This is a genomic window from Allobosea sp., assembly GCF_051860145.1.
Taxonomy (GTDB): domain Bacteria; phylum Pseudomonadota; class Alphaproteobacteria; order Rhizobiales; family Beijerinckiaceae; genus Allobosea.
Genome location: NZ_JBHYEM010000004.1, coordinates 330,609 through 421,027, shown reverse-complemented (window position 1 = coordinate 421,027; position 90,419 = coordinate 330,609). Strand labels below are relative to the sequence as shown.

The 90,419-nt window shown below is 66.1% G+C and carries 96 protein-coding genes, 4 tRNA genes and 2 pseudogenes (1 of these 102 only partly in view); 51 read left to right on the top strand and 51 right to left on the bottom strand.

All coding sequences use genetic code 11. The annotated features are described in order from the left end of the window. From ACTIF2_RS10075 to ACTIF2_RS10050, 6 genes are all read right to left on the bottom strand, one after another. Positions 1 to 261: GTP-binding protein (locus ACTIF2_RS10075; RefSeq protein WP_439496915.1), on the bottom strand; the 261-nt coding region annotated here is incomplete at its 3' end. Between the two features lie 90 nt (positions 262 to 351). Then, a complete protein-coding gene (locus ACTIF2_RS10070; RefSeq protein WP_439496914.1) occupies positions 352 to 1,152 on the bottom strand; it encodes a hypothetical protein in 801 nt (266 codons plus the stop codon). A 98-nt stretch (positions 1,153 to 1,250) separates the two neighbouring features. Next, the gene (gene pncB, locus ACTIF2_RS10065) at positions 1,251 to 2,531 is read right to left on the bottom strand and encodes a nicotinate phosphoribosyltransferase (protein WP_439496913.1); all 1,281 of its coding nucleotides are present in this window, start codon (positions 2,529 to 2,531) and stop codon (positions 1,251 to 1,253) included. Positions 2,532 to 2,647: 116 nt separating this feature from the next. Then, positions 2,648 to 2,721, bottom strand: a tRNA-Gly gene (locus ACTIF2_RS10060). Positions 2,722 to 2,877: 156 nt separating this feature from the next. Continuing rightward, positions 2,878 to 2,962 (bottom strand) — tRNA-Tyr (locus ACTIF2_RS10055). A 184-nt stretch (positions 2,963 to 3,146) separates the two neighbouring features. Beyond that, on the bottom strand, positions 3,147 to 3,701 hold the full coding sequence (locus ACTIF2_RS10050; RefSeq protein WP_439496912.1) for an AAA family ATPase: 555 nt from the start codon (positions 3,699 to 3,701) through the stop codon (positions 3,147 to 3,149). A 136-nt stretch (positions 3,702 to 3,837) separates the two neighbouring features. Here ACTIF2_RS10050 and ACTIF2_RS10045 point away from each other — a divergent pair, with 136 nt between their 5' ends. From ACTIF2_RS10045 to ACTIF2_RS10020, 6 genes are all read left to right on the top strand, one after another. Beyond that, positions 3,838 to 4,641, top strand: a complete 804-nt coding sequence (locus tag ACTIF2_RS10045; protein WP_439496911.1) for a TrmH family RNA methyltransferase — start codon at positions 3,838 to 3,840, stop codon at positions 4,639 to 4,641. Positions 4,642 to 5,037: 396 nt separating this feature from the next. Next, entirely contained in the window at positions 5,038 to 6,693 is a 1,656-nt protein-coding gene (locus ACTIF2_RS10040) for an MFS transporter (protein WP_439496910.1), read from the top strand. Positions 6,694 to 6,870: 177 nt separating this feature from the next. Beyond that, positions 6,871 to 6,945 (top strand) — tRNA-Thr (locus tag ACTIF2_RS10035). 78 nt (positions 6,946 to 7,023) lie between these two features. Next, complete coding sequence (locus ACTIF2_RS10030) at positions 7,024 to 7,470, top strand: hypothetical protein (RefSeq protein ID WP_439496909.1); 447 nt, start codon at positions 7,024 to 7,026, stop codon at positions 7,468 to 7,470. Positions 7,471 to 7,555: 85 nt separating this feature from the next. Continuing rightward, positions 7,556 to 8,542, top strand: a complete 987-nt coding sequence (locus tag ACTIF2_RS10025; protein ID WP_439496908.1) for an MBL fold metallo-hydrolase — start codon at positions 7,556 to 7,558, stop codon at positions 8,540 to 8,542. A 132-nt stretch (positions 8,543 to 8,674) separates the two neighbouring features. Continuing rightward, positions 8,675 to 9,448 (top strand): NAD kinase, encoded by a 774-nt coding sequence (locus tag ACTIF2_RS10020; RefSeq protein WP_439496907.1) that lies wholly within the window; start codon positions 8,675 to 8,677, stop codon positions 9,446 to 9,448. Positions 9,449 to 9,457: 9 nt separating this feature from the next. On the opposite strand, the gene ACTIF2_RS10015 is transcribed toward ACTIF2_RS10020, so the two are convergent. Next, on the bottom strand, positions 9,458 to 10,672 hold the full coding sequence (locus tag ACTIF2_RS10015; protein ID WP_439496906.1) for a DUF2336 domain-containing protein: 1,215 nt from the start codon (positions 10,670 to 10,672) through the stop codon (positions 9,458 to 9,460). Then, positions 10,669 to 11,760: a lytic transglycosylase domain-containing protein gene (locus ACTIF2_RS10010; RefSeq protein ID WP_439496905.1), complete on the bottom strand. Its 1,092-nt coding sequence runs from the start codon at positions 11,758 to 11,760 to the stop codon at positions 10,669 to 10,671. Before ACTIF2_RS10010 ends, ACTIF2_RS10015 begins: the two co-directional genes overlap by 4 nt. 137 nt (positions 11,761 to 11,897) lie before the next feature. On the opposite strand from ACTIF2_RS10010, the gene ACTIF2_RS10005 reads away from it, so the two are divergent. From ACTIF2_RS10005 to ACTIF2_RS09990, 4 genes are all read left to right on the top strand, one after another. Then, the gene (locus tag ACTIF2_RS10005; protein ID WP_439496904.1) at positions 11,898 to 12,395 is read left to right on the top strand and encodes a MaoC family dehydratase; all 498 of its coding nucleotides are present in this window, start codon (positions 11,898 to 11,900) and stop codon (positions 12,393 to 12,395) included. A 4-nt stretch (positions 12,396 to 12,399) separates the two neighbouring features. Next, entirely contained in the window at positions 12,400 to 13,278 is an 879-nt protein-coding gene (locus ACTIF2_RS10000; RefSeq protein WP_439496903.1) for an HpcH/HpaI aldolase/citrate lyase family protein, read from the top strand. Positions 13,279 to 13,343: 65 nt separating this feature from the next. Beyond that, entirely contained in the window at positions 13,344 to 13,595 is a 252-nt protein-coding gene (locus tag ACTIF2_RS09995) for an AbrB/MazE/SpoVT family DNA-binding domain-containing protein (protein WP_439496902.1), read from the top strand. Next, positions 13,592 to 13,990, top strand: a complete 399-nt coding sequence (locus ACTIF2_RS09990) for a type II toxin-antitoxin system VapC family toxin (protein WP_439496901.1) — start codon at positions 13,592 to 13,594, stop codon at positions 13,988 to 13,990. The genes ACTIF2_RS09995 and ACTIF2_RS09990 overlap by 4 nt, the downstream gene beginning before the upstream one ends. Positions 13,991 to 14,098: 108 nt before the next feature. Here the strand turns inward: ACTIF2_RS09990 and ACTIF2_RS09985 are convergent, their stop codons facing one another. Genes ACTIF2_RS09985 through ACTIF2_RS09975 form a run of 3 tightly spaced genes read right to left on the bottom strand, consistent with a single transcriptional unit; the run spans position 14,099 to position 15,469 of the window. Beyond that, a complete protein-coding gene (locus ACTIF2_RS09985; RefSeq protein ID WP_439496900.1) occupies positions 14,099 to 14,281 on the bottom strand; it encodes a hypothetical protein in 183 nt (60 codons plus the stop codon). Between the two features lie 8 nt (positions 14,282 to 14,289). Then, positions 14,290 to 14,895: a flavin reductase family protein gene (locus ACTIF2_RS09980; protein ID WP_439496899.1), complete on the bottom strand. Its 606-nt coding sequence runs from the start codon at positions 14,893 to 14,895 to the stop codon at positions 14,290 to 14,292. 4 nt (positions 14,896 to 14,899) lie between these two features. Further along, positions 14,900 to 15,469, bottom strand: coding sequence for a nitroreductase family protein (locus ACTIF2_RS09975; RefSeq protein ID WP_439496898.1), 570 nt, complete (start codon positions 15,467 to 15,469; stop codon positions 14,900 to 14,902). 164 nt (positions 15,470 to 15,633) lie between these two features. On the opposite strand from ACTIF2_RS09975, the gene ACTIF2_RS09970 reads away from it, so the two are divergent. After that, positions 15,634 to 16,566: a hypothetical protein gene (locus ACTIF2_RS09970; protein ID WP_439496897.1), complete on the top strand. Its 933-nt coding sequence runs from the start codon at positions 15,634 to 15,636 to the stop codon at positions 16,564 to 16,566. 15 nt (positions 16,567 to 16,581) lie between these two features. Here ACTIF2_RS09970 and ACTIF2_RS09965 read toward each other — a convergent pair whose 3' ends face one another. The 6 genes from ACTIF2_RS09965 to yidD form a co-directional block, all read right to left on the bottom strand. Next, positions 16,582 to 17,337, bottom strand: coding sequence for an SGNH/GDSL hydrolase family protein (locus ACTIF2_RS09965; protein ID WP_439496896.1), 756 nt, complete (start codon positions 17,335 to 17,337; stop codon positions 16,582 to 16,584). An 11-nt stretch (positions 17,338 to 17,348) separates the two neighbouring features. Further along, entirely contained in the window at positions 17,349 to 18,533 is a 1,185-nt protein-coding gene (locus ACTIF2_RS09960; RefSeq protein ID WP_439496895.1) for an OpgC family protein, read from the bottom strand. Between the two features lie 405 nt (positions 18,534 to 18,938). Beyond that, positions 18,939 to 19,556 carry a GDYXXLXY domain-containing protein gene (locus ACTIF2_RS09955; RefSeq protein ID WP_439496894.1) on the bottom strand — a complete coding sequence of 206 codons (618 nt, stop codon included), beginning with the start codon at positions 19,554 to 19,556 and terminating at the stop codon, positions 18,939 to 18,941. Further along, a complete protein-coding gene (locus tag ACTIF2_RS09950) occupies positions 19,556 to 20,842 on the bottom strand; it encodes a DUF2157 domain-containing protein (RefSeq protein ID WP_439496893.1) in 1,287 nt (428 codons plus the stop codon). Before ACTIF2_RS09950 ends, ACTIF2_RS09955 begins: the two co-directional genes overlap by 1 nt. A 50-nt stretch (positions 20,843 to 20,892) precedes the next feature. Beyond that, positions 20,893 to 22,893 (bottom strand): threonine--tRNA ligase, encoded by a 2,001-nt coding sequence (thrS, locus tag ACTIF2_RS09945; RefSeq protein WP_439496892.1) that lies wholly within the window; start codon positions 22,891 to 22,893, stop codon positions 20,893 to 20,895. A gap of 168 nt (positions 22,894 to 23,061) precedes the next feature. Further along, positions 23,062 to 23,415, bottom strand: a complete 354-nt coding sequence (yidD, locus tag ACTIF2_RS09940; protein WP_439496891.1) for a membrane protein insertion efficiency factor YidD — start codon at positions 23,413 to 23,415, stop codon at positions 23,062 to 23,064. Between the two features lie 44 nt (positions 23,416 to 23,459). Here yidD and ACTIF2_RS09935 point away from each other — a divergent pair, with 44 nt between their 5' ends. Beyond that, positions 23,460 to 24,185: a phosphatase PAP2 family protein gene (locus tag ACTIF2_RS09935; RefSeq protein WP_439496890.1), complete on the top strand. Its 726-nt coding sequence runs from the start codon at positions 23,460 to 23,462 to the stop codon at positions 24,183 to 24,185. Here ACTIF2_RS09935 and ACTIF2_RS09930 read toward each other — a convergent pair. Further along, complete coding sequence (locus ACTIF2_RS09930; RefSeq protein ID WP_439496889.1) at positions 24,178 to 24,648, bottom strand: iron-sulfur cluster assembly scaffold protein; 471 nt, start codon at positions 24,646 to 24,648, stop codon at positions 24,178 to 24,180. The two genes, ACTIF2_RS09935 and ACTIF2_RS09930, sit on opposite strands and share 8 nt — an antisense overlap. Positions 24,649 to 24,847: 199 nt before the next feature. Here ACTIF2_RS09930 and folE point away from each other — a divergent pair, with 199 nt between their 5' ends. The 3 genes from folE (at position 24,848) to ACTIF2_RS09915 (ending at position 27,174) form a co-directional block, all read left to right on the top strand. Continuing rightward, entirely contained in the window at positions 24,848 to 25,489 is a 642-nt protein-coding gene (folE, locus tag ACTIF2_RS09925) for a GTP cyclohydrolase I FolE (protein WP_439496888.1), read from the top strand. Positions 25,490 to 25,578: 89 nt separating this feature from the next. Further along, entirely contained in the window at positions 25,579 to 25,989 is a 411-nt protein-coding gene (gene hisI, locus ACTIF2_RS09920; RefSeq protein ID WP_439496887.1) for a phosphoribosyl-AMP cyclohydrolase, read from the top strand. 198 nt (positions 25,990 to 26,187) lie between these two features. Next, positions 26,188 to 27,174 (top strand): patatin-like phospholipase family protein, encoded by a 987-nt coding sequence (locus tag ACTIF2_RS09915; RefSeq protein ID WP_439496886.1) that lies wholly within the window; start codon positions 26,188 to 26,190, stop codon positions 27,172 to 27,174. Between the two features lie 40 nt (positions 27,175 to 27,214). Here ACTIF2_RS09915 and ACTIF2_RS09910 read toward each other — a convergent pair whose 3' ends face one another. Both ACTIF2_RS09910 and ACTIF2_RS09905 read right to left on the bottom strand, forming a co-directional pair. Further along, positions 27,215 to 27,646 (bottom strand): CBS domain-containing protein, encoded by a 432-nt coding sequence (locus tag ACTIF2_RS09910; protein WP_439496885.1) that lies wholly within the window; start codon positions 27,644 to 27,646, stop codon positions 27,215 to 27,217. A 188-nt stretch (positions 27,647 to 27,834) separates the two neighbouring features. After that, entirely contained in the window at positions 27,835 to 28,656 is an 822-nt protein-coding gene (locus ACTIF2_RS09905) for a rhomboid family intramembrane serine protease (RefSeq protein WP_439496884.1), read from the bottom strand. Between the two features lie 406 nt (positions 28,657 to 29,062). Here ACTIF2_RS09905 and ACTIF2_RS09900 point away from each other — a divergent pair, with 406 nt between their 5' ends. The 3 genes from ACTIF2_RS09900 (at position 29,063) to ACTIF2_RS09890 (ending at position 31,440) form a co-directional block, all read left to right on the top strand. Next, positions 29,063 to 29,626 (top strand): PAS domain-containing protein, encoded by a 564-nt coding sequence (locus tag ACTIF2_RS09900; protein ID WP_439496883.1) that lies wholly within the window; start codon positions 29,063 to 29,065, stop codon positions 29,624 to 29,626. A gap of 59 nt (positions 29,627 to 29,685) precedes the next feature. Beyond that, a complete protein-coding gene (locus ACTIF2_RS09895; RefSeq protein ID WP_439496882.1) occupies positions 29,686 to 30,300 on the top strand; it encodes a PilZ domain-containing protein in 615 nt (204 codons plus the stop codon). Between the two features lie 513 nt (positions 30,301 to 30,813). Then, complete coding sequence (locus ACTIF2_RS09890; protein ID WP_439496881.1) at positions 30,814 to 31,440, top strand: transglutaminase-like cysteine peptidase; 627 nt, start codon at positions 30,814 to 30,816, stop codon at positions 31,438 to 31,440. A gap of 159 nt (positions 31,441 to 31,599) precedes the next feature. On the opposite strand, the gene ACTIF2_RS09885 is transcribed toward ACTIF2_RS09890, so the two are convergent. Together ACTIF2_RS09885 and ACTIF2_RS09880 are read right to left on the bottom strand one after the other, a co-directional pair. Beyond that, positions 31,600 to 32,130: a gamma carbonic anhydrase family protein gene (locus ACTIF2_RS09885; protein WP_439496880.1), complete on the bottom strand. Its 531-nt coding sequence runs from the start codon at positions 32,128 to 32,130 to the stop codon at positions 31,600 to 31,602. Positions 32,131 to 32,187: 57 nt separating this feature from the next. Beyond that, positions 32,188 to 32,517: a DUF6949 family protein gene (locus tag ACTIF2_RS09880; protein ID WP_439496879.1), complete on the bottom strand. Its 330-nt coding sequence runs from the start codon at positions 32,515 to 32,517 to the stop codon at positions 32,188 to 32,190. Positions 32,518 to 32,699: 182 nt separating this feature from the next. Between ACTIF2_RS09880 and ACTIF2_RS09875 the strand changes: the two genes are divergently transcribed. Beyond that, positions 32,700 to 33,413 carry a hypothetical protein gene (locus ACTIF2_RS09875; RefSeq protein ID WP_439496878.1) on the top strand — a complete coding sequence of 238 codons (714 nt, stop codon included), beginning with the start codon at positions 32,700 to 32,702 and terminating at the stop codon, positions 33,411 to 33,413. Between the two features lie 16 nt (positions 33,414 to 33,429). On the opposite strand, the gene ACTIF2_RS09870 is transcribed toward ACTIF2_RS09875, so the two are convergent. Continuing rightward, on the bottom strand, positions 33,430 to 33,642 hold the full coding sequence (locus ACTIF2_RS09870) for a DUF3126 family protein (RefSeq protein ID WP_439496877.1): 213 nt from the start codon (positions 33,640 to 33,642) through the stop codon (positions 33,430 to 33,432). A 198-nt stretch (positions 33,643 to 33,840) separates the two neighbouring features. On the opposite strand from ACTIF2_RS09870, the gene ACTIF2_RS09865 reads away from it, so the two are divergent. Beyond that, positions 33,841 to 35,229, top strand: a complete 1,389-nt coding sequence (locus ACTIF2_RS09865; RefSeq protein ID WP_439496876.1) for a serine hydrolase domain-containing protein — start codon at positions 33,841 to 33,843, stop codon at positions 35,227 to 35,229. Positions 35,230 to 35,308: 79 nt separating this feature from the next. On the opposite strand, the gene ACTIF2_RS09860 is transcribed toward ACTIF2_RS09865, so the two are convergent. Beyond that, entirely contained in the window at positions 35,309 to 36,631 is a 1,323-nt protein-coding gene (locus tag ACTIF2_RS09860) for a serine hydroxymethyltransferase (protein ID WP_439496875.1), read from the bottom strand. Between the two features lie 125 nt (positions 36,632 to 36,756). On the opposite strand from ACTIF2_RS09860, the gene ACTIF2_RS09855 reads away from it, so the two are divergent. Next, positions 36,757 to 37,650: a LysR substrate-binding domain-containing protein gene (locus ACTIF2_RS09855; protein ID WP_439496874.1), complete on the top strand. Its 894-nt coding sequence runs from the start codon at positions 36,757 to 36,759 to the stop codon at positions 37,648 to 37,650. On the opposite strand, the gene cysE is transcribed toward ACTIF2_RS09855, so the two are convergent. Then, positions 37,641 to 38,489 carry a serine O-acetyltransferase gene (gene cysE, locus ACTIF2_RS09850; protein WP_439496873.1) on the bottom strand — a complete coding sequence of 283 codons (849 nt, stop codon included), beginning with the start codon at positions 38,487 to 38,489 and terminating at the stop codon, positions 37,641 to 37,643. The two genes, ACTIF2_RS09855 and cysE, sit on opposite strands and share 10 nt — an antisense overlap. 196 nt (positions 38,490 to 38,685) lie before the next feature. Then, entirely contained in the window at positions 38,686 to 39,447 is a 762-nt protein-coding gene (locus ACTIF2_RS09845; RefSeq protein WP_439496872.1) for an alpha/beta fold hydrolase, read from the bottom strand. Between the two features lie 112 nt (positions 39,448 to 39,559). Between ACTIF2_RS09845 and ACTIF2_RS09840 the strand changes: the two genes are divergently transcribed. The 5 genes from ACTIF2_RS09840 to ACTIF2_RS09820 all read left to right on the top strand — a co-directional run bounded on the left by ACTIF2_RS09840 (position 39,560) and on the right by ACTIF2_RS09820 (position 42,774). Beyond that, positions 39,560 to 40,525: a heparan-alpha-glucosaminide N-acetyltransferase gene (locus tag ACTIF2_RS09840; protein ID WP_439496871.1), complete on the top strand. Its 966-nt coding sequence runs from the start codon at positions 39,560 to 39,562 to the stop codon at positions 40,523 to 40,525. Positions 40,526 to 40,598: 73 nt separating this feature from the next. Continuing rightward, on the top strand, positions 40,599 to 40,850 hold the full coding sequence (locus ACTIF2_RS09835) for a zinc-finger domain-containing protein (protein WP_439496870.1): 252 nt from the start codon (positions 40,599 to 40,601) through the stop codon (positions 40,848 to 40,850). Beyond that, entirely contained in the window at positions 40,847 to 41,041 is a 195-nt protein-coding gene (locus ACTIF2_RS09830) for a hypothetical protein (RefSeq protein ID WP_439496869.1), read from the top strand. Before ACTIF2_RS09835 ends, ACTIF2_RS09830 begins: the two co-directional genes overlap by 4 nt. A gap of 53 nt (positions 41,042 to 41,094) precedes the next feature. Continuing rightward, entirely contained in the window at positions 41,095 to 42,285 is a 1,191-nt protein-coding gene (locus tag ACTIF2_RS09825; protein WP_439496868.1) for an FAD-dependent oxidoreductase, read from the top strand. Positions 42,286 to 42,456: 171 nt separating this feature from the next. After that, positions 42,457 to 42,774, top strand: coding sequence for a hypothetical protein (locus tag ACTIF2_RS09820; protein WP_439496867.1), 318 nt, complete (start codon positions 42,457 to 42,459; stop codon positions 42,772 to 42,774). Positions 42,775 to 42,788: 14 nt separating this feature from the next. On the opposite strand, the gene chrA is transcribed toward ACTIF2_RS09820, so the two are convergent. The 3 genes from chrA to ACTIF2_RS09805 all read right to left on the bottom strand — a co-directional run bounded on the left by chrA (position 42,789) and on the right by ACTIF2_RS09805 (position 46,442). Then, on the bottom strand, positions 42,789 to 44,183 hold the full coding sequence (gene chrA / locus ACTIF2_RS09815; protein WP_439496866.1) for a chromate efflux transporter: 1,395 nt from the start codon (positions 44,181 to 44,183) through the stop codon (positions 42,789 to 42,791). A gap of 9 nt (positions 44,184 to 44,192) precedes the next feature. Beyond that, positions 44,193 to 45,011, bottom strand: a complete 819-nt coding sequence (locus ACTIF2_RS09810; protein WP_439496865.1) for a chromate resistance protein ChrB domain-containing protein — start codon at positions 45,009 to 45,011, stop codon at positions 44,193 to 44,195. 168 nt (positions 45,012 to 45,179) lie between these two features. Then, positions 45,180 to 46,442 (bottom strand): hemolysin family protein, encoded by a 1,263-nt coding sequence (locus tag ACTIF2_RS09805; protein WP_439496864.1) that lies wholly within the window; start codon positions 46,440 to 46,442, stop codon positions 45,180 to 45,182. Between the two features lie 211 nt (positions 46,443 to 46,653). On the opposite strand from ACTIF2_RS09805, the gene ACTIF2_RS09800 reads away from it, so the two are divergent. After that, positions 46,654 to 47,265, top strand: coding sequence for a DUF938 domain-containing protein (locus tag ACTIF2_RS09800; RefSeq protein WP_439496863.1), 612 nt, complete (start codon positions 46,654 to 46,656; stop codon positions 47,263 to 47,265). Positions 47,266 to 47,290: 25 nt separating this feature from the next. Here ACTIF2_RS09800 and ACTIF2_RS09795 read toward each other — a convergent pair. From ACTIF2_RS09795 to ACTIF2_RS09785, 3 genes are all read right to left on the bottom strand, one after another. Further along, positions 47,291 to 47,377: transfer RNA gene (locus ACTIF2_RS09795), tRNA-Leu, on the bottom strand. A gap of 46 nt (positions 47,378 to 47,423) precedes the next feature. Beyond that, entirely contained in the window at positions 47,424 to 48,080 is a 657-nt protein-coding gene (locus ACTIF2_RS09790; RefSeq protein WP_439496862.1) for a DUF1190 domain-containing protein, read from the bottom strand. Between the two features lie 36 nt (positions 48,081 to 48,116). Then, on the bottom strand, positions 48,117 to 49,712 hold the full coding sequence (locus ACTIF2_RS09785; RefSeq protein ID WP_439496861.1) for an AMP-binding protein: 1,596 nt from the start codon (positions 49,710 to 49,712) through the stop codon (positions 48,117 to 48,119). 178 nt (positions 49,713 to 49,890) lie between these two features. On the opposite strand from ACTIF2_RS09785, the gene ACTIF2_RS09780 reads away from it, so the two are divergent. From ACTIF2_RS09780 to ligD, 3 genes are read left to right on the top strand one after another with little or no spacing between them, the layout of a single operon-like run. After that, a complete protein-coding gene (locus ACTIF2_RS09780; protein ID WP_439496860.1) occupies positions 49,891 to 50,142 on the top strand; it encodes a hypothetical protein in 252 nt (83 codons plus the stop codon). Next, positions 50,142 to 50,993 carry a non-homologous end joining protein Ku gene (gene ku / locus ACTIF2_RS09775; protein WP_439496859.1) on the top strand — a complete coding sequence of 284 codons (852 nt, stop codon included), beginning with the start codon at positions 50,142 to 50,144 and terminating at the stop codon, positions 50,991 to 50,993. The genes ACTIF2_RS09780 and ku overlap by 1 nt, the downstream gene beginning before the upstream one ends. Before the next feature lie 12 nt (positions 50,994 to 51,005). Next, complete coding sequence (gene ligD, locus ACTIF2_RS09770; protein ID WP_439496858.1) at positions 51,006 to 53,528, top strand: DNA ligase D; 2,523 nt, start codon at positions 51,006 to 51,008, stop codon at positions 53,526 to 53,528. A gap of 16 nt (positions 53,529 to 53,544) precedes the next feature. Here ligD and ACTIF2_RS09765 read toward each other — a convergent pair whose 3' ends face one another. The 8 genes from ACTIF2_RS09765 to pehA all read right to left on the bottom strand — a co-directional run bounded on the left by ACTIF2_RS09765 (position 53,545) and on the right by pehA (position 63,771). After that, entirely contained in the window at positions 53,545 to 55,023 is a 1,479-nt protein-coding gene (locus ACTIF2_RS09765) for an alkaline phosphatase family protein (RefSeq protein ID WP_439496857.1), read from the bottom strand. 10 nt (positions 55,024 to 55,033) lie between these two features. Then, the gene (locus tag ACTIF2_RS09760) at positions 55,034 to 55,828 is read right to left on the bottom strand and encodes an ABC transporter permease (RefSeq protein WP_439496928.1); all 795 of its coding nucleotides are present in this window, start codon (positions 55,826 to 55,828) and stop codon (positions 55,034 to 55,036) included. Between the two features lie 85 nt (positions 55,829 to 55,913). After that, the gene (locus tag ACTIF2_RS09755) at positions 55,914 to 56,849 is read right to left on the bottom strand and encodes an ABC transporter permease (protein ID WP_439496856.1); all 936 of its coding nucleotides are present in this window, start codon (positions 56,847 to 56,849) and stop codon (positions 55,914 to 55,916) included. Next, a complete protein-coding gene (locus ACTIF2_RS09750) occupies positions 56,849 to 57,844 on the bottom strand; it encodes an ABC transporter ATP-binding protein (RefSeq protein ID WP_439496855.1) in 996 nt (331 codons plus the stop codon). The genes ACTIF2_RS09755 and ACTIF2_RS09750 overlap by 1 nt, the downstream gene beginning before the upstream one ends. Then, positions 57,841 to 58,848 (bottom strand): ABC transporter ATP-binding protein, encoded by a 1,008-nt coding sequence (locus tag ACTIF2_RS09745; protein WP_439496927.1) that lies wholly within the window; start codon positions 58,846 to 58,848, stop codon positions 57,841 to 57,843. Before ACTIF2_RS09745 ends, ACTIF2_RS09750 begins: the two co-directional genes overlap by 4 nt. Positions 58,849 to 58,853: 5 nt before the next feature. Further along, complete coding sequence (locus ACTIF2_RS09740) at positions 58,854 to 60,491, bottom strand: ABC transporter substrate-binding protein (protein ID WP_439496854.1); 1,638 nt, start codon at positions 60,489 to 60,491, stop codon at positions 58,854 to 58,856. Between the two features lie 71 nt (positions 60,492 to 60,562). Beyond that, positions 60,563 to 62,200 (bottom strand): ABC transporter substrate-binding protein, encoded by a 1,638-nt coding sequence (locus tag ACTIF2_RS09735; RefSeq protein ID WP_439496853.1) that lies wholly within the window; start codon positions 62,198 to 62,200, stop codon positions 60,563 to 60,565. Continuing rightward, entirely contained in the window at positions 62,167 to 63,771 is a 1,605-nt protein-coding gene (pehA, locus tag ACTIF2_RS09730) for a phosphoric/sulfuric ester hydrolase PehA (protein ID WP_439496852.1), read from the bottom strand. Before pehA ends, ACTIF2_RS09735 begins: the two co-directional genes overlap by 34 nt. Positions 63,772 to 63,976: 205 nt before the next feature. Between pehA and ACTIF2_RS09725 the strand changes: the two genes are divergently transcribed. Continuing rightward, the gene (locus ACTIF2_RS09725; protein ID WP_439496851.1) at positions 63,977 to 64,906 is read left to right on the top strand and encodes a DMT family transporter; all 930 of its coding nucleotides are present in this window, start codon (positions 63,977 to 63,979) and stop codon (positions 64,904 to 64,906) included. A gap of 3 nt (positions 64,907 to 64,909) precedes the next feature. Here ACTIF2_RS09725 and gpt read toward each other — a convergent pair whose 3' ends face one another. The 3 genes from gpt to ACTIF2_RS09710 all read right to left on the bottom strand — a co-directional run bounded on the left by gpt (position 64,910) and on the right by ACTIF2_RS09710 (position 67,358). Next, positions 64,910 to 65,419, bottom strand: a complete 510-nt coding sequence (gpt, locus tag ACTIF2_RS09720) for a xanthine phosphoribosyltransferase (protein WP_439496850.1) — start codon at positions 65,417 to 65,419, stop codon at positions 64,910 to 64,912. Between the two features lie 111 nt (positions 65,420 to 65,530). Next, positions 65,531 to 66,289, bottom strand: coding sequence for a competence/damage-inducible protein A (locus ACTIF2_RS09715; RefSeq protein ID WP_439496849.1), 759 nt, complete (start codon positions 66,287 to 66,289; stop codon positions 65,531 to 65,533). A 211-nt stretch (positions 66,290 to 66,500) separates the two neighbouring features. Then, positions 66,501 to 67,358, bottom strand: a complete 858-nt coding sequence (locus ACTIF2_RS09710; RefSeq protein ID WP_439496848.1) for an FkbM family methyltransferase — start codon at positions 67,356 to 67,358, stop codon at positions 66,501 to 66,503. Between the two features lie 125 nt (positions 67,359 to 67,483). Here ACTIF2_RS09710 and map point away from each other — a divergent pair, with 125 nt between their 5' ends. From map to ACTIF2_RS09690, 4 genes and pseudogenes are all read left to right on the top strand, one after another. After that, positions 67,484 to 68,308, top strand: coding sequence for a type I methionyl aminopeptidase (gene map / locus ACTIF2_RS09705; RefSeq protein ID WP_439496926.1), 825 nt, complete (start codon positions 67,484 to 67,486; stop codon positions 68,306 to 68,308). Then, a pseudogene (locus tag ACTIF2_RS09700) lies at positions 68,305 to 68,751 on the top strand (JAB domain-containing protein); the annotation flags it as partial. The gene map and the pseudogene ACTIF2_RS09700, both read left to right, overlap by 4 nt. A 90-nt stretch (positions 68,752 to 68,841) precedes the next feature. After that, positions 68,842 to 69,099, top strand: coding sequence for a hypothetical protein (locus ACTIF2_RS09695; RefSeq protein ID WP_439496847.1), 258 nt, complete (start codon positions 68,842 to 68,844; stop codon positions 69,097 to 69,099). Further along, positions 69,083 to 70,417, top strand: a complete 1,335-nt coding sequence (locus ACTIF2_RS09690; protein ID WP_439496846.1) for an AAA family ATPase — start codon at positions 69,083 to 69,085, stop codon at positions 70,415 to 70,417. Before ACTIF2_RS09695 ends, ACTIF2_RS09690 begins: the two co-directional genes overlap by 17 nt. 128 nt (positions 70,418 to 70,545) lie before the next feature. On the opposite strand, the gene ACTIF2_RS09685 is transcribed toward ACTIF2_RS09690, so the two are convergent. Both ACTIF2_RS09685 and ACTIF2_RS09680 read right to left on the bottom strand, forming a co-directional pair. After that, positions 70,546 to 70,830, bottom strand: coding sequence for a DUF3892 domain-containing protein (locus ACTIF2_RS09685; RefSeq protein ID WP_439496845.1), 285 nt, complete (start codon positions 70,828 to 70,830; stop codon positions 70,546 to 70,548). A 105-nt stretch (positions 70,831 to 70,935) separates the two neighbouring features. Beyond that, positions 70,936 to 71,157: a hypothetical protein gene (locus tag ACTIF2_RS09680; protein WP_439496844.1), complete on the bottom strand. Its 222-nt coding sequence runs from the start codon at positions 71,155 to 71,157 to the stop codon at positions 70,936 to 70,938. A 571-nt stretch (positions 71,158 to 71,728) separates the two neighbouring features. Between ACTIF2_RS09680 and ACTIF2_RS09675 the strand changes: the two genes are divergently transcribed. The 5 genes from ACTIF2_RS09675 (at position 71,729) to ACTIF2_RS09655 (ending at position 74,761) form a co-directional block, all read left to right on the top strand. Then, positions 71,729 to 72,793, top strand: a complete 1,065-nt coding sequence (locus ACTIF2_RS09675; protein ID WP_439496843.1) for a hypothetical protein — start codon at positions 71,729 to 71,731, stop codon at positions 72,791 to 72,793. Between the two features lie 158 nt (positions 72,794 to 72,951). Continuing rightward, positions 72,952 to 73,494, top strand: coding sequence for a hypothetical protein (locus tag ACTIF2_RS09670; RefSeq protein WP_439496842.1), 543 nt, complete (start codon positions 72,952 to 72,954; stop codon positions 73,492 to 73,494). 2 nt (positions 73,495 to 73,496) lie between these two features. Then, positions 73,497 to 74,075 (top strand): hypothetical protein, encoded by a 579-nt coding sequence (locus ACTIF2_RS09665; RefSeq protein WP_439496841.1) that lies wholly within the window; start codon positions 73,497 to 73,499, stop codon positions 74,073 to 74,075. After that, entirely contained in the window at positions 74,065 to 74,256 is a 192-nt protein-coding gene (locus ACTIF2_RS09660) for a hypothetical protein (RefSeq protein WP_439496840.1), read from the top strand. The genes ACTIF2_RS09665 and ACTIF2_RS09660 overlap by 11 nt, the downstream gene beginning before the upstream one ends. Next, positions 74,249 to 74,761, top strand: a complete 513-nt coding sequence (locus ACTIF2_RS09655; protein ID WP_439496839.1) for an HK97 family phage prohead protease — start codon at positions 74,249 to 74,251, stop codon at positions 74,759 to 74,761. The genes ACTIF2_RS09660 and ACTIF2_RS09655 overlap by 8 nt, the downstream gene beginning before the upstream one ends. Before the next feature lie 648 nt (positions 74,762 to 75,409). Here the strand turns inward: ACTIF2_RS09655 and ACTIF2_RS09650 are convergent. Then, positions 75,410 to 76,120: a phosphatidylserine/phosphatidylglycerophosphate/cardiolipin synthase family protein gene (locus tag ACTIF2_RS09650; RefSeq protein ID WP_439496838.1), complete on the bottom strand. Its 711-nt coding sequence runs from the start codon at positions 76,118 to 76,120 to the stop codon at positions 75,410 to 75,412. Between the two features lie 553 nt (positions 76,121 to 76,673). On the opposite strand from ACTIF2_RS09650, the gene ACTIF2_RS09645 reads away from it, so the two are divergent. The 3 genes from ACTIF2_RS09645 to ACTIF2_RS09635 are packed head-to-tail and all read left to right on the top strand — an operon-like array spanning position 76,674 to position 80,380. Next, complete coding sequence (locus ACTIF2_RS09645; RefSeq protein ID WP_439496837.1) at positions 76,674 to 78,413, top strand: tape measure protein; 1,740 nt, start codon at positions 76,674 to 76,676, stop codon at positions 78,411 to 78,413. Next, positions 78,410 to 79,057: a hypothetical protein gene (locus ACTIF2_RS09640; RefSeq protein ID WP_439496836.1), complete on the top strand. Its 648-nt coding sequence runs from the start codon at positions 78,410 to 78,412 to the stop codon at positions 79,055 to 79,057. Before ACTIF2_RS09645 ends, ACTIF2_RS09640 begins: the two co-directional genes overlap by 4 nt. A 36-nt stretch (positions 79,058 to 79,093) precedes the next feature. Beyond that, entirely contained in the window at positions 79,094 to 80,380 is a 1,287-nt protein-coding gene (locus ACTIF2_RS09635; protein ID WP_439496835.1) for a hypothetical protein, read from the top strand. Between the two features lie 224 nt (positions 80,381 to 80,604). Here the strand turns inward: ACTIF2_RS09635 and ACTIF2_RS09630 are convergent, their stop codons facing one another. The 5 genes from ACTIF2_RS09630 to ACTIF2_RS09610 all read right to left on the bottom strand — a co-directional run bounded on the left by ACTIF2_RS09630 (position 80,605) and on the right by ACTIF2_RS09610 (position 83,894). Next, a complete protein-coding gene (locus tag ACTIF2_RS09630) occupies positions 80,605 to 81,114 on the bottom strand; it encodes a hypothetical protein (protein ID WP_439496834.1) in 510 nt (169 codons plus the stop codon). A 138-nt stretch (positions 81,115 to 81,252) separates the two neighbouring features. Continuing rightward, a complete protein-coding gene (locus tag ACTIF2_RS09625; protein ID WP_439496833.1) occupies positions 81,253 to 81,438 on the bottom strand; it encodes a hypothetical protein in 186 nt (61 codons plus the stop codon). Positions 81,439 to 81,778: 340 nt separating this feature from the next. Then, on the bottom strand, positions 81,779 to 81,982 hold the full coding sequence (locus ACTIF2_RS09620; RefSeq protein ID WP_439496832.1) for a hypothetical protein: 204 nt from the start codon (positions 81,980 to 81,982) through the stop codon (positions 81,779 to 81,781). A gap of 1,251 nt (positions 81,983 to 83,233) precedes the next feature. Further along, positions 83,234 to 83,662 (bottom strand): hypothetical protein, encoded by a 429-nt coding sequence (locus ACTIF2_RS09615; protein WP_439496831.1) that lies wholly within the window; start codon positions 83,660 to 83,662, stop codon positions 83,234 to 83,236. Further along, positions 83,655 to 83,894, bottom strand: a complete 240-nt coding sequence (locus ACTIF2_RS09610; protein WP_439496830.1) for a helix-turn-helix domain-containing protein — start codon at positions 83,892 to 83,894, stop codon at positions 83,655 to 83,657. The genes ACTIF2_RS09615 and ACTIF2_RS09610 overlap by 8 nt, the downstream gene beginning before the upstream one ends. Before the next feature lie 90 nt (positions 83,895 to 83,984). Here ACTIF2_RS09610 and ACTIF2_RS09605 point away from each other — a divergent pair, with 90 nt between their 5' ends. From ACTIF2_RS09605 to ACTIF2_RS09570, 8 genes and pseudogenes are all read left to right on the top strand, one after another. Then, positions 83,985 to 84,377 carry a DUF669 domain-containing protein gene (locus tag ACTIF2_RS09605; RefSeq protein WP_439496829.1) on the top strand — a complete coding sequence of 131 codons (393 nt, stop codon included), beginning with the start codon at positions 83,985 to 83,987 and terminating at the stop codon, positions 84,375 to 84,377. A 59-nt stretch (positions 84,378 to 84,436) separates the two neighbouring features. Then, positions 84,437 to 84,688 (top strand): hypothetical protein, encoded by a 252-nt coding sequence (locus ACTIF2_RS09600; RefSeq protein ID WP_439496828.1) that lies wholly within the window; start codon positions 84,437 to 84,439, stop codon positions 84,686 to 84,688. Continuing rightward, positions 84,685 to 85,884 (top strand): tyrosine-type recombinase/integrase, encoded by a 1,200-nt coding sequence (locus ACTIF2_RS09595; protein ID WP_439496827.1) that lies wholly within the window; start codon positions 84,685 to 84,687, stop codon positions 85,882 to 85,884. The genes ACTIF2_RS09600 and ACTIF2_RS09595 overlap by 4 nt, the downstream gene beginning before the upstream one ends. Before the next feature lie 47 nt (positions 85,885 to 85,931). Further along, positions 85,932 to 86,264 (top strand): annotated as a pseudogene (locus ACTIF2_RS09590) (JAB domain-containing protein); the annotation flags it as partial. A gap of 226 nt (positions 86,265 to 86,490) precedes the next feature. Beyond that, complete coding sequence (locus ACTIF2_RS09585) at positions 86,491 to 87,906, top strand: circularly permuted type 2 ATP-grasp protein (RefSeq protein WP_439496826.1); 1,416 nt, start codon at positions 86,491 to 86,493, stop codon at positions 87,904 to 87,906. Between the two features lie 73 nt (positions 87,907 to 87,979). Then, positions 87,980 to 88,921, top strand: coding sequence for an alpha-E domain-containing protein (locus ACTIF2_RS09580; protein WP_439496825.1), 942 nt, complete (start codon positions 87,980 to 87,982; stop codon positions 88,919 to 88,921). 86 nt (positions 88,922 to 89,007) lie between these two features. Beyond that, a complete protein-coding gene (locus tag ACTIF2_RS09575) occupies positions 89,008 to 89,835 on the top strand; it encodes a transglutaminase family protein (protein WP_439496824.1) in 828 nt (275 codons plus the stop codon). 103 nt (positions 89,836 to 89,938) lie between these two features. Then, positions 89,939 to 90,419, top strand: the 5' portion of a protein-coding gene (locus ACTIF2_RS09570; protein ID WP_439496823.1) for a proteasome-type protease. 269 nt of this gene lie beyond the right edge of the window; 481 of the gene's 750 nt are visible here — the first part of the coding sequence; the start codon lies at positions 89,939 to 89,941; the stop codon falls past the right edge of the window.

Genomic DNA, 90,419 nt, shown 5'->3' with positions numbered 1-90,419 from the left:
GTCGGCGTGACCGGGGCAGTCGACATGGGCGTAGTGCCGCGCCGCCGTCTCGTACTCGACATGCGCCGTCGAGATCGTGATCCCGCGCGCCTTCTCCTCAGGCGCCTTGTCGATCTGGTCATACGCCGTGAACGACGCCCCGCCAGTCTCAGCCAGCACCTTCGTGATCGCAGCCGTCAACGACGTCTTGCCATGGTCGACGTGACCAATCGTCCCGATGTTGCAATGCGGCTTGTTGCGAGCGAATTTCTCTTTGGCCATGACACCTTTTCCTCGACGACGGCCATGTTCGGCCGGAAAACGCGGTCGAATTAGGGTGTTTTGAGGCGTGATGCAAGGCGGGAGCGGACGCTAGCGCTTCACCGGCGACATCAGCTTGAGCGGCCGGCGCTCCTTCGCGGTCGAGAACAGCGAAAAGGTCCGGTTCACGTAGTTCGCCACACCGGACAATCCGTCGAGATAGTTTCGCAGCGGGGGCGTCACCTCGCACTCGACCAGGCGCACCGCTCGCGACGGGTCGGGCGTCTCGAATCGCACGTAAAACCAGGGCTCGCCGCGCTTGAGCACCAGATCGCGCGCCGGCTCATGCCATTCGAAGGCCCACATCATCGGCCGCGGCCAGATATGGATCGGCATGCGTCCGCCGATCAGGACGCCCGGCAGGGCGTCTGAGCGATAATGGGCGAAAGGCGGCAGCTGCGACAGGAACACCTGCTCGTCCGCGAGGAACAGATACGGCGTCATGATCTGCACGACCGGGCGCTGCGGATGCCGCCACTCCTTGCGCGACACCACGGTGAACATCTGCTGCAGCGCCTTCGACCTGATCGTGGACTGGTCGCCCGCCGCATTGATCACTTTCGGCTCGCCGCCCTCCGGCGAGAGCTCGATGCGCAGGTGCAGGTCGATCGGGCACGGCACCTCGAACAGGCGCGCCTCGTGATCGGTCACCGCGGGACAGACGCGAACCGATTTCGCATGTCGCATCTTCGGGTCGTCATTGCGCGAAAGCCGCTGCGGCGCTTCCCAGATGAAGCTCGCCTTGTCGGCGTCGATGATCCACCCGACCTCGACGGTGCGGCCGCTCGATGCCGCGGGCTTGCGTTTCAGGAAGCCAAGCATCTCGGAAACGCCCTCGCCCGGTCGATGCATCGAAACATTCTGCCGTAAAATCGCACGAATGCATGCGTCGAAGTGGGGGTCAATCCTCCATATGAAGGACCGGCGAGGCGCCGTCGCGCCCCGGCTTGTCAGGCGGCGGCGCCGAAGACCCGCCTGTAGCGCGCCACCTCTTCGGGATCGCCCGAGGCCTTCTCGGGATTGTCGGAAAGCTTCACCGCCGGCCGCCCGTTCACGCGCGTCACCTTGCAGACCAGCGACATCGGATCGAGCGCGCGCGAACCGTCGGGCGAGCAGCCGACGAGGTCGTTGGTGAGGTCGGTGCCCCAGCCGAAGGCCATGCGGACCTTGCCGTCGAAATGGCGGTAGACCTGCTCGATCGCCGAGACGTCGAGCCCATCGGAGAAGACCAGCAGTTTCTCCCTGGGGTCGCGGCCCTTCGCGCGCCACCAGGCGATGATCTGTTCGCCCGCCTCGATCGGCGGAGCGCTGTCGGGCCGGAAGCCGGTCCAGTCCGCGACCCAGTCCGGCGCGCGCCGCAGGAAGTCGGCCGTGCCGAAAGCGTCCGGCAGGGCGATCAGCAGGTTGCCGCCATAGACCCGGCGCCACTCGTCGAGGACGCGATAGGGCGCGTCCAGCATCTCCTCGTCGCTGTCCGACAGCGCCGCGAGCACCATGGGCAGCTCATGCGCATTGGTGCCGATCGCCTCGAGATCGCTGTCCATCGCGAGCAGCACGTTGGAGGTGCCGGTGAAGCGCGGCCCGAGCCCCTCCTTCAGCGCCTCGACGCACCAGCGCTGCCAGAGATGGCCGTGGCGGCGGCGGGTGCCGAAATCGGAGAGCCGCAGCCCCGGCAGTTCCTGCAGGCGCTCGACCTTGCTCCACATCTTGGCCTTGGCGCGGGCATAGAGCACGTCGAGCGAGAAGCGCTTCTGGCCGTTCATCACCCGCCGCGCCCTGAGCTCGTTGATGATCGCCAGCGCCGGCACCTCCCACATCGTGCTGTGGCTCCAGTCCCCACCGAAATGCAGCTCATACTGACCGTCGACACGCTTGAGCTCATAGTCGGGGAGCTGAAACTCCGCGAGCCAGGCGATGAAATCGGGCGAGAACATCTGGGTCTTGCCATAGAAGCTGTTGCCGGCCAGCCAGATCAGCTCCTTCTTGCTGAAGCGCAATCCGCGGGCATGGTCGAGCTGGGCCCTGAGCTCGTCCTCGTCGACGAGATCAGCCAGGCGGATATGCTTTGAGCGATTGATCAGCGAGAAGGTGACCTGCACGTCCGGATGGAAGCGCCGGATCATCTGCAGCATCAGGAGCTTGTAGAAATCGGTGTCGAGCAGGCTGCGAATGATCGGATCCAGCCGCCAGCCATGGTTATAGGTTCGCGTTGCGATATCGGTCGGAGTCATGCGGCGCGCGGTCCGTTCGGCTGCTGGGCCGAAGAGAACTAGGCGAGATCGCTACGCTTGAACATCCGCCTGCGCTCGTGCGGGGTGCGACCATCACGCAGGGCGCGCAGGGCCGGTGGAGCGGGTGAAGGGAATCGAACCCTCGTATTCAGCTTGGAAGGCTGCTGCTCTACCATTGAGCTACACCCGCGCTCCGCCCGAAATCGGCGATGGTGGCTTGGATGTCAAGACGGTGGGGCGTCGGAACAGTGCCAGTCACAGCCAACTCCGGCGCGACAGCCTTCGCTCTGCGATCTCGGCCGGCTTCGCCGTTGGCTTGCCGAGCCGTAGCCCGCAGGGCGAAGGTTGGTGGGGGAAGCAGGACTCGAACCTGCGAAGGCATAGCCAGCGGATTTACAGTCCGCCCCCTTTGCCGCTCGGGACATTCCCCCGCCGTGTCGCGGACGCGGACCCTGAGGTCACCGTCCGGCTGCCTGTTTCAGTTTCGTGACGAGCAACAGGCGCGGGCGGACTTATGGTGACCGGTGTCCGGCGTGTCAACGGCAAAAAGCCGCCGATCCTCGTTTCTTCGCATCGGGCCGGCGGCTCGATCGCGCATCGTGGCCCACCCTGGAATCAGCGCCCTTCCCCGATCCGGGCCATGACGAAATCGGCTCGTGCCGCGACGCTCGCACGCGGCAATTCGCACAGCTCGTAGCCATAGCCGCGATAGGCTTCGACCATGGCATGATAGGTCCGCTCGGCCTCGGCGAAATCCTGCTTGCGCTCGGCATCCTGCCCGAAAATCTCCGGCCAGGGCGGCGCGATGAAAACGAGGCGGCCGTAGCGGACCTGTCGTGCGGCCCGGTCGACATGGCCGGGAACGTCGAGCCCCGACAGGCGGAGATAGCCGGCGACATCGGGGACGCCGCGATCGAAGATCACCGGCCTCGCCTCCTCCTGCCCCGCCTGATGCGAGCGCAATTCCCAGCTCAGCATTAGCTCGGCGAAGAGATTGCGATCGGCCCAGGGCAGCGCTGTGCCGCCAATTGCGACCTGATCGCGGATGATGGCGCGCCCGGCTTCGGGAAAGGTCGCAAAGCCGCGCGCGGCGAGCGCCGCGATCAAGGTCGTCTTTCCCGAGCCCGGCCCCCCGGTGATGATGGTATGGCGCTGGCAGTCGATCGTCATGGCAGTCCCGTTTTCCTCTTTTTCCACGTTTTCGGCCGGCCGCGCGACTGGCACGGCAGCAAAACCCGTCGCCATGCACTGGCAAAGCGCGGCGTGTCGTGTCAGGGCAGGGCTCGTCATGTTTCGGAGGCCCATCATGCCCGCGCCGTTCCGCCCCAAACCGGCCAGGCCCGGCGGCAAACCCTTCGAGCGCCGCGGCCGCGATGCTGGCCCGCCGCCGCACCGACCGGGCGAGATCGACGAGGCGGTCCTCTACGGCGTCCATCCCGTGATCGAGGCGCTACGCAACCCGAATCGGCGCCATCGCAAGCTGCTGGCCACCGAGAATGCCGCAAAACGGCTGCGCGAGGAGATCGGCGAACTGCCGATCGAGCCCGAGCTCGTCCGCCCATCCGAGATTGATCGCCTGCTCACCCCCGACGCCGTGCATCAGGGGCTCTATCTGGCTTGCGATCCCCTGCCCTCGCCCGATCTCGACAGCTTGCCCGACGATGCGGTCGTGCTCGCGCTCGACCAGATCACCGATCCGCATAATGTCGGGGCGATCCTGCGCTCGGCCGCCGCCTTCGCGGCTGCCGCCGTGATCGTCACCATCCGCCATTCGCCGGCAGCCACCGGCGTGCTGGCGAAATCGGCCTCCGGCGCGCTCGAGCACGTGCCGCTGATCGCCGTGCGCAATCTTGGCGATGCGCTCGACCAATTGGGCAAGCGCGGCTTCCAGCGAATCGGCTTCGATTCGGAGGGCGCCACCGCCTTCGACGAGATCCCGCTGCGCCGGCCATTGGTCATGGTGATGGGCGCCGAGGGCAAGGGCCTGCGCCAGCGCAGCCGCGAGCTCTGCGACCACCTCGCCCGCCTGGAGGTGCCAGGCACCATCACCAGCCTCAACGTCTCGAACGCGACCGCGATCGCGCTCTACGCCGCGAGCCGGCGCGGCTGAGACGCCATCGGCGCAATACCGCGCTCAGGACGCCAGCACGAAGCCGGAGGATGTCGCGGGAATGCGCGGCACCCTCGCCCTCCTTCCCCTCGATAGCATTGCCGGATCATAGCGCGACCACGCGGAGGCCCGCCTACCGTGTCTTGCGCGCGCCAAGACACGCATAACGACCTGCGACTTAGGTATTACATCGAACGGTGCAAGACCAAGTGCCTGATTGCATGGCGTTCGACATGCGCTCATTGGTTTGAACTTGTCGGAATAGTGCAAGGAAAACTTGATCCGGCAGTCAGTGGCATCGTGTCGCAAGAAATCGAGCCACCAGGAAATCGGGCCACACGAAATCGCGCAGCCCGGACTCGTCCAGCTGCCGGGCATCATGCAGGGGAGAACGCCATGAGCATGGCAACACATTCGGAAGTGGGGGCGGCCCACCGTCCGATGACGCGAGAAGAAAAGAAGGTCATCATCGCGTCGTCGACCGGCACCGTCTTCGAGTGGTACGACTTTTATCTGGCCGGCTCGCTCGCCGCCAACATCTCGGCGAACTTCTTCTCGGGCGTGAACCCGACCGCCGGCTTCATCTTCACGCTGCTCAGCTTCGCCGCCGGTTTCGCGGTCCGCCCGTTCGGCGCGCTGTTCTTCGGCCGGCTGGGTGATCTCATCGGCCGCAAATACACCTTCCTCGTCACCATGATGGTGATGGGCCTCGCGACCTTCGTCGTCGGCCTGCTGCCGGGCTATGCCGCGATCGGCATCGCCGCGCCCATCGCCTTCATCGCCTGCCGCCTGCTCCAGGGCCTGGCGCTGGGCGGCGAATATGGCGGCGCCGCGACCTATGTCGCCGAGCACGCCCCGCAGAACCGCCGCGGCTTCTACACCTCCTTCATCCAGATCACCGCGACCTTCGGCCTCTTCCTCTCGCTCGTCGTCATCCTGGCGCTGCGCATGAGCATGTCGGCCGAGTCCTTCGCGGCTTGGGGCTGGCGCGTGCCGTTCCTGCTCTCGATCCTGCTGCTCGGCATCTCGATCTGGATCCGGCTGCAGCTGCAGGAATCGCCCGCCTTCACCAAGATGAAGGCCGAGGGCACACTGTCGAAGGCGCCGCTCAGCGAAGCCTTCGGCCAGTGGAAGAACGCCAAGATCGCCCTGATCGCCCTGATCGGCGGCACGGCCGGCCAGGCCGTCGTCTGGTATGCCGGTCAGTTCTACGCGCTGTTCTTCCTGACCCAGACGCTGAAGGTCGACGGCACCACCGCAAACGTCCTGATCGCGCTTTCGCTGCTGCTCGGCACGCCGTTCTTCGTCGTCTTCGGCGCACTCTCGGACAAGGTCGGCCGCAAGCCGATCATCCTCGGCGGCTGCCTGATCGCGGCGCTGACCTTCTTCCCACTGTTCACGGCGCTGACGAAGACCGGCAATCCGGCGCTCTACAACGCCCATGACAACGTGAAGATCACGGTCACGGCCGATCCCGCGACCTGCGGCTCGCTCTTCGACCCGGTCAACGTGCGCACCTTCACCAGCCCCTGCGACGTCACCCGCAAGGCGCTCGCCACCGGCGCGCTGAACTATCAGCTCGTCTCCGGTCCGGCCGGCTCGCCGACCAAGGTCGAGGTCGCCGGCAAGGAAGTCCCGGTCTCGCCGACCTTCGGCGCCGACCTCACCGCCGCCGCTCAGGCTGCCGGCTACCCCAAGGCTGGCGACGCCGGCATCGTCAACGTCAGCAAGGGCCTGAACGGCCAGTTCTGGTCGATGGTCGGCATCCTGTTCATCCTCGTGCTCTACGTCACGATGGTGTACGGGCCGATCGCTGCGATGCTCGTCGAGCTCTTCCCGACCCGCATCCGCTACACCGGCATGTCGCTGCCCTATCATATCGGCAACGGCTGGTTCGGCGGCTTCCTGCCGCCCACCATGTTCGCCATCGTCGCCTCGACCGGCGATATCTACTCGGGCCTCTGGTATCCCGTGGTGATCGCGCTGATGACCTTCGTCGTCGGCCTGCTCTTCCTGCCGGAGACCAAGGACCGCGACATCTACAAGTCGTAAGTCGTCAATCGGCAAAACGACCAGAGGGGAAAGCCCCGCCCATCCGGGCGGGGCTTTTTTCGTGCGGGTATCCAAGACAGAGAAGTCCGAGCCAGACATGGCACCGAAGCCGCGACAGCGATGCCTCCCGCCTTGCCCTCGCCGCGACAGGCTGGTAACCGCATCGGGCTGACCCGGGCCGGCGTAGCACAGCGGTAGTGCAGCGGTTTTGTAAACCGAAGGTCGGGAGTTCGATCCTCTCCGCCGGCACCATATATGAAAGTCAGCGTGGCGTAGGATCGGCGCGACGCAGGCATGCGATGGTCGAGGCCTTCGGACTGGACGAGCGGCATGGACAAGGAACAATTGCTCACGCTGGCGGAGCGTTGCGAAACGGCACAGAAGCCGGACCGCGCGCTCGATGCCGATATCTACGAGGCGTTGGGTTACAATGTGCGGCGCAAGCCGAGCCACCTCGTCAGCAGGCGCGCGCCCGCCGGCGGCATCTACCAGCAGGGTTCGCTGTGGAAGGCCCTGGGCACGGTCAGCGCCAATATCGACGTGACGATCACGCTGCTGCGGCAGAAGGCTCCCGATTGGAGCTGGAGCCTGCAATGCCTGAGCGAAGAGGACTCCACCGCCTTCCAGGCTTTGGTAGCCGAATGTTCGGGCAATGCCATGCTCGGCTCGCTCGCGCTTTGCGCCGCGATGCTGCGCGCCTTCGCCCGTCACGGTGGCGCGATACGGGGCCGCCGGCCGCCGGCGGGTTCAGTCGAACGGCGGTTCACGGAAAGTTGACCTTGCGCAACCGCCTGACGGTTGAAGCGTTCCCCACCAGCGCTAGGGTGCAGCCCAGGCTCAATGACAGCCTAGGGAGAGCACCATGCAGCCTTTCGAATTCTCGCGCCGTGCCCTGATCGCGGGCACCGGCGCGCTTGCTGGCGCCATCACACTCGACCTGCCCGCCGGCTTCGCCCGGGCCCAAGCGCAAGGAGCACCCGTGAACCAGGCCCCAGGATTCTACCGCTACAAGATCGGCGACATCACCCTCACCGCCATCAATGACGGCTTCGGCCGCCGCCCGCTCGAGGGCTTCGTCCGCAATGCCGAGCTCGCCGACGTCAAGAAGGCGATGGAGCAGGCCTTCCTTCCGGCCGATGCGCTCAACATCACCTTCACCACGCTCGCCATCGAGAGCGGCGGCAAGCTGACGCTGATCGACACCGGCAATGGCGATTCCGGCGCGCCGACCTCCGGCACCTGGATGAAGAACTTCACCGCCGCCGGCTTCGACCCGAAGAACGTCTCGACCGTCGTCTTCAGCCATTTCCACGGCGACCACATCAACGGCTTCCGCCTCAAGGACGGCACCGCTGTGTTTCCCAATGCCGAGGTCATGGTGCCGGCCGCCGAATGGGCGTTCTGGATGGACGACGCCAAGATGAACGCTGCGCCCGACGCGATGAAGGGCGCCTTCGGCGGCGTTCGCCGCGTCTTCGGCCCGATCGCCAAGGACGTGAAGCAGTTCGAGGGCGGCAAGGAGATCCTGCCCGGCATCACCGCCATCGCAGCGCCGGGCCACACGCCGGGCCACACCGTCTTCGCCCTCGCCTCGGGCACCGGGCGCATGATGGTGATGTCGGACACGACCAACCACCCTGCCCTGTTCGTGCGCAATCCCGACTGGTCGGCGGTCTTCGACATGGACGGGCCGCAAGCGGCCGCGACCCGCCGCAAGCTGCTCGACATGGTCTCGGCCGACAGGATGCAGGTCGCGTTCTATCACGCTCCCTTCCCCGCGACCGGCCACATCGCCAAGGCGGGCAACGGCTTCGAGCTTGTGCCCGTACAATGGACGCCGGCGATCTGAGCATCGTCCATCCAAGACGACCAAGCCGGGGGCGACCCCGGCTTTTTTATGCCCTGCGCGTCTCGCCGCCTCCGCTACGCCCGTGCTATGCCCGGCTCACGTCGCTTTGGACTGGCTGTTGCGGATTTCATGATGACCGAGCGTTTCGGAGCCATCTCCTTCGTCGCCAGCGAGACGCCGGAGGCGGAATCCGCGCTGGAGAAACTGGTCGCGCGCTATGGCAATGCCGACCCCGCCACGGCCGACGTCATCGTGGCGCTCGGCGGCGACGGGCTGATGCTGCAGACGCTGCATCGCTTCCTCGGGACCGGCAAGCCGATCTACGGCATGAACCGCGGCTCCGTCGGCTTCCTGATGAACGAATATCGCGAGCGCGGCCTGAGCAAGCGCCTGGACGCAGCCCAGCGCAGCGTCGTCCACCCGCTCTCGATGAACTCCACCGACCAGACCGGCGCCATGGTCCAGGCCAAGGCGATCAACGAGGTCTCCCTGCTGCGCCGGTCCTACCAGGCCGCGAAGCTGCGCATCTCGGTCGATGGCCAGGTCCGCCTCGACGAGCTGGTCGCCGATGGCGTGCTGCTGGCGACGCCCGCCGGCTCGACCGCCTATAACCTCTCGGCCAATGGCCCGATCCTGCCGCTGGACGCGCCCTTGCTGGCGCTGACGCCGATCGCCGCCTTTCGCCCGCGCCGCTGGCGCGGTGCCCTGCTGCCCGATCAGGCCCAGGTCTCGATCGAGGTGCTGGAGCCGGCCAAGCGCCCCGTCAGCGCGATGGCCGACCATATCCAGATCGACAATGTCGTCTCGGTCGAGATCGAGATCGACCGCAGCGTCGATCTCGTCATGCTGCACGACCCCGGTCACAGCCTGGACGAGCGCATCCTGCGCGAGCAGTTCGGCTACTGACGGCCGCCTTCAGGCCGCGACGCGGACCTCGTCGGCCTCGAGCTCGACCAGCAGCGACGGATCCGCCTCGACGAGGAAGGCGAACGCCGCATCGTCGGCAAGCGAATCGGCCATGACCCGCGCCTCCTCGCGCGCTGCCTCGGCATCGAGCCGCCGCAACAACCCGTTCAGGGCATCGGCCTCGGGCCCTTCGAGCTGCTCGCAGGCGAACAGGACGGCACTGAGGATCGCCCGGTCGATACCGCTGGAGCCGCTCACCCTGGCAAAACCGACCACGTTCAACGCCGCCACCGCGGCCGCGAAGGCCGGCTGCAGCGAGGCCGGCATGCCGGCCTTCCGATAGAGCGCCTTCATGCCTCCGCCGCTCCGGTCGCGCAGCAGCGCCGTCACGCGGGCCGGCGGCAGCCCGGACAACGAGGCGAAGGCGGCTTCGGCCAAGGCAGGCTCGGCGCTGAGCAGCGAACGCAGCATCAGGCCGGGTGTCAGCCGGCCGAGCGTGCGCAGGCATTCGACGATGGCGGGCGCATCGCTCTCCGCCCCGCCCGCCGCGAGCGAGACGGCGACGCGCTCGGTCGATTCGCGCGCCAGCCTGGCGCTGCGCTCCGGCGTCAGCCAGCCGCAGCCCGAGACGAAACTTGCCAGCGCATCCGACATCCGTGCCGCGATCGCCTGGCGCAAACCGGGAGGCAGGTCAGGGCGGCCGAGAAGTGCCTCGCGCAGCGCGCCCGATTCGCTTTCGCGCTCGAACATCCGCTCGAGCGAGAAATCGGGGATATCGGCCGAGCGATTGCTCGCCAGCGTCACGAGCGCCTCGACATGCCCGACCTCGGCCAGCGCCGCCGCGACGCCGGACGACAGGTTGGGTCGCAAGGCGATGGCGCGCTGCGCCAGGGCATCGCCGACGGCAGCCGCATCGACCAGGTCGGCCTCGGTCAGCACCGGCGAATGCGCCAGCACCAGCGTGCTGACATCGCTCTGGTCCGCGATCAGGCTGAGGATCAGGGTGCGCGGCGCCCGATGCGAGGCGGCGACCTCTTCGGCAATGGCGCGGCGCACCAGCGGCGACGGGTCGTCGACCAGCGAGATCAGCGCCGTCTCGGCCTCGCGACGATCCTCTTCGGCCATTCCCGAGCGCAAATAGGCCCCGGCCAGCGCCGCGGCGCCGGAAGCGCGCGCCTCGGCATTGGCCGTGCGGGCCCAGAGCAGGAAGCGGCGAACGATCATGTGCCGCTCCGCTGGATCATGAAGGACGAGAGATTGAGCGGCGCGCGGCGCGGCCTGGCGGCCTGCTTCGCCTGCACGCTCGCGGCCTGGCTCAGATCGACGGGGCGCGACGGGGGCAGCGGAGCACTGACCGGCACGGGCGCCGCGGCGGAAGCACTCGCCGCCTCGACAGGCGCCGTCGCGGCAGGAGCCGCGCCGCTTTGTGCCTGGCGCGGGAAGAACCGATCGGCCGGATCGAGCGCCGCCAGCCGCGAAGCGTCGCTGCGCGGCGTCGTCCACAGATTGGCGACCGCCTTCGAGACCGGCTGGCGCGAGCCTTCGGTCGAGAACAGCCCGATCAGCCCCTTGGCGCGGCCGGGCGAGAGCGCGGCCGCGATCTCCACGGGCGGATCTGACGCCTGCGACGCATAGGCCGTCGCGACCTTGGCCTCGCCCGTCGCAGTCGCGGCCGCGAGCTGGGTATTGGCGTGGCTGGCAGCCAGCACACCATAGACCTCCTGGGCGCTGCGGGCGCGGCCGGACTTGTCGAAGAAGATGCCGCGATTGGCGGCGGCAGCGTCGGGAAAATCCCTGGCCGCGACGCGCGTCGGGTCGCTGCCGACGGCGCGAATGAGATCGGATGCGCCGCGCGAACCGAGGACATGCGCCATATAGAGCTCGCCCGCATTCGGCTGGCGCCCGAGCGTCGCGGCAAGCTGGTCGCGGTTCTTCTGCGTCAGCGCGCCGGCCATGACGGCGGCGACCTGCGGATCGTTGCGCAATTGCAGGATCTTCTCGCGCGTGGCGGGATCGCTGACGCTGAGCCGGCCGCTCTCGTCGGCGCTGATCGCGTTGGCGTAATTGGCCAGCCCCTGTTTCGGCCCCTCCTGCTTCACCATCGAAAGCCAGGTCTGCTCGATGAACTGGAACAGCCCCGTGGCGCTCGAGGTCCTGGCCTTGGCGTCCGGCTCGAGCGCGGATTCGCGCTGCGCCGTCTTCAGCAGATAGTCGAAGCCGGCGCCGGTCCGCTCGGCCCCCTCGCGGATGGCGTTAACGATCGGATTGGTCGGCGCTGTCTCGCGTGTCTGCGGGGTCGTAAACAGGAACATGGAGACTCTCGGGCGGCCCGCGTGCAAGGTGCCCGAGCGCCTGTGGAGAGTGCCGCAATTATGGTAAGCGAAGCGTTAAAGAGCCGGATTCCTCGTGTCGAAACGGCGCGTTCGGCCGGTGCAGTGGAGAAGCGTTGATGACGGAGATCAGGCGGCACAAGCGCGGCGGCATCTATTTCGAGGATTTCCAGGTCGGCGCGATCATCGAGCACGGGCTCACCCGCACCGTGACCCAGATGGACAACATGCTCTTCTCGAACATGACGCTCAACCCGCAACCCCTTCATATCGATGCGCATTTCTGCGCCACCGAGACCGAATGGGGCCAGCCGCTGATGAACTCCCTGTTCACGCTCGGGCTGATGATCGGCATCTCGGTCAACGACACCACGATCGGCACCACCATCGGCAATCTCGGCATGACCGACGTCACCTTTCCCGCCCCGCTCTTCGAGGGCGATACGGTGAACTGCGTCACCGAGATCGTCGGCAAGCGCGAATCGCGCTCGCGGCCCGATGCCGGCATCGTCGAGTTCCATCATCGCGCCTACAAGCAGGACGGCACGCTGGTGGCCCAGTGCCGCCGCCAGGCCTTCATGCGCAAGCATCCCGAACCGTTCACCACCACGGCCTGACCGGATGCGCTCCCTCCTGTTCGTGCCGGGCGACAGCCCGAAGAAGCTCCAGAAGGGCCTGGAGAGCGGCGCCGATGCGCTGATCCTCGACCTTGAGGATTCCGTCGCGCTGGACGCCAAGGCGCAGGCCCGCGCGATCAGCCTCGACTTTCTCGGCACGGCCCGCCGGCAGGCGAAGCGCCCGCTGCTGATCGTGCGCATCAACGCGCTCTCGACCGGCCTCAGCGACGCCGATCTCGACGCCGTCATGCCGGGCGCGCCGGACGCGATCATGCTGCCCAAATCCGAGGGTGGCGTCGACGTCTCGCATCTCGGCGCCAAGGTCGCGGTCCGCGAGGCCGAGAACGACCTGCCGGACGGCGCGACCCGGATCATCCCGATCGCCACGGAGACCGGCAAGGGCATTTTCGGGCTCGGCAGCTATGCCGGCGCGACCCATAGGCTGGCGGCGCTGACCTGGGGCGCCGAGGACCTCTCCGCCGATCTCGGCGCCGAGACCAACCGCCTGAGCGACGGCTCCTATACCGACCCCTACCGGCTTGCCCGCTCGCTCACGCTCTTTGCCGCCGCCGCCGCCCAGGTCGACGCGATCGACACGGTCTTCACCAATTTCCGCGATGCCGAGGGCTTTCGCGCCGAATGCATCGCCGGCCGCCGCGACGGCTTCACTGGCAAGATGGCGATCCATCCCGCGCAGGTTCCGGTGATCAACGAGGTCTTCGCGCCGGCGCCCGACGAGGTCGCCAAGGCCGAGGCCATCATCGCGCTCTTCGCGGCCAATCCCGGCATGGGCGTCATCGGGCTCGACGGCGAAATGCTGGACCGACCGCACCTCGTCAGGGCGCAGCGCCTCAAGGCACGGGCTGAGAAGCTGGCGCGATGACCGGGCGCTCCTTGATGGTAAGGTCTTTTTGCCTTACATAAGGAGCGTCATCCGGAGATCTTGCCATGAGCACGCTCACCATCACCGCCAAAGGGCAAGTCACGCTGCGCAAGGACTTTCTCGAGCATCTGGGCGTCCATCCCGGAGAGAAGGTCATCGTCGACAAGCTTCCCGACGGTCGGATCGAGGTGAAGGCCGCGCGGCCGACCGGCCAGATCTCGGATGTCTTCAATATGCTGAAGAGAGAGAACGGCCCTGTCCTGTCGATCGAGGAGATCAACGAGGTCGCGGCACGAGGTTGGGCCGGCAGGCGATGAAGATCACGGCCGACACCAATGTGCTCGTCCGGGCCGTGACGGGTGACCACGAACAGCAAAGCAAGATCGCCCAGGCGCAATTGGCAGGCGCGGAGACGGTCGCGCTGGCGCTGCCGGCGCTTTGTGAATTGGTCTGGGTGCTGTCGCAGGGCTACAAAATTCCATCGAGCGACATCGCGGACACGATCCGGCGCTTGATGAACGCTGACAATGTCGCGGTGAACCGGCCTGCGGTGGAAGCGGGATTGGCTCAACTCGATGCCGGCGGCGATTTTGCCGATGGCGTCATCGCCTATGAAGGGCGCTGGCTCGGCGCGGACAGCTTCGTATCCTTCGACAAGAAGGCGGTGAAGCTGATGGCGGATCAGGACAAGCCCGCGCTGCTGCTGTCATAGAGCTCGGCGAGCGGCGAGCCGATCGCCTTGGGCGAAGCAGGCGCCGGCTTACAAACCGCCTCAGCCCATCAGTGCAGCTGACTCCAATGATTCAGGTTTTCGGCAGCCTCAGCGCACCTGGATCTGCCGGCAGTTGCGCATCGTCGAGGACAGGCAATCCTGCGCCTTCCGCGCGCGGTCGAGCTCGAAGAGCAGCCAGACACCCGCGCCGAGGAGCAGCAGCGTGACGATGACGGCGAGCAGATTGACGGTGGTCCGCCAATCGTCTTCGTCACCGGGACGCTGAGCCATCACGGCGCTCAGCCGCCGGCCGGGCGTGTGATCGAGAACAGATGGTCGACCTCGGCATAATCGGCATAGCCGCAGCGCGCGATCGGATGTGCGCCGGCCGTGTCGAACCGGCCGTCGCGAACGTATCTGTCGTCCATGAAGATCCCGACCACCTGGCCCAGCACCATCCAGCGCGGCACCGGCTTGCCGTCGAGGTCGCTGAGCTGCTGGATCGAGAGCAGCTTGCATTCCAGCGCCGCCGGGCTGCCGGCCACGCGCGGCGGCTTGACGAACTGCGACTCCGCCATGGCCAACCCGGAATGCTCATATTCGCTGGTTCCGCGCGGCAACGGCGCGGAAGTCTGGTTCATCTGCTGGGCGAGCGCCTTGGTCACCAGCGAGCAGGTGAACTCGCCCGTCTCCTCGATGAACGACACGGCGTCCTTCTTGTTCTCGGAGGAGAACATGACGATGTGCGGGCGCGACGAGACGGCGTTGAAGAAGCTGTAGGGCGAGAGATTGATCTCGCCCTTGGCGCTCATCGCGGTGATCCAGCCGATCGGCCGCGGCGTCACGATCGCCTTGAACGGATCATGCGGCAGGCCATGGTCCTCGAGCGCGGTGGAATAGATCATCGCCTCAGGCTCCGTAACGGCTGACGATATCGGCGAGGACGGGGCGCTCGCGGTCCGCCGGAATGGTTTCGGGCGTACCGATATGGATGAACCCGGCCATGCGCTCGTCTTCCGCCAGCCCGAAGGCCGTGAGCACGTCGCGGTCGAAGGAGAACCAGTTGGTCAGCCAGGAGGCGCCAAAACCCATCGCCTGCGCCGCGACCAGGATATTCATGCAGACCGCGCCGGCCGAAAGCTCCTGCTCCCATTCCGGGATCTTGACGTGAGGCCGCGCCCGCGACACCACGCCGATGATCAGCGGCGCATAGGTCAGCCGCTTGCGCTCGAAGGCGACTTTTTCGGCGTCGGCCTCGGGATTCTTGCTGCGGAAAGCGCTGGCGACGACATCGGCCGCCTTCTCGCGCGCCGCGCCCTCGAAGATGACGAAGCGCCAGGGCGCAAGCTTGCCATGGTCCGGCACGCGCGCGCCGATGGTCAAAAGCTCGGCGAGCTGGTCGGAGCTGGGGCCGGGCGCGGTCAGGAATTGCGGCGGCACCGAACGGCGCAGCTTGAGCAGGGCGAGCGTATCGGTCATGAGAAACCCGGGTATGAGGATTTGTCGGCAACCCGCACGACGTGGCGTGCCGTATGGCCCCTGAACTAGTGGTTTGCCATGAAGAGGACAAGCAAGCCTGCTCAGAGGTTGATGCAGGGGCGCCGAGGGCGATGAGCATGTTTCAACTGGAGGCATTCCGGACAATGCGCCGCAAGACGCTATCGCCTTTGCGCGCATTCGGCCGGGCTGGGCTCATCGCGGCAGCGTGGCTTCTCGCCGCGTCGGCTGCGCTCGCGCAGGTCCCGCCGCTGCCTCCGACCCGCCCGGACGCGCCCGCCACCGTGCCACTGCCGCAAACCGGACCGGCGACGGCGTCGACCGGGCCCGCGAGCCTGACGCTGAGCGCGCAGTTTTCAGGCGATCGCAAGCCGATCCGCTCCGGCCTCGTCTGGCGCGTCCTCGCCGAAACCGCGGACGGCTCGCCGCCCCGCATCGTCGCGCGCTCGACCGAAGCCGAACCCCATTTCACGCTCGAGCCCGGTGCCTATGTCCTGCACGCGGCCTATGGCTTCGCCAGCGGCACCAAGCGGGTGAGCCTCGGACAGCAGGGCCTGCGCGAGCAGATCGCGATCAGCGCCGGCGGCCTGACGCTCGCGGGCTCGATCGGCGAGACGCCGATCCAGGCAGCGCAGCTCACGTTCCAGGTCTTCGTGCCCTTGCAGGGCAATTCGGAGGGCCGGCTCGTCGTCGGCGACGCCAAGGCGGGCGACCTGATCCGTCTGCCCGAGGGCACCTATCACGTCGTCTCGACCTATGGCGATTCCAACGCGATCCAGCGTGCCGACGTGACCGTGGAATCGGGCAAGGTCACCGATGCCACGCTGCATCACCGCGCTGCACGCGTGACCCTGAAACTGGTCGCCTCCCCCGGCGGCGAGGCCTTCGCCGGCACCGCCTTCAGCGTCCTCACTCCGGGCGGCGACGTCATTCGCGAGGCGATCGGCGCCTTCCCGCAGGTCATTCTGGCCGAGGGCGACTACGTGCTGATCGCGCGGCAGGAAGGCCAGGTCTTCTCGAAGGATTTCAAGGTCGAGACCGGGCTCGACCGCGACATCGAGGTGATCGCGACGAAATAGCCGGGGAGCCTCGGCTCAATTGGTCGGGTTCGGCGGTTCCACGAGTTCGGGCTTCGCGCCGGTGAGTTCCCCGACGATCCCGTCCGCGATCCGGATGGCGAGACAGCGATAGCTTGCATCGACCATGTGGAGCCCGTCCATGCCGACGAGTTCCTCGGCGGTGAAGTGCTTCGATTTCGACCAGCTCTTCATCATGGCGTAGCGCGGAAAGACCGAGACGCTCATCTCGTCGGCGGTCTTGGCGAGAACCGCGCGGTACTCGTCATATTTCGGGTAGCGATCCTCGCGCGGCAGCCATTGCAGGTCCATCAGGACCATGTCGATATCCGCGGCCCTGGCCTTCTTGACGCCCTTGCGCAGGATCTTCGCGAGCTTCTCCTCGCCGATATCGCGGATCGCGTCGTTGACCACGGTCTGCCAGATCAGCACCGTCGGCTTCTCGTCGACGACGTCGCTGTCCATCCGCATCAGCATGTCATAGGCCGACTGGCCGCCAATGCCCTTGTTGATGACCCGGATTTCGGTGTCCGGCATCCGCCGCTTCAGCTCGGCTTCGAGGACGGCGGGGTAGCTGCGACCGCTCTCGCTGGCCCCCGCCCCGGCCGTGGTCGACGAGCCGAGCGCCACGATGGTGAGCTTGCCGGTCTCCTGGAGCGCCTTCTTCGCCGCCGGAAGCATCGGCTGGAACGGCTGCTGGGCGGCGCCGAAGCGGCAGCGCAGGTCGGTCATGCCGGCCAGCGTCATCGGCCCGGCCTGGGCCGTGCTCGTCATCAGGCCAATCGTCAGGATCGCGGCACAGAGGCTGGCAGCGCTGGAGCGGGTTTTCCCGCGGAGCCGTGAAGCGCGATGGACTGATACCACGATAGGAAGTTCCCGAGCCCAACCAGTATCGTAACGCCACCCACGCAAACGAGCAACTGAACGCCCAGTGCGAAATAAGTCTCAGCCAGGATGATCTGCCCGATAATCGCAAGCACGATGCCGGCGCAGAATACTTCCAGCGAATGCCGGCCCATCACGGCCAGGCTGCGTCCCACCCGCCCCTGGACCATCGCGGAATCCCTCGGCACGAGGCGGATGAAGAGCCAGGCGAGCGCGGCCAGGTGCAGCACGCGGACCCAGGCCAGGTTCGTCTTGTCGCTGCCGAGCTGCAGGCTGTCGATCCAGTCGTTCAGGAAAGCCAGCCCGAACGGGTTACCCGTCGACACCTTGACCAGCGCCGAGAAGACGAGGAACCCGATGGCGGCGGCGGTGATCAGGGCCGAACGCGGCACGGCGACGCCCAGTTGCAGCCCGCGCCCGATCACCACGCCGATCGTGAAGACCAGCTGCCACGCGAACGGATTGAAGAACCAGCCGGCAGCGCCGGTATTCGGCAGGTTGAGGTGGAAGAAGACCGCGACCTGCCAGACCAGCACCGAGGCGAGAAGCGTCAGGGCCGGGCTGATCCGCACCGCCCTGTAGATCAGGGGGAATGCCGCGAGCAGCACGATGTAGAGCGGCAGGATGTCGAGATAATGCGGCTGATAGGTCAGCGTCAGCGCATCGACCAGCGCCGAGAGCGTGTCGTTGAAGAAGGGCTGGATGTTGATCGCTTCGATATAGAGCGGGTTCTGCGTCCGCGTCACCGCGCGCGCCACAACCCCGCAAACGATCACGAACACGGCGATATGGGCGATGTAGAGCGTCCAGATTCGGCCGCCGATCCGCAGCGCGCCGATCGCCAGGCCGCGCCGGTCGAGCACCGAACCGTAAGCCAGCGTCGCCGAGACGCCGGCGAGCAGCACGAAGATGTCGGCGGCGTCCGAAAAGCCGAAATTATGCGGCATCGCAGCCGACACGACATTTCCCGGCATGTGATTGATGAAGATGATCAGCAGGGCGAGCCCGCGCAGCGCGTCGATACGCAGGTCGCGGCCGGGAGGCGTGACGGCGAGCGCACCGGCGCCTCGCAGAAAATAGCTCAAGAATGACGAGGAAACCGGCACCGACGACTGCTCCAGAAGGCCACGAACGGCGCCGTCGGATGAGGTTTCAGGCTTGGCGGAGCTGGGGAACGCGGCGCTCAACATGAACAGCATCTGACGAATCCATTCATCTGGCGTTCATACAACGCCCACGCCACAGCCGCCATGGGGATCCGGGTCACATCTGTGTGTCAGGCAAATAAGGGCTCACCATGGCGACCGGAGGGGCAGGCGACATCCGGAACGCGGCAGGCCGTTTCAGTGCGATACCGCCATTTTTCATGCGCCGCCGCTATCGAGGCAGGCATCCTCAGCCAGAAACGACGAAAAATTGAAAAAGCCGATCGGCGCAACTGCCGCCGGCGCTACCGACGTAACCGCTCGCTGCCATGTGATCCGCTTGCCCTAATAGGGCGGCTCGGCGTGAACGAGCTTTCCGTCGATCAGCAGCCGCTTGATCGCGGGCTGGCCCGAGGGCGCCACGGCGGCGACCACCTCGATCCGCTTGCGCTCCGTCCGCTCGATCGCCAGTCCGCTGCCCTGCGGCACGAAATAGCTCTCGAGCCCGTAAGCGATGCGCACGCCGTTGCGATCGCGGCTGCAATCGATGCGGCCGTCCTCGGCCCGCGGGCAGGCGCCAGTCGAGATGATGCGGCCGTCGATGAAGACGTCACCGCTGCCGGTCGGCCTCGTCCGGTAGATGCCGACCGGGCGAGCGAAACCCTCCGGGTCGGGAGCGAGCTGGACCTGGACCTGCTCGCCGCGGCTGAATTCGCGATCGCCCTGCAAGCCGTTCAGGTCCAGGGTGCTGATGTCGTAGCTCAAGATGACATAATCGCCGCGGAACAGGTCGCGCGGATCGACGGGCGCCGTCCTGAGCCTGACCTCGCTTCCGGAACGCAGGATGCGGGCGCGGCTCTCGACCAGCATGCCGATCGCCCCGCACAGCACCAGCGCCGCCGCGGCGGCGCGCCATATCAGCGGAATGCGCCGGGCGATGCTGCCGGCTTCGGGGACATGCATCAGCCCGGCTCCTCGCTCGGCTTGGCGAGACGCGCGAACAGCCGGCGCGCACCACCCGCCAGCGTCAGCAGAACGGCGCCGGCGACCAGGAAGAACAGCGACTGGTCGAGCAGGCTGCCGATCGTCTGCCAGAGCAGGATCAGGATGGCGAGGCCGAACAGGGCCGCGCCCGTCACCAGGATCCGCCGGATGCCGCCGGCCGACCCGGCCACGACAAGCGCGACCGCGCTCGCCAGGATCAGGCTCCCGACCACGACCTTGCCGGGCAGGCGCACCACGCCGCCGCTCCAGAAGATCGCCGGCACCAGCAGCGCCAGGAGCAGGGCGATGGCCATCGCGCCCGCGAAGCGCCGCTCCCGCGCCGTCGCCACGAAGGCAAGCGTGCCGGGAACCGCGAGCGCATAGGCAAGGTAGATCGGCCAGCTCGCCATGCCGGCCTCGGATTGGCCGGAATCCAGGATGCGGAACAGTTCGATCCCGAGGCCGATCATCAGCCCGATCAGACCCCAGGGCAGGCAGGCGGTCAGCAGCGCCGGCCCGCCGCGATCAAGCGCGAAGGCGCCGAGCAGCACATAGATGACCGACAGCGCCAGCCCGTAGGCGACGAGCCCGTAATCGAAGGAGCCGCGCATCCAGTCGCCCGGCACGAGCGCGAGCCAGCAAGCGAGCGAGAGCACGGCGGCGTGATGGACGAGCCTGCCGCGGCGGCCGAGCGCCATCCACACGGCCGGGAGATAAGCCAGCAGGAACGCCCATTGCAGGGTGCCGCCGCTGCTCGACCAGCGCCCCCAGCTCCAGCTCGCCAGCGCCACGAAGGCGACGATCAGCGCGCCGTCGGAGCGCTGCAGGAAGGCGACCGCGAGCGCGCCGAGCGCGATCAGCAGTGCGCCGCCGGGCCAATCGGTGGGGAGATGGTACATCTGGCCGACCAGCGCGACCCCCGCCGCGAAGCACAGGACACCGCAGGTCGAGGCCGCGTCGGCACCGAGCTCGGAGCCTTGCGCCTCCAGCCGGGCCGCGATGCCGAGCGCCGCGACGATGCTGGCGAAGATCATCCCCAGCTTCACCAGCCGGGGCATCTCCTCCCAGTTCGCCGCCACGAAGGCCGCGACGCTGGCCGCGATCAGCAAGCCGCCGAGCATGCCGAGCAAAGCCGGCAGCCGGGCACCGCTGTCGCGCCCGACCGAGCGGCGGATCGTCGCCGCGCTGTCGGCGCTGACCAGCCCCTCGGTCACCCAGCGGGCGAGATCGGCCTCGAGCCGTTTGCGATAGGATCCCGTCAGCATCGCTCACATCCTGGCATGCCGGGCGCGCTTTTGGCGAGCCCGGCAGGAGTTCAGGCCGCGGCCAGGGCCTTGCGGCGCGCGAGATCGGGCGGTGTCGCCTCCTCGACCAGGGCCGACAGCGCCGCGTCCAGGCTCATCACCGCCTGGTTCTGGCTGCCGAGCCGGCGCATGGTCACGGTCTTCTCCTCAGCCTCGCGCTTACCGACCGCGAGGATGACCGGGACCTTGGCGAGCGAATGCTCGCGCACCTTGTAGCTGATCTTCTCGTTGCGGAGATCGGCGCGGGCGCGCAGGCCCTGGTTCATCAGGGCGATCGTGACCTGCTCGGCATAGGCGTCGGCCTCCGAGGTGATCGGGCAGACGAGGATTTGCTCCGGCGCCAGCCAGAGCGGGAAATGCCCGGCATGGTGCTCGATCAGGATGCCGGTGAAACGTTCCAGCGAGCCGCAGATGGCGCGATGGACCATCACCGGCTGCTTCTTCTCGCCGTCCGAGCCGATATAGAAGGCACCGAACCGCTCGGGCAGGTTGAAATCGACCTGCGTCGTGCCGCATTGCCAGTCGCGGCCGATGGCGTCGCGCAGCACATATTCGAACTTGGGCCCGTAGAAGGCGCCCTCGCCCGGGTTGATCTCGGTCTTGATGTTGCGGTTGCCGGACTGGGCCGCGATCGTCTCCAGCACCCGGGTCATCACCTCCTCGGCATGGTCCCAGACCGCGTCGGAGCCGACACGCTTCTCCGGCCGCGTCGAGAGCTTGATGACGAGGTCGTCGGTGAAGCCGAAATCCTCGTAGACCGAGAGGATCAGGTCGTTGATCTTCATGCACTCGGCAGCGAGCTGCTCCTCGGTGCAGAAGATGTGCGCGTCGTCCTGGGTGAAGCCGCGCACCCGCATCAGCCCGTGCAGCGCGCCCGAGGGCTCGTAGCGGTGGACATTGCCGAACTCGGCGAGCCGGATCGGCAGGTCGCGATAGCTCTTCAGCCCGTGCTTGAAGATCTGGACATGGCCGGGGCAGTTCATCGGCTTCAGCACAAAGAGCCGCTGGTCGCGCTGCGGATCGTTCGGGTTCTCGTAGGCAGTGGCCGATTTCACCGCGAACATGTCGTCCTTGTACATGCCCCAGTGGCCGGAGGTCTCCCAGAGCCCCTTGTCGAGGATCTGCGGCGCGTTGACCTCCTCGTAATCGGCGGCGAGCCGCCGGCGCATATAGGCGATGATCTCCTGGAACAGGCGCCAGCCCTTGGAGTGCCAGAACACGACGCCCGGCCCCTCCTCCTGGAAATGGAACAGGTCCATCTCCCGGCCGAGCTTGCGGTGGTCGCGCTTCTCCGCCTCCTCGAGCTGCTTGAGATGCGCGTCGAGGTCCTCCTGCCTGGCGAAGGCGGTGCCGTAGATGCGCGTCAGCATCGGATTGTTCGAATCGCCGCGCCAATAGGCGCCGGCCACCTTCATCAGCTTGAAGGCGTTGCCGACCTTGCCGACCGAGGTCATGTGCGGGCCGCGGCAGAGGTCGATCCAGTCGCCCTGCGCATACATCTTCAGCGTCTGGTCGGCCGGAATGGCATCGACCAGCTCGACCTTGAAGGCCTCGCCCTTGTCGCGGAAGAAGGCCTTCGCCTTGTCGCGGCTCCATTCCTCCTTGGTGAAGGATTTGTCGCGGGCGATGATCTCGCGCATCTTCTTCTCGATCGGCGCGAAATCCTCCGGCGTGAACGGCTCGTTGCGGAAGAAGTCGTAAAAGAAGCCGTTCTCGATCACCGGGCCGATCGTCACCTGCGTGCCGGGATAGAGCTCCTGCACCGCCTCGGCGAGCACATGGGCCGCATCATGGCGGATCAGCTCGAGCGCGCGCGGGTCCTCGCGATTGAGGAACTCGATCCTCGAATCCTTGGTGATCGGGTCGGCGAGGTCGACGACGGTGCCGTCTAGCGCCATCGCGATGGTGCGCTTCAGCAGGGAGGGGGAAATGCCGCCGGCGATCTCCTTGCCGGTGATGCCGGCCGGAAACTCGCGCTGGGCGCCGTCGGGAAATGTCAGGGAGATCGTCATCGATCGCGCTCCTGCTCACTCGGGGATACAAGCCCCGTAAGCCAAGGCCGGATACATGGGATTTCGGCGAGATCCGTATCCGGGGGAGGATCGCGCCGGCGCAGGGCGGCATGGACGCCGCCGCTTGCGGGCCTTCCGCCTATACGAGCCGGCCTGCGCAGGCAATCGTCATCGCTCGGTCCCGGGCGCTTCGGCCTCCGGCGGCGCATTGACCCCGCGCCAGCGGCCATAGGACCACGGCCTGTACCAGGCCGAGCCCGCCGGCAATTCCTCGCAGACGAGGTCGATGCCGCTGGTGCCGAGCGGCGTGCAGCGACAAACCCGGGCGAAACCGACCCAGCCGCCACGCCAGAGGCCGAAACGCTGGATCGCCTCGTCGGTATAGCTGGAGCAGCTCGGCCAGTGTCGGCATTGCCGGCCGATCAGCATCGAGAGGCTGAGCTGGTAGCCGCGGATCAGCCAATGGGCCCCGCGACGCGGTGCCCTAGCGAAAAGACGTGACAAGGCGTGGTCGGATGCCATTTCATCGCGCCTCGTCTTTGCCTGTTTCATTTTGAGATTCGCCCATGCTCCGCCACCGCATCCGCACGGCTTCCATTCTCGTGCCTGCCGCGCTCTTCTTGTCCCTCGCTCCGGCCGCGGCACAGCAGCGCACCAGCACGATCTGGCTCGATCCGGGCCAGCTCGACATCACCCGCGCGATCGGCAACCCGCCGCCGGCGAATTCGCCGGAGGCCAAGCGCGAGTTCGAAGACGTCCTCCAGATCACGCTGAACCGTACCCCCGAGCGCGAGAAGGCAGCCATCGCCGATCAGTACCAGACGCTCGCCCGTTTCCTGGAAGGCATGGACGTCAAAGCCTCGCTCGCCACGCATCACGAGGTGCGGCTGCTCTTCCGCGAGGCCAATATCGAGCTCGGCATCGTTCTCGTCGGCCTGCGCCGCCTGACCTCGCGCCAGCGGCCCTTCACCGTCTGGAACAAGGTCAAGGTCAAGCCCTGCCCCGGAGGACGACCGGTCGGCTCCTCCTTCCCGGCCGGCCACGCCGCGACCGCCTCGCTCTATTCGGTGCTCCTGAGCGCCGCGGCTCCCGAGCTGCACGATAAATTCGAGGCCCGCACCGTTTCCTATGGCGAAAGCCGACTGGTTTGCGGATTCCACTATGCAAGCGACGTCGCAGCGGGCGACAAGGCCGGGCGGATCGTGGCGGAAGCGCTCCTGGCCGACCGTGCCTTCCGGGCCCGCTTCGACGACACCCGCGACGAAATCCGCAAGGTGCTCGGGCTCACCTGACGGCCACCATCTTCGCCTCGCTCCCCGGCTGGCTCCGCTGCGCCTCGATCTGCCCGATCGCATCGACCACCGCGTCGAAGGTCAGCATGGTCGAGGCGTGGCGGGCCTTATAGTCGCGCACTGGCACCAGCACCGAAAGATCGCTCCATTTGCCGCCTGGCGGTTCGGCGCTCTCCTTCAGGATCGCGCGGGCTTGCTCGCGCACCAGCCGCAGTTCCTCGGCCGTCGAACCGACGACGTGGCGGGCCATGATTGAGGACGAGGCCTGGCCGAGCGCGCAGGCTTTGACGTCGTGCCCGAAACCGGTGACGACATCGCCCACCATCGTCAGGTCCACGGTTACCGTCGATCCGCACAGGCGGGAATGCGCCGTCGCGGTCGCATCCGGCTCCGGCAGCCGCTCGAGCAGCGGAATGTTTCCTGCCAATTCCAGGATTCGCTTGTTATAGACGTCGCTCAGCATGGCATGGTCCTCGCCGGGTCTGGAATGACCGGCGTTCCGTGCCAATATAAGGTCGAATGCCCGCGGGCGGGAGATGGGCGATCCCGCTGCGGGAGCAGAACTTGTCGCAACCCCCTTCGACGCGACGCGATTGCCAGGGGCAGCCCGCCCCGAGCGTCGCCGCTGCGCCGCAGAGATGAAACGTAACGGGAGGCACCACATGATCCCTGTGGTTAAGTCCTTGTCCGTCGAGCGGGCGCTCAGCCCCTCCGCAGACAAGTTTCTGGTCAGGCAGCCGACGCAGGAGCAGGCCGAGGAGGCCGTGCGCACGCTCATCCTATGGGCCGGGGACGACCCGTCCCGTGAAGGCCTGATCGAGACGCCGCCGCGCGTCGCCAAGGCCTTCAGGGAATTCTACAAGGGCTATCGCGAGGATCCGGACGAGATTCTCGATCGCGTCTTCGAGGAGGTCGAGGGCTACCAGGACATGGTGCTGGTCCGCGACATCCCGTTCTATTCGCATTGCGAGCACCACATGGTGCCCTTCGTCGGCAAGGCCCATATCGCCTATTACCCGTCGAAGGGCGTGGTCGGCCTCTCGAAGCTGGCCCGCATCGTCGATGTCTATGCCCGGCGGCTGCAGACCCAGGAGGCGATGACAGCGCAGATCGCCCAGGTCATCGACAAGGCGCTCGAACCCCGCGGCGTCGCCGTCCTGATCGAGGCCGAGCATATGTGCATGTCGATGCGCGGCGTGCAGAAGCAGGGTTCATCGACCATGACCACCCAATATACCGGCGTGTTCAAGGACCCCACCGAGCAGGTCCGGTTCTTCACCATGGTCAAGTCCCCCGCCTTGTAAGGCGGCAAGGATGCGGCGTTGGCGAGCCGCCTCGACCGGATTATGCAGGGCGCATCGCGGGATGCGCCCGCCCCGCCGTGGAGCCTGTGATGACCGCCTACCCCGTTCTGTCCGACAAGCACGCCCTGGAGGAAGGCACCGTGCTGGCGCCGCGCTTCGACGCCGGCGGGCTGGTCACTTGCGTCACCACCGATGCGGCGTCGGGCGAATTGCTGATGGTCGCGCATATGAATGCCGAGGCGCTCCAGCGCAGCGTCGAGACCGGCGAGGCCTGGTACTGGTCGCGCTCGCGCCAGGAACTCTGGCACAAGGGCGCGACCTCCGGGCAAATCCAGACCATCGTCGAGATGCGCGTGGACTGCGACCAGGACGCGATCTGGCTCAAGGTCAAGGTGGCCGGAGACGGCGGCTGCTGCCACACCGGCCGGCATTCCTGCTTCTATCGGGTCAAGCCGCTGCGCGAGGCCGCCGCGGCGCCCCTCGCCTTCGCTGCGGAATGAGGGGGAGCCGCGTTGGTGATCCTTTCACCAAGCTTACATCTTTTCGTCAAATGCGCTTGTTAAGCGCGGTCCTTGCGCGATGGATTCAGCTTCCCCTCACGTTTTCGCGAGACATTGGCCCTCCCGCGGAGGGTCGGGATCATGTTGTGGGATGATATCGCTCGACGGGCCTTTGGAACGAGCGGCGGCGCGGCCTCGATGAACGAATTCAGCATGGAAGCGCCGCCTCGACGCGGCAGACCCAAGATCGGCCTCGCACTGGGCGGCGGCGCGGCCCGCGGCTGGGCCCATATCGGCGTGCTCGACGTGCTGGTCGAGGCCGGATATGCCCCCGACGTCATTGCCGGCACCTCGATCGGCGCGGTGGTCGGCGGCTGTTACGCCGCCGGCAAGCTGCCGGCCCTCACCGAATTTGCCGAGAACCTAACCAAGCGCCGCGTCGTCGGCCTGATGGATTTCCACATTGGCGGGGCCGGCCTGATCGCGGGCGGACGGCTGAAGCGGCTGCTCGAGCGCGATCTCGCCGACATCCGCATCGAGGCGCTGCCCTTGCGCTTCGCCGCCATCGCCACCGAACTCGGCACCGGGCACGAGATCTGGCTGACCCACGGCCCGCTCGTCGAGGCGTTGCGCGCCTCCTACGCGCTGCCCGGCGTCTTCGACCCGGTGAAGCTGGGCGGGCGCTGGCTGATGGATGGAGCGCTGGTCAACCCCGTGCCGGTCACCGCCGCCCGCGCGCTCGGCGCCGATGTCGTGATCTGCGTCAACCTCAACAGCGACCTCTCGGGGCGCGGCACCACCATCCAGAACCACAGCTCGGACCCCGATCCCGCGCCGGCGTCCGAAATCCTGCCCGAGCTCGACGTCCGCCCGACCTCGCGCTGGCTCGACGGCATCAGCGGCGCGGCGCGACGGATGCGCGGCTTCCTCGGCCGTGCCTCGAACGACCAGCCCGGCCTAGCCGGGGTCATGGTCGACGCGTTCAACATCACTCAGGATCGCATCTCGCGCTCGCGCCTGGCCGGCGACCCGCCCGACATCATGATCGGCCCGAAGCTCGCCCGCGTCGGGCTGTTCGATTTCCATCGTGCCGACGAGGCGGTCGAGCTTGGCCGGGTGGCCGCCAAACGCGCCCTCGACGAAATCGAGGCCGTCGTCGCCAGCAATCACGTCCCGGCCGGGTGAGCCTGTCCGGCTTTCGCGCCGGACGGGGCTGTGCGGCCGTTCAGGCCATCGCGATGTAATCCCGCATCGCCCGGCTCTCGGCCTCGATCTCGGCGACGCGGTGCTTGACGATATCGCCGATCGAGACGATGCCCTTGACCCGGCCGCTCTCGACCACCGGAACATGGCGGAACCGGCCGGAGGTCATGATCTCCATCAGTTCGTCGATGCTGGTTTCCGAGCGGCAGGTGACGACCTTCGCGGTCATGGCGCGCGAGACCGGGTTGTCGAGCGCGGTTGGTCCGGCATCCGCGAGCGCGCGGATGATGTCACGCTCGGACAGGATGCCGAGCAGGCCACCATCGGCGCCCATCACCACGACAGCGCCGATGCGCTTCTCGCCAAGCGTGCGGATCGCCTCGGCCAGTGTGCGGTGCGGCTGGACGGACACGACATCGTGGCCCTTGCCACCGAGAATCTGCGCGACGTTCATGAACGCATTCCTCCTTGTTTGGCGACGCCGTTGGCCGGCGTGCAAAATCAGCGGAGCCCTGGGATCCGACCAATGACGGAATGATTCGCCAAAAGGCCGTCGCAAGCCCCTCGCAGACCTGGAGTGTGGGCGAAGACGGAGACGACGGCAAGGCGGCAGGTCTGCGAGGGGCTTGCGGTGCGGCCCGCTCAGGACCGAAGCGCGCCACGGTCGAGCAGCGGAAACAGCAGCAACCCCACCATGAAGCCGCCGATATGCGCCTCCCAGGCGATGCTGACGTCCTCGCCGAGGATCGGCACGAGCCCAGCTCCGAACAGCAGATTGGTCGCGAACCAGATCACGATGAACAGCAGCGAGCGCGGATTGCGCCAGAGCGCGCCGAACGGCTCGGCTGGAATCGCGCGCACCACGGCATCGTCGGCCAGCCCGCCGAAGCGCAGGCCCGGCGCGAAGACGAAGCGGATCGCGGCTGCGGTCGCGCCCGAGACGGCGGCCGAAGCGCCGACCAGCGGCAGGACGTCGAGCTCGCGCGACCACCAGTGCAGCAGCGCGCCGCCGATGGTGGAAAGCGCCATCAGATTGAGGAACCGCCCCGCGCCCAGCCGGCGCGCGACGGGGCTGCCGAATGCGGCGAGCCAGACCACGTTGGTGATCAGGTGCAGCCACGAGCCGTGCAGCAGGCCGTAGCTCACAAGTGTCCAGAGCCTCGGTCCGCCATCGGCCAGCAGCAGGCGCACGAGCTGGAGCCGGTCGGCGAGATCCTGGCCCGCCATCTGCTGCGTCAGCGCGCCCATCATCTCCTGCGCCCGCTCGGGCGCGAGCCAGAGGCTCAGGCGCGCCGGGACGAAGGCGAACCAGGACATCAGGAGGAAGTCGTCATAGGCCGACAGGACGCTCCGTCCGGCCTGGATCAGCGCAAGCGCGGCGATCAGCCAGACGATGACGGACGGAAGGTTCAGGATCGGCTCACGCACGGGCGCAGCGGAGGATCGGTCGGGGTTCTCGGACATGCGTCGCAACCCTTGCCGAAGCCAGGGCGGGAGGCAAGCCGCCAGGCCCGCTCCGGCGCATCCCGCATGAAAAAGGGGAGGACCAAGGCCCTCCCCTTTCCGGCTGTGGCCGGCGCCTGGGCTCAAGGCCCTGCGCCACGGTCACATCCCCCTCCACCCCTCTTTGACCCGGACCGGCTCCCGCCGCGCAGCCCGCGAAACTATCTTGCATGTCAACGCTTCGTTAACCCTAACGCGACCCTGCCGGTCCCCCCTGCCGGAGGCCCATGGCAAGACGGCATGACCACTGCGTCTGCGAATCGACGAAAGCTCGATTGTCCCCGCTTCTGACGGATATGTGCCGGTCCGGCACGCATCCTGTGCAGGTGGGGAGCCGCAGGCAGGACAGGATGTCGAAATGAAAAACATGAGCACCCGCCTAGTGTTCGACTATTGGGACGCGCTGCGCGGCGAACGCGCCGCACCGGAGCGGGGCGAAATCGAGCCGGGCGCGCTGCGCCATGCGCTAGCGGACACCTTCGTGCTCGAGAACGAGCCGATCGGGCCGGTCTTCCGGCTGGCGGGAACGCGGCTTTGCGCCCTTTTCGGCAGCGAACTGCGTGGCCGCACCTTCGCCGCGCTCTGGCCGGACGTCGAATCGCAGGGCGACATGCGCCGCCTGGTGCAGACCGTGATGGACGAGACGGCCGGCGCCGTCGCCGGCCTTTCGGCCGAGACGGCGAGCGGCTCGCCGATCTATCTCGAGCTGCTGCTGCTGCCCCTGCGCTATCGTGGCCGGACCCATGCGCGGGTTCTCGGCGCCCTGTCGCCTGCCGTCGCCCCCGACTGGCTCGGCCTCGACACGCTCGACAGCATGCGCATGATCTCGCTGCGCATGCTTTGGCCTTCTCCGCAGGCCCAGCGCCAGCCCGAGCCGGTCTCGCGCGCCATGCCGCCAAAGTTTCTGGTGCTGCCGGGCGGCCGGAGCTGAGACTCTAACGTACCGTTAACCCTCCCGCCTCTAGGATCGCCCCAAATCAGGCAGATCCGATGCTGAGTGCGCTGCACACCTCCCGTCCGGCCATACGCCCTGTCGAGCGCAGGCGGCATCAGCGCATGAAGGTCGTGCTGCTCGGCCGCTACATGCTGCCCAACCGCATGGAATATCCCTGCCAGACGGTCGATATCTCGCCGGGCGGCCTGCATCTGGTCGCGCCCGCCAAGGCCAATCCGGGCGACCGCGTCATCGTCTATCTCGAGCATCTTGGTCGGATCGAGGGCACCGCCGTCCGCACCACGATGGAAGGCTTCGCGATGACCATCACCGCGACCAGCCGCAAGCGCGAGAAATTCACCGCCCAGCTGACCTGGCTCGCCAATCGCGACGAGCTCGGACTGCCGGAGGACCGTCGCCACGAGCGTATCGTCCCGCGCAACCCCCGTTCGATGCTGGCGCTGGAGGACGGTTCGGAGCATGTCGTGCGGATCATCGACATCTCGCTCTCGGGCGCCGCGTTCTCGACCGATCAGGAACTGTCGATCAACACGCCCGTGAAGATCGGCGGCACCGCCGCCAAGATCGTCCGCCGCTTCGACGGCGGCTATGCCGCGGAATTCCGCTTCCCGCTCTCCGCCGACGTGCTCGACGAGAATCTCGAGCTCTGAGCCGGCCGGGCGGTAGCGCCAAACCCCGTTCCATTGCCGTAAAGCTTCCGCACGCGTTCTGCCGCGGCGGGCAGCGCATTTGCGCGCCGAACATCTCACCCTGAGCTGAAACGGCAGAGTCATCCCGGGCGCAGCGAAGCGGAGACCCGGGATCCATGCCTGAGCCTCCCCGAGCATCGCTCCGGCATGGATCCCGGCTCTGCGCCGCCAAGGCGGCTTGGCCGGGATGACCTGCCCTTGCATTCCACATGCTCGCGTCAGGCTTCGATGTGCCAGCCTCGCGGAGCTGCAGTCTCAGCGTTAATGAAACCTGCACGCTCAGAGCAGGCCCGCCACAGTTAACGAATCCTGAAACCAGCGCACACATTTCTTACTTCCGCATTCCCCTCAAATTTATACTGATAATCGTTCCGTGTTTAGATCGCGGAATTACATAAAATTGCTTGTATCCATTTCAATCGACATCCATTTGCGCCGCGCATCGTCTGCCCCAGGGACAGGAAAGGGGACGACATGCTTTCTTCTTATCGGGGTACGGTTCTGGCTGCGCTGGTTGCGCTCGCCGGGATTTCATCATCGGCTCAGGCCCAGCAGGTCGCGTCATTGCCGGCCGCCGGCGCGCCGATCGTGGCGTCGGGCGACGCCAGGGCGCCTTATGCCTGGACGGCCTTCTGCCGGCGCAGCCCAAGCGAGTGCGCGGTCAACACCCGCGAGCCCGAAAGCGTCGAGATGACGCCGAAGCTCTGGAAGACGATCGTTGCGCTCAACAGCAGGATCAACCGTGAGATCGAGGCGGTCACCGATCAGGACCATTGGGGCGTGGTCGACCGCTGGGACATCCCCACCGACGGCAAGGGTGATTGCGAGGATTTCGCGCTGCTCAAGCGCAAGCAGCTGGCCGAGCTCGGCGTGCCGCGCCGCGCCATGCTGATGACCGTCGTGATCGACGAGGAGAATGCCGGCCACGCCGTGCTGATGATCCGCACCGACCGCGGCGACTATGTGCTCGACAACAAGCGCAACGCGATCCTGCCGTGGAACCAGACCGGCTACGTCTACGTCAAGCGCGAGTCCCAGTACCAGACGGGCTGGACCTCGCTCGGCGGCCTCTCGACGCCGACGGTCGCCTCGGTGCGCTGAAGAACGATTTCGTCGCGGCCGGGTTCCGGCCGCGACCTCATGGACGGCGAAGCTTGGTCACGTCCCCACCCCACCCGTCCCTAGGCCGGGTTTCGCCATAGGGCCGGCGCTTCTCCCCGAGGCGCCGGCCCGCCTCGTTTCACGACGGCGGTCCTTCAGTCAGTCGAGCCGCTTCAAGCCGGCGGCGAACTGCTTCCAGCGCGCAACATAGCCCCGCGCCGAGCCGGAGATCCCGGCCGCCGCCGCCTCGTCGAGCGTGCGCAACGCGCGCGCCGGCGCGCCGACGATCAGCGAATTATCGGGAAACTCCTTACCCTCGGTGACGAGCGCGTTGGCGCCGACCAGGCTGTTGCGGCCGATCTTCGCGCCGTTCAGGACCGTCGCGCCCATGCCGACGAGGCTGTTGTCGCCGATCGTGCAGCCATGCAGGATCGCGCGATGGCCGATGGTGCAGCCCGCGCCGACGCTGAGCGGCGAGCCCATGTCGGTATGCAGGACGCAGCCTTCCTGGATATTACTGTTCTCGCCGATCTCGATCCACTCGTTGTCGCCGCGCAGCACGGCGCCGAACCAGATGCCGACCCCGGCCGCGAGCCGGACCCGGCCGATGACATGGGCATCGGGTGCGAGCCACCACAGGCCGTCGGCGGCGCATTCGGGCTTGGTCCCATCGAGCGAATAGAGCGGCATGTCCGGTTCATCCTTCTGCGAGCACCCGCGAGGATTGCAGGCGGGGTGCCCGCCCCGTCAAGCGCCGCCGAGATAGTGCAGCAGATCGAGCACCACGCGGCCCGAGGCGACGCTCCAGAGCGACGCCGCCATGCTCGCCAGCACGACGAAGGTGAAGGGGCGGCCCTCGATGCGGCGGCCGTTCACCGTGTTGCGCAGGATGAGGAAGGGCGCGCTGAAGACGACCACGGGCACGCTCGCCACGGCCGCGAAGCCCCCCGACTGCAGCAGCCGGAAATCGGCCCGCCTTCGCGTGAACAGCTCGAAGCCGCTGGCCAGCAGGCCGGCGAAGGCGAAACCGATGAACAGGGACTGGAGCGCCTCGACGGCGGCAGGTTCGATACGCAACGTCGCAGCTCCGGACGGGAAACCGGGAGAGCTTGGCGCATGGTTTACGAAGTGTGAAGAAAACTCGTTAGCGATGGTTAACCTTGCGCCCGCCCGTCCGGGCCGCAGGCGGGCATCATGGTTTACGGAGCATTAAGCCGGGTCTGATTCAGTAGCCCCAGCATCTTGCAGGGCATGGATCCGTGACCGTCTACGAGCATCATTCGCCTCAGCGCGCCGCCGGCCTCACGACGATGGTGCGCGCGCGCCTCAAGCGCCCGCCGCCGCCCTTGCCGCGAGCGGACGGCGCCTTGCTCAAGGCCGCCGCGCTGGTCCTGTTCTGCGCCGCTGCGATCACGGCGGCCACGCTCTACGGCCCCCGCCTCGTCGGCGAGCAAACCTTGCAGCCGCAGCCCGCGCGGATCGGCGACGTCGCGCTCGTCGTGCCCCAGGAGCTGACCGGTCCCGATGACGAGGACAGCACGCGCGTCGTCGGGATGGTGCGCCTGCGCCTCGACTGGCCGAGCCTGGGGCCCGTCACGCCGCAGAGCCGCCGCAAGCTCCTGGTCACGCTCAGCCCGCCCGACAAGGTCAACGAACCGGCGACCCAGCTCTCGATCTATGCGCGTTTCCTGACGCCGACGGTCTGGTCCAATCCCGGCGGGCTGGTCGTGCGCGGCTTCCGCAAGGGCTCGCCCTATGAGGGCGACGAATTCTACGTCTCGGTTCCGGACGGGCGCGGCTTTGCGGCGCGCTGCCCGCTCGACGCCGGCCCCGTCACCCTGGACGAGCCGTGCCGCGTCACCTTCCGCCATCGCGGCGTCGACGTGAACATCCGCTTCCCGCGCGCGATCATCGCCGACTGGGAGCTGATGCTCGGCGGCGTCCGGCGCACCGTCGACAGGATGATGCGCTGAGCTCCGGCCTGAGCCTTCAGTCCTCGAGATCGACGTCGAGGATCGCCATGGTGAAATTGAACGAGCGGTCGCCGTCCTCGTCGTCGACATGGATGATGCCGATGAACTCTTCCCCCAGATAGACCTCGGCCGAATCGGTCTTCTTCATCCGCGCCCGCACGCTGATCGCATGGTTGGCGAAGGTGCGTCGGAGATAGGCCTCGAGCTTGGCGAGTTCTGCTTTGTCCACGGGATCGATCCTTTCAGAGTGGCGGGACGGATGCCATGGCCGGGCGGCCAGAGCAAGCCGGAACGCGGTTTTCCCTCGTCCTGGCAGCCCGGTCGAGCTGCGTTGCGGCCGCATGGCGGCTGCTTTTTCCTGACGCTGCCGACTTCGTTCCGAGCGTGCCATGCTCCGTTGCAGATGTCGCGAAAGATGGATGATCCGATGAAGCCCTGGCTCTCCGCCGCCCTGCCCTATGTCTCGAGCTGGCTCGAATTCCAGCGCCGCCATCACGACCAGCCGGGTTGCGCCGTCGCGATCGCCAGCGGCCAGAAGATCGTCCTCGAAGCGGCCTTCGGCACGGCCGATCTCGCGACCGGCGAGCCGCTGACGCCGCGCCACGGCTTCCGCATCGCCTCGCATTCGAAGAGCTACACCTCGGCCGGGCTGCTGCGCCTGGTCGAGGCCGGCCGGCTGCGGCTCGACGACAAGGTCGGCGCCTATGTGCCCGGCCTGCATCCCGACGTCGCTGCGGCCACGATCGGCCAGGTCCTGTCCAACAGCGCCGGGCTGACGCGCGATGGGCCGGATAACGGCCAGTTCTTCGACCGCAAGCCCTATTGCGGCAAGGAGGAGGTCATCGCCGACCTCTCGGTCGCCCAGCCCTATCCCACCTCTCAGCGCTTCAAATACTCCAATCACGGCTTCGCCCTGCTCGGCCTGGTCATCGAGGCCGTGACCGGCGAGCCCTATGCCGACTGGATCGCAAGCGAGGTCGTCGCGGCAGCCGGGCTGCAGGAGACCCGGCCGGACATCACCCTCTGGTCGGGTCCGGTGGCGAAAGGGCATAGTTACAGGACACCGCTCGACCGCCGCGTCGTCATCCCGGGCGACAATCCGGGACACGCCATGACCTCGGCCGCCGGCTTCGTCGCCACGGCCGCCGATGTCGCGCGCTATTTCGCGCAGCTTTCGCCCGATGCCGAACGCAGCATCCTGTCCCCGCTCAGCCGCCGCGAGATGAGCCGCCGCCTCTGGCCGGACGACGAGGCCAGCTTCGGCCGCCATTACGGCCTCGGCACCATTTCCGGCGGCGAGGGCGACTGGCGCTGTTTCGGCCATTCCGGCGGTTTCCAGGGCTTCATCACCCGCACCGTCGTGCTGCCGAAGCAGGACCTGACCATCTCGGTCCTGACCAACGCCATCGACGGCCTTGCCCATCCCTGGATCGACGGCGTGATCCACATCCTGAAGACCTTTTCCGAACACGGCGCCCCCTCGTCCGCGACGCGGGACTGGACCGGCCGCTGGTGGTCGATCTGGGGCGCCGGAGATCTCGTGCCGGCGGGGGACAAGGTGCTCTGCGCCAACCCGGCCCTGCTCCTGCCCTTCCTCGATGCCGGCGAGGTCACGGTCGAGGCGCCGGACCTCGGCCGCATCACCAGGACGTCGGGCTTCAACAGCCCCGGCGAAGCGGCGCGCCTCATCCGAAACGGCAGCGGCAAGGTCGAATCGGTCTGGCTCGGCGGCGCGCATCTCGTTTCGGAGGACGCGCTACGGGAGGAGATGATGGAGCGCTACGGGAGCGACCAGCACCGTCATGCTCGGGCTTGACCCGAGCATCTCGTAAACCTGGGCCTATTCCTGCCTGAGATTCTCGGGTCTGCGCTTCGCTCCGCCCGAGAATGACGCGCTACCGCATGAAATGCAGCCTCGTGAAGCGCTGGCGGAAGGCGGTCACGTCCTTCGCGACCGCCTCGAACGGCCGCGCGCCGCTCAGGCCCTCGGCGATATAGCCGGCGAGCTCTGGCATGTCGGCGGGTGTCATGCCGCAGCGCACGATCTCCGGCGTGCCGAGCCTGAGCCCATTGACGTCGCCCGCGACCGGAGCGATCGGCAGGCCGATGCCGCAGCTCAGGATATTGACCTGCCGCAGCCGCTTCGCCGCCGCCTGCCCGCCGCCATAGGGCGCGGCCTCGACCGCGAACTGATGCGAGGTCGTGATGCCGCGCTCGCGGGCGAAAACCGGCACCTGCCGCTCGACCAGCGCATCGGCCAGCGCCTTCGCCGTCTGCGCCATCATCTGCGCATAGGCACGGCCATGCGCCTTCCAGTCGAGCAGCGTGATCGCCAGCGAGGCCGATTTCGCCGCGTCGAAATTCGCGGTCAGGCCGGGATAGGCGATGGCGTCCAGCTTCTCGGCCAGTGCAGCGTCATTGGTGACGATCAGGCCCGAAGGCGGGCCGCCGAGGCTCTTATAGGTGCTCATCGTCATCAGATGGGCGCCCTCCTCCAGCGGCTGTTGCCAGGCATGGCCGGCGATCATCCCCGACATATGCGCGGCGTCGAACAGCACGATCGCGCCGATTTCGTCTGCGATCGCCCGGATCTCGCGGATCGGATGCGCGAACAGGTTGAGGCTGCCGCCGATGCTGATCAGCCTGGGGCGCAGGCGCAGGGCGTCCGCCCGCAGCCGCTCGAGATCGACCGTGTAATTCACCGGATCGACCGGGGCCGGATGGGTGACGATGCCGTAAAGGCCAGCAGCGCCGGCGCCGTGATGCGTGACATGGCCGCCGATCTCGCCCGGCGGCGCGATGATGCAGTCGCCGGGCCTGGCTGCCGCCATGAAGGCGTAGAGATTGGCGATGGCGCCGGAGGGCACGCGGATCTCGGCATATTTCGCGCCGAAGACCTGGGCCGCGAGCTCGGCCGCGATCACCTCGATTTTCTCGATCGCCTCCAGCCCCATCTCGTATTTGTCGCCGGGATAGCCGAGCGAGGGTCGCGCGCCCAGTCCCGCCGACAACGCCGCCTCGGCCTTCGGGTTCATGACGTTGGTCGCGGGGTTGAGATTGACGCAATCGCGCTCGTGGATGACGCGGTTCTCGGCCGTCAGGGCCTGGATCGCGCGTTCCGTGGCGTCGAGATCCTGTGCGCCGACCGTCGCCGCGACCTTCAGCACATAATCCTCGCTCGCCGCGGGAACCCAGTCGCGCCTGCCCAACGCCGTCATCGCATCTCTCCGCCCACCGCAGACCGTTCTGCGGAACGGGCTGATTGGAGCCGTTTGCGGGCCGCTGCGCAAACGAGTTATCGTCGCGCGTAGATAGAGAAAATCTAACCCTCCGGGAACTACCGATGCCCGTGACGCCGCCGCGTCCCCGCTTGCCGCCGCTCAACGCCTTGCGTGCCTTCGAGGTTGCGGCGCGCAGCGGAAGCTTCGCCAAGGCGGCGGAGGAGCTTGGCGTCACCGCCGGCGCGATCACCCAGCAGATCAGGCAGCTCGAGGCCGTGCTCGGCCTGCCGCTGTTCCAGCGGCGGCCGCAGGGCGTCAGTCTGACACCCGCCGCTCGCGCCGCGCTGCCGCGCCTCAGCCGCGGTTTCGACCTGATCGCCCAGTCGCTGCAGGAGCTGCGCGCCGGGGGCGAGGGCCGCGCGCTGACGATAGCCGCCCTGCCCTGCATCGCGCAGCTCTGGCTCTCGCCGCGCCTAGCCGCGCTCCAGCGCGCCTTTCCCAGCCTCCAGGTCTCGGTTTCGGCGATGGAGCAGCTGCCCGACGCACGGCGCGAGCCCCACGACATCGCGCTCTTCTATCTTGCGGAGGCCAGGGCCACGGCATCGCTCGGCCCCGACGCGATCGTGCCGGTCTGCGCGCCGGCGCTGGCTGCTTCAGTGACGAATGTCGTCGACCTCGCCCGCCAGACCTTGCTGCATGATGCCGTCTGGCGCGACGACTGGACCCGCTGGCTCGCCTCGGTGGACGCGAGCGAGGCGATCGACCCCACCCGCGGGCCGTCCTTCTCGCTCTACAGCGTCGCGCTCGATGCCGCGCTTTCCGGCGCCGGCATCCTGATGGGCCGGCTCAGCCTGCTGCGGCCCTACCTTGCTGACGGCCGGCTGGTCGCACCGCTGGGACCGGCGCTCGCGACGCCCGACCGCCTGGCCTTCGTGCTGCCGGCGCAAGGCCATGCGCTCCGCCAGGAGGTGGCGGATTGGCTATGGAAGTCCGGATCGGACGACGCTCAGATATAGGCGCCGCAATCGCCCGCGAGGATTTGGTCCATCGAGCGCGACGGCTCGGCGCAGCCGGCCTCGCCGACGACCTTGGCCGGCACGCCGGCGACGGTCTTGTTGCGCGGCACTTCGGCCAGGACGACGGAGCCCGCGGCGATGCGGGCACATTGGCCGACCTCGATATTGCCGAGCACCTTCGCGCCGGCGCCGATCAGCACGCCCTTGCGGATCTTGGGATGGCGGTCGCCGCCCTCCTTGCCGGTGCCGCCCAGCGTCACGTCCTGGAGCATCGAGACATCGTCCTCGATCACCGCGGTCTCGCCGACGACGAGGCCGGTGGCGTGGTCGAGGAAGACGCCCTTGCCGATGCGCGCCGCCGGGTTGATGTCGGTCTGGAAGACCTCGGAGGAGCGGCTCTGCAGGTAGAGCGCGAAATCGCGCCGCCCCTGCATGAGCAGCCAATGCGCCAGACGGTGGCCCTGCAGGGCATGGAAGCCCTTGAAGAAGAGCACCGGCTCGACCAGCCGGTTGCAGGCCGGATCACGATCGAGAACAGCGACAACGTCGGCGCGCATCCCCTGCGCGATCTCGGGATCGGCGGCAACGGCCTCGGCAAAAGCCTGCTCGATCAGATCCGCGCCCAAGGCGGGATGCGCCAGGCGCGAGGCGACGCGATGGCCCACCGCCGCCTCAAAACTCGCCTGATTGAGAATCGAGGTCAGAATCAGGCCGCCCAGCGCCGGCTCGGTGCCAAGCGCCTGCTCCGCCTCGCGGCGCAGCCGCGTCCAGACCGGGTCGACCCTGTCGAGCCCGGTGACCGGATCGCGTGCTTCTACGGCGGAGCGCCCTGACGGCATGATCATTCTCCGGAATACGGCCTCGTTCAGAACGACACTCTAGCACGCCGGGCGGCATCGATGCCAAACCGGAATGCAGCCGCGCCCCGCTCCGGACGCAAGGGCGCCGGAATCGATCTGCAAGGATCGGCGCGCAAGCCTCTGACGGAAAAGACTTTACAAAATGCCCCACAGCGCGCGCCGCACGCCTGCCCACTCACGTCAGGAAATCGAGGACCGCCTGCTTGTGGCTCTTGTCGCCGACGGCGAGGTTGTGGTCCCGCCCCTCGATGGCGAAGGCTTGCGCGTTCGGGATCAGCGCGGCGAGCTCAGGCCCCGAGCCGGCAACGTCGTCCTTCGTGCCGACGCTGATCAGGGTCGGCATCGCGATGCGCCCGACCTCTTTGGCGCTGAGCGTCTGGCGCGAGCCGCGGATGCAGGCGGCGAGCGCCTCGAGATCGCTCTTGTTGGCGTCGGCGAAGGCACGGAACATGCGCTGCATCGGGTCGGTCAGGTCGGCGAGCGACGGCGCCTCCATCGCATCGGCAATGCCGAGCGGCAGGCCGACGCCCTCGACGAGATGGATGCCGAGCCCGCCGAGCAGCAGCGAGCGCAGGCGCTGCGGATGGGCGAGCGCCAGATGCGCGGCGATGCGCGCGCCCATCGAATAGCCCATGACATCGGCCCGCGAGATGCCGAGATGGTCCATCAGCCGGCGCACGTCCTCGGCCATGATCTGGGACGAGTACGCCTTGGGCTCATGCGGCTTGTCGCTTTGGCCATGGCCGCGATTGTCGAGCGCGACCACGCGGTAGCCGGCATGGGTCAGCGTCTTGGTCCACTGCGTGTTGACCCAGTTGACGACATGGCTCGACGCGAAGCCATGGACGAGGACGACGGCCCGGTTCAGCGGCGCGTCATTCGTCGGAGCAAGATCGATATAGGCGAGATTGACGCCGTCTGATGAGAAGCTCTGCATGATCCGGGGCTCTGCCTATCTCTGGCAACAACAGAGGAAGATGCTCTCTCAACTGCCATGGCAAGGCGGGTTTGTGTAGCGGCGTTTCCAGCACTTGCCTATGAAGGCTGCTATGAGCCAAGCCGAGCCGGCCCCGACATCACAGCCTGAGCGCCGCCGCATCGACATCGTCGATCTCGCCCGCGGCCTCGCGCTGCTCGCGATGTTCGTCTTCCACTTCGCCTATGACCTCTCCTATTTCGGACTGATCGCGGTCGATGTCCCGGCCGATCCGGCCTGGAGCACCTTCGCGCGGATGATCGCAGGCTCCTTCCTGACGATCGTCGGGTTCAGCCTCGTGCTGGCGACACGCAACGGCCTGAAGTTCCGGCCCTATCTGCGCCGCCTCGCCATGGTCGCGGGAGCCGCGGCCCTGGTGACGCTGGGCACCTGGTTCGCCATGCGGCAGAACTTCATCTTCTTCGGCATCCTGCATCACATCGCGCTCGCCAGCGTTCTCGCCCTGCCCTTCCTGCGCTTGCCGGCGCCGGCACTCGCGCTGCTGGCGGCGATTGTCCTCGCCTTGCCGCTCCTTCCCGCTCCGGCCTTGCTCGACCAGCCCTGGCTGCTCTGGCTCGGCTTCGCGCATCTGAACGGATCCACGGCCGATTTCGTGCCGCTGGTGCCGTGGTTCGGCTGCGTGCTCATGGGCATGGCGCTCGGCAAGCTCGCCATTCCGCATATCGGGCGCTGGAGCCGCTGGCAGGCGAGCTCCCCGCTTGCGCGCGTCGTCGCCTGGGGCGGGCGAAACAGCCTGATCGTTTATCTCGCTCATCAGCCCATCTTCATCGGCATGCTCCTGCTGGCGACCCGGCTCGCAGCGGTGCCGGCGAACGAAGAGCGGCCGTTCCTGGTCTCCTGCCAGCGCAGCTGCGTGACCGCCGAGACTTCCCTTTCGGTTTGCGAGAAGACCTGCACGTGCGCCGTCGACGAGCTCAAGAAGGCGGGGCTTTGGCGAAAAGTGCTGGCCAATACCTTGAACAATGAGGAACGCGTGCGCACCGGCGCCGTCGCCCAGGCCTGCTTCCGGAGGCCGTGACACCATCTGGCGCACTGGCGCCGCAGGGTCTGACGGGATAGACTCCGTCCAAATCAACGCAACGAGCATGACCATGGCCGATACGGGCATTCCGCATTTCCACAATCAGTCCGGCGTCGCCGTGATCCATGTCGGCGCTAGGGAATTCATGTGCATCGGGGCCAAGCCGCCCTTCGATCATCCCCATGTCTTCCTCGACATGGGCTCGGACGACGAGATCGTCTGCCCCTATTGCTCGACGCTGTTCAAATACGAGGCCTCGCTCCCTGCGGGCGCCTGCACGCCGCCGGACTGTGCCCACCACGAAACGGCAAAGGCAGCATGATGAAAACCAGCGCTCGCATCGCCGCCCTCTCCCTGTTCCTGGCAGCGACCGGTCTTGCCGGTTGCGTGCCCTACCAGCAGGCTTCGCTCGGCATCGGCGGGAAGGCCCAGCCCTATGCCCGGACCTGGGCCGACCCGTCCTGGCCGCGCCCGGACCAGCCGCCGGATCGCGACGGCCGCGGCAAGGACTGAGCCCCGACACCATTTGGGCCTGACCAGCGCCCCTCGTCGCCGGACCCGTTTCCATGCCTGCTCCCCATATCGTGATTGCCGGTGCCGGCATCGGCGGCCTTGCGGCTGCCGTGGCCCTGGCGCGTCGTGGTTTCAGCGTGACGGTCGTGGAAAAGCGCACCGGCTTCGGCGAGACCGGCGCGGGGATCCAGATCACGCCGAATGCCGGCCATGTCCTCGAGGCGCTCGATCTCGGCCTGGCCGTCAAGCGCGTGGCGGTGTCGCTCGATCGCCTCGTCGTCAGGCGCTGGAAGGACGGGTCGGGCCTGGCCGAGATGCCGATGGGCACCGGCCCGACGCCGGCTCCGTTCCGAGCCTTGCGGCGCACCGACCTGCATGGCCTGCTTCTGGACGCCGCACGTTCCCTGCCGGGCATCCGCCTCGTTGTCGGGCGCGGACTGCGCGAGGCCGCCCAGACCGAAGATGGCGTCACCGCGACCTTCATCAGCGAGTCGGGCCAGAGTGAAACCGTCCCGGCGCTCGCCCTGGTCGGCGCCGACGGCCTGTGGTCGCGCACCCGCGAACTGACGGGCGACAAGCAACCGCCGGTCTTCACCGGATACGAGGCCTGGCGCGCCATGGTGCCGAATGGCGGCAATGGCGCCTCGCCCGCTCCAGAGGTCACCTTGCATGTCGGCCAGGGCCGGCACGCCGTGCACTACCCGGTCTCGGGCGGCCGCGAGACCAATCTCGTGATCATCCGCGAGGCGACGGAGGCGCGCGAAGGCTGGTCGCGCGACGGCGATGCAGCTCTGCTCACCGGCCATCTGGCCCGGGCCGAGCCCGGTTTGCGTAAGCTCGCCGCCGCCGCGCCGCAATGGCAGGTCTGGTCGCTGTTCGACCGTTCGCCCGCCGCCATGGCGCGCGGCAATATCGCCCTGCTCGGCGACGCCGCCCATCCCGTATTGCCCTTCATGGCCCAGGGTGCGGCACTCGCGATCGAGGATGCCAGTGTCCTGGCGCATGAGCTGACCGCGCATCTGCGGCAAGGCGGGGCTTCGGCCGCGCAGGCGGCGCTGGCCGCCTATGCCAAGGCCAGGCAGGACCGGGTCGCGCGCGTTCAGGAGGTGAGCCGCGGCAATGGGCGCGCCTATCATTTGAGCTGGCCCTGGAGCCTGGCCCGCGACCTGGCGATGAAGCGCATGGGCCCTAACGGCATGCGCAGCCGCAACGCATGGCTCTACGACTGGCGTCAACCGGCATAGAGCAGGACCGGCCAGCTTGAATCAAGCCGGTCAAACTTGATCCTAAACCATTGTGATATAACATTTATGCGATCGGAGCGCTTCGCAATCTGATCGGCGCGTGCCCTGGCGATCTCGCCTTCGCCGCATTCGCTTCCTATCTCTGGTGCTAACCCATCGCACGGAGACCACATGATCCGCGTCAATCTTTACGAGCAGCTCGCCGGCCAGAGGAGCCGCATGCCGCGCTGGGCCTCCTGGCTGACCATGGCCGCGAGCCTCGTCATCGGCGTGACGCTGTTCCTGCTCGCGGCGAGCCTCGCGCTGATCCTGATCCCGATCGTGCTCGCGGTCGGCGCGATCGCCGCCTGGCGCTTGAAGAGCAGGCTCAAGGCAGCCGGCTTCGGCCAGCCCGACCCCTTCGCCAGGACGCGACCGGGCGAGGCCCGCGTCGATGTCATCGACGCGGAATATCGCGTGATCGAGCCCGGGGAGCCCCCGCGGCGTTGACGCGCCGCCTCTGTTCAGGCCGGAAACCGCGTTAGCACGGCGCCGGCAACCGCGCAGAGGCCGAGCGTCGTGATCATCCCGACCTTGAAGCGCAACATCAGGAGCATCGCTGCTGCTGACAGCAGCGCCGCGCGCCAGTCGAGCGAGGCCAGCACCGGCAGGTCGGGCGCCAGGCCGAGCAAGTTCGCGCGCTTCACCTCGCGAAAGATGACGTGCAGCCCGAACCAGAGCGCGAGGTTCATGATCACCCCGACCACGGCAGCGGTGATCGCGCCCAGCGCCGAGGACAAGGCCCTGTTGCCGCGCAGCGCCTCGACATAGGGCGCGCCCAGGAAGATCCAGAGGAAGCACGGCGCGAAGGTCACCCAGAGCGTGAGCAGCGCCCCGAAGCTCCCCGCCAGCAGGGGCGGCAGGCCTCCCGGCGCACGGAACCCGGCCAGGAACCCGGTGAATTGCAGCACCAGGATCAGGGGACCGGGCGTCGTCTCGGCCAGGCCCAGCCCATCGACCATCTCGCCGGCGGCGAGCCAGCCATAGGTCTCGACCGCCGCCTGCGCGACATAGGCAAGCACCGCATAGGCGCCGCCGAAGGTGACCACCGCCATCGCGCTGAAGAAGGCGCCGATCTGCGTCCAGACGCTGCCCGCCCCCGTCGCGAGCCAGAGCAGAGCGACGGGCCCGAGCCAGAGCGGCAGCCAGATGGCGAGCGTGCGGAAGGCCCTGGCTTTCGAGGCCCGGACATGGGCCATCTCGCCGCGCTCGAACATCGCGTCGATCACGCCGGTCACATCCGGCCCCATGGCGGCGCCATGGCCGCCATTGCCAAACATGTGCGGGCGGTAGCGATGGCCGAGCCAGCCGGTCAGCCCGGCCGCCAGGATGATCGCCGGAAACGGCAGCCTGACCAGATAGATCGCGATGAAGGCCGCGACCGCGATCGCGACCATGGCGCGGCCCTTGAGCGCGCGCCGGCTGATCCTCAACCCGGCCTCGACGACCACCGCCAGGACCGCCGCCTTGACGCCGAAGAACAGGCCATCGATCAGCGGCACATGGCGGTAGAGCACGTAGAGGATGCTCAAGCCGAGCATCACCAGCGCGCCGGGCAGGATGAACAGCAGCCCGGCGATCAGGCCGCCGATCGTGCGATGCATCAGCCAGCCGATATAGACCGCAAGCTGCTGCGCCTCGGGCCCGGGCAGCAGCATGCAGTAGTTCAGCGCGTGCAGGAAACGCTGCTCGCCGATCCAGCGCCGCTCCTCGACCAGCTCCTTGTGCATCAGCGCGATCTGCCCCGCCGGCCCGCCGAAGCTCAGCAGCCCAATCTTCAGCCAGACGCCCGTCGCCTCACCAAGCGTCGGCATGGCTGGGGTGGCGGCTCCCGCCGCCTCGGTTGTCGCAATCGTCATGGCTGGGCCTCAGGCCTTGCCCGGCCCTGACGGCCAGTTATGGGTTTCGCCGGTCGCATCCCTGCACCAGCGGTAGAAGGCGTCATAGACCAGCATGCCGGCGTCGAGCTGCTCCAGATCGTCCCTGAACATGCGCGAGAGGCCGAGCGAGACGGCAAGGAACCCCGCAGCCTCCGGCACGAGGTCGAGCCGGGCCGTGTCGGCGGCACGCACGATCGTCGCCAGCCGGTCGAGAGCGGGCGAGGCCAGGCCGAACTCCTCCAGCATGATGTCGAAGCTGCAGCGCTCGCCCCGATGGCTCCAGAACACGCCGTCGATATCGAAGGGCACGGCCTGGAACCGGTCGGCCACGGCCTCGACCTCGGAGGGTGTCACGAACAGGAAGACGGCGGCCGGATCGACGAAGCGGCGGATCAGCCAGGGACAGGCGATACGGTCGACCTTGGGCCGCGCACGCGTCACCCAGACGGTCGCGCCGGCCTTGTTGCGCTCCGGTATCCTGGCGCCGGCGACGGCAAGCCCGCCGGACTCCCGCCAGGCCTCGTAGCCGCCTTCGAGCGATTCGGCCGCGATGCCTTCATGCCTCAGCCAGGCTGCGGCGCCCTCGCTGAGCTTCAGGCCGCGCTGGCACAGGACGACGACGCGCCGGCCTTGGTAGCGTGGCGCCCATTCGGCGACGGCCCGGTAGTCCTGCCGGCCGGAGCCGGGCACGAGATAGGGGCTCGCCTCGAAGTCTTCGGAGATCCGGACATCGACGATCGCAGGCGCGTCGGGCAGGCCGACGAGCCGGGAGAGCTGGGCAACAGTGATCTGTGTGGTGGAAGACATGGCGTCCATCCCAAAACGAGGAAAACGGACGCGATCCTTGGGCTGACGCCTCACGGGGTCGTCGCGATAAACCCCTTGGCCATGATTAGATCACGGCCGGCCCAGCTCGGTCAATTCCCGAGTTCGCCGGCGAAGCGGCCGGCCGCAACGCACCGGCGGCGGGCCGCCTCAATCCATCCGCGTCACCAGCACCTTGTCGATCCGGCGGCCGTCGAGATCGACCACCTCGAAGCGCCAATGCCCCTTGTCGAAGGATTCGCCGACATTGGGCAGATGGTTGAGCTCCGCCAGGATGAAGCCGGCAACGGTCTGGAAATCGGCGTCGCGCGGAATATGGATGCCGAGCTCGTGCGAGAACTCGTCGACCTGCATCCAGCCGGCGACGAGATAGGAGCCGTCGGCGCGGGTGACGATCGGCGGCTCGCTCTCGTCTTCCTCCTGGAAGGCGCCGATGATCGCCTCGAGCACGTCGCCCGGCGTGATGATGCCTTCGAAATGGCCGTACTCGTCGAAGACCAGCGCCATGTGTACGCGGGAGGCGCGGATCTCGCGCAGGACGATCAGCGCATTGGCGGTGTCCATCACCACCGGCGCCTCCTGCACCAGGACGCGCAGGTCGTATTCGCCGCCATCGGCGAGGAAATCGACCATGTCCTTGACCACGATGACCCCGACGATGGCGTCGGACTCGCCGTCCTGCACCGGCAGGCGCGAGCGGCGCGAGGCCCGCACCTGGCGGCGCAGCTCCTCGGCCGTATCGGAGAGGTCGATGACCTCGACCTCGCGGCGCGGCGTCATCAGCGCGCGGGCCGAGCGATCGGCGAGGCGCATCACGCCGGAGATCATGTCGCGCTCGTCACGCTCCAGCACGCCGGCGGTCTCGGCCTCGGCGATGATGGTGCGGACTTCCTCCTCGGTCACCCGCTCTTCCGTCTCACCTCTCTGGCCCAGCAGCGCCAGCACCGCCTTGCCCGAGATGTCGAGCAGAAAGACCAGCGGCGCACCAACCCGCGACAGCAGCGACATGGCCGGCGCGACGCGCGACGCGACGCGCTCGGGATCGCGCAATGCGATCTGCTTCGGCACGAGCTCGCCGACGATCAGCGACAGATAGGTAATGGCGACGACGACGGAGCCGACGCCCAACCCGTCGGATACCGCCTGGGAGAAGCCCTGCTCCAGCAGCCAGCCCGAGAGCCTGGCGCCGAGCGTCGCGCCAGAAAAGGCGCCGGACAGAACGCCGACGAGGGTGATGCCGATCTGCACGGTCGAGAGAAAGCGGCCGGGATGCTCGGCGAGGCGCATGGCCGTCGCGGCACCTTTGCTGCCTTGATCGCTGAGAACCTTGAGCCGTGCCGGGCGGGACGAGACCACTGCAAGTTCGGACATGGCGAGGAGACCGTTGATCACGGTCAGGGCCACGACAATCATGATCTCGGTTAACAAAACCTGCCCGCAAGCTGCAGGGCCGCACTCGATATCGGCCTGCTTTCAGCTCCTTATAGCGTATCGCCGCCGCGTGGCGATGGCCTTGACGCAGCATTTTAGAGCATTAGCGGTCAACATCTTCGCACCGATCGCGCTTTCCATCGCCCGGCGAAGCGGTTTGGATGCGCGCCACCTGAAACCGGCTGGCCTGTACATGACCGATTCCCGTCTCTTCGCCCCCGCCACCCAGCGCAACCGCGAGCCGATCCTGGCGCTCCTGCGCACGGTCCTTCCTCGGACGGGGCTCGTCGTGGAGATCGCCAGCGGCTCGGGCGAGCATGTCGTGCATTTCGCCGCCGCCCTGCCGGACCTGACCTTCCAGCCCTCCGACCCGAGCGAGGAGGCGCTCGCCAGCACCGGCGCCTGGATCGCCGAGACCGGGCTCCCTAATATTCGCCAGCCTTTGCTGCTCGACGCCGCGGCACCCGCATGGCCGATCGAGGCCGCCGACGCCATCATCTGCATCAACATGATCCATATCGCGCCATGGGCCGCTGCCATGGGGCTGATGAAGCAGGCCGGCCGGCTGCTGCCCGAAGGCGGACCGCTCTATCTCTACGGCCCCTATCGCCGCCCCGGCCGCGAGCTCGAACCAAGCAACCTCGCCTTCGACCAGAGCCTGCGGACCCGCAATCCCGAATGGGGTCTGCGCGAGCTCGACGCCGTGGCAAGCCTCGCGCGCGAAAATGGCTTCGACGATCCGGAGGTGACGGAGATGCCGGCAAACAATCTCAGCCTGGTTTTTCGCCGGGGTTCGCGCGGCTGACGAGCCAGGAGTTTGCCGGAAACTCTGGTGCGGACGGCGGGGATCGAACCCGCACAGCCTTTCGGCCGAGAGATTTTAAGTCTCTTGCGTCTACCAGTTTCGCCACGTCCGCTTGCGGGCAGGCGTAGCGGGGCGGGGCAGCCGGTGCAAGCCGCCTCTCAGGGCCGGCGCGCCGGCTTGTACCATTCGACACCGTCGGGATCGACATAGAGGCCGGGCGCGACATCGGCGCCGATGCGCTTCTGTTCCATCGGCACGGGCACCGTATCGTCCCGGTCGCCGCGTTTCACATAAGGGCCGCTGTGCTGCGGATCCTGGCCGCGCCCGCCCCTGCCGCCTGTCGCGGCGAGGCCGACGACGCCGCGCCGCCCCTTGATCTTGTCGTCGAGCGAGCCGACCGGCCGGCCCGCGAACGCGATCTTCGCCGACCCCTCGACAATGGGCAGCGCCCGGCTCGCTGTGCCTTCTCCGGTGACGCGCACGCCGGTGAAGCGCGGCACATAGGTCGCCCCGCCCCGGCCAAAACTCTCCCAGCCGCCGGCCGAGGTCACTTGCGCGCCGCAGCGCTTGTGGCTGCGCTCGCACAGCGCCCGCGACGCATAGCGCGGCGCCTTCTCCTCGAACTCGGCGCGCGCGTTGCGATAGGCGAAATCGCATTGCGGCGCGCTCAGCCGGCCGGCCGCGATGCATTCGTCGCGCCGCTCATAGACCTGCCCCTGCGCCTGCGCTGCGAGTTCGGATGGTCCCGTCAACGAAAGAGCCGGCAGCAGCGCGGCGATGCGCAAGGTGGCGGCGAAGGATGAGGCAGCGGTCATGATCATGGCCCGGGCTTAAATCCCAGAATTATGGCGTCACAGCAGCGCCCGCATCGTCGCAGCGAGCTCGCGTGTCGCGCCATAGTCGATCTTGCCATTGCCGAGCACGGGAATCGAGCCCGTCACCAGGATGGCGCGCGGCGCCCAGAGCTCGGGGAAGCCCTGCGCCTTCGCCGCGTCCTGCAGCGCGCGCTTGTCGGCGTCGGGCTTCTCGGTGACGAGCACGAGCTGCTCGCCCTTGCGTGCGTCGGGCAGGGCGACGACGACATGGTTGAAGCCAGGCCAGAGCCCCGCCACCATCGATTCGACCGCGGCGAGGGAGACCATCTCGCCGCCGAGCTTGGCGAAGCGCTTGGCCCGGCCGCGGATCGTGACGAAACCGTCCTCGATCACCACGATGTCGCCGGTATCGTGCCAGCCGTCCTCCGGCGGCACGATCTTGCCCGCCTCGTCGGCGCTGAGATAGCCCGCCATCACGTTCGGGCCGCGCACCACGAGCAGCCCGCCCTCATGGATGCCCTCGACCGGATCGAGCCTGGCCTCGATGCCCGGCAGCAGCCGCCCGACGCTGCCTTCGCGCATCGCCACCGGCGTGTTGCAGGCCAGCACCGGCGAGCATTCGGTGCAGCCATAGCCTTCGAGGATCGTGGTGCCGTAGGGCTGCCACATCGCCCGCGTCTCGGGCTTCACCCGTTCGGCTCCGGCGACGACATAGCGCACGCTCTTGAGATCGTCGGGATCGGCCGCCCGCGCGTAGCCCTGCAGGAAGGTGTCGGTGGAGAACAGGAAGGTGCAGCCCATCTCGCCGATCAGCTTCGGCACCTGCTTGTAGTGCAGCGGGCTCGGATAGAGCACGACCTTCATGCCGTGGAGGAGCGGCATCAGCAGCCCGGCGGTGAGGCCGAAGGAATGGAAGGCCGGGAGCGCGTTCATGACGATGTCGCGCGCCGACAGGAAGCCCGCCGCGAGCGCGAAGATCTGGCCGCTGTTCGAGACGAGATTGGCGTGGCTGAGGACGACGCCCTTCGGTCTGCCCTCGGTTCCGGAGGTGAAGAGGATCACGGCGGGATCGTCGGGCCTGGCCTCATGCGCCCGCAGCGCAAAGCCCGGCGCGAGGCTCTGCAGCGCCGCCCAGCCCTTGTCGAGACTGGTGATCGCCTTGCGGACATCCTCGAGATAGACGACCCGCCTGCCCTCGCCCAGCGCCGCGATCTCGTCGTCGAGCTTGGCCTGGTCGATGAAGCGGCGCGACGTAACGATCGTCTTCAGGCCCGCCAGCTCGGCCGCGGCCTTCAGGTTCTTCACCCCCGCCGTGAAGTTCAGCAGGGCCGGCACCCGGCCATAGGCGCTCAGTCCGAACAGCGTCACCGCCATGCCCTGGACATTGGGCAGCATCAGCCCGACGCGCTCGGCAGGCCCGGTGAGGTCCGCGAGCTTGCGGCCGAGAACCAGCGCGCCGAGAACGAGCCGCCCGAAGCTGACCGGCTGGCGCTCGGGATCCTCCAGCGCGATCCTCGCCTTGCCATGGCGCGCAATCGCCTGAAGCAGCGCGCGAAACAGGGTGACCCGCGCCGCTGCGGCGTCGAAATCCGGCGTGGTGGCTTGAACTTCAGTGACTTGGGTTTCGGCCATGTCAGGCTCTGCTCCCGTGGCATTCCTCAAGGGCAACGTAGCGGGCGGCCGCCTGGTTGCAATCACTGCGGCTGGCCTGCCCACGGCATTCGGCCCAGGCCGTCGTCACCGGCCGCGAGCGGAACATCGCGGCGTGCCGTCGGTTTCCATTGTAAACGCAATGTCGGGAGTGAAAGTCATGTCTGCCTCAGCCAAAGACCGTCTCATCATTGCGCTCAGCGCGCAGCTGCGGGCGGAGCGCGACACCCGCGAGGCGCTGGCGCATGTCATCGCCAACGGGCAGCTCGACCGGGCCGTGCTGGTAGCGATGCTGACCGACCCCATCCCGGTCGTGACGCGCGAAGACCTGGTCGATGCCGAGCGGCTGGTCGCCTCGATGCGCCCGCGAGCCGCTCTTGCACGGGAGACCCTTGCGCGGGCGACGGCCTGATGGCGCCCCGCCCTGCCTGGAAGGGCCATCTCAAGCTCTCGCTGGTCTCCTGCGCGGTGGAGCTGACCGGCACGACCGACCATAGCGAGAAGGTCTCGTTCCGCATCATCAACCGCAAGACCGGCAACACGGTGCGCCGGATCTATGTCGACGGCGTCACCGGTAAGCCCGTCGCCGAGGAGGACGAGGTCAAGGGCTACGAGATCGGCGACGACGAATATCTGCTGATCGAGGAGGACGAGATCGAGGCCGTCCAGATCGAATCCTCGCACACGCTGGCGATCGAATCCTTCGTCGACCGCGCCGCGATCCCGCCGATCTATTTCGACACGCCCTATTACCTGACACCGTCGGACGAGGTCTCGGAGGAGGCCTTCGCCGTGATCCGCGAAGCGATGGCGCGGCAGAAGAAGGCCGGGCTGGCGCGCATCGTCCTGTTCCGCCGCGAGCGGCCGGTGATGATCGAGCCCTTCGAGAAGGGCCTGCTGCTGACGACCCTGCGCTACGAGAAGACTGTACGAAAGCCGGACGAGGTCATGGGCGACATCCCCAAGGTCAAGCTCGACCCGGACCTGGTCGAGCTCGCGACCCACATCATCGACAAGAAGCAGGCGACGTTCGATCCCTCGGGCTTCGAGGATCGCTATGAAGACGCCCTGCTGGCGCTGATCGCCGCCAAGAAGAAGGGCAAGAAGCCGCCGAAGGTCCATTCCACCGAAAGGCCAGCCAATGTCGTCAACCTCTTCGATGCGTTGAAGAAGAGTCTGGCGGCCGACGGCACACCGGACAAGGCGGCGAAGAAGACGAGGACATCGGCCAAGGCCCCGACGCCGCGCAAGAAGAGCGCCTGACGGGGCACAGCGATGGCCACGCTCGACCTTTACCGCGCCAAGCGCGATTTTTCCCGGACGAAAGAGCCGCAAGGCAAGGCTTTGCGGAAGAAGGTCAAGGAAGCGGGCGGCGCTTTCGTCATTCACAAGCATGCGGCGCGGCGGCTGCACTACGATCTCCGGCTCGAACATGATGGCGTGCTCTGGTCCTGGGCGGTGACCCGCGGGCCCAGCCTCGATCCCGACGAGAAGCGCCTCGCCGTCCATGTCGAGGACCACCCGCTCGACTATGGCGGCTTCGAGGGCACGATCCCGAAAGGCGAATACGGCGCCGGCTCCGTCATCATCTGGGACGAGGGCCAATGGCAGCCGGAAGGCGATCCCGCCTTCGGCCTGAAGAAGGGCCACCTCGCTTTCGAGCTTAAGGGCCACAAGCTCGCCGGCCGCTGGCACCTGGTGCGCCTCAAGCCCCGCCACGGCGAGAAGCGCGACAACTGGCTGCTGATCAAGGTCGAGGACGAAGCGGCGCGCGACGACGAGGACATCCTCGAGACCGCGCCGAATTCGGTGAAATCGGGGCTTTCGGTCGAGGAGATCGGCAAGACCGAGGAGCCAGCTAGGGTCTGGACGAAACAGCAGCAGCCGGCCAAGGCGAAGGCAGCGAAGGCTCCGCGCCGAAAGACCGCGAAGCGCGGCACCGACCTGCCCGATTTCGTGCCTCCGACCCTCGCCACCCTGCAGACCAAGCCGCCGACAGGAGAGGACTGGCTGCACGAGGTGAAATTCGACGGCTACCGCGTCCAGGCCCGCCTCGAAAATGGCGAGGTCAGGCTCCTCACCCGGACTGGGCTCGACTGGACCGGCCGCTTCGGCACGCCAATCGCCAAGGCGCTCGCCGCCCTGCCCTGCGAGAGCGCCTTGATCGATGGCGAGATCGTCGCTCTTTCCGAGAACGGCATCTCCTCCTTCTCGGCCCTGCAGCAGGCGCTGTCGGAGGAGCGGCCGGAGGGTCTCGTGTTCTTCGTCTTCGATCTCCTCCACCTCGACGGCGAAGAGCTGCGCGAAGACCCGCTCATGGCGCGCAAGGAGCGCCTCGAAGCGCTGCTCCAGCATGCAGATGGCGGCGGGCCATTGCGCTACAGCGAGCATTTCATCGAGCCTGGCCAGACCATGCTGAGCCATGCCTGCCGAATGGGCCTTGAAGGCGTGGTCTCGAAACGGGCCGACGCGCCCTATCGCAGCGGCCGCGGGCGCGACTGGATCAAGTCGAAATGCACGCAGCGCCAGGAATTCGTGATCGCTGGCTACGTGCCGTCGCAGGTGCCGGGTCGCGGCCTGCGCTCGTTGCTCGTCGGCTACAACAAAGGCGGCGAGCTCAGGCCAGCCGGCCGCGTCGGCACGGGTTTCTCGGGAAAATCGGCTCCCGCGCTGAAGCGCAGGCTCGACGCGATCAGAACGGACGCATCGGCCTTCAAGGGCAAACCAGGCCGCGAACGTGGTATCGTCTGGGTCAAGCCGGAGCTCGTCGCCGAGATCGAGTTCCGTGCCTGGACAGCGTCGAAGACGCTGCGCCACGCCAGTTATCTCGGCCTGCGCGAGGACAAGCGTGCCGGTGACGTCGTCGCGGAAGAAGCGCAGCCCGCCGACACGAAGCCGGTCCGCCCGTCGCCGAGAAAGGCGAAGAAGCCGATGACGAAAACCGCAGCGCGCAGCGCGGTCACGCTCAGCAATCCCGACAAGCCGCTCTGGCCCGATATCGGCCTGACGAAGCAGGATCTGCTCGACTATTACGCATCGGTCTGGCCGCGCATCCAGCCCTATCTGGTCAATCGACCGCTCAGCCTCTTGCGCGCACCCGATGGGATCGAGGGCCAACGCTTCTTCCAGAAGCACGCCTCGCCCGGCATGCACGACGCGATCGCCACTGCGAGCGACCCGGAGGATGGCGAGGAGCTGCTCTATATCCGCGATTTCGATGGCCTGGCGGCGCTGGTGCAGCTCGGCACGGTCGAAATCCATGTCTGGGGCGCGACGATCGACGCGATCGAGACCCCCGACCAGGTGATTTTCGACCTCGATCCGGACGAAGGCGTGCCGATCGCACGGGTGCGCGATGCGGCGCTGACGGTCCGCGAACGCCTCGCCGAACTCGGCTTCGAGAGCTACCTCAAGACCTCGGGCGGCAAGGGCTTCCACGTCGTCATCTCGCTCCGTCCGAAAGCCGACTGGGCGAAGGTCAAGGAATTCGCCCGCGATTTCGCCAAGGCGATGGAACAGGCCGAACCGAAGCTCTACACCGCCACGCTGTCCAAGAAGGCGCGCAAGGGCCGCATCTTCATCGATTATTTGCGCAACGGTCGCGGCGCCACCGCCATCGCGCCCTTCTCCACCCGGGCGCGGCCGGGAGCGGCCGTCTCGATGCCGGTGGCCTGGGACGAGCTCGGCGAGGGCTTGAAGCCCGACCGCTACAAGGCGAAAGACGTCATGAAGAACGGCGCGCCCGACGACGCCTGGACCGGATTCTTCGCGCCGAAGCGGGGCTTGTCGGCGAAATGAGCCGGCGCCCCGGGCCTCAGGCCCGGGACCCCGACAGCAGGATGCGCGACGCTCCGCGCCCGGCCAGGTCGAGGCGCTGGGCGAACCCGGTGGCACCGGTGTCGAACGATTGCAGCGATGCCTCGGCATCCACCTGACGCATCAAGGCCTGCCCCGTCATGGTTTGCGCAGGCTGGAGGCCGAGCGATCTCAGGATCGTCGGCGCGATATCGACGATGCCGCAGGCGCGCCCGTCGACGGCACCGGGCTCGAAACCCGGCCCGCGCGCCATCAGCACCGTGTTGAGCTCGTGACGATTGAGGCCGCCATGCATGCCGCCGCCGACGGGCACGTCGGCCTTGGTGATCAGGCCGAGACCGGGATTGCCGTAGCTGTCGGGCGCATCGTCGGAGCGCAGCACATAGATCAGGTCGGGCTGCCGGGCATGATCGAGATCGACCAGTGACAGGGCGAAGCTGCCTTCGACCTCGCCCTCGACCTCGTTGCGAGCCTTGGAGAACAGCATCCCGAGCAGCTCCTGCTCGCGCAGCCAAGCGGCGATGGCGTCGCGCTTCGCCGTCCCGCCTTCGAGAATGCGGATCTCGCCCATGTTGCCGCCCGTCATCGCGAAGCTCGCGCCCGCGAGCGTGCGCTCGGCGGCGCGGCGCCCGGCATGGCCTTGCTCGCGCAGCAGGCCCGCCAGGTCGAGCGCATCGCGGCTCGAGATCTGGCCATGGTCCGAGGCGGCGATGACGACATACTCGTCCGCGTCCGGCTGAGCCGCGACCCAGTCGAGAATGCGCCCGAAGGCGGCGTCGACATGCTTCAGCACGGCCAGCGTCTCCGGCGAGCCGAGGAAGCGGTAATGAAACGAGGTGTCGGGTTCGTTGAACCAGATCAGCGCGACATCGGGCTTCATCTCCGCCAGCACATGCTCGCGCAGCACCTGCTCGGCGTAATCGATCTCCTCGAAGCGCGGCAGGCTGCGTGGCGGCAGCGGCCCGAACCGGGCGACGACCTCGTCATTCGCCTCGGGCGTCTGGCTGTGCTCGCGTCCGAGGATCGAGAAGGTCCAGTGGCCATTGGCCCTGGCGCGCGGATTGATCAGATAGGCCGATCCGGCCGAGCCGCTATGGACGACGGCGAGCCGCTTGCCGGCCTGCGCCAGCACATCGCCGAAGCTCGCGGCCTCGACCAACCGGCCGCCGGTGGCAGCCTCGGCGAGCGCGATGTCGTCGGCCCGGCTCATGTCGAGGACATGCTCGCGCGTGACCTGCGGAAACAGGAAGGCATTGCCGACCACGCCATGCACCCGCGGCGGCGCGCCGGTCGCGATCGAGGTCGTGGCGACGCGCGTCATCGACGGGAAGACGCTGCGCGCGTCGCGGAACCAGGTGCCCTGCCCCGCGAAGCGCGCGAGGTTCGGGGTCTGCTCCGGCGTGACGAAGTCAGGGCGCAGGCCGTCGAAGACGCAGATGATGACGCGCTGCGCCTCGGTCGTGTTGGCAGGGCTCATGGGAGGATCCTCAGCGCAGGGTCGGGTCGAGACGGTCGCGCAACCAGTCGCCAACCAGGCTGACCGCCAGCGTCGTCAGCACGATGGTACAGGCCGGGGCCAGCATGATCCAAGGCGCGCGGGTCAGGTATTCGCGGCCATAGCCGACCATGTTGCCGAGGCTGGTCATGGGCGGCTGCACGCCGAGCCCCAGGAAGGAGAGCCCGCTCTCCAGCAGGATGACCTCCGGGACGGTCAGGGTCATCGAAACGATCAGGGTCGAGGCGATGTTCGGCAGGATATGGCGCAGGTAGACCCGCGCCGGGCTGGCGCCGATCTGGCGGACCGCGCCGGCATAGCCTTGCGCCCCGGCCGAGATGGCGAGCCCGCGCGCGATCCGGGCATAGCGCTCCCAGCCATAGAGACCCATCAGCCCGATGAAGAGCGGCAAGGCGTTGCCGAAGAATGCGAGCACCGAGAGCGCCAGGATCAGGAAGGGCATGGCGGCCTGGAAATCCGCCAGCATCAGCACGAACTGCTCGACCAGCCCGCGGAAATGGGCGGCGAGGAAGCCCAGAACCGTGCCCAGCACGGCCGAGATCAGCGTCGCGCCGAACGCGACCAGCAGCGAGATCCGGATCGAGACGATCAGCCGCGAGAGCACGTCGCGGCCGAGTTCGTCGGTGCCGAGCCAGTGCTGCGGGTGGAACGGCAAAGCGAGCCGGTTGCGCAGGTCATAGGCCGTGAAGCGATAGGGCGTGATCCAGTCGGCGGTGAGGGCGACGATCAGGATGAAGGCGATCCAGATCAGCCCGAACCAGACCATGAGCGGGATGCGCTGCTTCGGTTTGGGGGCGGCCTTTTCGGATGAAGCGGCCAAGGCGGTGCCGGCGGAGGCGATGTCTGCCATCTCAATGCCCTCCCGCCTTGACGCCGCTGCGCAGGCGCGGATCGAGGACGCCATAGAGCAGGTCGACGATCAGGTTGGCGCTGACCATGGTGATCGCGACCAGCAAGAGGATGCACTGGACCACCGCCAGGTCCCGGTTCGAGACCGCAACCACCAGCAACCGCCCGACGCCGGGCCAGGAGAACACGCTCTCGACCACGACGGCGCCGGCGATCAGGCTGCCGACCATGAAGCCGACGACCGTCACGGTGGGCACGGCCGCGTTGGGCAGGGCATGGCCGCGCACGACCCTTGCCCAGGGCACGCCCTTGGCGCTAGCGGTGCGGATATAAGGTTGGCCGAGCACCTCCAGCATGGCGCTGCGGGTGAACCGGGCGAGCACGGCGGCCCCGCCGATCCCGAGCGTCAGGACTGGCAGGATAGCGTGGCGCCAGCTCTCCTGCCCGCCCGAGGGCAGCCAGCCGAGCTGCACCGAGAAGACCAGCACCAGCACGAGCCCGAGCACAAAGCTCGGCACGGTGAAGCCCGCGACCGCCGTCACCATGACGATCCGGTCCGTCAGGCTGTCGCGATGCAGCGCCGCATGGATGCCGGCGGGAATGCCGATGCCGAGCTTGAGCGCCAGCGCCGGCAAGGTCAGCGCCAGCGTCGCCGGGATGCGCTCGATGACGAGCTGGATCGCCGGCCGGCCGTCGCGCATCGACAGGCCGAGCTCGCCCTGCCCGATCGCGCTGAAATAGCGCAGATATTGCAGCCAGATCGGATCGTCCAGGCCCCAGGCCTTGCGGAAGGCGGCGATGGCTTCCGGCGGCGCATCGACGCTCATGATGATCAGGGCCGGGTCGCCGGAGAGGCGCAGCACGATGAAGGCGAAGGTGACGACGAGCGCCACAGTCAGCGCGGCACGACCGAGGCGAATGAGGAAGAAGCGGAGCATCAGCTTGCGGCCTTGAGGAAACTGGCCTGGTCCTGCGCGACATGGCAGGCGGTCAGCCTTCCATCCGGCATCGGCAGCAGCGCGGGACTCTCGACCTTGCAGCGTTCGCGCGCCGCATGGCAGCGCGGATGGAAGGCGCAGCCGCTGGGGCGCGAGGCCGGGTTCGGCGGATCGCCCTGCAGGACGATGCGCGGCCTGGCGCGGCGCCCCGGCACCGGCGAGGCCGAGACCAGAGCCTCTGTATAAGGATGCGTCGGGTTGGAGAGCAGAAGATCGGCCTCGCCCTCCTCGACGATGCGGCCGAGATACATCACCGCGACGCGATGGCTGACCTGGCGCACCACCTTGAGGTCATGGCTGATGAACAGCATGCCGAGCCCGAGCTCCTGCTGGATGTCGACCAGCAGATTGACGACCTGCGCCTGGATCGAGACATCGAGCGCCGAGACCGGCTCGTCGCAGACCAGAAGATCCGGCTTGGTCGCGAGCGCTCGCGCGATCACGGCGCGCTGCCTCTGCCCGCCCGAGAGCTCATGCGGATAGCGCCCGCCCTGGTCGCCACGCAGGCCGACCGATTGCAGCAAGGTGAGCGCCATGGCGTCGCGCTGCTTCGCCTCGCCCAGGCCGTGCACGTCGAAGGGCTCGCGCACCTGTTCCAGGATCGACAGCCGCCGGTCGAGCGCGCCGAGCGGATCCTGGTAGATCATCTGCATGCGCGCCCGCATCCGCCGCCATGGTAGCGTGCCGGTGGGAGGAAGCGGCGCGCCGTCGAACAGCACGTCGCCGTCATCGGGCGCCTCGAGGCCGAGCGCGAGGCGTCCGGTCGTCGACTTGCCCGAGCCGGATTCGCCGACGAGCCCGAGCGTCCTGCCGCGCTCGACGGTAAGCGAGACGCCATCGACGGCACGCACCGTGACGGACCGGCCAAGCAGGCCGCGACGCATCGCGTAGCGGCGCGCGACGCCGCGCACCTGAAGCAACGGAGAACCACTCATGCGAAAACCCGCTCCGAACGCGGCGTCGGAGCTTTCAAGGGCGAGGTCCTGATGCAGGCCGCGAGCCGTTCCGGCGCCTTCGCCGTAAGCGGCGGCACGCCTGCGTCGCAGGCCGGCTCGTGATGCGGGCAGCGCGGCGCGAAGGCGCAGCCGGATGGCAGGTTCCACGGCTCGGGGACATTACCCTCGATCGGCGCCAGCCGGCGGCGCACGCCCTCCAGCGGCGGCAAGGCGGCCAGGAGGCCCTGCGTATAGGGATGCAGCGGCTGCTCGAACAGCGCGTCGGAGCGCGCCGTCTCGATGACACGCCCGGCATACATCACGCAGACGCGGTCGCAGGTTTCGGAGATCACGCCGAGATCGTGGCTGATCAGCACCAGCGCCATATTGGTCTCGCGCCTGATCCTGGTCAGCAATTCGAGGATCTGCGCCTGGATCGTGGCATCGAGCGCCGTCGTCGGCTCGTCCGCCACCAGCAGGTCCGGCTCGCCGGCGAGCGCCATCGCGATCATCACGCGCTGGTTCTGGCCGCCCGAGAGTTCATGCGGAAAGGCGTCGAGCCGGCGCGCCGCATCGGGAATGCCGACGAGATCGAAGAGCCGCCTCGCCTCGGCCGCGATCGCGCGTCCCGACAGGCCGCGATGCAGCGCCAGCGCCTCGCCGACCTGCTTGCCGAGGCGAAGGACCGGGTTCAGGGCGCTGGCCGGATCCTGGAAGATCATGGCGACGCGCCCACCGCGGACGCTGTCGAGCACCGCAGGCTCGGCATCGATCAGTTCGCGGCCCTCCAGCGTGACGCTGCCGGTGACCCGCGCCTTCTTCGGCAGCAGGCCGAGCGCCGCAAGCCAGGTCACCGACTTGCCGCAGCCGGATTCGCCGACGAGGCCGACAGCCTCGCCGCGTCCGATCGCCAGGTCGATGCCATGCAGCACCTTGACCCCGTCGAAGGCCACCGTGAGGTCACGGATCGCGACCAGGGGTAATGCCGCGCCCTTCTCCGACATCGCCGTCACGAGCGGATACCGCCCCAGTTGCCGTCGCGGAAATCCATGACGAAGGACTGCGCCGCCTTCCACTGGATGTCCTTGCGCTTGGCGGTGAAGTTCGCCGTCTGGTGCAGGACGGTATAGGCGGGGTCCTCGCGCTCGCAGATCTCGAGGATGCGGCGGAAGGCGGCGCGCCGCTGGCTGCCGTCGGTCGAGGTTTCGAGCACCTGCGAAAGCCGGCCCATCTCCTCGTTGCGCCACTCGCCGATCTGCCATTGCTGGCCGGTCGGACCGTGCTGGGCGGTGATCGAGGAGACGGGGTCGTTGAAGGAGGCGCTGTTCGACCAGTCGCGCACCGCGCGGCTCGGCCCCTTGGCCAGCACCTGCGGAAAGTTCTCCTTGGTCTCGATCTCGACGTTCAGGCCGATCTCGCGCCAGCTCTCGACCAGCACCTGCGCGGTGGCGACCTGGCCGGTATAGTAGTTGTTGAGCAGGCGATAGGGGATCGGGTCGCCCCTGTAGCCGGACTGCTTGACGAGATCGCGCGCCAGCTTGAGGTCGAAGGCCGGCACCGCCCAGTCGGCCTGGAACATGTCGCCGTAGAATTCCCATTGCAGGCCCTTGGGCACGCGCGTGCGCCCGCCCCAGAGCGCGTCGACGATCGTCTGCCGGTCGATGGCATGGGTCATGGCGCGGCGCACCAGCGGGTTCTCGAGCTGCGCATGCGTCTTGTCGAAGACCGTCAGCCGGTGGTTCGAGATCAGCCCGCCCAGCACCTCGTGGCGCGGGTCGCGTTCGATCTCGCCGATCTGGTCCGGCGGAATGTCGCAGGCGAAGTCGTACTCGCCCGAGCGCAGCCCGTTGATGCGGGAGGAAGTCTCGGGCACCTCGACGAAGCGGATCTGCTTCAGCGGCGGCCGGCCGCCCCAATAGGCGTCATGCGCGACCAGCGTCAGCGACTGATCAGGCTTGAACTCGGCGATCCGGTAAGGGCCGGTTCCGACCGGCTTGCGCGCCCAGTCGAGCCAGGAGGCGGCCTCCGCGAAAGCCTTGCGCGAGACGATGATGCCGACATTGCGGGAGATCCGCCCCTCCAGCGTCACGTCCGGCGTCTGGTTGACGAAGCGCACGGTGCGGGCATCGACGATCTCGATGCGCTCGAAACCGGGAAAGGCACGCTTGGCGACGGCCACGACCTCGGCCGGCGGCTGCTTGCCGGCCGCGCCCCCGGTGACCGAGCCGAAGAGCCCGGCCGCCCCGGCCTGCGCCGCGCCGCCCCACATCCGCTCCGGCCCGAAGGAGAAGGCGACGTCCTCGGCCGTCATCACCTCGCCGTCGTGGAACTTCACCCCCTCGCGCAGCGTCAGCTCGACCGTGCGGTCGTCGATGCGGCGCCAGCTCGTCGCGAGGCCCGGCCTGAGCGAGAGATCGCCGATCCAGTCGGTATCGATCAGGCTCTCGGCATAGCTGCAGAAGGTACGGGTGCCGACATTGGACTGCTCGCGCAGCGTCTCCAGCGTGTTGGAGTTGGCGATCTTCTGCACCGCGATGGTGATCGAGGGGCGGTTATCAGCCTGGGCGATGGCGAAGCGCGGCAGGATCAGGGTGCTGGCCGAACCGGCGGCAAGGCCGAGTGCGCCACGGCGCGTGAGACGGGTCATGGAACCCTCCGGAGGATCGTCGGAAATGGGAGCGGCGCGCCGTCGCTTGGCGCGCCGCTAGACGTTTGGGATCAGCTCCGGCCGCCCCAGTTCTCGGCGCGGAAATCCATGGCGAAGGCCGGCGAGGCCTTCCAGGCGATGGCCTTGGGCTTGGCCGTGAAGGTCGCGTTCTGGTGGAGCACCGTGTAGGCCGGGTCCTCGCGCTCGGCGATCTCCAGCATCCGGCGGAAGGCCGCCTTGCGACGAGCGTGGTCGGTCGAGGTTTCGAGCTCGACCGAGAGCCGGTTCAACTCCTCGTTCGTCCATTCGCCGGCCTGCTGCTGCTGGCCATTGGGGCCGTGCTGGGCGACGAGGGAGGAAACGGGATCGTTGAAGGGCGCGGAGTTCGACCAGTCGCGCACGGCGCGTGTCGGCGTCCGCTCCAGGATCTGCTGCCAGTTCTCCTTGACCTGGATCTCGACATTGAGACCGGCCTCTTTCCACATCTCGGCCAGGATCTGCGCGGTCGCGGTCTGGTTGGTGTAGTAGTTGTTGAGCAGGCGATAGGGGATCGCCTCGCCCTTGTAGCCGGCCTGCTTGACGAGATCGCGCGCCAGCTTGAGGTCGAAGGCCGGCACCGCCCAGTCGGCGACGAACATCTCGCCATAGTAGGGCCATTGCAGCCCCTTCGGGATCACCGTGCGGCCGGCCCAGAGCGAGTCGACAATCGCCTGGCGGTCGATCGCATGCGTCATGGCGCGGCGCACCAGCGGGTTCACGAGTTGGGGATGGTGCTTGTCGAACACCGTCAGGCGGTGGTTGAGGATCGTGCCGCCCTGCACCTCGAAGGCCGGGTTCTGCTCGATCTGGGAGATCTGGTCCGGCGGAATGTCGCAGGCGAACTGGTATTGGCCCGAGAGCAGGCCGTTGATGCGCGAGGCGGTCTCCGGCACCTCGACGAAGCGGATCGATTTCAACGGCGGGCGGCCGCCCCAGTATTCGTCATGGGCTTCGAGCAGGAGCGAGACGTCCGGCCGGTATTCGGCGACGCGGTACGGCCCGGTCGTGACCGGCTTGCTGGCCCAGTCGCTATAGGTCTTGGCCTCCTCGAAGGCGCGCCGGTTCATGATCTCGCTGCCATAGCGCGAGATGCGGCCTTCCATCGTCACGTCCGGCGTGCCGTTGACGAAGCGCACGGTGTATTTGTCGACGATCTGGACGCCGAGCAAAGCCGGCCAGGACCGACGCGCCACGGCCGGCACTTCCGCCGGCAGCTCCTTGCTGGCCCGGCCGCCGCCGACGACGAAATCGACCGAGATAGTCTTGCCGGCCGCCGGCTGCGTGTCGCCGAACATGCGCTCCTTGCCGAAGGAGAAGGCGATGTCCTCTGCGGTCATCTCGTCGCCATTGTGGAACTTGACGCCCTGGCGCAGCTTGAGCTCGACGGTCCTGTCGTCGATGCGCTTCCACTCGGTGGCGAGGCCCGGCACCGTCTCGAGATTGCCGAGCCAGTTCCTGCCGATCAGCCCTTCCCAGAGCGAGGAGAAGAACACGCGCTCGCCGACATTGGACTGCTCGCGCAGCACGTCGAGCAGGTTGGAATTGGCGATCTTCTGCACCGCGATGGTGATCGAGGGCCGGTTGTCGGCCTGGGCGATCGCGAAGCGCGGCAGGATCAGCGCGGAGCCGCCGAGGGCTATTGCGCCGCGACGCGTGACGGAACGGACCATGATTCGCCTCCTTCGGATTCGGGATCGGGCTTGCGCTCCTCGAGCCCGCGCGGGCTCGAGCGGAAATGGGTCAGCGTCCGGTCGGCATGGGTCAGCCGCCAGGACAGCGCCTTCTGGGCGTAGTCGCGCACCAGCGCCGCATAGGCCGGGTCGTCCGCCAGGTTGACGAACTGGTTCGGGTCCTTGGCGAGGTCGAAGAAGAGCGGCGGAAGGGCAGCGAAATGGACGTATTTATAGCGCTCGTCCTGCACCACGCAGAGGCTGGACTCGTCCATGCCGAGGCCGAGGACCGCCTCCGGCTGCGAGTAATGCACGTCGCGGAAATCATATTCGTAATGCAGCTCGCTGCGCCAGTCGGGCGGGCGGACGCCCTGCGTGAACGGCATCACGGAGCGCCCGTCGCAGGCGCGCGGCGCCTCGCCGCCGAGCCAGTCGAGAATGGTCGGCATCACGTCGACGCTCTCGGTGAAGGCCTCCTCGACCGAGCCGCGCCGCCCTTCTGCGCCACGCGGGTCCTTGACCACCAGCGGGATCCGGAAGCTCTCGTCATGGAAGCCGATCTTGCCGAGCAGGTGATGGTCGCCGAGCTGCTCGCCATGGTCGCTGGTGAAGACGACGAGCGTGTCGTCCCATTGCCCGGTCTCGTCGAGATAGGCGAAGACCTTGCCGAGGCAGTCGTCGATCTCGCTGATCAGCCCGCAATAGGTCGCGCGCATCTGGGCGATCTCGGCCGCGTCCAGCGTCGCCCCGGACCCTTCGGCGCCGTGGAAGAAGGAGCCGCGCTTGATCGAGTCGATGTAGAACTTGGTCAGCGGATGCTGCGCCGCCTCGGCATCGGGCGACTCCGCCCGCACGAGAGCCGGCATGTCCTCCGGCCGGTACATGTCGTGATAGGGCGCAGGCGCGACGAAGGGCGGATGCGGCCGGTAATAGCCGAGATGCAGGAAGAACGGCCTGCCGGCGCGGCCCTTCAGATAGGTCAGCGCGCGTTCGGTGAAGAAGGAGGAATCCGACAACGCTTTTGGAATGCGCGCCGGCCGCTCGGTCGCACCGGGCACGGCGTCCTCGCCCTCCGGCAGCCAGATGTCCTCGCGCTTCTCGGGCAGCGGGAAGCCGTTCTGCGCCACCCAGCCGAAATAGCCATCCATATTCGGCTCGAAGGCGCCGACGGAGCGGAAGCCGTCCATCAGGTCGCCGAGCACCAGGAAGCGCGGGTCGTTCTTCGACGCGCTGCGCGGGTCCGGCGTCGTCGTGGTGTAGCCGACCAGCGCCGGATCGTAGCCGATTTCGCGCAGGGCCTTGCCCAGGTTGAAATGGCGGTGGTCGAGCGGCACCGTGTTCTGCACGGCGCGATGGTTCATCAGATAGAGGCCCGTGAGCAGGCTGGCGCGGGCCGGGCCGCAGGGCACGCAGGCCGTGACGTGGTTCGAGAAGGTCACGCCTTCCTGGCAGAGCCGGTCGAGATTGGGCGTCTTGAGGAAAGGCTCCTGCCCTTTCGCCCGCATCAGATGAGGGATGAAATCGGCGCGCCACTGGTCGACGACGACGAGGAGAACATTTCGACGGTTCATGCGCAAAGGTCCTAGGCGTGTGACCGCTGCCTAGGCCGCGTCGATGACGACGGGATGACTATCGGCCGGCGGCGAATCCCGACGCTGCGTCATGCGTACCGGTCTGGACGCCCTGCTTTCGCCGCGCTTGCCGTGCCAGGGCGGCGCCGCGCATATGGCGCCGTGCCGTCCCCCGTTCGGGGCGTTTTGTTCTGAAAGCCCTCACGTGACCCAGGCCGCCCGGTCGCAAGCCCCTGCTCCCGTCAGGCCGGCAAATCCCTGGCTCGGCTTTGCCTGCGGCATCCTGGCGGCGCTGATCTGGGGCGTTCAGGCCGTGATCTCCCGCCAATCGGTCGCGGACGGGCTCACGGCCGCCGATGTCACGATTCTGCGCTTCGTCGTCGCCGCCCTGGTCCTGCTGCCCTTCGCGCTCAGGCGGATGCGGCCCTTCCCGGTCGGCCGCCTCGGCTGGCGGCGCGCGCTGATCCTGACCGCCATCGTCGGCCCGAGCTACAGCCTGATCCTGGTCGGCGGGGCGCATTTCGCGCCGGCCCTGCATTCCTCGGTGATCTCGCCGGGGCTGATTCCGGTCTGCACCGCCCTCTTCGCCTGGTGGCTGCTCGGCGAGCGCGCCAGCCCGGGCCGGCTCATCGGGCTCGGCGTGATCGTGCTCGGCATCGCGGTCTTTTCAATCGAGGCGCTGGCCAACACGCCGACGCGCGAAGGCGCCTGGATCGGCGACCTGCTCTTCGTGCTGATCGCGGTGCTCTGGTCGGTCTTCGGACTGCTCTGCAGGCGCTGGGGCGCCGACGCGATCGAGGTCACGATCGCGACCTGCCTGCTCTCGGTGCCGCTGCTGCCGCTGCTGCCGCTCGTCCAGCCGGTGCATCTGGCGCAGGTGCCGCTCGCGGCGGTGGCGCTGCAGGCCGTCTATCAGGGCCTGATCGTCGGCGCCGCCGCGCTCTTCCTCTACACCCAGGCCGTAGCCCTGCTCGGCGCCGGGCGCGCGGCCCTGTTCCTGCCGCTCGTCCCGATCGTCACGGCGCTGTCCGGCTTTCTGCTGCTCGGCGAGAAGGCCTCGCCGACCGAGATCGTCGGCATGGCGCTCGCCGTCACCGGAATGGTCATCGCGCTCAGGGCGCGAAGCACCGCCTGAGCCTCAACCCTTGTGGTCCTTGGCGATCGGCTCGACATAGGAGAGCCCCATGTCCCAGGGGAAATAGATCCAGGTGTCCTGGCTGACCTCGGTGACGAAGGTGTCGATCGTCGGCACGCCGGCCGGCTTGGCGTAGACCGTGGCGAAATGCGCGTTGGGCAGCATCTCGCGCACGACCTTGGCGGTCTTGCCGGTATCGGTCAGGTCGTCGACCACCAGCACGCCTTTGCCCTTGCCGTCGCCGATCGCCTTGATCGAGGGTGCGACGTCCTTCAGCACTTTGAGCTCGGACTGGTTCTTGTAGTCGTGATAGCTCGCGACGCAGACCGTCTCGATCAGGCGCAGGCCCAGTTCCCGGCAAATGACCGCAGCTGGCACGAGGCCGCCGCGGGTGATGCAGACGATGGCCTCGAACGGCCCCTTCTCGGCCAGCCGCCAGGCGAGCGCGCGCGCGTCGCGGTGGAACTGGTCCCAGGAAACGGGGAAGGCCTTGTTGGAGGTCGGTTCGGCCATGGGCGGCTCCAGGCGGCAGGGCATATGTGCACCTTCCGCAAAAGCGCATCCGCGACGCCGGCGCAAGAGGCAGCGATCCTGCGTCCCCAGCGGCCTTGACGATAACGGCGTTCAGCCGGCCAGCCGCGCCCGCTCGCTCTCCAGCATGGCTTTCACCGCCGCCATCGCCTGGAGCAGCTTTTCGGCATCGCGCGAGCGCACCACGACATTGGTGTCCGGCCCGGTCTCGGACCAGAAGGGATAGGAGCCGATCGAGACCTGGGGATGGGCGGTGGCGATCTCGCCGAGCGCCGTGCCGATATCGCCCTCGCGCAGGCCGGCGCGGACCGTGTCGGACAGGATGCGGGTGCCGGTCTTCAATGTCGGGCCGACGACCTCGAGCATCGCCTGCATGATCGCCGGCACGCCCGCCATCACGATGACGTTGCCGATGATGAAGCCGGGTGCCTTCGATACCGAATTGGCGATGAGCTCGGCACCCTCCGGGATGCGGGCCATGCGCATGCGCGCCTCGTTGAGCTGATCCGGCGGAAACCGTTCCGACAGCATCGCCACGGCCCGGGGATCGTAGTCGATCGAGACGCCGAAGGCCGCCGCGATCGAATCGGCGGTGATGTCGTCATGGGTCGGGCCGATGCCACCCGTCGTGAAAACATAGGTATAGCGCGCGCGCAGTCCGTTCACCGCCGAGACGATCTCGTCGGTCAGATCGGGCACGATCCGGACCTGACGCAGCTCGATGCCGATATTGGTGAGGTATTCGGCGATATGGCCGATATTCTTGTCCTTGGTCCGGCCGGACAGGATCTCGTCGCCGATCACCAGGATGGCAGCCGTGACGGGCGGGCGGTTCAGCGGTGCGTCGGTCATGGCCGGCTCCTCCGTTGCCGGGCCGCGAGCATGCGGCCGGCTCGTGACGATGATGGTGATCCGTCCGCCTGCCCGCGCCCACCGAGATTATGGGCACGCGCTATCCTGATCGCGCTTTAGAGCTAAGGCTTTGGGACGGTGGGCTCAAGCGGGGCAAGCGCCGCATCGGACAGTCCCGTTATGCACGGGAAGCCGCTCGGCAATGGAAAACTCAGCCGCGCTTGCGTTCGAAGACGAGGTTGAGTCGGGTCTGCACCAGCAGCTCATAACCGCGCTGGGCCAGCAGGACGGTGAGGTCGTTCTGCCAGCGGGCGCGCGAATCCTCGATGATGACGAAATCGGGCCAGAGCGCCTCGGGCGCGTCGCGCAGGAACGGCTCGAGGATCAGGTCCTCGGCGCCCTCGACATCGAGCTTGATCGCGTCCAGCCGGTCGTAGCCCTCGTTCTCCATCAGCGCGAGCAGGGTCGTGGCCGGCACCCTGACGGTGCTGCCGATGCTGGAGCGCAGGATGCGGACGCTGGATTCGCCGCGGTTGGTGGGGTCGAGGAACAGCGTCAGCTCGCCCGGCTTGTCGGCGAGCGCGCAAGCCACCGCCTTCACCGAACCGAATGGGTTCTGGGCGATGTTGTAGGTCAGGCGCGAGAAGATCTCGGGCTGCGGCTCGACGGCGAGGATGCGCGCGCCGGGCCCGGCCTCGGCCGCCACGAACAATGAATAGGCGCCGATATTCGCGCCGATATCGATGAAGCGGAAGCCTTCCCGCCCGCGCGCCCGCGCTGCCAGCAGCTCGCGCTCGCGCGGGTCGAAATATTGCGGCGTGAACAGGACGCGCTTCTCGCAGACATTGCCGTCGGGATAGAGCCGCATCCGCGCGCCCAGCGACTCGATGTCGACCGGCTGGCCCTTGAGCGAGCGCAGGCCGAGGCGGCGCAGCGCATAGGCGAGCTTGCGCCCGAGGAAGCTGTCGGAGGCGCAGCGCGTCCAGCGGATGATCCGGGCCACGAGCCCCTGCGGTGCGAAGGTGCCGAAGGGCTGCGCCTCAGCGGATTGGATGTCGTTCAGTGCCATTGGCCGGCCTGATACACGCCAAAGCGGGTAGACGCCAGCGGCTTGGCGCGCCCGCCATGCTGCAAGCGTCTTGCACCTCCGGCCAAACGCAATAGATATGATGGGCAAGGAGCAGCTTGCGCATCATGACATATGACGAGAGCCTGGGACGGTCGCGCACGCGCGATCCGGTCATCAAACTTCATGGGCCCGAGGCTTTCGCCGCGATGCGCAAGGCCGGCCGCCTGACGGCCGAGGGCCTCGACATGCTTGGCGAGCACGTCAAGCCCGGCGTCACCACCCAGCGGCTCGACGATCTCGCTTTCCAGTTCGCGATGGACAATGGCGCCTATCCCGCGACGCTGTTCTATCGCGGCTACACCAAGTCGATCTGCACCTCGATCAACCATGTCGTCTGCCACGGCATTCCCGACGACAAGCCGCTGCGCGAAGGCGACATCCTCAATATCGACTACACGCTGATCGTCGAGGGCTGGTACGGCGATTCCAGCCGGATGTACGGGGTCGGCGACATCCCGCGCAAGGCCGAGCGGCTGGTCGAGATCACCTATGAGAGCCTGCTGCGCGGCATCAAGGCGGTCAGGCCCGGCGGCACGACCGGCGATATCGGCTTCGCCATCCAGCGCTATGCCGAAGGCGAGCGCTGCTCGGTGGTGCGCGATTTCTGCGGCCATGGTCTCGGCCAGGTCTTCCACGACGCGCCGAACATCCTGCATTACGGCAGCCCCGGCGAAGGCGTGCAGCTCAAGCCCGGCATGCTCTTCACCATCGAGCCGATGATCAATCTCGGCAAGGCCGGCGTGAAGATCCTGTCCGACGGCTGGACCGCCGTGACCCGCGACCGCTCGCTCTCGGCCCAGTTCGAGCACACGGTCGGCGTCACCGATACGGGCTGCGAGATCTTCACGCTGTCGCCGGCCGGCCGCGACAATCCGCTCACGGCACGATGAGCGCAGACGGCGGCCAGCGCGGACCCAAAGTCCCGCCGCCGCCGGGAGCCCGCCCCGATACGCAGCCCCATTATCACGGCCATCGCGAACGCCTGCGCGCCCGCTTCCAGGAAGCGGGGGCCGACGCCCTGCCCGATTACGAGTTGCTCGAGCTCCTGCTCTTCCGCTCTATCCCGCAGCGCGACGTCAAGCCGCTCGCCAAGGAGCTGATCCTGCGCTTCGGCTCCTTCGCCGAAGTGCTGGGCGCGCCGGCCGGGCGCCTGACCGAGGTCAAGGGCGTCGGCGAGGGTGTCGCGCTCGACCTCAAGATCGTCGCCGCCGCGCTGCAGCGCATGGCCAGGGGCGCGATCGCCAAGCGCCCGGTGCTCTCGTCCTGGTCCTCCGTCCTCGACTATTGCCGCATGGCGATGGCCTTCGCCGAGCGCGAGCAGTTTCGCATTCTGTAACAAGTCATTGATTTAGTTAGCTGACGTCCCCTGCCCTGCGCTGGACGTCCTTTATCAGCATTGCAATTGAACGACAGGAGTCTGCGAATGCAGATCGCTGAATTATGGCCCGAGCACTGGCACGGGTCCGACACTGTTGCGCGCTTCAACGTGCGCCTTTCACCCGACCTGAAACTCGTCGGACTGAAACTCCAGAAGAAGGCTGACGGTTCATACCGCGTTCGCCCGCCTAATCGTGCTGGCGCGGCGAGCTTCCACATCGGTCCGACCCTGGCCCGTGAGATCACAGACGCCGCAGTTGCGGTCATGAACGGAGGGCGTGCGCCCCGTGAATTCAGTAACTGAGACTGCCGATATTGACGATGACGAACTTCCGATTGACTGGGGAGCGCTCCTCGCGGACGACTTGCCCGAGACCGACGACCCCAACTTGGCTCGAGTTTATGAGTTGGTGCGACAGGCTAACGCCGATCGCGCGGAGGCCGCAGACCTTCGTCGTATTGCCGAGCGCGACCTACGACGCGCGGAGCGCCTGACAGCGGGCGCGGCCCCTCCAAAAGCCGACAACGACAACGACCCCGCAGGCCCAAAGGGCGCGCCGCTTCCTGTCATTTGCCCGACGGACTGGCATGGCCTGCCTGTGCCGCAGCGTGAGTGGTTCATAGAAGGCCTCATCCCGACACGGCAAGTGACAATGCTCGCCGGTGATGGCGGCGTGGGTAAGAGCTTGCTCGGCGTTCAGATTGCCGCCGCGGCTTGCCTTGGCATCGAAACGCTGGGGCTGGCCCCGGCCCGGTGCGGCGTCGTCTATCTCGGTGCGGAAGACGAGGCAGACGAGTTCCACCGCCGACTCGCCGACATCGTCGCGGCGCATGGCCGGACGCTAGCCGATCTGGTGGACTTCCGACTCATCCCTCTGGCCGATCGTGACGCCTTGCTGGCGACGCCGGACCCCAAGGGCGTTATGCAGCCGACCAGCAACTTCGTCAGCCTCGACAATCATATCGCTCGGCACCGGCCGGGGCTGGTCATCCTCGACACGAGCGCCGACCTGTTTGGCGGCGACGAGATCAAGCGCGGGCAAGTCCGGCAGTTCGTCGCGATGCTCCGCGGGATCGCCATCAAATGGAAATGCGCCGTTGTTCTGCTCTCTCACCCGTCACTTTCGGGAATGCAAACCGGCGCAGGCACGTCCGGCTCTACGGCCTGGAACAACTCGGTACGCAGCCGGATCTATCTCACTCGGCCGGACGGCAAAGACGTCGACCCGGACATTCGTGTCCTGAAGACGATGAAAGCCAATTATGGTGCCGTCGGCGATGAGATGAAGCTGCGCTGGCGCGCCGGCGCTTTCGTGCTGGACGACGGTTTGCCTGCTGCCGAAATCGCCTTCGTCAATCGGGCACAGGATGACGCCTTTGTCCGCCTCCTGAGAGCGGTGACGCGATCTGGTCAGGTGGTGGCGCCGACCAAGGGCGTGAACTTTGCGCCCAAGGTGCTGGCCGCTAGGCCGGACGCCGCGCCCTATGACGAAAGGGCGCTTGAGAAAGCCATGCATCGGCTCTTGGCCGACAGCACACTCAAGGTCGTAAGGCACGGTCCTCCGTCCAAACGCCGGCAACAACTGCTCGTTTCGGCGGATGATTTCGGCGGGGAGGACTAGGTGTTCCACCCCACCTTCCACCCCCTTCCACCCCTATACCAGGGGGGTGTTCTTCCACCCCCCTTATACCCCCCGCAGGGTGGAACACCCTGGTAGGAGCTGGACGCCCCACCGGTGTCCCTATCTGCTTACGGGCACTCAGGCAGGCTCAACAGGTTGTTGGGCTCATCGCCATCCGCGGTTGTCTTCAGATACTTGTTGCCAAACCTGCTGACCGAAACGATCACCTCGACCGTATCCCCCTGCGGTCGGCTTACAAAAAACGCTTCTTCTCCGCGTTCGATACGGCCGATAACCGTTGCCGTATCCAACTTCCACTGTGTTGTGCCACGTCCGCCCACATGCGTGATGCGTTCGTAAGCGTTCAATCGATCGTTCTTATTGATGCAACGGATCTGAAATTGCCCCGCCATTTCACCCTCCCCGGCTTCATATGACGCGGCATTATCTTACGTCACTCAACCAGGAGTCGAGGGTTGGGGATACAGTGTCCACAAGCACAGGGGCGCCCTCGAGCCCTACCGCCGCCACGCTGGTAGCGGTTCGTCCGGCTTTGCCGGCAATCGGTCGGGAAAGCGCAAAATCTGCGATTGCACATTATCGCGCTCGGCTTCGGCGACGGCCTGGATGAGTAGCTCCACGGCGCGCCGGAAAAGACCGTCTCCCGGCGCGTCACCTTCTATCGCGAGAAAAGCGGCCGTGAGATGCGCCAGGACAATCCGATAGTCTGTGCTCGCCATTTGCGCCTCCCTCGCAAAGGCGGCAGTTCGGGCGATGAACCTGAACGGTTTCTCAAATATTCGTTCTCAAGTTTACCCACCACCCATGGGGGGTAACCCTGTCTCGCCCGTCATCGATCTCGCGCAACGGCCCCAGAGGTTACTGCCTATGCAAACTCAGATTTTCTTGCGCGTGCGCGCAAGCGCGCGAGGGGGTGGGGCTGGGTATCGGTCTAGAGCCTTGCTCAACCAGACCGGCGCCCAAGTGAAATTCTCTCGTCCGCAAAATTTGGAATCTGGAATAGGCGATGGCGCGACCGAGGAGCCGAATCTGGCGGTCGACATCAAACATTGTGTGAGGCGCTGCATATTTCCTGTTTAATGTCAACGCTGTTTGACAAAGCAAATTAGGATGCTCCTTATAGGACGTGGCCTGCCGCTTCTGGCTCGCTCGCCCTCGGGTGCCGCCACCTCGCTGCCTAAATCCTCGCCATCGCCGTCAGCGGCCCGCTGTGGGCCGGCAATCGGCATTCAATAGTTAGACCGCGCAAAGCGGCTCCTTTCTCATTCAAAGTTTGCCCGGGAGGCAAGATTGATTACTGCGCATAACGACAATTTCCGCACGCCTGAAGAGCATCGCGCCGCAGTCGAGGTCTGGCGAAGGAGCGCGCCTGCGACAGACGGCAAAATCTTCGGACGCGCCGCAAAGCCGAAGTCGCCAAAGCACGCTGTTCTCGCTGAGAAGTTCCGATCGCTGTTGAAGTGGATCGCCCTTTGGGAGGCAGCGGAGTCGGATCCGGTTCAATCATCTTGGATGGCTGCAGCGCATATGGTGCTCGACCGCGATGAGGACGACGAGGCCGAACCTATCGCACCGTCCAATGAAGGGGCGGAAGAGGACTGGTTGCCCCGGAGCAAAACGGCAGCCGAACGCCTCTTGGCGAAGATGCTGGCGGGCGTCGAGATAGAAGATCGCCCCGAGTCGATCGTCCGCACCGCGTCGGACGGTACGCTCGAGGTCGTGGAGACCCGCACGCGCCGTGTGGTTGTCGGCGGCGATGTCGAGATATCGCCCTTCTCCAAGCGGCTCGTACGGGCCGGTGATGTCAAGTTCAATGACGGGCCAAGCTTCAACTATGTCTCTGCCGCGAACGACAACTTCGACGATGAAGACGACGAAGCCGGCCTCGTCGCCGTAGATCGGTTCACGCCCACTCCCGACGACCTGCGGCCGGATGACGACGATCTACCCGACGAGGAGAGTGACGACGACGACGCGGTGAGCGACTACTATTGGGACGAGCGCGTGCGGGCCGGCTCGATCCGCGGGTTTCGCCACACCTTCGAAACGGGCAATCAGATCGTCGTGCCGCTCAGGACGAAACTGCGCTTCACCGTGGCGCAAACTCGTGACGCGAAAGACGCCCTCGCCTTCGCGTTGAAGCGATTAGGACCCGAGACCGTTGCCCTGCTTAACGAGTATCGGGCCGAAACATTCGAAAAAATCGGCGAGACACTCGGAAAATTCGGAAAGACGGCAGAGCGCCACGGCCAGGACGCAATGCGATCTGCCTGCGCCGAGTTGGCTGCTGTGCTTGTCGAGCACGAAGAGATATCCGCGCGAGAGATTTCAGAAGAGGATCGCGAGGCCGCGTAGCGTCCCCTTTTTACGTCGTCTTCCCATTGTTGGTAGGAGGATAGTTCTTCTTCCCCTCCTTGCCCTCCCGGCAACACTAACGCCCTGGCCTCGCGCCGGGGCGTTTCTTTTTGCCTGTCTGTTTGCAGAATTCGCTCATTGAATAAGGAATCGTCCATATGGCAACCGTCGCCGACGCTGTGCGCGTCGTGGCGCAAGAACTGATCGCACCACCGGGCCGCGTCAAACACCACAGCCGTCGCCTTCAGGACGAGGGCATTCTCCCCCTCGCCATCGGCACCGCCGTGCCGCACATGTCGATCGAGGACGTGGCAGCGCTGATCATAACGGTAGCTGTCGATCGCGATATCAAATCCGCCGCCGTCACCGTCGCGGATTACCGCGGTCTTTTCCGGGGCGGGTTGAGTCCCGACATGCTGCCGCCTCAGATGCAGGCGGAGGGCGTCGACGCTGTCCACTATCTAGCCTGCATGCTCGCGGCATTTGCAGAGCCGGATGGCGCGCCGGACCTAGCCGGCCTTCGTTTCGAATTCGGCTGCAATTGGCCCGAGATGCGCGTGACCGACCGCGACGGACACCTCGTCGCCGTCTTCTCCCGCCCCGGTGAGTTGGCGTCGCATTGGCGAAACGGCGCGGTTCGTCGCTCCTGCACCATCACGGCGCTCGCGCTCTTTCACATCATGAAGAATCTGGAGGCCTGATAGTGGCATTTCTGAAAAAGACGACTACGCCCGAACCCTTCCGCGTCCCCAGCCTCGCTGAGGCGTCCACCGAATACGCAGGGCTGATCGCAAAGCGGGCAGAGCTGCTCGCGCAGCAGTCCACCCTGACCGCCGAGCGGCGCGACCTTGAACAGAAGATTGCCGACGCGCCTGCACCCGCCATGCGCCCCGGCGTCGCGGCTCTGCTCGGCGAGACAAGCGACAGCACGACCGGACTTCGAGCCCGACTGGCTGAGGTCCAGAAGCTCGGTGCGGACATTACTGCCGCACTGGAGATTGTTCGCCAGCGTCTCGCGGTTGCCCGCGGTGCCGCGTCTAAGACGATCTGCGCCATGGCCCGCCCCGAATACGGACGCCGCGTTGCCGCCATCTGCGACGCGCTGCAGGCCCTTGCCGCTGCTCGCGCCGCTTATGACGACCTTCGTTTCGAATTCGATACCCAGGACGTGTCATGGGGCTCGCTGGTCCCGATGAGCCCTAATTTCCTTGGCGATGCTCGTGACGGCCACATTCAACGCTACCTCAGCGAAGCGAAGGGGGCCGGCTACTATGTCGATTGAAAAAGCGACAGAGCGCCGCGAGTACGAGAAGGCGGACGGGCGCCGGCGGAAGGGCCTTCGCAGTGTAAAACTGCCAGGCGAAGCGCGGCATATCGAACGCTCTGAATCGGCGGAGGCGATTGCCCGAGGGATCGCGATCAGCAAGCGCGAGAAGCGCCTCGAGGCGCTCCGTCGTGGCTGAAATCAGCGGTTACGCCATCCAATGGAACAAGCCCGCGGTCATCGCCGGCTTGTTTGAAGAAAGGTTCGCGCCCGGTGCATTTGATGCGTCGATCCGGGAACACCCCGACGTCGTTGCCTTGTGGTCTCATGATGCCAGCCGCCCGCTTGCTCGTGCAAAAAATGGCACGCTCACCCTGCGATCTGATCGTGTTGGCCTTTGGTATTCGCTGACGCCCAATCCAGACTCTCCTCTAGGGCAAGAGGCGATCGCAACGATCGGATCCGGCACGCTCGATCAGGTTAGTGTCGGCTTCGCCTCCGAGGTCGAGGAGTGGGAAGACAACGATGACATCCCGCGCCGCCTCGTGACGAGGGCGCGGCTATACGAGGTTTCGCTCGTCGTTTGGGGTGCCTATGGCGATGCGACGAGCGCCGCGATCCGCTCTGACAACGCGAATGCTGTTGCGCTGCGCGCACGCCTAAAGATGGAAGCTGCCATGCGGCTTCGGGGGATCACACCGTGATAGGCATCATTTCCGAATGGAACAGTGCCCGCAACAGCGGACGTGTGCGGCCAGCCGATGAGCCTGCCCATCCCGGCTATTACGTCCATGGCGGTGCATTCAAAAACAAGGCGCAGTCTATCGGAACGCGGGTTGTCTACACACCATGGACATCACGCGACGGTTGTGATTTCGCGGTCAATGTGTCGCTGGCGAGTGCAGAGTCCGAGGAGGTTGACCGGTGCCTCGGGTAGACGCCAAGCGGCCTTGGCTGCGGTGGTACGGGTTGTCTAGGTGGAAGCATACGCGTCAGCATCAACTGGCCGCCGAGCCGCTATGTCGACTTTGCTTGGACAGTGAGATCGTCACCGAAGCTACCGTTTGCGACCATGTTATTCCGCATCGCGGAGACGAGGCGCTATTTTGGTCGGGGCCTTTTCAGTCGCTTTGCGCCGGATGTCATAGCCGGTTCAAGCAGCAGGAAGAGCGTGGACGAGCCGTCGTTCGCTATGACACCAGCGGCTGGCCCGTCTGAACCGGGGGGCGGATCAGATCGCTCCCGGGCGTCGCCAGAGCGCAACGGTGATGGGCCAACGTGCGCATAAACCCAATTCAAATGTTGAGGGTAACGCGTGGCTAAGCCGGAGCTCCCGAGGCATCGTTTGAGGGTTAGGCGATGACCACAGCTGCAGCCCACATTTCGTCGTATGCTGCTACTTTTAGCGCAGCCGTCTCGGCGTCCGCCTTCATAATGGACGCCGGGGAACGCGCCGCGATGTCCTTGAGCGATTGCGACACAATAAATACTGACAAAGCGTCGACGATAAATATTCGATCGTGCAGCGCCCTTGGGCTCGCCAGGCGGGCGTCTAGAGGCCTTGCCTTATACTGAGCCCGCCACGCACCAACGGCCGGCACTAACGCGGGGCGCACGGTTGCGGCGTCTGACATCAATTCTATTGTCACACCCTCGTTTGCCAAGACGGCAAAACTTGTTAGGGCTTTTTCATCCATGTAGGGATCGATTATCCGCGCGGATTTCTTTGCTTCCTGTAGTATCCTCGCGACCGCAGCCAGCGCATCCATCGCGTTCCCTACACCGACGAATGCCCCCTGCGCCTCAACAGGCAGGCGCAATTCAATTCTTGCGCTGCTCCTAAGTAAAATGGCAGCCATCTCCGTAGAAGCTCTATCCGATCTACCCATACCCTCCAGCTGCGCAATGCGCGACAACTGAGCGAGATCCCTAGGAACGTTAAGAGCTTCAACGACAGCGTTAGATTTACTTAACCAAATCGCGACCTCTTGCCTTGTAGCGCCCTCCTGCGGCGCTTCCTGAATGAGAGCGGTCACCCGCGCAAAGGCTTCTTGATCGTTCATTTCTTACCCCCCGCGGGTCTGCGATTTTCAGTCTTTAGCAGTAGACCACCCGCGCCGCTTTAGCGCGGCATTAAACCGTCGGCACGCCCCTTGTTTTGACCCGGCGTGCCGACGGCAATCCGTGAGCAACAACCTTACGGCAAATCCGAAGATTCAGCTCCACTCATTTCGCAACTCACATCATAGCCCAGCATCTTTGTCCCCCCTGCTTTCATCCAAATGCGTTTCGCATCGTGCTCGTAATAGAATAATTCAATCATATTCTCCATACTTGCGACATGCCTATAATCAATATTAGGCCCTCTACATACAATACTACCCGCGGCAAAGCGGGTTATTAGTATTTTTTTCTTAATCGGGCCGGGCACAAGCGGCGCAGAATGAGCGCCAGTCGATGCCAAAATTACAAGTATTGCAGTGATAGTCCTCAACATTGTGTCCCCCACGGTCTCTCCGCCTGTCGAAGACGGCGGAGCGTCAGTATTGACGAGCAAAGGGTCAATTTTCAACCTTCCCGTATAGATACGTAGCGCCACGGCGCCATAGGAAATTCATGGCCACAGAAGTCGAACGCATGACTGTCGTCCTCGAGGCGAACGTCACGAAGTTTCAGAACACGATGAAGCGCCAGCAGGCGCAATTTTCTAAAATAACGAAAGAAATCGAAGCGCATGCCGCCAGAATGGAATCCTCCGTCGGCAGCTCGTTTGCTTCATTGGGCAAACGCATGGCTGGCGCCTTTGCAGGTATTGCTGCCGGCGTTGGCCTGAATGAATTTCGGAAGACCGCCGATGAATACACCCGGATCGTAAATAGCCTGAAGGTCGCCGGTGTCTCCGGCGGAGCTTTGCCGGGCACGTTGGATGCGCTGTTTGCATCTGCTCAGAAAAATGCGGTCCCGCTCGAGGCGCTGGCTAGCCTTTACGGTCGCGTGTCGCAGGCTCAGACGACGCTCAAAGCGTCCTCGCAGGAGGTGCTGCAGGTGACGGATATCGTCGCCCAATCGCTTCGTGTGTCCGGCAAGAGCGCTTCAGAGTCATCTGGTGCCCTGCTCCAGCTCGCCCAGGCCTTCAGCAACGGCAAGGTACAAGCCGAGGAGTATAACTCGCTTCTGGACGGGGCCTATCCCCTCCTGCAGGCCGCAGCGGCTGGCATGAAAGAAGCCGGTGGCGATGTCGCGAAGCTGACCGCGCTAGTGAAGGACGGAAAAGTCTCGTCGGAAGCATTCTTCCGGGCAATCCAGGCCGGGGCCCCCCTGCTTGAGGAGAAGCTAGCCGGCGCTGCGCTCACGACTGAGCAAGCCATGACGAAGCTCCGCAACGAGTTCACACTTGCAGTGGGGAAATTCGACGAGGCCACGGGCGCGTCGCAGGCGCTAGCGGGCGGGTTGAGCACCCTTGCAAGCAGCATTGGCGGCATCGGTTCCGCCGCGACGGGCGCTGTGACCGGCGTCCAGGCGCTGATCAACAAGGTGGCGGAGCTTGCGGCGGCTAACGCAGGCGCGCAGCGTGCGCAGGCTCTGACCTACCAGCAGGAGCGGGCCGGCCGTACGGACGCCGCCCGTGAGATGGGCACCGCGAACGCCGGCGGCAGGCTGGCTGTTTCGACCGAGCGCCAAACCAAGCTCGCTCAGGATATCGCCGCTCACGTCGAGGGAGACATCAACTCCGCCTTCGACATCGCGGGCCGTTCCATATCAGCACCGCAGCCGACGGCGCGTCCGAAAGGGCTCGGCAGCACCATAAAGCCCATCAGCCTGGCCGACTTCAAAGTCCCGGGCGGCAAGGACGGCGGTGGTGGCGGTGGAGGGTCGAGCAAGGAGGCCCTGGACGCCTACGATCGCGAGCTTGCCGCGATTCAGAAACGAACCGCTGCCCTCGACCTGGAGGCGGCCAGCGTCGGCAAATCGACGTTCGAACGCGCCAAGGCCAAGGCGGCACTGGATCTCGAGACCGCAGCGAAGAAGACGAATATCCCGGTCACAGCCGAACTAAAGGCGAAGATCGACGAAGCAGCTACCGGCTACGCCAACGCGCGAGTGAAGGTCGACGAAGTCACTAAGGCATACGAAGCCGCCAAGGAATCCGGCGAGTTCTTTGGCAGCGAAATAACTGACTCGCTGTCCGACATGGTCTTCGAAGGCAAGAAGGCCGAGGACGTTATCAAGAGCCTGGCTAAGGCCATCGGCAAGGCGGCTCTGGAATCTGTGTTGCTCGGCAAGGGCCCGCTCGGCGGCCTGGTGGGCGGCAGCACCGGTATTTTTGGAAACTCATATTTTGGGAGCGCAGCATGAGCGCCATTTCAATTTTTCTGACTGACGACGCGGCCGAGGTCTTTACGGATGCCGCGACTTATGACGGCGACGGGCGGATCGTCTCGATCGAGCCGAAGGCGTATCCGATGGCACACTTGGGATGTGTCGTGAACGTTAGAGGCTCGCAGGCCTTCGCTCGCGATTTTGCACCCCGCATTTCGCGCGCATTTTGGGACTTCGAAGACCTGATTAGCCACCTTGCCCTGGCCGCTGAGGTCGCGTGGGAGGCCAACCAAGAGATGCTCAACGCCTGCCACACCGGCCCGGACGTCGAGATCTTTGTCGCGGGCTGGTCGAAAGTGCGTAACCGGGCAGAGGCCTATGTGGTGGCATCCCACGACCGGAACGGTGAGCGCTGGGCGCTGACCCCAATCGGCCCGTTTGCCGCAGCGCCATTTGACGACTCCTGCCCCCTACATGACCGGATGACGGACGACGTTCTGGCTGCCGGCCTCGAGCTGATGGAAGCGCAGCGCAACGTTCGCGACGAGCAGGGCCGCGGCGGCGTTGGCGGCTTCATTCAATGGTCCCGGGTTACCCGCGACTCCATCCATACCACGGTGGTCAAGCGCTGGCCGGATGCGGTCGGTGACCTTCTTGGCGGGGAGCCGCTGGCGGCCTGATCGCCGCGCCTTCTTTTCATTCTCTCGGAGATTCAAATGGTTTTGGTTACGCGCAGTGCGCGGGATATCTATGCGCCGACTTCAGCGGGCGGCGCGCCGCGTGGCGCCGATATGTCGGAAGCCCAGCTTTGGGGCATTGAGGTCGAGCGACTTCTTGTTTCGACTTCAACTTCAGGTGGGGCGAAGGTCTATCAGTCGCTGGCGCTGATCAATAGTGACCTGACGCCCGTCGCAAACACGATGGCTTGGGTGGTCGGCGATGCGACCGCGGCCAATAACGGCATTTATCGCAAGAACGGTGGTGCTGGCACCGGCTCATGGGTTCGCGTTGCGGATCTGCCTTATCAGCTCATTCGCGTCGGGCTGACGGGCTTCGGCACCGCCAACAACCTGATCGGCACGTCCGACCTGCCGATTCCGGCTGGCGACAACGCAGCGGTCATCCTGTTTTCGCCGCTCGCGGACAATACCGGAGACGTCGTTCTGGCGGTCAACGGCGGCGCTGCGTTGCCGGTGTTCGATCGCAATGGCTTGCCGCTCGGCGCTGGGTTTCTGAAAACCGGCAACGTCGAGATGGTGGTCCGCAGCGGGAACACCTACCGCACGTTTCTGGACGTAAATTATGTGTCGGCCGTCGCCGACGCGGAGCTCTACGCTCAGCAGGCCGCGGACGCTGCAGCCCTGGCGCTGACATATGCCGGCGAGTTCTTCGGCGATTACAACAGCGGGCACACCTACGCCATGCTCGACAGGACGCGCTTGAATGGCGCGCTCTACATGTCGCTGCAGGGCAGCAACATCGGCAACGACCCCGACACGTCACCGCTCTACTGGGAGCGCCTGTTCGGTATCGAGCAGGGCATGCAGCTTGATCGGTGGCGGGGGATTCCGAACGCCGCCAACACTACCGTGACAGGCGCGAGCAACGCGATGACGTTGGGCGTTGCCACGCCGAGCCCGACGGCAGGGACTGAAGTCTGCTCCGGCAACTACGCCTGTAAGAGCGGGTACAGCATCCTCGACATTGAGGCGTATGTGAACGTCGCGTGCGCCGCGACGGCCTACATCGTCTTGGCGCTATTCCGCGATGACACCACGTGCATCGGCGCGATTTATCAGAAGCTCGAGGCGAATGGCTGCTTTGCGGGTTCGGTCAAATCCGTCATTCCGGCGCACCCCGGCAACACGAATAGCCACAAGTACTCCTGCAGGCTCTACGTGACGAACGCCTCGTACTCTGTCGGCATCAATGGCTCGGCGGCGAACCCAGTGCTGAGCGCGGCGTCGCGGTGCTATATCGAGGGGGTGGAGACGGCGATTTGAGGTGGCGGGCCTATCCGTGACCATGGAGTAATCGTCCCCCGGACGACCTACTTTTTGCTGGGCCCTTGCGAGGGCGATGAGGGAGCGGGTTTCGGCGGCGATACGGCAGGCATCGAGATCTTGAGATTCGAACCTGGTAGTACGGCGCCTTTTTGTTGGGTTACATGGCTTCCCCCACCAGAAGGCGGTCGGCCTTTGTTGTTCGACATAATCCACTCCTCAAGTCAGCGTGCGGACTCGACACCAAAGTTGGCCAAGAAAAATGCCTTCGCAAGAGATTCAGCCTTTTCCAAAGCGGCTTTATTTTCTGGCAGGGAAGCGTCCCGGAAATTACTATTTATAATATCGAGCTTCTTTCGCCGTAACTGAAGCAATTTTGTATGAATCTCAACCTCAGTCATCTCACCTCGACTAATAAAAAACCAATCTCCTTCAGCAACTATTGCAAGTGCATCAAGCTCTGGGGCGAATTTATTTAGTGAAACTAATCTTTTTCGAAAAGGCATATATGGCCTGACAACTTGGATAACTTGAGATAAAGCAATCACGATTCCCGATAACATTGCTAGTTCTCGCCATATCGCCCAGCCTGCAATTGAAGCGCTTGAGAGTAGCGCCGAAAACACGCTGATTTGCCAATCAGTCGCCTCTGTTCTCGATCTATAGCAGTTAGCATAATACGCGTCGCGAACTAAATCGACATAAGCTTGCCAAAATCGTTGCTGAATTTCCATCGATCTAAGCCAATATGATTTGGTTCAAGGGTAAGGAGCGGACTACGACGCGCCGCACCTCAAGGAATATTGAACGCAGAGCGCGCTTAAGGGCAAAGGTCGTCATAGAGCGGCGGGTTTCCCCGCCGCTCGGTAGTCTCAGCGCCGATGTTTGGTCCGATCGACCTCGACGAACTTCATGCCGGGGCGGGGCGTCGGAGGGGCGGGCTCACCCTTCACCACCGTACGCTCCTCGCCGGTACGGCCACCGCGCGGACCGACAATTTCCACCTGGGCGGACCGGCGAATAGTCTCGCCCGGGCGGTACTCTTCCTTTTTCGACATTGGTATGCGCTTTCTTCAGTTGAGAAAGCCTCATGGCCGCGCTACCACGTGTTTGCACACTACGTAGTGGCGGTTGTCTCTCGGGACGGCACCCAATCGACGAGGCAGGGCCGCGGAAGCGACCCTGCCTTTTTCTTGCGCACATTAGCTCTACCGTCAATGATTAGGGTGCCGCAAAGACTGTGGACACGACATATGGTAGGCAAGTGTGGGTAACGGGGATAAGTTCCAAGCGTTAGTCCAGCGCTTGACTTTCGGGTACCCACCTGCGCGTTTCCTCCACGGGTACGATGCTCGACCCGGTTGGGAAGTCGAGGGCATCTTTCGATCAACGCCAGCCTCACCCAAACTTCCGCACTGCCCAAAGCTGTCCCTTCACATAGCCTTTTGACACCGTCGCCGCGTGATCCTCGGCCAGCATTTTGAGATCGTGCAGCAGTGCTCGGATGGCCGCTCGCGGGTCGCCCTTGAACTCGTAAATGACTGCGTCAATCTCGGCTTCCGTGACCGTCTCCGGGGGCCGGTTCTCGTCGTCCACAGCCATGACTTGACTCCTGCGCATGGGATAATGTTCCTTGTTTGTTCTCGCAAGGAGGAGCGGCATGGTCAAGCGCACAGGACGAAGTTTCACCCCATATGATGCCCGGGCACTGGTCGAGCAGATCGAACGGGCGGGGCGGGAGGTTGGCGCCTGGCAAGCGAAAGTGCCGATCGACGCGCCGATCTACGTCGCGCTGCGGGCCTACGGCGAGGCAGCAAGGCTCCTAGCGGACACTGCGCGGGGTGACATTGGCAGGCCGATAGGCACGCCCAGTGGGCTACTGAGCGGCCAGCCCTAAACCCACCCCAGGCGGCGAGACAGCAACGCTAGGACGGCGCTGGCCAACGCCACGGCCAAGAGCGCCAACATGGTCGTCCGGTGGCTCCGTTCGCGGTGCTCTAACTCTGCTTCTAGCTCAGCTTCCCAGCCAGGCGGCGGCGCCTCGAGCTGTGGTTCGTCGGCCTGATGCGACCCCGTGCACCGGTGCTCAAGACTGCGGCCTGGCTCGCTTGAGTTTGACGGCCCGGATCGCCTTTCGCAGGCCGTCGATCCTGGCTTTGCTGGACTGTGCTGCATCCTTCGTGAATTGCCTCTCCGCACGCGGTGGCTTGGCGCAATTGACTATCTCGCCCGCGCCACGTGGCGCCTCTGTTTCTTGTTCAGCCATTGTGCCCTCCCCCAACGGCACGTCACCTTGTGGTGGGGCGGGAGTCAATGGCCTCCGACTCGCCGCACTTGGCGGCGCCGAACTACTTCACGGCCACTGCCTTGGCGACGATGATGGACCAGCAATTGGTCCAGAGGGACGTTCCGTCGGGCGAGTATGAGACCCCCACGATGGCCTTTGCGCCCAGCGCGGCGGCTTTGACTTGAAGCTGCGCAAGCGCGTCAGCCTCTGACGGGTCCGGGTCCCATATCTTGTTTTTGCAGGACGCCGCCTCCACTGGCCCGATGACCGTAGAGCGCGGCGGCTGTGAAGGAAGCACCTGTACGGTGCTCGCTGCTGCGGCCTGTTCGGGTGGAACCTGCGCGACGTCGACAACGCCAAGATTTGGATTTGGGCCTATGCAGCCGGCCGCGCACGCCGCTATTGCGGCCGCCGTAAAGATTTTCATTATTATTGCCCCGTTTCCCCACCGTCACGATGCTCGGCCCGGTTGAAGAAGTCGAGCGGGTCTTTCGATTAATGGGCAGGGAACGCTGGGCAATCTATCCCGACTTGAGCGTGACGAGTACCTCGCTCCGTTGATTGAGTCATGGGGCGGGGTCTTCGGGGTCGCGGACCTTCGGCTTGATGCGCCTCGCTTTTGTGGGCCATCCAAGCAACTGCCTTAGCCTTTCCGGCAGCGAAGGGTCGGCCGGGTTCTTTTGAGTCGCCTCATAATAATCCGTCACCAGCAGAGTTGTTTCCACCACGCCATTTGTAATCTCGCTGGGCTCGGCGGGGCGTGTTAGGAGCAACCAATACGATGGGGCAAAAATCTCTGTGACGAATATCCTCTGATAAACAACCTTTGCATAATAATCGTCTGGATTATTGATATCCGCTAAATAGTCGCCGACGCTTGGGATTGTCCCAAGATCTTTAATGTAGAACGTTCCGTAGCCTACAATTTGACCGTCATCGGTGGTCTGCAACACTCTGATGTAAGGGTGTTGGCTCTCATCTAGGCGCTCAAGCATGCTTCAACGCCACTCCAAGGCCAGTAGCTACCTCTCCATCGACGAGGAAGGTGACGCCCGCAGCCTCTAGGGCGGAGCGGATGGCTGCAAGGTTGTTGGCAATCGGCGTTTTGTTGGCAGTTTCAAACTGGGCAAGGGTCGATCGCGATACCGAGGCGGCTTGCGCTAGGTCGGATTGCGACCAGCCTAGAAGGCCGCGGGCAGCTCGGCACTGAGCGGGCGAAATAATCATTTTGAGTGACCTGCAACTTTCTGCTTGACGACTTGATGCGACTCAACCAATTTGATTGAGGTACAACGAATTGTCTGCAGGAGCAACGCCATGATCGCCAGCACAGTTAACGCACCGCCATGCGGCTACACACCTTTGCCAGTCGGCGACTACACACTTGAGATCGTCGAGAGCGATTACGTCGTCACGAGAGCGGGTGACGGCTGGGTATTGAAGACGAAGGCGCAGATCGTGGGTGGCGAGTACGACGGGCGTCCTTACTACATCAACTACAACCTTGAGAATGCGGACCCGCAGGCCGAGAAAATCGGCCAGCGTGACTTCGCAGCCTTGCGCCGCGCTACAGGCGTCCTGGCTCCCGAACTTACCGAAGAGCTTCACTTCAAGGTGTTCGGCGTCAAGATTGGCATCAAGGCCCGCAAGGACACCGGCGAGCTCGAAAACGTCATCAAGAGATATGGCCTGCCGCCGCTGGCAGCTTGACTCGGCCATGTAACCACTCGGCTATTAGAGGGCATTCGCTCTCGTCCTTGGAGCCTCCAATGCCCGCAGCCAACGATAACTCGCCGCTGTATTTGCCCGAGCAAGCTATCGCTCAGCGCATCCTCGGCCCGAAGCCCACGGTCAAGTGGGACTCCCTCTCAGCAGTCTGGGAGCGGGAGGGCCTGCCGCGGATCGACCCGTTGACAGGGTGTAGGTACTGGCCGGCGGTTCGGGAGTTTCTCGACCGCCGTCATGGCATCAGACAAAGCGCCCTGCCCTCGGCGGCGGATGGCATTGAGGTTTGGCAGTGACAGATTCTCCGGGCCTGAAGCGCAAGCGGAATAAGGACGGCTCCGTACGCGAGTACTGGGAAGCGCGCGCCGATCTAGCCAAGCGCGGCTACCGGCCCTCATCCGTTCGCCTGCACTATCCTGCCACACAGGAGGGCCGCTCGGCCCTCGCTGCGCGCTGCAATCTCCTACAGGCGGAAATGCTCGCATGGGCGGCTCGAGGGCAGCATGCGGCGCCCGGCTACGACGGGACGATGCTGAGCCTGTCTCGGCTGTTTCAAACCAACGAGGACTCGCCTTTTCGAACGATGAAATGGAACAGCCGCGCAAACGTGCTCAAGTCCCTTGTCATCATCGAGGGGGCAGTAGGCTCCCGTCAGATAGCAAAGCTGCTAGGCCCCGACTTCAAGCGCTGGCACCGCCAATTCGGCGCCCCAAAGGCGCTCGACGCCCCTGCCCGCCCATGGCGCGCCAAGCATGCCTTGGACGCCGTGCGCCAGCTAATCAGCTACGGCGTAACGCTTGGCTACGATGATTGCTTCCGTGCGGATACGATCCTTTCGAAGATCCGCTTTCCCTCGCCGCCGGCCCGCTCCGCTGTGATGACTGCTGCGCACGTCGATGCGGTCCGCAAGACCGCCCATACTGAAGGTTGGCCGTCGGTTGCGTTGGCGACCGCGCTGCAGTTCGAACTTGCCATGCGCCAAAAAGACGTGATCGGCGAATGGGAGCCCGCGGAGACTGAAGGCGGAATCTATTACCGCGGTCGTCGATGGGTAAATGGCCTGCTTTGGTCCGACATCGACACGAACATGGTCCTGCGAAAGGTCCACACCAAAACCGGCTTCGCCGTTGAGCACGACCTAAAGCTGCACCCTGCCGTGTTGGAGGAGATTGCGCGCATTCCTCTCGACAAGCGGATTGGCCCCATGATCATCGCGGAGAAAACCCGCGAGCCATACAAGCATAGGAATTTCACCGATCGTTGGCGCGCTATCGCCAACAAGGCTGGCGTTCCCAAGACTGTATGGAATATGGACGCTCGCGCTGGGGCCATCACAGAGGCTTACGACCTGGGCGCTACGGAGACCGACGTCATGAAGTCGGCCGGTCATAAGAACCGCCAGACCAGCGCTCGATACAACCGCGGGACGATCGATCAGACCAGCCGCGTCGCTCAGCTCCGGCTCGCAAAACGTAGCGAGAACAAGCCATGAGGGACGCGGCAGGGACGTTTGGGGGACGCGACTCGTAAGCTTTTGGTGCATCTATGAAACTTCGAGAGGAGGAACACATCCGCATCCTCTTCCTCGACAAGAAGAACACGCTGATCGCCGACGAGGTGCAGCAGACGGGCACGGTCGACCACACCCCGGTCTATCCGCGCGAGGTCATGCGGCGCGCGCTGGAGCTCTCGGCTTCCGCCATCATCCTCGTCCATAACCACCCGTCCGGCGACCCGACGCCATCCGGCGCCGACATCAAGATGACGCGGGAACTCGTTGATATCGCTAAGCCTCTCGGCGTGGCGATTCACGACCACATCATCGTCGGCCGCGATGGCCATGCCAGCTTCAGGGGGCTGGGGCTGATCTGACCGCCGCGTCGGCGCGCCGCCAGCGCGAAGCCTGGCAGGCTGGGCCCAGGTTAAAACCGGGCGCCCTTGCGGAACGCCGCAGCCGGTTCCGGCGTTATCTCCGCCGGGGTCGGCGCGGACACTCTGCCCAAGAGCTAGGCAGATGCGCCGAAGGCATTGTCATTCCCCCTCTTTTCCTCTGCGCAGGAATGCGCATAGGCTGATCGAAACGGGGAAAGACGCCTGCATGGTCGCATTCGACGAGATGAGCGGCACGGGAGCCGAGCTGCGGCCGGCCTATGATGCACTCGACCGCTGGCTCAAGGAGGCGCCCCCCGAGATGCTGGCTCTGCGCCGCAGCCAGGCGGAGCTGTTCTTCCGGCGCATCGGCATCACCTTCGCCGTCTATGGCGACGAGGAATCGACCGAGCGGCTGATCCCCTTCGACATCATTCCCCGCGTCCTGACCAAGCCGGAATGGGCCAAGCTCGAAAAGGGCCTGCGCCAGCGCGTCACCGCGTTGAACATGTTCCTCGCCGATGTCTACGGCTCCAAGGAGTGCCTGAAGGCCGGCATCATCCCGGCCGACCTGGTCTATCGCAACGCCTGCTACCAGCTGCAGATGGTCGATTTCCAGGTGCCGCACGGCATCTATTGCCATATCGCCGGCATCGACATCGTCCGCGTCGACGCCGACACCTTCTACGTGCTGGAGGATAATGCACGCACGCCGTCCGGCGTCTCCTACATGATGGAGAACCGGGAGGTGATGCTGCGGCTCTTTCCCGAGCTCTTCGCGATGCATCGCGTCGCCCCGGTCGACAATTATCCCGACCAGCTTCTGGCGACCCTGCGCTCGGTCGCGCCGCGCAGCGCCTCCTCCGATCCCTCGATCTGCCTGCTCACGCCCGGCCAGTACAATTCGGCCTTCTACGAGCACTCGTTTTTGGCCGACAAGCTCGGCGTCGAGCTGGTCGAGGGCTCCGACCTGCTGGTCAAGGACGACGTCGTCTACATGCGCACGACACAGGGGCCCAAGCGCGTCGACGTGATCTACCGGCGCATCGACGATGATTTCATCGACCCGCTGGTCTTCCGCGGCGATTCCGTGCTCGGCGTGCCCGGCATCATCGGCGCCTACAAGGCCGGCAACGTCACGCTGGCGAACGCCGTCGGCACCGGCGTCGCCGACGACAAGGCGGTCTACAGCTACATGCCCGAGATCGTGAAATTCTTCACCGGCGAGGAGCCGATCCTGAAGAACGTCCCGACCTTCCGCTGCCGCGAGCCGGAAGCGAACGCCTATGTGCTCGACAATCTCGAGAAGCTCGTCGTCAAGGAGGTCAACGGCTCGGGCGGCTACGGCATGCTGGTCGGCCCGCATGCCAACAAGGCGCAGATCGAGACCTTCCGGCGCAAGCTGAAGGCCCAGCCCGAAGGCTTCATCGCCCAGCCGACGCTGGCGCTCTCGACCTGCCCGACCTTCGTCGCCTCCGGCGTCGCCCCGCGCCATGTCGACCTGCGCCCCTATGTGCTCTCCGGCGCCAACGGCATTTCCTGCGTGCCGGGGGGCTTGACCCGCGTCGCGCTGCAGGAGGGCTCGCTCGTGGTCAATTCCAGCCAGGGCGGCGGCACCAAGGACACCTGGGTGATCGATGCATGACGGTCATGGCGAGGTTCAGCACATCCGACTTGAGACCCCTCCCCCGCGCATCGCGAAAAGGCCGGAACTGATCATGCTCTCGCGCACCGCCGACAGCCTCTACTGGGTCTCGCGCTATGTCGAACGAGCCGAATATCTCGCGCGCATCCTCGACGCGACGACGAGGCTCACCAACCTGCCCTCCTCCTATGGCGGCGCCGGCAGCGAATGGCACAGCGCGGTCTCGACCGCCGGCTGCGAGGAGACCTTCGCCAAGGCCTATGGCGAGGCGAACGAGCGCAATGTCTGCGATTTCCTGACCTTCAACCCCGACAACCCCACCTCGATCCGCAATTGCTTCGCGCTGGCGCGCTCCAATGCCCGCGCGGTGCGCACGGCGCTGACCTCGGAAATGTGGGACGCGCTGAACGGCGCCTGGCTCGAGCTCCAGCGCTTCGAGAAGAAGCGCATGGACCGCGAGGAATTCGCCCGCTTCCTCGACTGGGTCAAGAACGTCTCGCTGGTCTTCGACGGCTCGGCCTACCGCACCATGCTGCGCGATGACGGCTACTGGTTCTCGCGGCTCGGCGTCTATGTCGAACGGGCCGACAACACCGCCCGCATCCTCGACGTCAAATACCATGTCCTGCTACCGGAGAACGAGCAGGTCGGCGGCTCGCTCGACTATTTCCAGTGGACCACGATGCTGCGCGAAGTCTCGGCGCTCACTGCCTATCACTGGGTCTATCGCGAGGCGGTGAAGCCGCTGCTGATCGCCGACCTCCTGATCCTCAACCGCCGCATGCCGCGCTCGCTGGCGAGCTGCTACGAGAACATCTCGCGCTTCCTCGACGCGCTCGGCGACGCCTATGGCCGCCAGGGCCCGGCCCAACGCCAGGCGCGCAAGACGCTGTCCTCGCTGTCCAATACCCGCATCGACAGCATCTTCCAGCGCGGGCTGCACGAATTCATCTCGGATTTCATCGGCGAGAACGGCCGCCTCGGCGTCACTATCTCGGAGCAATATCTGCAATGAGCCGGACGGCCGGGCTCGCCTGCCCCACGGACGGAAGCTAAGACAGGAACCCGAGACTTCCTCGCGCGTCGAGACTGCAAGCAGCCATGCGGATCCGGATCTCCCACTCGATCACCTATGCCTATGACGAGCCAGCGCGGCAGATCACGCAGATCCTGCGGCTCACGCCGCGCGATCATGACGGGCAGCATGTGATGTCCTGGCGGATCGAGCCGAATATCGACGGCCGGCTTCGCACCGGCCAGGACCCATTCGGCAACATCACCCACACCTTCTATGCCGACGGTCCGATTTCCGGGATGTCGATCCAGGTCGACGGCGAGATCGAGACGATCGACCTCGCCGGCGTCGTGCGCGGCGCGATCGAGCGCGTGCCACCCGAGGTCTTCCGGCGCGACACGCTGCTGACCGCGCCGGACGACGCGCTACGCGACTTCGCCGTCGCCGCGACACGCAACGATGCGGCGCCGCTCGCCAAGATGCATGCGCTGACGGAGGCGCTGCACGCCGCGCTCTCCTGCGACCGCTCAGGCCAGCGCACCGGGGTCGGCGCGGCCGCGGCCTTCGCGGCGCGCAACGGCATCCCGCAGGACCTGACCCATGTCTTCATGACCTGTGCCCGGCAGCTCGGCCTCCCTGCTCGCTATGTCTCCGGCTATGTCGCGCATGCCGAGGCCTTGCCGGATGCCGAAGGAGCCCATGCCTGGGCCGAGGTTCATCTCGACGATTATGGCTGGATCGGCTTCGACTGCGCCAACGGCCTGTGCCCGATCGACACCCATGTCCGCATCGCCGCGGGGCTCGATTTCGCCGACGCCGCCCCGGTGCGCGGCGCGCGCAAGGGCGGCAGTGGCGAGAATCTCGCCGTGCTCGTCAGCGCGCGCGACACGAACGGCCGGTTCGCCGGCCAGTGACGCCGTGATTGCGGCTGTCGCAATCGCCTGATAGCAGCCGATGCCGAGGCGTCCGGGATTGCAAGGCGCACCCGCAACCGCCAACCCGAAGGACTGAAAGCCCGTGACCTATTGCGCCGGACTACTTGTGCAGGACGGTCTGGTGATGATCGCCGACACCCGGACGAATGCCGGGCTCGACGACATCTCGACCTTCCGCAAGCTTCATGTCTTCTCCTGGCCGGGCGAACGCACCTTCGCGCTGGCGACGGCGGGCAACCTCTCCGTCACCCAGTCGGTCGTCAGCCTGCTGCATGAAGGCCTGCCCAATGCCGAGACCGGCGAGATCGACACGTTGCAGAGCGTCGCCTCCCTGTTCCGCGCAGCCCAGCTCGTCGGCCGCGCGATCCGTGCCGTGCGCGACATGGACGGCCCGGCCCTGAAGGACGCAGGCCTCAAGTTCGACGTCTCGATGCTGTTCGGCGGCCAGATCAAGGGCCAGCCGATGCGGCTCTTCATGGTCTATGGCGCCGGCAACTTCATCGAATGCGGCATGGACGCGCCCTTCCTGCAGATTGGCGAGCACAAATACGGCAAGCCGATCC

What these genes read in the sequence shown, in the direction of transcription:
- ACTIF2_RS10070 (WP_439496914.1), bottom strand. Translation starts at nt 1,152, where the DNA reads ATGCATCGACCGGGCGAGGGCGTTTCCGAGATGCTTGGCTTCCTGAAA.
- pncB (WP_439496913.1), bottom strand. Translation starts at nt 2,531, where the DNA reads ATGACTCCGACCGATATCGCAACGCGAACCTATAACCATGGCTGGCGG.
- ACTIF2_RS10050 (WP_439496912.1), bottom strand. Translation starts at nt 3,701, where the DNA reads ATGACGATCGACTGCCAGCGCCATACCATCATCACCGGGGGGCCGGGC.
- ACTIF2_RS10045 (WP_439496911.1), top strand. Translation starts at nt 3,838, where the DNA reads ATGCCCGCGCCGTTCCGCCCCAAACCGGCCAGGCCCGGCGGCAAACCC.
- ACTIF2_RS10040 (WP_439496910.1), top strand. Translation starts at nt 5,038, where the DNA reads ATGAGCATGGCAACACATTCGGAAGTGGGGGCGGCCCACCGTCCGATG.
- ACTIF2_RS10030 (WP_439496909.1), top strand. Translation starts at nt 7,024, where the DNA reads ATGGACAAGGAACAATTGCTCACGCTGGCGGAGCGTTGCGAAACGGCA.
- ACTIF2_RS10025 (WP_439496908.1), top strand. Translation starts at nt 7,556, where the DNA reads ATGCAGCCTTTCGAATTCTCGCGCCGTGCCCTGATCGCGGGCACCGGC.
- ACTIF2_RS10020 (WP_439496907.1), top strand. Translation starts at nt 8,675, where the DNA reads ATGACCGAGCGTTTCGGAGCCATCTCCTTCGTCGCCAGCGAGACGCCG.
- ACTIF2_RS10015 (WP_439496906.1), bottom strand. Translation starts at nt 10,672, where the DNA reads ATGATCGTTCGCCGCTTCCTGCTCTGGGCCCGCACGGCCAATGCCGAG.
- ACTIF2_RS10010 (WP_439496905.1), bottom strand. Translation starts at nt 11,760, where the DNA reads ATGTTCCTGTTTACGACCCCGCAGACACGCGAGACAGCGCCGACCAAT.
- ACTIF2_RS10005 (WP_439496904.1), top strand. Translation starts at nt 11,898, where the DNA reads ATGACGGAGATCAGGCGGCACAAGCGCGGCGGCATCTATTTCGAGGAT.
- ACTIF2_RS10000 (WP_439496903.1), top strand. Translation starts at nt 12,400, where the DNA reads ATGCGCTCCCTCCTGTTCGTGCCGGGCGACAGCCCGAAGAAGCTCCAG.
- ACTIF2_RS09995 (WP_439496902.1), top strand. Translation starts at nt 13,344, where the DNA reads ATGAGCACGCTCACCATCACCGCCAAAGGGCAAGTCACGCTGCGCAAG.
- ACTIF2_RS09990 (WP_439496901.1), top strand. Translation starts at nt 13,592, where the DNA reads ATGAAGATCACGGCCGACACCAATGTGCTCGTCCGGGCCGTGACGGGT.
- ACTIF2_RS09985 (WP_439496900.1), bottom strand. Translation starts at nt 14,281, where the DNA reads ATGGCTCAGCGTCCCGGTGACGAAGACGATTGGCGGACCACCGTCAAT.
- ACTIF2_RS09980 (WP_439496899.1), bottom strand. Translation starts at nt 14,895, where the DNA reads ATGATCTATTCCACCGCGCTCGAGGACCATGGCCTGCCGCATGATCCG.
- ACTIF2_RS09975 (WP_439496898.1), bottom strand. Translation starts at nt 15,469, where the DNA reads ATGACCGATACGCTCGCCCTGCTCAAGCTGCGCCGTTCGGTGCCGCCG.
- ACTIF2_RS09970 (WP_439496897.1), top strand. Translation starts at nt 15,634, where the DNA reads ATGCGCCGCAAGACGCTATCGCCTTTGCGCGCATTCGGCCGGGCTGGG.
- ACTIF2_RS09965 (WP_439496896.1), bottom strand. Translation starts at nt 17,337, where the DNA reads ATGACGAGCACGGCCCAGGCCGGGCCGATGACGCTGGCCGGCATGACC.
- ACTIF2_RS09955 (WP_439496894.1), bottom strand. Translation starts at nt 19,556, where the DNA reads ATGCATGTCCCCGAAGCCGGCAGCATCGCCCGGCGCATTCCGCTGATA.
- ACTIF2_RS09950 (WP_439496893.1), bottom strand. Translation starts at nt 20,842, where the DNA reads ATGCTGACGGGATCCTATCGCAAACGGCTCGAGGCCGATCTCGCCCGC.
- thrS (WP_439496892.1), bottom strand. Translation starts at nt 22,893, where the DNA reads ATGACGATCTCCCTGACATTTCCCGACGGCGCCCAGCGCGAGTTTCCG.
- yidD (WP_439496891.1), bottom strand. Translation starts at nt 23,415, where the DNA reads ATGGCATCCGACCACGCCTTGTCACGTCTTTTCGCTAGGGCACCGCGT.
- ACTIF2_RS09935 (WP_439496890.1), top strand. Translation starts at nt 23,460, where the DNA reads ATGCTCCGCCACCGCATCCGCACGGCTTCCATTCTCGTGCCTGCCGCG.
- ACTIF2_RS09930 (WP_439496889.1), bottom strand. Translation starts at nt 24,648, where the DNA reads ATGCTGAGCGACGTCTATAACAAGCGAATCCTGGAATTGGCAGGAAAC.
- folE (WP_439496888.1), top strand. Translation starts at nt 24,848, where the DNA reads ATGATCCCTGTGGTTAAGTCCTTGTCCGTCGAGCGGGCGCTCAGCCCC.
- hisI (WP_439496887.1), top strand. Translation starts at nt 25,579, where the DNA reads ATGACCGCCTACCCCGTTCTGTCCGACAAGCACGCCCTGGAGGAAGGC.
- ACTIF2_RS09915 (WP_439496886.1), top strand. Translation starts at nt 26,188, where the DNA reads ATGAACGAATTCAGCATGGAAGCGCCGCCTCGACGCGGCAGACCCAAG.
- ACTIF2_RS09910 (WP_439496885.1), bottom strand. Translation starts at nt 27,646, where the DNA reads ATGAACGTCGCGCAGATTCTCGGTGGCAAGGGCCACGATGTCGTGTCC.
- ACTIF2_RS09905 (WP_439496884.1), bottom strand. Translation starts at nt 28,656, where the DNA reads ATGTCCGAGAACCCCGACCGATCCTCCGCTGCGCCCGTGCGTGAGCCG.
- ACTIF2_RS09900 (WP_439496883.1), top strand. Translation starts at nt 29,063, where the DNA reads ATGAGCACCCGCCTAGTGTTCGACTATTGGGACGCGCTGCGCGGCGAA.
- ACTIF2_RS09895 (WP_439496882.1), top strand. Translation starts at nt 29,686, where the DNA reads ATGCTGAGTGCGCTGCACACCTCCCGTCCGGCCATACGCCCTGTCGAG.
- ACTIF2_RS09890 (WP_439496881.1), top strand. Translation starts at nt 30,814, where the DNA reads ATGCTTTCTTCTTATCGGGGTACGGTTCTGGCTGCGCTGGTTGCGCTC.
- ACTIF2_RS09885 (WP_439496880.1), bottom strand. Translation starts at nt 32,130, where the DNA reads ATGCCGCTCTATTCGCTCGATGGGACCAAGCCCGAATGCGCCGCCGAC.
- ACTIF2_RS09865 (WP_439496876.1), top strand. Translation starts at nt 33,841, where the DNA reads ATGAAGCCCTGGCTCTCCGCCGCCCTGCCCTATGTCTCGAGCTGGCTC.
- ACTIF2_RS09860 (WP_439496875.1), bottom strand. Translation starts at nt 36,631, where the DNA reads ATGACGGCGTTGGGCAGGCGCGACTGGGTTCCCGCGGCGAGCGAGGAT.
- ACTIF2_RS09855 (WP_439496874.1), top strand. Translation starts at nt 36,757, where the DNA reads ATGCCCGTGACGCCGCCGCGTCCCCGCTTGCCGCCGCTCAACGCCTTG.
- cysE (WP_439496873.1), bottom strand. Translation starts at nt 38,489, where the DNA reads ATGCCGTCAGGGCGCTCCGCCGTAGAAGCACGCGATCCGGTCACCGGG.
- ACTIF2_RS09845 (WP_439496872.1), bottom strand. Translation starts at nt 39,447, where the DNA reads ATGCAGAGCTTCTCATCAGACGGCGTCAATCTCGCCTATATCGATCTT.
- ACTIF2_RS09840 (WP_439496871.1), top strand. Translation starts at nt 39,560, where the DNA reads ATGAGCCAAGCCGAGCCGGCCCCGACATCACAGCCTGAGCGCCGCCGC.
- ACTIF2_RS09835 (WP_439496870.1), top strand. Translation starts at nt 40,599, where the DNA reads ATGGCCGATACGGGCATTCCGCATTTCCACAATCAGTCCGGCGTCGCC.
- ACTIF2_RS09830 (WP_439496869.1), top strand. Translation starts at nt 40,847, where the DNA reads ATGATGAAAACCAGCGCTCGCATCGCCGCCCTCTCCCTGTTCCTGGCA.
- ACTIF2_RS09825 (WP_439496868.1), top strand. Translation starts at nt 41,095, where the DNA reads ATGCCTGCTCCCCATATCGTGATTGCCGGTGCCGGCATCGGCGGCCTT.
- ACTIF2_RS09820 (WP_439496867.1), top strand. Translation starts at nt 42,457, where the DNA reads ATGATCCGCGTCAATCTTTACGAGCAGCTCGCCGGCCAGAGGAGCCGC.
- chrA (WP_439496866.1), bottom strand. Translation starts at nt 44,183, where the DNA reads ATGACGATTGCGACAACCGAGGCGGCGGGAGCCGCCACCCCAGCCATG.
- ACTIF2_RS09810 (WP_439496865.1), bottom strand. Translation starts at nt 45,011, where the DNA reads ATGTCTTCCACCACACAGATCACTGTTGCCCAGCTCTCCCGGCTCGTC.
- ACTIF2_RS09805 (WP_439496864.1), bottom strand. Translation starts at nt 46,442, where the DNA reads ATGATTGTCGTGGCCCTGACCGTGATCAACGGTCTCCTCGCCATGTCC.
- ACTIF2_RS09800 (WP_439496863.1), top strand. Translation starts at nt 46,654, where the DNA reads ATGACCGATTCCCGTCTCTTCGCCCCCGCCACCCAGCGCAACCGCGAG.
- ACTIF2_RS09790 (WP_439496862.1), bottom strand. Translation starts at nt 48,080, where the DNA reads ATGACCGCTGCCTCATCCTTCGCCGCCACCTTGCGCATCGCCGCGCTG.
- ACTIF2_RS09785 (WP_439496861.1), bottom strand. Translation starts at nt 49,712, where the DNA reads ATGGCCGAAACCCAAGTCACTGAAGTTCAAGCCACCACGCCGGATTTC.
- ACTIF2_RS09780 (WP_439496860.1), top strand. Translation starts at nt 49,891, where the DNA reads ATGTCTGCCTCAGCCAAAGACCGTCTCATCATTGCGCTCAGCGCGCAG.
- ku (WP_439496859.1), top strand. Translation starts at nt 50,142, where the DNA reads ATGGCGCCCCGCCCTGCCTGGAAGGGCCATCTCAAGCTCTCGCTGGTC.
- ligD (WP_439496858.1), top strand. Translation starts at nt 51,006, where the DNA reads ATGGCCACGCTCGACCTTTACCGCGCCAAGCGCGATTTTTCCCGGACG.
- ACTIF2_RS09765 (WP_439496857.1), bottom strand. Translation starts at nt 55,023, where the DNA reads ATGAGCCCTGCCAACACGACCGAGGCGCAGCGCGTCATCATCTGCGTC.
- ACTIF2_RS09760 (WP_439496928.1), bottom strand. Translation starts at nt 55,828, where the DNA reads ATGGTCTGGTTCGGGCTGATCTGGATCGCCTTCATCCTGATCGTCGCC.
- ACTIF2_RS09755 (WP_439496856.1), bottom strand. Translation starts at nt 56,849, where the DNA reads ATGCTCCGCTTCTTCCTCATTCGCCTCGGTCGTGCCGCGCTGACTGTG.
- ACTIF2_RS09750 (WP_439496855.1), bottom strand. Translation starts at nt 57,844, where the DNA reads ATGAGTGGTTCTCCGTTGCTTCAGGTGCGCGGCGTCGCGCGCCGCTAC.
- ACTIF2_RS09745 (WP_439496927.1), bottom strand. Translation starts at nt 58,848, where the DNA reads ATGTCGGAGAAGGGCGCGGCATTACCCCTGGTCGCGATCCGTGACCTC.
- ACTIF2_RS09740 (WP_439496854.1), bottom strand. Translation starts at nt 60,491, where the DNA reads ATGACCCGTCTCACGCGCCGTGGCGCACTCGGCCTTGCCGCCGGTTCG.
- ACTIF2_RS09735 (WP_439496853.1), bottom strand. Translation starts at nt 62,200, where the DNA reads ATGGTCCGTTCCGTCACGCGTCGCGGCGCAATAGCCCTCGGCGGCTCC.
- pehA (WP_439496852.1), bottom strand. Translation starts at nt 63,771, where the DNA reads ATGAACCGTCGAAATGTTCTCCTCGTCGTCGTCGACCAGTGGCGCGCC.
- gpt (WP_439496850.1), bottom strand. Translation starts at nt 65,419, where the DNA reads ATGGCCGAACCGACCTCCAACAAGGCCTTCCCCGTTTCCTGGGACCAG.
- ACTIF2_RS09715 (WP_439496849.1), bottom strand. Translation starts at nt 66,289, where the DNA reads ATGACCGACGCACCGCTGAACCGCCCGCCCGTCACGGCTGCCATCCTG.
- ACTIF2_RS09710 (WP_439496848.1), bottom strand. Translation starts at nt 67,358, where the DNA reads ATGGCACTGAACGACATCCAATCCGCTGAGGCGCAGCCCTTCGGCACC.
- map (WP_439496926.1), top strand. Translation starts at nt 67,484, where the DNA reads ATGACATATGACGAGAGCCTGGGACGGTCGCGCACGCGCGATCCGGTC.
- ACTIF2_RS09695 (WP_439496847.1), top strand. Translation starts at nt 68,842, where the DNA reads ATGCAGATCGCTGAATTATGGCCCGAGCACTGGCACGGGTCCGACACT.
- ACTIF2_RS09685 (WP_439496845.1), bottom strand. Translation starts at nt 70,830, where the DNA reads ATGGCGGGGCAATTTCAGATCCGTTGCATCAATAAGAACGATCGATTG.
- ACTIF2_RS09680 (WP_439496844.1), bottom strand. Translation starts at nt 71,157, where the DNA reads ATGGCGAGCACAGACTATCGGATTGTCCTGGCGCATCTCACGGCCGCT.
- ACTIF2_RS09670 (WP_439496842.1), top strand. Translation starts at nt 72,952, where the DNA reads ATGGCAACCGTCGCCGACGCTGTGCGCGTCGTGGCGCAAGAACTGATC.
- ACTIF2_RS09660 (WP_439496840.1), top strand. Translation starts at nt 74,065, where the DNA reads ATGTCGATTGAAAAAGCGACAGAGCGCCGCGAGTACGAGAAGGCGGAC.
- ACTIF2_RS09650 (WP_439496838.1), bottom strand. Translation starts at nt 76,120, where the DNA reads ATGAACGATCAAGAAGCCTTTGCGCGGGTGACCGCTCTCATTCAGGAA.
- ACTIF2_RS09645 (WP_439496837.1), top strand. Translation starts at nt 76,674, where the DNA reads ATGGCCACAGAAGTCGAACGCATGACTGTCGTCCTCGAGGCGAACGTC.
- ACTIF2_RS09640 (WP_439496836.1), top strand. Translation starts at nt 78,410, where the DNA reads ATGAGCGCCATTTCAATTTTTCTGACTGACGACGCGGCCGAGGTCTTT.
- ACTIF2_RS09635 (WP_439496835.1), top strand. Translation starts at nt 79,094, where the DNA reads ATGGTTTTGGTTACGCGCAGTGCGCGGGATATCTATGCGCCGACTTCA.
- ACTIF2_RS09630 (WP_439496834.1), bottom strand. Translation starts at nt 81,114, where the DNA reads ATGGAAATTCAGCAACGATTTTGGCAAGCTTATGTCGATTTAGTTCGC.
- ACTIF2_RS09625 (WP_439496833.1), bottom strand. Translation starts at nt 81,438, where the DNA reads ATGTCGAAAAAGGAAGAGTACCGCCCGGGCGAGACTATTCGCCGGTCC.
- ACTIF2_RS09620 (WP_439496832.1), bottom strand. Translation starts at nt 81,982, where the DNA reads ATGGCTGTGGACGACGAGAACCGGCCCCCGGAGACGGTCACGGAAGCC.
- ACTIF2_RS09615 (WP_439496831.1), bottom strand. Translation starts at nt 83,662, where the DNA reads ATGCTTGAGCGCCTAGATGAGAGCCAACACCCTTACATCAGAGTGTTG.
- ACTIF2_RS09610 (WP_439496830.1), bottom strand. Translation starts at nt 83,894, where the DNA reads ATGATTATTTCGCCCGCTCAGTGCCGAGCTGCCCGCGGCCTTCTAGGC.
- ACTIF2_RS09605 (WP_439496829.1), top strand. Translation starts at nt 83,985, where the DNA reads ATGATCGCCAGCACAGTTAACGCACCGCCATGCGGCTACACACCTTTG.
- ACTIF2_RS09600 (WP_439496828.1), top strand. Translation starts at nt 84,437, where the DNA reads ATGCCCGCAGCCAACGATAACTCGCCGCTGTATTTGCCCGAGCAAGCT.
- ACTIF2_RS09585 (WP_439496826.1), top strand. Translation starts at nt 86,491, where the DNA reads ATGGTCGCATTCGACGAGATGAGCGGCACGGGAGCCGAGCTGCGGCCG.
- ACTIF2_RS09580 (WP_439496825.1), top strand. Translation starts at nt 87,980, where the DNA reads ATGCTCTCGCGCACCGCCGACAGCCTCTACTGGGTCTCGCGCTATGTC.
- ACTIF2_RS09575 (WP_439496824.1), top strand. Translation starts at nt 89,008, where the DNA reads ATGCGGATCCGGATCTCCCACTCGATCACCTATGCCTATGACGAGCCA.